Source organism: Zobellia roscoffensis (assembly GCF_015330165.1).
Lineage (GTDB): Bacteria > Bacteroidota > Bacteroidia > Flavobacteriales > Flavobacteriaceae > Zobellia > Zobellia roscoffensis.
The window spans coordinates 1,211,104-1,326,446 of sequence record NZ_JADDXT010000002.1 but is presented as its reverse complement, the minus strand read 5'-3'; the positions used below and the strand labels follow the sequence as shown (position 1 = coordinate 1,326,446).

103 protein-coding genes (2 of these 103 only partly in view) are annotated in these 115,343 nt (G+C 37.9%); 61 read left to right on the top strand and 42 right to left on the bottom strand.

Annotated features, from left to right (window positions below; all coding sequences use genetic code 11):
- Positions 1-941, bottom strand: partial view of an MFS transporter gene (locus tag IWC72_RS05705; RefSeq protein ID WP_194529117.1) — the 5' portion only. The gene continues 229 nt to the left of window position 1, outside the view; 941 of the gene's 1,170 nt are visible here — the first part of the coding sequence; it begins with the start codon at positions 939-941; its stop codon lies beyond the left edge, outside the window.
- Between the two features lie 176 nt (positions 942-1,117).
- On the opposite strand from IWC72_RS05705, the gene IWC72_RS05700 reads away from it, so the two are divergent.
- From IWC72_RS05700 to IWC72_RS05675, 6 genes are all read left to right on the top strand, one after another.
- Positions 1,118-2,383, top strand: a complete 1,266-nt coding sequence (locus tag IWC72_RS05700) for a PSP1 domain-containing protein (RefSeq protein WP_194525254.1) — start codon at positions 1,118-1,120, stop codon at positions 2,381-2,383.
- Positions 2,376-2,861 (top strand): gliding motility lipoprotein GldH, encoded by a 486-nt coding sequence (locus tag IWC72_RS05695; RefSeq protein WP_194529116.1) that lies wholly within the window; start codon positions 2,376-2,378, stop codon positions 2,859-2,861. The genes IWC72_RS05700 and IWC72_RS05695 overlap by 8 nt, the downstream gene beginning before the upstream one ends.
- A gap of 6 nt (positions 2,862-2,867) precedes the next feature.
- Complete coding sequence (locus tag IWC72_RS05690; protein ID WP_194529115.1) at positions 2,868-5,216, top strand: penicillin-binding protein 1A; 2,349 nt, start codon at positions 2,868-2,870, stop codon at positions 5,214-5,216.
- A gap of 115 nt (positions 5,217-5,331) precedes the next feature.
- A complete protein-coding gene (locus IWC72_RS05685) occupies positions 5,332-6,033 on the top strand; it encodes a CoA transferase subunit A (protein ID WP_194529114.1) in 702 nt (233 codons plus the stop codon).
- A gap of 65 nt (positions 6,034-6,098) precedes the next feature.
- Complete coding sequence (locus IWC72_RS05680; RefSeq protein WP_194529113.1) at positions 6,099-6,455, top strand: four helix bundle protein; 357 nt, start codon at positions 6,099-6,101, stop codon at positions 6,453-6,455.
- Positions 6,456-6,495: 40 nt separating this feature from the next.
- Positions 6,496-7,149, top strand: a complete 654-nt coding sequence (locus tag IWC72_RS05675; RefSeq protein ID WP_194525249.1) for a 3-oxoacid CoA-transferase subunit B — start codon at positions 6,496-6,498, stop codon at positions 7,147-7,149.
- A 365-nt stretch (positions 7,150-7,514) separates the two neighbouring features.
- Here IWC72_RS05675 and IWC72_RS05670 read toward each other — a convergent pair whose 3' ends face one another.
- Complete coding sequence (locus IWC72_RS05670) at positions 7,515-8,672, bottom strand: methionine aminotransferase (protein WP_226979499.1); 1,158 nt, start codon at positions 8,670-8,672, stop codon at positions 7,515-7,517.
- Between the two features lie 112 nt (positions 8,673-8,784).
- Here IWC72_RS05670 and IWC72_RS05665 point away from each other — a divergent pair, with 112 nt between their 5' ends.
- Positions 8,785-9,759: a ThuA domain-containing protein gene (locus IWC72_RS05665; protein ID WP_194525248.1), complete on the top strand. Its 975-nt coding sequence runs from the start codon at positions 8,785-8,787 to the stop codon at positions 9,757-9,759.
- A 1-nt stretch (position 9,760) separates the two neighbouring features.
- Positions 9,761-10,150 (top strand): DUF2721 domain-containing protein, encoded by a 390-nt coding sequence (locus IWC72_RS05660; RefSeq protein ID WP_194529112.1) that lies wholly within the window; start codon positions 9,761-9,763, stop codon positions 10,148-10,150.
- A gap of 262 nt (positions 10,151-10,412) precedes the next feature.
- Here IWC72_RS05660 and IWC72_RS05655 read toward each other — a convergent pair whose 3' ends face one another.
- Together IWC72_RS05655 and IWC72_RS05650 are read right to left on the bottom strand one after the other, a co-directional pair.
- On the bottom strand, positions 10,413-11,402 hold the full coding sequence (locus IWC72_RS05655; protein WP_194529111.1) for a succinylglutamate desuccinylase/aspartoacylase family protein: 990 nt from the start codon (positions 11,400-11,402) through the stop codon (positions 10,413-10,415).
- A 30-nt stretch (positions 11,403-11,432) separates the two neighbouring features.
- Positions 11,433-12,323: a RimK family alpha-L-glutamate ligase gene (locus IWC72_RS05650; protein ID WP_194529110.1), complete on the bottom strand. Its 891-nt coding sequence runs from the start codon at positions 12,321-12,323 to the stop codon at positions 11,433-11,435.
- Positions 12,324-12,672: 349 nt separating this feature from the next.
- Between IWC72_RS05650 and IWC72_RS05645 the strand changes: the two genes are divergently transcribed.
- The 5 genes from IWC72_RS05645 to IWC72_RS05625 all read left to right on the top strand — a co-directional run bounded on the left by IWC72_RS05645 (position 12,673) and on the right by IWC72_RS05625 (position 17,300).
- On the top strand, positions 12,673-13,341 hold the full coding sequence (locus tag IWC72_RS05645; RefSeq protein ID WP_194525244.1) for a succinate dehydrogenase cytochrome b subunit: 669 nt from the start codon (positions 12,673-12,675) through the stop codon (positions 13,339-13,341).
- A gap of 2 nt (positions 13,342-13,343) precedes the next feature.
- Positions 13,344-15,347 carry a fumarate reductase/succinate dehydrogenase flavoprotein subunit gene (locus tag IWC72_RS05640; protein ID WP_194525243.1) on the top strand — a complete coding sequence of 668 codons (2,004 nt, stop codon included), beginning with the start codon at positions 13,344-13,346 and terminating at the stop codon, positions 15,345-15,347.
- Between the two features lie 6 nt (positions 15,348-15,353).
- Positions 15,354-16,100, top strand: coding sequence for a succinate dehydrogenase/fumarate reductase iron-sulfur subunit (locus IWC72_RS05635; protein WP_194525242.1), 747 nt, complete (start codon positions 15,354-15,356; stop codon positions 16,098-16,100).
- A gap of 89 nt (positions 16,101-16,189) precedes the next feature.
- Positions 16,190-16,660 carry a very short patch repair endonuclease gene (locus tag IWC72_RS05630; RefSeq protein WP_194525241.1) on the top strand — a complete coding sequence of 157 codons (471 nt, stop codon included), beginning with the start codon at positions 16,190-16,192 and terminating at the stop codon, positions 16,658-16,660.
- 94 nt (positions 16,661-16,754) lie between these two features.
- Positions 16,755-17,300 carry a type 1 glutamine amidotransferase domain-containing protein gene (locus tag IWC72_RS05625; RefSeq protein ID WP_194529109.1) on the top strand — a complete coding sequence of 182 codons (546 nt, stop codon included), beginning with the start codon at positions 16,755-16,757 and terminating at the stop codon, positions 17,298-17,300.
- 668 nt (positions 17,301-17,968) lie between these two features.
- Here IWC72_RS05625 and IWC72_RS05620 read toward each other — a convergent pair.
- Positions 17,969-20,857, bottom strand: a complete 2,889-nt coding sequence (locus IWC72_RS05620; RefSeq protein WP_194529108.1) for a VPS10 domain-containing protein — start codon at positions 20,855-20,857, stop codon at positions 17,969-17,971.
- 379 nt (positions 20,858-21,236) lie between these two features.
- On the opposite strand from IWC72_RS05620, the gene IWC72_RS05615 reads away from it, so the two are divergent.
- Together IWC72_RS05615 and IWC72_RS05610 are read left to right on the top strand one after the other, a co-directional pair.
- Positions 21,237-22,529, top strand: a complete 1,293-nt coding sequence (locus IWC72_RS05615) for an aminopeptidase P family protein (protein WP_194529107.1) — start codon at positions 21,237-21,239, stop codon at positions 22,527-22,529.
- A gap of 200 nt (positions 22,530-22,729) precedes the next feature.
- The gene (locus IWC72_RS05610) at positions 22,730-23,512 is read left to right on the top strand and encodes a hypothetical protein (protein ID WP_194525237.1); all 783 of its coding nucleotides are present in this window, start codon (positions 22,730-22,732) and stop codon (positions 23,510-23,512) included.
- Here the strand turns inward: IWC72_RS05610 and brnQ are convergent.
- Positions 23,509-24,813, bottom strand: coding sequence for a branched-chain amino acid transport system II carrier protein (brnQ, locus tag IWC72_RS05605; RefSeq protein WP_194529106.1), 1,305 nt, complete (start codon positions 24,811-24,813; stop codon positions 23,509-23,511). The genes IWC72_RS05610 and brnQ overlap by 4 nt on opposite strands.
- Positions 24,814-25,192: 379 nt before the next feature.
- On the opposite strand from brnQ, the gene IWC72_RS05600 reads away from it, so the two are divergent.
- A complete protein-coding gene (locus IWC72_RS05600) occupies positions 25,193-25,411 on the top strand; it encodes a hypothetical protein (RefSeq protein ID WP_038236978.1) in 219 nt (72 codons plus the stop codon).
- Between the two features lie 194 nt (positions 25,412-25,605).
- Here IWC72_RS05600 and IWC72_RS05595 read toward each other — a convergent pair whose 3' ends face one another.
- The 3 genes from IWC72_RS05595 to IWC72_RS05585 all read right to left on the bottom strand — a co-directional run bounded on the left by IWC72_RS05595 (position 25,606) and on the right by IWC72_RS05585 (position 28,677).
- Positions 25,606-26,643 (bottom strand): alpha/beta fold hydrolase, encoded by a 1,038-nt coding sequence (locus IWC72_RS05595; RefSeq protein WP_194529105.1) that lies wholly within the window; start codon positions 26,641-26,643, stop codon positions 25,606-25,608.
- A 10-nt stretch (positions 26,644-26,653) separates the two neighbouring features.
- Entirely contained in the window at positions 26,654-27,703 is a 1,050-nt protein-coding gene (gene thiL, locus IWC72_RS05590; protein WP_194529104.1) for a thiamine-phosphate kinase, read from the bottom strand.
- Positions 27,704-27,798: 95 nt separating this feature from the next.
- On the bottom strand, positions 27,799-28,677 hold the full coding sequence (locus IWC72_RS05585) for a glycosyltransferase family protein (protein WP_194529103.1): 879 nt from the start codon (positions 28,675-28,677) through the stop codon (positions 27,799-27,801).
- A gap of 337 nt (positions 28,678-29,014) precedes the next feature.
- Here IWC72_RS05585 and IWC72_RS05580 point away from each other — a divergent pair, with 337 nt between their 5' ends.
- The 10 genes from IWC72_RS05580 to IWC72_RS05535 all read left to right on the top strand — a co-directional run bounded on the left by IWC72_RS05580 (position 29,015) and on the right by IWC72_RS05535 (position 37,515).
- Entirely contained in the window at positions 29,015-29,344 is a 330-nt protein-coding gene (locus IWC72_RS05580) for a HesB/IscA family protein (RefSeq protein WP_194525232.1), read from the top strand.
- 62 nt (positions 29,345-29,406) lie between these two features.
- Complete coding sequence (gene sufB / locus IWC72_RS05575) at positions 29,407-30,852, top strand: Fe-S cluster assembly protein SufB (protein WP_194525231.1); 1,446 nt, start codon at positions 29,407-29,409, stop codon at positions 30,850-30,852.
- Positions 30,853-30,900: 48 nt separating this feature from the next.
- Positions 30,901-31,653, top strand: coding sequence for a Fe-S cluster assembly ATPase SufC (gene sufC, locus IWC72_RS05570; RefSeq protein ID WP_194529102.1), 753 nt, complete (start codon positions 30,901-30,903; stop codon positions 31,651-31,653).
- A 72-nt stretch (positions 31,654-31,725) separates the two neighbouring features.
- Entirely contained in the window at positions 31,726-33,042 is a 1,317-nt protein-coding gene (gene sufD, locus IWC72_RS05565; RefSeq protein WP_194525229.1) for a Fe-S cluster assembly protein SufD, read from the top strand.
- Positions 33,043-33,181: 139 nt separating this feature from the next.
- A complete protein-coding gene (locus IWC72_RS05560; RefSeq protein ID WP_194529101.1) occupies positions 33,182-33,775 on the top strand; it encodes an outer membrane beta-barrel protein in 594 nt (197 codons plus the stop codon).
- 140 nt (positions 33,776-33,915) lie between these two features.
- Entirely contained in the window at positions 33,916-35,130 is a 1,215-nt protein-coding gene (locus tag IWC72_RS05555; protein ID WP_226979498.1) for an aminotransferase class V-fold PLP-dependent enzyme, read from the top strand.
- Positions 35,131-35,204: 74 nt separating this feature from the next.
- Positions 35,205-35,627 (top strand): SufE family protein, encoded by a 423-nt coding sequence (locus IWC72_RS05550; protein ID WP_194525227.1) that lies wholly within the window; start codon positions 35,205-35,207, stop codon positions 35,625-35,627.
- Between the two features lie 55 nt (positions 35,628-35,682).
- Positions 35,683-36,012: an SUF system Fe-S cluster assembly protein gene (locus IWC72_RS05545; RefSeq protein WP_194525226.1), complete on the top strand. Its 330-nt coding sequence runs from the start codon at positions 35,683-35,685 to the stop codon at positions 36,010-36,012.
- Positions 36,013-36,021: 9 nt separating this feature from the next.
- The gene (locus tag IWC72_RS05540) at positions 36,022-36,528 is read left to right on the top strand and encodes a DUF2480 family protein (RefSeq protein ID WP_194529100.1); all 507 of its coding nucleotides are present in this window, start codon (positions 36,022-36,024) and stop codon (positions 36,526-36,528) included.
- 66 nt (positions 36,529-36,594) lie between these two features.
- The gene (locus IWC72_RS05535; RefSeq protein ID WP_194525224.1) at positions 36,595-37,515 is read left to right on the top strand and encodes a DUF3078 domain-containing protein; all 921 of its coding nucleotides are present in this window, start codon (positions 36,595-36,597) and stop codon (positions 37,513-37,515) included.
- 839 nt (positions 37,516-38,354) lie between these two features.
- On the opposite strand, the gene hflX is transcribed toward IWC72_RS05535, so the two are convergent.
- Positions 38,355-39,566 (bottom strand): GTPase HflX, encoded by a 1,212-nt coding sequence (gene hflX / locus IWC72_RS05530; protein ID WP_194529099.1) that lies wholly within the window; start codon positions 39,564-39,566, stop codon positions 38,355-38,357.
- 76 nt (positions 39,567-39,642) lie between these two features.
- Here hflX and IWC72_RS05525 point away from each other — a divergent pair, with 76 nt between their 5' ends.
- The gene (locus IWC72_RS05525) at positions 39,643-40,617 is read left to right on the top strand and encodes an endonuclease/exonuclease/phosphatase family protein (protein WP_194529098.1); all 975 of its coding nucleotides are present in this window, start codon (positions 39,643-39,645) and stop codon (positions 40,615-40,617) included.
- 5 nt (positions 40,618-40,622) lie between these two features.
- Here the strand turns inward: IWC72_RS05525 and IWC72_RS05520 are convergent, their stop codons facing one another.
- From IWC72_RS05520 to hemB, 5 genes are all read right to left on the bottom strand, one after another.
- The gene (locus IWC72_RS05520; protein ID WP_194529097.1) at positions 40,623-41,336 is read right to left on the bottom strand and encodes a 3'-5' exonuclease; all 714 of its coding nucleotides are present in this window, start codon (positions 41,334-41,336) and stop codon (positions 40,623-40,625) included.
- A 370-nt stretch (positions 41,337-41,706) separates the two neighbouring features.
- A complete protein-coding gene (locus IWC72_RS05515; protein ID WP_194529096.1) occupies positions 41,707-42,180 on the bottom strand; it encodes a methylated-DNA--[protein]-cysteine S-methyltransferase in 474 nt (157 codons plus the stop codon).
- A 46-nt stretch (positions 42,181-42,226) separates the two neighbouring features.
- On the bottom strand, positions 42,227-43,333 hold the full coding sequence (locus IWC72_RS05510) for a CNNM domain-containing protein (RefSeq protein ID WP_194529095.1): 1,107 nt from the start codon (positions 43,331-43,333) through the stop codon (positions 42,227-42,229).
- A 51-nt stretch (positions 43,334-43,384) separates the two neighbouring features.
- Positions 43,385-44,716 (bottom strand): serine hydrolase domain-containing protein, encoded by a 1,332-nt coding sequence (locus IWC72_RS05505; RefSeq protein ID WP_194529094.1) that lies wholly within the window; start codon positions 44,714-44,716, stop codon positions 43,385-43,387.
- Positions 44,717-44,737: 21 nt separating this feature from the next.
- Positions 44,738-45,727, bottom strand: a complete 990-nt coding sequence (gene hemB / locus IWC72_RS05500; RefSeq protein WP_194529093.1) for a porphobilinogen synthase — start codon at positions 45,725-45,727, stop codon at positions 44,738-44,740.
- A 69-nt stretch (positions 45,728-45,796) separates the two neighbouring features.
- On the opposite strand from hemB, the gene IWC72_RS05495 reads away from it, so the two are divergent.
- Complete coding sequence (locus IWC72_RS05495) at positions 45,797-48,439, top strand: DEAD/DEAH box helicase family protein (RefSeq protein ID WP_194529092.1); 2,643 nt, start codon at positions 45,797-45,799, stop codon at positions 48,437-48,439.
- Here IWC72_RS05495 and IWC72_RS05490 read toward each other — a convergent pair.
- The 7 genes from IWC72_RS05490 to hemA all read right to left on the bottom strand — a co-directional run bounded on the left by IWC72_RS05490 (position 48,426) and on the right by hemA (position 54,772).
- Positions 48,426-49,082, bottom strand: coding sequence for a hypothetical protein (locus IWC72_RS05490; RefSeq protein ID WP_194529091.1), 657 nt, complete (start codon positions 49,080-49,082; stop codon positions 48,426-48,428). The genes IWC72_RS05495 and IWC72_RS05490 overlap by 14 nt on opposite strands.
- An 8-nt stretch (positions 49,083-49,090) precedes the next feature.
- On the bottom strand, positions 49,091-49,240 hold the full coding sequence (locus tag IWC72_RS05485) for a hypothetical protein (protein ID WP_194525213.1): 150 nt from the start codon (positions 49,238-49,240) through the stop codon (positions 49,091-49,093).
- 16 nt (positions 49,241-49,256) lie between these two features.
- On the bottom strand, positions 49,257-50,159 hold the full coding sequence (gene hemF, locus IWC72_RS05480; protein WP_194529090.1) for an oxygen-dependent coproporphyrinogen oxidase: 903 nt from the start codon (positions 50,157-50,159) through the stop codon (positions 49,257-49,259).
- A gap of 118 nt (positions 50,160-50,277) precedes the next feature.
- Positions 50,278-50,829: a GNAT family N-acetyltransferase gene (locus IWC72_RS05475; protein ID WP_194529089.1), complete on the bottom strand. Its 552-nt coding sequence runs from the start codon at positions 50,827-50,829 to the stop codon at positions 50,278-50,280.
- A 12-nt stretch (positions 50,830-50,841) separates the two neighbouring features.
- Entirely contained in the window at positions 50,842-51,876 is a 1,035-nt protein-coding gene (hemE, locus tag IWC72_RS05470) for a uroporphyrinogen decarboxylase (protein ID WP_194525210.1), read from the bottom strand.
- A 59-nt stretch (positions 51,877-51,935) separates the two neighbouring features.
- Positions 51,936-53,519, bottom strand: coding sequence for a hydroxymethylbilane synthase (gene hemC, locus IWC72_RS05465; RefSeq protein ID WP_194529088.1), 1,584 nt, complete (start codon positions 53,517-53,519; stop codon positions 51,936-51,938).
- Positions 53,516-54,772 carry a glutamyl-tRNA reductase gene (hemA, locus tag IWC72_RS05460; protein WP_194525208.1) on the bottom strand — a complete coding sequence of 419 codons (1,257 nt, stop codon included), beginning with the start codon at positions 54,770-54,772 and terminating at the stop codon, positions 53,516-53,518. The genes hemC and hemA overlap by 4 nt, the downstream gene beginning before the upstream one ends.
- Before the next feature lie 206 nt (positions 54,773-54,978).
- On the opposite strand from hemA, the gene IWC72_RS05455 reads away from it, so the two are divergent.
- Positions 54,979-55,869, top strand: a complete 891-nt coding sequence (locus tag IWC72_RS05455) for a helix-turn-helix transcriptional regulator (protein ID WP_194529087.1) — start codon at positions 54,979-54,981, stop codon at positions 55,867-55,869.
- Positions 55,870-56,098: 229 nt separating this feature from the next.
- Here the strand turns inward: IWC72_RS05455 and IWC72_RS05450 are convergent, their stop codons facing one another.
- The 3 genes from IWC72_RS05450 to IWC72_RS05440 all read right to left on the bottom strand — a co-directional run bounded on the left by IWC72_RS05450 (position 56,099) and on the right by IWC72_RS05440 (position 61,710).
- A complete protein-coding gene (locus IWC72_RS05450) occupies positions 56,099-56,944 on the bottom strand; it encodes an N-acetylmuramoyl-L-alanine amidase-like domain-containing protein (protein WP_226979497.1) in 846 nt (281 codons plus the stop codon).
- 28 nt (positions 56,945-56,972) lie between these two features.
- Positions 56,973-60,494, bottom strand: a complete 3,522-nt coding sequence (locus IWC72_RS05445) for a TraB/GumN family protein (protein ID WP_194529086.1) — start codon at positions 60,492-60,494, stop codon at positions 56,973-56,975.
- Between the two features lie 139 nt (positions 60,495-60,633).
- The gene (locus IWC72_RS05440) at positions 60,634-61,710 is read right to left on the bottom strand and encodes a mechanosensitive ion channel family protein (RefSeq protein ID WP_194525205.1); all 1,077 of its coding nucleotides are present in this window, start codon (positions 61,708-61,710) and stop codon (positions 60,634-60,636) included.
- Positions 61,711-61,969: 259 nt separating this feature from the next.
- Between IWC72_RS05440 and hemH the strand changes: the two genes are divergently transcribed.
- Positions 61,970-63,001: a ferrochelatase gene (gene hemH / locus IWC72_RS05435; protein WP_194529085.1), complete on the top strand. Its 1,032-nt coding sequence runs from the start codon at positions 61,970-61,972 to the stop codon at positions 62,999-63,001.
- Between the two features lie 32 nt (positions 63,002-63,033).
- Positions 63,034-64,422, top strand: coding sequence for an MATE family efflux transporter (locus tag IWC72_RS05430; RefSeq protein WP_194529084.1), 1,389 nt, complete (start codon positions 63,034-63,036; stop codon positions 64,420-64,422).
- Positions 64,423-64,452: 30 nt separating this feature from the next.
- Here IWC72_RS05430 and IWC72_RS05425 read toward each other — a convergent pair whose 3' ends face one another.
- Both IWC72_RS05425 and IWC72_RS05420 read right to left on the bottom strand, forming a co-directional pair.
- Positions 64,453-65,781, bottom strand: coding sequence for an alpha/beta hydrolase family protein (locus IWC72_RS05425; RefSeq protein WP_226979496.1), 1,329 nt, complete (start codon positions 65,779-65,781; stop codon positions 64,453-64,455).
- Positions 65,782-65,841: 60 nt separating this feature from the next.
- Positions 65,842-66,657, bottom strand: coding sequence for an EcsC family protein (locus IWC72_RS05420; RefSeq protein ID WP_226967955.1), 816 nt, complete (start codon positions 66,655-66,657; stop codon positions 65,842-65,844).
- 163 nt (positions 66,658-66,820) lie between these two features.
- On the opposite strand from IWC72_RS05420, the gene IWC72_RS05415 reads away from it, so the two are divergent.
- The 7 genes from IWC72_RS05415 (at position 66,821) to IWC72_RS05385 (ending at position 74,903) form a co-directional block, all read left to right on the top strand.
- Positions 66,821-67,363, top strand: coding sequence for a CopD family protein (locus IWC72_RS05415; protein ID WP_194529083.1), 543 nt, complete (start codon positions 66,821-66,823; stop codon positions 67,361-67,363).
- A gap of 160 nt (positions 67,364-67,523) precedes the next feature.
- Complete coding sequence (locus IWC72_RS05410) at positions 67,524-68,933, top strand: sensor histidine kinase (RefSeq protein WP_194531084.1); 1,410 nt, start codon at positions 67,524-67,526, stop codon at positions 68,931-68,933.
- Positions 68,934-68,980: 47 nt separating this feature from the next.
- A complete protein-coding gene (locus tag IWC72_RS05405) occupies positions 68,981-69,760 on the top strand; it encodes an enoyl-CoA hydratase/isomerase family protein (RefSeq protein WP_194529082.1) in 780 nt (259 codons plus the stop codon).
- Between the two features lie 22 nt (positions 69,761-69,782).
- Positions 69,783-71,333, top strand: coding sequence for a hypothetical protein (locus IWC72_RS05400; RefSeq protein WP_194529081.1), 1,551 nt, complete (start codon positions 69,783-69,785; stop codon positions 71,331-71,333).
- A 56-nt stretch (positions 71,334-71,389) separates the two neighbouring features.
- Complete coding sequence (locus tag IWC72_RS05395; protein WP_194529080.1) at positions 71,390-72,463, top strand: PA0069 family radical SAM protein; 1,074 nt, start codon at positions 71,390-71,392, stop codon at positions 72,461-72,463.
- A 67-nt stretch (positions 72,464-72,530) separates the two neighbouring features.
- A complete protein-coding gene (locus IWC72_RS05390; protein WP_226967953.1) occupies positions 72,531-73,091 on the top strand; it encodes a porin family protein in 561 nt (186 codons plus the stop codon).
- Positions 73,092-73,499: 408 nt separating this feature from the next.
- Positions 73,500-74,903 (top strand): glycosyltransferase, encoded by a 1,404-nt coding sequence (locus tag IWC72_RS05385; protein WP_194529079.1) that lies wholly within the window; start codon positions 73,500-73,502, stop codon positions 74,901-74,903.
- Positions 74,904-75,006: 103 nt separating this feature from the next.
- Here IWC72_RS05385 and IWC72_RS05380 read toward each other — a convergent pair whose 3' ends face one another.
- From IWC72_RS05380 to IWC72_RS05365, 4 genes are all read right to left on the bottom strand, one after another.
- Positions 75,007-76,431, bottom strand: coding sequence for a Gfo/Idh/MocA family protein (locus tag IWC72_RS05380; protein WP_194529078.1), 1,425 nt, complete (start codon positions 76,429-76,431; stop codon positions 75,007-75,009).
- Positions 76,432-76,507: 76 nt separating this feature from the next.
- The gene (locus tag IWC72_RS05375) at positions 76,508-77,185 is read right to left on the bottom strand and encodes an HD domain-containing protein (protein ID WP_194525197.1); all 678 of its coding nucleotides are present in this window, start codon (positions 77,183-77,185) and stop codon (positions 76,508-76,510) included.
- A gap of 1 nt (position 77,186) precedes the next feature.
- On the bottom strand, positions 77,187-77,927 hold the full coding sequence (locus IWC72_RS05370; protein WP_194529077.1) for a lysophospholipid acyltransferase family protein: 741 nt from the start codon (positions 77,925-77,927) through the stop codon (positions 77,187-77,189).
- A gap of 84 nt (positions 77,928-78,011) precedes the next feature.
- The gene (locus IWC72_RS05365; RefSeq protein WP_194525195.1) at positions 78,012-78,422 is read right to left on the bottom strand and encodes a BrxA/BrxB family bacilliredoxin; all 411 of its coding nucleotides are present in this window, start codon (positions 78,420-78,422) and stop codon (positions 78,012-78,014) included.
- Positions 78,423-78,618: 196 nt separating this feature from the next.
- Between IWC72_RS05365 and IWC72_RS05360 the strand changes: the two genes are divergently transcribed.
- From IWC72_RS05360 to IWC72_RS05345, 4 genes are all read left to right on the top strand, one after another.
- A complete protein-coding gene (locus IWC72_RS05360; RefSeq protein ID WP_194529076.1) occupies positions 78,619-79,356 on the top strand; it encodes a TerB family tellurite resistance protein in 738 nt (245 codons plus the stop codon).
- A gap of 19 nt (positions 79,357-79,375) precedes the next feature.
- Positions 79,376-79,960, top strand: a complete 585-nt coding sequence (locus IWC72_RS05355) for a HupE/UreJ family protein (protein ID WP_194529075.1) — start codon at positions 79,376-79,378, stop codon at positions 79,958-79,960.
- A gap of 124 nt (positions 79,961-80,084) precedes the next feature.
- The gene (locus tag IWC72_RS05350) at positions 80,085-80,534 is read left to right on the top strand and encodes a deoxycytidylate deaminase (RefSeq protein WP_194525192.1); all 450 of its coding nucleotides are present in this window, start codon (positions 80,085-80,087) and stop codon (positions 80,532-80,534) included.
- Between the two features lie 2 nt (positions 80,535-80,536).
- Complete coding sequence (locus tag IWC72_RS05345) at positions 80,537-82,162, top strand: S41 family peptidase (RefSeq protein WP_194529074.1); 1,626 nt, start codon at positions 80,537-80,539, stop codon at positions 82,160-82,162.
- On the opposite strand, the gene IWC72_RS05340 is transcribed toward IWC72_RS05345, so the two are convergent.
- Both IWC72_RS05340 and IWC72_RS05335 read right to left on the bottom strand, forming a co-directional pair.
- Positions 82,159-82,365 carry a hypothetical protein gene (locus tag IWC72_RS05340; protein WP_194525190.1) on the bottom strand — a complete coding sequence of 69 codons (207 nt, stop codon included), beginning with the start codon at positions 82,363-82,365 and terminating at the stop codon, positions 82,159-82,161. The genes IWC72_RS05345 and IWC72_RS05340 overlap by 4 nt on opposite strands.
- A gap of 30 nt (positions 82,366-82,395) precedes the next feature.
- Positions 82,396-82,974 (bottom strand): MarC family protein, encoded by a 579-nt coding sequence (locus IWC72_RS05335; RefSeq protein ID WP_194525189.1) that lies wholly within the window; start codon positions 82,972-82,974, stop codon positions 82,396-82,398.
- A 116-nt stretch (positions 82,975-83,090) separates the two neighbouring features.
- Between IWC72_RS05335 and IWC72_RS05330 the strand changes: the two genes are divergently transcribed.
- Positions 83,091-83,663, top strand: a complete 573-nt coding sequence (locus IWC72_RS05330) for a DUF3109 family protein (RefSeq protein ID WP_194529073.1) — start codon at positions 83,091-83,093, stop codon at positions 83,661-83,663.
- On the opposite strand, the gene IWC72_RS05325 is transcribed toward IWC72_RS05330, so the two are convergent.
- Both IWC72_RS05325 and IWC72_RS05320 read right to left on the bottom strand, forming a co-directional pair.
- The gene (locus IWC72_RS05325) at positions 83,653-85,581 is read right to left on the bottom strand and encodes a tetratricopeptide repeat-containing sensor histidine kinase (protein ID WP_226967952.1); all 1,929 of its coding nucleotides are present in this window, start codon (positions 85,579-85,581) and stop codon (positions 83,653-83,655) included. The genes IWC72_RS05330 and IWC72_RS05325 overlap by 11 nt on opposite strands.
- A 62-nt stretch (positions 85,582-85,643) precedes the next feature.
- Entirely contained in the window at positions 85,644-86,378 is a 735-nt protein-coding gene (locus IWC72_RS05320) for a LytR/AlgR family response regulator transcription factor (RefSeq protein ID WP_194529072.1), read from the bottom strand.
- Between the two features lie 379 nt (positions 86,379-86,757).
- Here IWC72_RS05320 and IWC72_RS05315 point away from each other — a divergent pair, with 379 nt between their 5' ends.
- From IWC72_RS05315 to IWC72_RS05275, 9 genes are all read left to right on the top strand, one after another.
- Positions 86,758-86,910, top strand: coding sequence for a hypothetical protein (locus tag IWC72_RS05315; protein ID WP_194525185.1), 153 nt, complete (start codon positions 86,758-86,760; stop codon positions 86,908-86,910).
- A gap of 7 nt (positions 86,911-86,917) precedes the next feature.
- Positions 86,918-87,505, top strand: a complete 588-nt coding sequence (locus IWC72_RS05310; protein WP_194529071.1) for a hypothetical protein — start codon at positions 86,918-86,920, stop codon at positions 87,503-87,505.
- Between the two features lie 727 nt (positions 87,506-88,232).
- The gene (locus IWC72_RS05305) at positions 88,233-88,577 is read left to right on the top strand and encodes a hypothetical protein (protein ID WP_194525183.1); all 345 of its coding nucleotides are present in this window, start codon (positions 88,233-88,235) and stop codon (positions 88,575-88,577) included.
- Positions 88,578-88,600: 23 nt separating this feature from the next.
- On the top strand, positions 88,601-88,969 hold the full coding sequence (locus IWC72_RS05300) for a DUF4870 domain-containing protein (protein ID WP_194529070.1): 369 nt from the start codon (positions 88,601-88,603) through the stop codon (positions 88,967-88,969).
- A 117-nt stretch (positions 88,970-89,086) separates the two neighbouring features.
- A complete protein-coding gene (locus IWC72_RS05295) occupies positions 89,087-89,455 on the top strand; it encodes a hypothetical protein (protein WP_194529069.1) in 369 nt (122 codons plus the stop codon).
- Positions 89,456-90,276: 821 nt separating this feature from the next.
- Positions 90,277-90,759, top strand: coding sequence for a T9SS type A sorting domain-containing protein (locus IWC72_RS05290; RefSeq protein ID WP_194529068.1), 483 nt, complete (start codon positions 90,277-90,279; stop codon positions 90,757-90,759).
- 4 nt (positions 90,760-90,763) lie between these two features.
- Positions 90,764-92,869 carry a hypothetical protein gene (locus IWC72_RS05285; RefSeq protein ID WP_194529067.1) on the top strand — a complete coding sequence of 702 codons (2,106 nt, stop codon included), beginning with the start codon at positions 90,764-90,766 and terminating at the stop codon, positions 92,867-92,869.
- 295 nt (positions 92,870-93,164) lie between these two features.
- Entirely contained in the window at positions 93,165-94,151 is a 987-nt protein-coding gene (locus IWC72_RS05280; RefSeq protein ID WP_194525177.1) for a ribonucleotide-diphosphate reductase subunit beta, read from the top strand.
- A 126-nt stretch (positions 94,152-94,277) separates the two neighbouring features.
- A complete protein-coding gene (locus IWC72_RS05275) occupies positions 94,278-96,764 on the top strand; it encodes a ribonucleoside-diphosphate reductase subunit alpha (protein ID WP_194529066.1) in 2,487 nt (828 codons plus the stop codon).
- A gap of 760 nt (positions 96,765-97,524) precedes the next feature.
- On the opposite strand, the gene IWC72_RS05270 is transcribed toward IWC72_RS05275, so the two are convergent.
- From IWC72_RS05270 to IWC72_RS05260, 3 genes are all read right to left on the bottom strand, one after another.
- Positions 97,525-98,442 (bottom strand): hydroxypyruvate isomerase family protein, encoded by a 918-nt coding sequence (locus tag IWC72_RS05270; protein WP_194525174.1) that lies wholly within the window; start codon positions 98,440-98,442, stop codon positions 97,525-97,527.
- A 99-nt stretch (positions 98,443-98,541) separates the two neighbouring features.
- Positions 98,542-99,189: a gluconate 2-dehydrogenase subunit 3 family protein gene (locus IWC72_RS05265; protein ID WP_194525173.1), complete on the bottom strand. Its 648-nt coding sequence runs from the start codon at positions 99,187-99,189 to the stop codon at positions 98,542-98,544.
- Positions 99,189-100,901: a GMC oxidoreductase gene (locus IWC72_RS05260; protein WP_194525172.1), complete on the bottom strand. Its 1,713-nt coding sequence runs from the start codon at positions 100,899-100,901 to the stop codon at positions 99,189-99,191. Before IWC72_RS05260 ends, IWC72_RS05265 begins: the two co-directional genes overlap by 1 nt.
- Before the next feature lie 140 nt (positions 100,902-101,041).
- On the opposite strand from IWC72_RS05260, the gene IWC72_RS05255 reads away from it, so the two are divergent.
- The 4 genes from IWC72_RS05255 (at position 101,042) to IWC72_RS05240 (ending at position 104,964) form a co-directional block, all read left to right on the top strand.
- Positions 101,042-102,037: a sugar phosphate isomerase/epimerase family protein gene (locus IWC72_RS05255; protein ID WP_194529065.1), complete on the top strand. Its 996-nt coding sequence runs from the start codon at positions 101,042-101,044 to the stop codon at positions 102,035-102,037.
- A 22-nt stretch (positions 102,038-102,059) separates the two neighbouring features.
- Positions 102,060-102,503 (top strand): damage-inducible protein DinB, encoded by a 444-nt coding sequence (locus IWC72_RS05250; RefSeq protein WP_194529064.1) that lies wholly within the window; start codon positions 102,060-102,062, stop codon positions 102,501-102,503.
- A gap of 9 nt (positions 102,504-102,512) precedes the next feature.
- Complete coding sequence (locus IWC72_RS05245) at positions 102,513-103,739, top strand: MFS transporter (protein ID WP_194529063.1); 1,227 nt, start codon at positions 102,513-102,515, stop codon at positions 103,737-103,739.
- An 85-nt stretch (positions 103,740-103,824) separates the two neighbouring features.
- On the top strand, positions 103,825-104,964 hold the full coding sequence (locus IWC72_RS05240) for a Gfo/Idh/MocA family protein (protein WP_194525168.1): 1,140 nt from the start codon (positions 103,825-103,827) through the stop codon (positions 104,962-104,964).
- 91 nt (positions 104,965-105,055) lie between these two features.
- On the opposite strand, the gene IWC72_RS05235 is transcribed toward IWC72_RS05240, so the two are convergent.
- The 3 genes from IWC72_RS05235 to IWC72_RS05225 all read right to left on the bottom strand — a co-directional run bounded on the left by IWC72_RS05235 (position 105,056) and on the right by IWC72_RS05225 (position 110,743).
- Positions 105,056-108,268: a glycoside hydrolase family 2 TIM barrel-domain containing protein gene (locus tag IWC72_RS05235; RefSeq protein ID WP_194529062.1), complete on the bottom strand. Its 3,213-nt coding sequence runs from the start codon at positions 108,266-108,268 to the stop codon at positions 105,056-105,058.
- Between the two features lie 179 nt (positions 108,269-108,447).
- The gene (locus IWC72_RS05230; RefSeq protein ID WP_194525166.1) at positions 108,448-108,912 is read right to left on the bottom strand and encodes an ASCH domain-containing protein; all 465 of its coding nucleotides are present in this window, start codon (positions 108,910-108,912) and stop codon (positions 108,448-108,450) included.
- A 127-nt stretch (positions 108,913-109,039) separates the two neighbouring features.
- Positions 109,040-110,743, bottom strand: a complete 1,704-nt coding sequence (locus IWC72_RS05225) for a GMC oxidoreductase (protein WP_194529061.1) — start codon at positions 110,741-110,743, stop codon at positions 109,040-109,042.
- Positions 110,744-110,897: 154 nt separating this feature from the next.
- On the opposite strand from IWC72_RS05225, the gene IWC72_RS05220 reads away from it, so the two are divergent.
- From IWC72_RS05220 to nadD, 5 genes are all read left to right on the top strand, one after another.
- Entirely contained in the window at positions 110,898-111,953 is a 1,056-nt protein-coding gene (locus IWC72_RS05220; RefSeq protein WP_194525164.1) for a sugar phosphate isomerase/epimerase family protein, read from the top strand.
- A 111-nt stretch (positions 111,954-112,064) separates the two neighbouring features.
- Positions 112,065-112,820: a 3-keto-disaccharide hydrolase gene (locus tag IWC72_RS05215; RefSeq protein ID WP_194529060.1), complete on the top strand. Its 756-nt coding sequence runs from the start codon at positions 112,065-112,067 to the stop codon at positions 112,818-112,820.
- A gap of 195 nt (positions 112,821-113,015) precedes the next feature.
- The gene (locus tag IWC72_RS05210) at positions 113,016-113,873 is read left to right on the top strand and encodes a YicC/YloC family endoribonuclease (protein WP_194525162.1); all 858 of its coding nucleotides are present in this window, start codon (positions 113,016-113,018) and stop codon (positions 113,871-113,873) included.
- A 24-nt stretch (positions 113,874-113,897) separates the two neighbouring features.
- On the top strand, positions 113,898-114,482 hold the full coding sequence (gene gmk / locus IWC72_RS05205) for a guanylate kinase (RefSeq protein ID WP_194525161.1): 585 nt from the start codon (positions 113,898-113,900) through the stop codon (positions 114,480-114,482).
- 32 nt (positions 114,483-114,514) lie between these two features.
- The gene (nadD, locus tag IWC72_RS05200) at positions 114,515-115,099 is read left to right on the top strand and encodes a nicotinate (nicotinamide) nucleotide adenylyltransferase (protein ID WP_194529059.1); all 585 of its coding nucleotides are present in this window, start codon (positions 114,515-114,517) and stop codon (positions 115,097-115,099) included.
- 1 nt (position 115,100) lies between these two features.
- Here nadD and IWC72_RS05195 read toward each other — a convergent pair whose 3' ends face one another.
- Positions 115,101-115,343 carry the 3' end of an amidohydrolase family protein gene (locus IWC72_RS05195; protein ID WP_194529058.1) on the bottom strand. 825 nt of this gene lie beyond the right edge of the window, so the window shows 243 of its 1,068 coding nt (coding positions 826-1,068); the start codon falls outside the window, past its right edge; it ends in the stop codon at positions 115,101-115,103.

Below are 115,343 nucleotides of genomic sequence, written 5' to 3'. Positions count from 1 at the left end.
TGTTGGCCAAGGTCTACCAGGATAACACCAATTATAATGCCTATGATTGAGTGATGGGAAAACAAAAATACAGCCCAAGAGAGAATTAAAACTAAGGTAGATATAATAACAATTCGGTTTTTGCTCATACGGTCGCTTAGTTTTCCTACTACTGTGGCTGCTAATGCGCCTACCACTCCAATAAGGCCAAACATACCGGTAATACCACTTCCATAGCCAAAATTATCCTCCATTAGAAAAACTAAAGTTGTCCAAAAAGCACTCAGCCCTGCAAATGAAAGTCCGCCTCTTACTGCTGCAAGTCGCAATGGAGGTTCGGTTTTAAAGAAATGAATTAATGATTTCATCAAGTCTTTATAACTGCCTTCATAAACAGGTTTGATCTGTGGCAATTTTAATTTTAAAACAATAAAAAGGATAAGCATCATTACCGTAGCTACAAAATACATAGTGCGCCAACCAAATTGCTCGCCAACAAAACCACTAATAGCACGACTTGCCAAAATACCAATCAGCAATCCGCTCATGACAATGCCAATGGCCCGGCCTCTATTTTTAGCATTTGATAATTGAGCAGCCATAGGAACGAACAGTTGTGGTAAAGCAGAGGTACACCCAATAAAGAAACTGGCAACAACAAGTAGCCATAATGAAGTTGAGAACCCTGCAGCCAATAGCGATATGAGCATAAGTGCAAAATCAAATTTCAATATTTTTTGATTGGATATCATGTCGCCCAAAGGAACTACAAAAAGCAACCCAAATGCATAGCCTAACTGAGAAGCCAATGCAACATTACTAACAGCAGATTCTGTTACCCCAAAACTTACTGAAATCATGTGCAGCAGAGGTTGGTTGTAGTACAGGTTGGCTACAATTAGACCAGCAGATAGGCTCATGAGATAGAGAACGGTATTGCTTAGGTTTTTTTGTTTTTCCATAGAATGGAGCATCCAATATTTTTAAACATAGAGGTAACTAGTACAAAGGAACGAAGAACCCGCCTAAGTTGAGATAACTTTCTATCACATTAAAAATTTAGTACCTTTACATATAAAATTAGTACGAACCTTATTTGGTCAAAAACCCCCGTTTAGACCAAACCAACATATAAAATATGGGCTGTAGCAGTTGTTCGACCGGTAAGGACGGACAACCTTCTGGTTGCAAGAATAATGGAACTTGTGGTACCGATGGTTGTAATAAATTAACCGTCTTTGATTGGCTTTCCAACATGTCGCTTCCTAATGGTGAAAAGCCGTTTGATTGCGTAGAAGTTCGATTTAAGAACAGTAGAAAAGAATTCTTCAGAAATAGTGAAAATCTATCCATTTCGATAGGTGATATTGTGGCAACACAAGCACAATCAGGTCATGACATTGGTATGGTTACCCTTGTTGGTGAATTGGTAAAAGTGCAAATGAAGCGCAAGAAGGTGGATTATAAAGACGAAAACCTTCCAAAAATCCACAGAAAAGCGTCGCAGAACGATATTGATAAATGGCAAAAATGCCGTGACCGAGAGGAAGAAATCAAGAAACGTGCACGAGAGATAGCGATTATTCTGAAGCTTCAAATGAAGATTTCAGATGTTGAATTTCAAGGTGATGGTTCCAAGGCCACGTTTTATTATACGGCAGAAGATCGTGTAGATTTCAGGCAGCTCATAAAAGATATGGCTAAAGCCTTTGGTATTCGCATAGAGATGCGCCAAATTGGGTATCGTCAAGAGGCTCAGCGCTTGGGTGGTATAGGTTCGTGCGGACGAGAATTATGTTGCTCAACTTGGTTGACCGATTTTAGATCAGTAAGTACTTCTGCGGCTCGTTACCAGCAATTATCATTGAATCCCCAAAAATTAGCAGGGCAGTGTGGTAAGCTAAAATGTTGCTTAAATTATGAGCTAGACATGTATCTAGACGCACTAAAAGATTTTCCACCTCAAGACACGAGATTGTTTACAGAAAAGGGTCTCGCATTCTGCCAAAAAACCGATATTTTCAAAGGAATGCTTTGGTTTTCCTATAAAGATGATCCGGCAAATTGGCATACGTTGACCAAGGAGCAGGTTCAGGAAATTCTTGCCAAAAATAAAAAGAAAGAAAAAGTTGCCAGCCTAGAGGAATATACGGTAGATAATTTCGTTAAGGAAGAAAAGGTGTTCGAGAATGTGGTTGGGCAAGATAGCCTTACCCGTTTTGACAGACCTAAGCGATCTTCAAGAAATAGAAATCGTAAGAAAAATAAAGCCAAAGCAAATAGTGGCGGAAACCATAATAACAACAATAAGAATAGAGGCAATAAACCTGCCAATGCAACAAATGCTTCAAAGAACAAAAGAAGGAGAAATAATAACCCTAAAAGGCAGCAAAAAAATGGCTAGGTTTTTACTGGTTTTTGCTGTTGTAGCCTTATGTTTTGCTTGTAATGATAATTTAGTGAAATCTGAATTTCAGGCTACTAAAGGCGGTTCATGGGGCAAAGAGGACAACATTGTTTTTTCGTTTTCTGAAATAGATACTACACAAAGACATAATATGTTCATTACGGTTCGTAATGACGCCACGTTCCCTTACAATAACCTGTTTTTAATTGCAGAATTGGAATTTCCTTCGGGAGAAACGGTGAAAGATACGTTGGAGTACGAGATGGCTTTACCAGATGGTACTTGGTTGGGAAAAGGATATGGTAGCATTAAAGAAAATAAATTATGGTACAAGGAAAACATCGTTTTTCCTTCCTCTGGCGTATATAATTTACGTATCTGGCATGCCATGCGAAAAAATGGTAGTGTTAACGGGGTTGAAAATTTAAAAGGCGTTACAGACGTCGGGTTTGAAATAGAAAAAAGTAACGAGTAACGTATTATGGCCAAGAAGGTGGTTGAAAAGAAAAAAACCAAAGGATATTTTAAATATATCAAGTGGTTCTGGATCCTGTTCACTTCAGGTATTCTATTAGTCGCATTAATATTTTTATTGGCTTCCGAGGGTCTTTTAGGTATAGATATGCCTGAATATGAATACCTAGAGAACCCACAGACCAATTTGGCTACAGAGATTATTTCTTCGGATGCCAAAACATTGGGTAAGTTTTATTTAGATGATAACCGTACTCCCGTACCTTACGATAGTCTTCCTCAGAATTTGGTGAATGCCCTTATTGCTACTGAAGATGCTCGTTTTTACGATCACTCCGGTATTGATGCTTTCGGGTTTATGAGAGCGTTGGCCTATCTAGGTAAAAAAGGGGGTGCCAGTACCATTACACAGCAGTTAGCACGGCAACTTTTTGTGGGCGTAAGGTCTAAGAATAAGGTAGAGGCCATACGTCAAAAAATAATGGAGTGGGTGCTAGCTACGCGTCTCGAAAGGCAATATACCAAAGAAGAGATTATTGCTATGTACCTCAATCAATATGATTTTCTTAATAACGCAGATGGGATACGTTCTGCGGCAAAAATATATTTTGGTAAAGAGCCACAGCAATTAAAGGTAGAAGAATCGGCAGTTTTGGTGGGAATGCTTAAAAACTCGTCCTATTTCAACCCAATTAGAAGAGAAGAATTGGTGACCAATCGTAGAAATACGGTATTGGGGCAGATGGCAAAATATGAGTTCATTACCGAGCATGAAAAAGACTCATTGCAGGCCATGAGGATGGATATTAATTTTAATCCAGAATCACATAAAGAAGGTTTGGCTACCTATTTTAGAATGTACTTGCAAGGTTTTATGAACGATTGGATTTCCAAGAATCCTAAACCTGCATTAGAAGGAGGCAGGGACAAATGGAATTTGTATCTAGATGGCCTTAAAATATACACGACTATAGATTCTAGAATGCAGGCTAATGCAGAAGATGCAGTTCGTAGTCACATGTCTAACCTTCAAGATGAGTTTTTTCACCAAAATACCCCTGATAGAAACCCAACGGCACCATTTTTAGATTTAGAGAAGTCTGATATAAATCGAATTTTGGAGCGTGCAATGAAAAATTCTCATCGTTGGCGACAAATGAAATCTGAGGGCAAATCTGAAGAGATAATCCGAGAATCTTTCAAGAAAAAGACAGAGATGACCGTTTTTGATTGGAATAGTGACGGTCGTGAGCGTGATACAATTATGACGCCTTTAGATTCTATTAGATACTATAAAACATTCTTGAGAGCCGCTATGATGTCTATGGAACCGCAGACAGGTCATGTAAAAGCTTGGGTTGGTGGTATAGATTATAGACACTTTCAGTATGATAATGTTATTCAAGGATCGCGTCAAGCAGGGTCTACTTTCAAGCCTTTCGTTTATGCTGCGGCTATAGATCAATTACGATTATCGCCTTGTGATGAACTACCGGATACGCAATATTGTATAGAAGCCGGAAAACATGGTAATATGGAGCCTTGGTGTCCAAAAAATGCCGATGGAAAATACTCTGGTAAAAATTATACGTTAAAAGCCGCACTGGCAAATTCGGTTAATACTGTAACCGCACAATTAATAGACCGTGTAGGTCCAAGGTCCGTGGTTTCCATTGTAAACAACCTAGGTCTGAACCGGGAAATTCTAGAGGTACCTTCCATAGCATTGGGTACGCCTGAAATAAATGTGTACGAGATGGTTGGTGCCTATGGTGCATTTGCCAATCAAGGGGTATATGTAAAGCCGGTTATGGTAACCCGCATTGAAGATAAAAACGGTACCGTTCTTTACGAATATGTCCCTGAAACCAAAGACGTGTTGAGTAAAGATGTAGCCTATGCCATGGTAGACCTAATGCAAGGTGTTACCGAAGGTGGTTCTGGTACGCGATTAAGACATTCATACCAAAAAAATACTACGGCTTATAAAGAGGTGATTACTGGATATCCTTACGGATTTACGAACCCAATAGCGGGTAAGACCGGCACGACACAAAATCAGAGTGATGGTTGGTTTATGGGTATGGTGCCTAACCTGGTAACCGGTGTTTGGGTAGGTGGTGAAGAAAGGTCGGTACACTTTAAATCCATAACGTATGGTCAAGGGGCTTCTATGGCGCTACCTATTTGGGGGCTGTACATGAAAAAGAACTATGAGAATAAGGATTTAGGTATTTCCGATGGGGAATTTGATAAACCTGAAAACATGTCCATAAATATAGACTGTAGTAAAGTTGAAGAGGATAATGATGAAAATGAAGGCTTGGATGATGATTTAGACGACTTGGATTTTTAAAGAATAGAAGCAGATAATTGCTTGGGAAATTGCCCGTGACTTTCACCGAAAGTCACGGGCAATTTCGTTTTAAAATTGTAACTTGACTGCAATAGAAATCTTTTATTCCTTTAGTATGATCTCTAAAAAAGTAACTGATGTAAAAGAAGCCTTGCAGGGTATTCAAGACGGAATGACCTTTATGCTAGGTGGTTTTGGGCTGTGTGGAATTCCGGAAAACGCGATTACCGCACTTGTAGAATCCAACATCAAGGATATTACTTGTATTTCCAATAATGCCGGGGTGGATGATTTTGGGCTAGGATTGCTATTGCACAAGCATCAGATTAAAAAAATGATATCTTCTTACGTAGGAGAGAACGAAGAGTTTGAACGGCAAATGTTAAGTGGCGAATTGGAAGTGGAATTGACTCCGCAAGGTACATTAGCCGAAAAATGCCGTGCGGCACAAGCAGGTTTTCCTGCTTTCTATACGCCGGCGGGTTATGGTACCGAAGTTGCAGAAGGTAAGGAAACCCGGGAGTTTAACGGAAAAATGTATGTGCTGGAGGAAGCGTTTAATGCGGATTTTGCATTTGTAAAAGCATGGAAGGGAGATGAAGCCGGAAACCTAATTTTTAAGGGTACCGCCAGAAACTTTAACCCCTGTATGTGTGGAGCGGCCAAAATTACCGTTGCCGAAGTTGAAGAGCTTGTTCCTGCAGGCGAATTAGACCCAAATCAAGTGCATGTCCCAGGTATATTCATTCAACGTATTTTCCAAGGTAAAAACTATGAAAAACGGATTGAACAACTTACTGTGCGTCCGCACAATTAATTAATGATTCAATGTGTTAATGTAGCAATTAAGCACCTTAAAGAGATTATTTTTAAAATAGTATAATGGTCAAAAAGGAGAATCCAGTTGTTGTGAAATCAATAGATTTTGCTTTGAAAATTATAGATTTTTGTGAAGTGCTAAAGGAAAAAGGAAAGTTTGTAATTGCCAATCAACTTTTAAAATCTGGTACTAGTATTGGAGCAAATATTCATGAAGCTCAAAATGCTGAAAGTAGGGTAGACTTTATACACAAAATTAAAATAGCATTAAAAGAGCTAGAGGAAACTAAATATTGGTTGATATTATGTGAACGAGCTACATCGTATCCTTTCAAACAGGATTTGAAAATGGATATAAATGAACTCGGTTTAATTATGTACAAAATTGTGAGTACCAGCAAAAAAAATCAACAAAAGTAACATTGGTACATTTTCTCATTTTTTAATTGATACATTAGTTATGTTAGATAAAAACGGAATCGCAAAACGAATTGCAAAAGAGGTCAAAGACGGATACTATGTAAATTTGGGTATTGGTATTCCTACTTTGGTGGCCAACTTTGTGAGAGATGATATAAATGTAGAGTTTCAGAGTGAAAACGGCGTCCTAGGCATGGGGCCTTTTCCTTTTGAAGGGGAGGAGGATGCCGATATAATCAACGCGGGAAAGCAGACCATTACTACACTTAACGGAGCGTCTTTTTTTGATTCTGCAACCAGTTTTGCTATGATTAGGGGTAAACATGTAGATCTTACTATTCTAGGTGCCATGGAAGTTTCTGAAACTGGCGATATTGCCAACTGGAAAATTCCGGGTAAAATGGTCAAAGGTATGGGTGGTGCTATGGATTTGGTAGCCTCTGCAGAGAATATAATTGTAGCCATGATGCATACCAATCGTGCTGGAGAATCTAAACTTCTGAAAAAATGCAGCTTACCACTTACTGGTGTAGGCTGCGTAACCAAAATAGTTACCAACTTAGCTGTAATAGAGGTAACCCCAAAAGGGTTTAAACTTCTTGAGCGTGCACCCGGTGTTTCTGTAGATGATATTAAAAAGGCTACGGAAGGTGTTTTAATTGTGGATGGAGATGTCCCTGAAATGATTTTGTAAGTAAAACCTCCTAATCATTTTACGGTAATTTTTGTAAGAAAATTGTCAATAAGGTTCTTCACAACAGATTTATACCGCTTCACAACAACTTTTTTTTTGATAACATCTTTGGCTGTATTTTTATGGTGTTATTAATCGAAAGTCGCATCCCAAATCCGATTTTACCTAAACTTACGACCTATGGAAGCCCAAATTAACCAAACATCTGAAGAGATTCAAGTGTACAAAAATGATTTTTTCAGCGGAATTGTCATGCTGACCAGAAAATTATTTATGCTGTAAAGCATTTCGAAAAAAATTAAAAAAAAGTGGCTCACCCAAAGGCCGCTTTTTTTTATGCCTTTTTTTTAAGGTTTGCATCAGATTTAAAACGACTGAAGAATGTCAATAGCTTGTTTCAAAGTTTCATTTTTCTTTGCAAAACAAAATCGTAAAACCCCGTCTTGACGATTATTCGCATTAAAAGAAGATATGGGTATGCTTGCCAATTTGTACTCTGTAATCAATCGCTTTGCTAAATCTTCATCACTCTCCTCTGTAATTTTACTATAGTCCAACAGCTGAAAATACGTTCCCTCAGAGGGTTTGAATTTAAACTTGGAGCCTTTTAATCCTTCTAAAAATAAATCTCTTTTTTCTTGATAGAAAGAAGGTAGGCTTAGATAGTTTTCCTCTTTCCATAAATAGTCCGCCATGGCGCGTTGCACAGGGTGGTCAACACAAAACACAGCAAACTGATGTGTTTTTCTAAATTCACGCATCAAAACTTCTGGAGCGGCGCAATAACCTATTTTCCATCCGGTTACGTGAAAAGTTTTTCCAAAAGAGGCACAAACAAAACTACGCTGTGCTAAATCATCAAACCTAGAAGCACTTTGATGTGCATTTCCATCAAAAATAATATGCTCATAAACCTCGTCGCTAACCACAATGCAGTTGGTAGGCTTTAGAATTTCCTGAAGCTGCAGCATATCCTCTTTAGAGAAAATCCGCCCGCTTGGGTTATGGGGTGTATTAATGATTACCATTCGGGTTTTCTCTGAAATTTTGTTCTTGAACGCTTGCCAATCGGGTTTGTAACCATCAGCGTCCAATTGTACGTAAATGGGAATTCCGCCATTGAGTTCAATTGCTGGCTCGTAGCAATCATAAGCAGGTTTGAATACGACCACCTCGTCACCTTTGTTTACAAACGCCGTAATAGCTGTAAAAATAGCCTGCGTAGCCCCAACGGTGACGGTAATTTCAGTTTCGGGTTTATAGATTCTATTATGAAGGATTTCAATTTTTTGAGAAATAATTTCCCTGAGACGATAATACCCTTGCATTGGGGCATATTGGTTATGACCTTTTTGCATGGCGTTGGTAACCAAATTTCTTAGTTTCTGATCCACTTCAAAATTTGGAAAACCCTGAGATAAATCTATGGCGTTATGCTTGCGGGCCAGATTACCCACAGTAGTAAAAATTGTAGTCTTCGCATTAGGAAGTTTAGATGAAAATTTCAAGTGAGAAGAAGCCATTTGAAGTTATTCGGTTAAGATTTCAATTTACAACTTTAAAAGGCATATACTTTTTCTTTTTTTAATAAACTTAGTTACAATCTCTTATATTTATGCATCCAAAATATGTAATATGTGTAATTTTCGAACCTTAGTTTTTATACTTTCCGTAGTTTTTGTTTCTAATACGGCTATTTCTCAATCATCTCAGTCCAAAAAAATGAAAGCGCTTATTGTGGACGGCCAGAACAATCATGATCAATGGCCTAAAATCACATATATATTAAAAACCGAAATGGAGAATACCGGTCTATTTACGGTTGAGGTGGCTCGTTCGGAATATACATGGAAGGGAGATAAATACATTTCGGAGTTTCCAATAGCCGGTGTTCAGGAAACGGAGGCAAAAGAAAAGCCGGAACATGACCCAAATTATAGTCCCAAGTTTTCAAAGTACGATGTGGTCATCTGTAATTTTGGATGGAATGCTGCTCCATGGCCTGAGGAAACACAAAAGAAATTTGAGAAATACATCAAAAAAGGAGGTGGACTTGTTGTTTTTCACGCGGCCGATAATTCCTTCCCTAAATGGGAAGCTTATAACGAAATGATTGGTTTAGGAGGTTGGGGAGACCGAACCGAAAAAGATGGTCCGTATGTGTATTACAATAATGACGGCGAACTTATTCGTGATGATAGTCCTGGGAGTGCCGGTGCACATGGCCCACAGAGCGAATATCAAATTCAGATAAGAGAAGAGCACCCAATTACAAAGGGAATGCCCCCTATGTGGTTACATACCAAAGATGAATTGTACAATAGCCTTCGAGGGCCCGCAGAGAATATGAAGGTTTTAGCAACGGCATATTCCGATCCGGAAAATAAAGGCACTGATAGACATGAACCTGCTTTAATGTCTTTAGAGTATGGTAAAGGGCGCATATTCCATAATATTATGGGGCATGTGGATTACTCGGTGGAATGTGTTGGCTTTTTAACCAGTATGCTTAGAGGCGCTGAATGGGCCGCTACAGGAAAGGTAACACAAGCGATTCCAGAGGATTTCCCGACTGCCGACAAAACAAGTTCAAGAAAGATCAATAAATAATATGGAGCTTACTTTAAGCATTCCTGCTTTGCTCTTTCCGGCAATCTCACTAACTATGTTGGCGTATAATGCACGATATTTAGCCATTGCTGCATTGATCAGGCAATTGCATCAGAAGTATGAAGAAACGTCCTCGCCTGCAATTGCCCTACAGGTAAAAAAGTTGCGAAAGCGTTTGTCCATAATCAAGAATATGCAGGCGACTGCAATATTCAGTTTTTTATTGGCAGTGATTACCATGAGTTTAATTTATCTGGAATTCGGCTTTTGGGCCAACCTCGTTTTTGGCATCAGTCTTTTGGCGCTTATGGTTTCGTTGATGCTCTCCTTGGTGGAAGTTCAGTTATCTACCAAGGCACTGGAAATTCAGCTAGAGGATATGGAAAAATAGGATTTTTTGGTTTGAAAAGAGTTATTTCACAAAACCAACTGCATAGTCTAATTTATACATTGCTAAAGTGACTTGCTCTTGGGCAAAGCCTCGTTTTTCGCTTGTTATTGGTCGATGAACGACCGTATTTCTTGATGTCTATTGGTAAAAGGAATTCCAAACAAACCTGTTGGTCGGTTTTTTTTAAGGCTATTTTGACTAGGCGGAATCACCTACTCTTTGCCAACTCGACTAAACTTCATGGATATCGGACGAATGGCTGTTATCTATCCGCTTGTATGACACCTTCATTGGTAGGTTTCCCAATATGAAATAAAGCTTCCCCTTGATTGACTACCGCTTGGTGATTAATGCAAAAAACTAGACCATCAAAAGGCGCTTTTACGGTTTTCTTTCTTTTGGCGTAAGGGTCGGATACAATGCCTAAAACTTGTCCTTTTCGAATTTCACTTCCGTTGGATATACTGGGAACAAACATACCCGCAGTTGGTGCGCGCAACCATTTTCTTTCGCCAAGATGAACGGTATTGTTCCGTTCAATATATTTGGGGTCTAGGGTCGTAACCATATCAAGGTGCTTCATGACGTTGAGAATTCCTTGCATACCTTCAATAATGGAATACTCATCAAAACGCATACTTTCACCTGCTTCGAAAACCACCGTAGGTTTTTTCAATAAAAAAGCCGCATTTCTAAACGAGCCTTTTATAAGTTTGGAGGCAAATGAAATTGGTGCATTGAATACCTTGGCCAGTTTTTCACTCTGCTCATCATTGTGGGTGTATCTAATTTGAGGAAAGTTATGCCGTTGACCTCCGCCCGTGTGCAAATCTATTCCATAATCTATTTGAGAAAGAATAGCTGAGGTATAGTGATAAGCAATTCTACCGGCCATTGAGCCTGTTCTTGACCCAGGAAAGCTACGGTTTACATCTTTGCCATCAGGAACATCTCTTGAATAATGTATAAATCCGAAGATATTCAGAATGGGAACGGCAATTACTGCGCCTCTAGTGATATTGAATCGTTTTTCAGATAACATACGGCGTACAATTTCAATACCATTGATTTCATCCCCATGCAGACCCGCTTGTACCAAAAGTGTTGGGCCTGGTTTTTTGGCATTGAAAACGTAAACTGGTATGTCTATTAAGGTTCCAGTAGGAAGCCTGTCAATACTAATATTCAACAGTTTTGTCTCTCCAGGCTTTACGCTTTCGCCCTCAATGGTAATTGTTTTATTGGTTTTCATATATGCTCCCGATGTTCCTTTTTTCTAAGTTTACTTTCTCTTTTTTCTACAGTTTCGTTCTACGAACCGCACAATTTCTTTAGCAATATTAACACCTGTAGCTGCTTCTATCCCCTGAAGACCGGGTGAGGCGTTCACTTCAATTAACAATGGCCCTTTTTTTGAACGGATGAGATCTACGCCGGCTACACCAAGTCCTATATATTTGGCCGCATTTAGTGCCATGGTTTCTTCTTTTTTGGTGAGTTGCACAGCTTCGGTGCTTCCTCCACGATGAACATTAGATCTAAATTCATCATTTCCACTGCTGCGCTTCATGCTTGCCACAACTTTATCACCAACCACAAAAGCACGAATGTCTTCGCCATTACTTTCTTCAATAAACTCCTGCAAGAGAATACTGGTATCCATTTTATAAAAAGTATCAATAATAGATTTAGCAGATTTTTTAGTTTCTGCCAAAACAACACCTAGCCCGTGCGTGCCTTCCTGTAGTTTTATAATGAGAGGAGTACCTCCCAATAATTCAATCTGTTGCTCAATATTGTCAGGGTCTATGGAAAACAAGGTGTCCGGAATAGGAATTCCTTTATTTGCCATAAACTGAAGTGCCTTTATCTTGTTTCTGGCTTTTGAAATACCTTGTGAATGTGCGGAGCTAAAAACCTCGTTCATCTCAAATTGTTTTACAACGGCCGCTCCATGGCGCGTGACTTTAGTGCCTATACGCGGAATAATGGCATCAAAAGCATCAATTATATTTTCTTCCCTAAAGAATACTTGAGGTTGGCCATTACCTATTTTTACGGAACACTTGGTATGGTCTACCCATTCAATATAATGCCCTAAATTTTTGGCTTCGTTTGCTATTCTCTGGGTAGAATAGACATTCATGCTTACGGAAAGAAGACCAATATCCATAGTAGTAGTGTAGCTCTGAGTACGTTTTCACCCTTAATATCGGTCAAAAAATGTATATACCGTAAACAAGAAGTGTAAATTGAAGCGCAAATGTACACATAGAAAATTTCCAAAGCCAACAACTATTTGCTTCTAGGGGTGAAATTTTTACTCGATAATCGGTATTAAATGCTCCGAGGCTAGCCTCGAAACCAAAGTGTATTCCTTTTGATGCCTTGTGAGCTTGCCGAGAGGTAGTTTACTTAAAACGTTTCTAAATACTTTGCTAAACGCTTACAAAGTTTGTTAAAGCCAAGCTTATGACCTAATTTTGTCTATAGTCTATAAACTAACTCCAACGTAATATAAAATGAGCGGATTGATAAAATCTTCGATAGCCCGAAAAGTGGTCATGGCCCTATCGGGTCTTTTTTTGGTCTTTTTTCTAGCACAACACTTTGTCATTAACATTACCTCTGTAATTGCACCGGATACTTTTAACGAGTGGTCGCATTTTATGGGTTATAATGGATTGGTGCAATATCTCTTGCAACCTGTTCTTATAGCTGGGGTAATTGTTCATTTTGCAATGGGTATTGCACTAGAATTAAAGAACAATAAAGCACGGACAATAAAGTACAAGAACTATAACGGCGGGGCCAATTCATCTTGGATGTCTAGGAATATGATTATTACCGGTTTGGTAGTTCTTGCTTTCCTTGGTTTGCACATGTATGATTTTTGGGTACAAGAGATATCTTATAAATACATAGCGGTTAACCCAGAAGACCCAACGCGTTACTTAGAGGAAACAGTTCATAAATTCCAGCCTTTCTGGCGTACAATTATTTATGTTATCTCATTTGTATTGTTGGCATTGCACTTGTGGCATGGTTTTGCTTCGTCTTTTCAGACGGTAGGGGTGAATAACAAATACTCTGCAGGCATTCAGACAGCTACTAAAATATATGCGATAGCAATCCCTTTAGGATTTATATTTATCGCACTTTATCATCATTTTAACCCAATAACACATTAATTATGGGCATATTGGATTCTAAAGTTCCAAAAGGGCCATTGGCCGCTAAATGGACCCAACATAAAAACGATATTAATCTCGTAAACCCAGCCAATAAACGTAATATAGATATTATCGTTGTGGGTACTGGGCTTGCAGGTGGTTCTGCCGCAGCTACTTTGGCGGAATTGGGCTATAACGTAAAAACATTTTGCTACCAAGATTCACCGCGTAGAGCGCACTCTATTGCAGCTCAAGGTGGAATTAACGCAGCAAAAAATTATCAAGGTGATGGCGATAGTCCTTATCGTCTTTTCTATGATACTATAAAAGGTGGTGATTACCGCTCTAGAGAAGCTAACGTGTACCGTTTAGCTGAAGAATCGGCTAATATTATTGACCAATGTGTTGCTCAAGGGGTTCCTTTTGCAAGAGAGTATGGCGGAATGTTAGATAACCGTTCTTTTGGTGGGGTATTGGTTTCGCGTACTTTTTATGCCAAAGGACAAACAGGACAGCAACTTTTATTGGGTGCTTATTCTGCCATGAACAGACAGATCAATCGTGGTAAGATACAATCGTTTAACCGTCATGAAATGATGGATATGGTTCTTGTTGATGGAAAAGCAAGAGGAATCATTGCGCGTGACTTGGTTACGGGTAAAATTGAACGTCACTCTGCTCACGCAGTTGTTTTGGCTACTGGAGGTTACGGAAACGTATTTTTCTTATCTACCAACGCAATGGGAAGTAATGTAATGGCAGCTTGGAGAGCACACCGTAGAGGAGCTTTCTTTGCAAACCCTTGCTTTACGCAAATTCACCCAACATGTATTCCAGTCTCTGGTGATCATCAATCTAAACTGACATTAATGTCGGAGTCGCTTCGTAATGATGGGCGTATTTGGGTTCCAAAACGAAAAGACGATGCTATTGCCATTAGAGAAGGTAAGTTGAAGCCTATTCAGCTTAAGGAAGAAGATCGTGATTATTACTTAGAAAGAAGATACCCTGCATTTGGAAACTTAGTGCCTCGTGATGTTGCATCACGTGCCGCTAAAGAACGTTGTGATGCCGGTTTTGGTGTTAATAAAACAGGTGAGGCCGTTTATTTGGATTTTGCTTCTGCAATTCAACGTTATGGAGAAGAAGAGGCGCTGACTCACGGTATCAAAAATGCCGATGATAAAGAAATTACACGTTTAGGTAAAAAAGTTGTTGAGGCTAAATACGGAAACCTTTTTCAGATGTACGAGAAAATCGTAGATGAGAACCCGTATGAGACGCCAATGATGATATACCCAGCGGTACACTACACAATGGGTGGTCTTTGGGTAGATTATAACTTACAAACAACTATAGAAGGATGTTACTGCGCAGGTGAAGCTAATTTTAGTGACCACGGTGCTAACCGTTTAGGAGCTTCGGCATTAATGCAAGGTCTGGCCGACGGTTATTTTGTGCTTCCTTATACTATAGGAGATTATCTTTCCAAAGATATTAGAACAGGAGCTATCCCAACGGATTCCCCAGAATTTGATGCAGCTGAAAAAACTGTTCAAGATAGATTGGACAAGTTGATGGCGGGTAGCGGTCAGCATTCAGTTGATTTTTATCACAAGAAATTGGGTAAAATCATGTGGGACAAGTGTGGTATGGCTAGAAACGCAGAGCACTTGCAAGAGGCTATTGATGAGATTTCTGCCCTCCGTGCGGATTTTTGGGCGAACGTAAAAATCCCTGGAAAAGCAGACGGAATGAACCAAGAATTGGAGAAAGCAGGCCGTGTGGCAGATTTTCTTGAGTTGGGTGAACTGTTCGCTAAAGATGCATTAACAAGAAATGAATCTTGTGGTGGCCACTTTAGAGAAGAGTACCAAACTGCGGAAGGAGAAGCATTGCGTGATGACGAGAACTTTAAATTTGTTTCCGCTTGGGAATACAAAGGAGAGCCTAAAGATGCAGTTTTGCATAAGGAGGAACTGAAGTACGAGAATATCGAATTAAAGACAAGAAGTTATAAATAGATAACTATGAAGCTTAATTTAAAAATATGGCGTCAAAAAGATGCCAACGCCAAAGGTGAATTGGTTACCTACCCTATAAAAGGTATAGAAGGCGATATGTCTTTCCTTGAAATGTTAGATGTTCTTAATGAAGAATTGATTAACAAAGGAGATGAGCCCGTACAATTTGATCATGACTGTCGTGAAGGAATCTGTGGTGCATGTTCATTGCAGATAAACGGTGAGCCTCATGGGCCTGACCGTTTGGTGACCACGTGTCAATTGCACATGCGTAAGTTTAATGATGGTGATACTATTGTTATTGAGCCTTTCCGTGCAACTGCATTTCCGGTAATAAACGATCTAATAGTAGATAGAAGTTCTTTTGATAGAATTCAGCAAGCTGGTGGTTACATCTCTGTAAACACATCTGGGAATACAGTTGATGCTAATGCTACGCCTATCAATAAACATGCAGCAGACGAAGCTATGGATGCCGCTACCTGTATTGGTTGTGGTGCTTGTGTAGCAGCTTGTAAGAACGCAAGTGCTATGTTGTTTACTTCTGCTAAAGTATCTCAGTTTGCTTTGTTGCCACAGGGGCAGGTAGAAGCAGTAGATAGAGTACAGAACATGGTGCGTCAGATGGACTTGGAAGGGTTCGGAAACTGTACCAATACCGGTGCATGTGAGATAGAATGTCCTAAAGGAATTTCTTTGGAGAACATTGCCCGAATGAATCGTGAATATTTAAGTGCGACCACCAAAGGATAAGACAGTACGAGTGTTTACCGCACTCTTTTAGATATAGAAAATCCCAAACTCCTATTTATGGAGTTTGGGATTTTTTGTTATTTTAAAGTATGTCCAAAGCATATTCCAAAGAACGAATTAAAGTCCCTCGGTTCAATGAAGAATCGGGTTTCTACACGACCCCAAAGCGCTCTAAAATCATGAGCAAAATAAGGGGAAAGAACACCAAGCCTGAACTGGCTTTCAGAAAAGCACTCTATGCCGCAGGTTATAGGTATCGCATTGATTATAAAAAACTGATCGGTAAGCCTGATATCGCATTAAAAAAGTACAAGACCGTCATATTTATAGATGGGGAATATTGGCACGGCCACAATTGGGAAGAAAGAAAACCCAAGGTGAAGACTAACCGCGAATTCTGGATTGCTAAAATAGAAAGGAACATGCAGCGCGATGAAGAAGTCAATGCCGAATTGGAGCGTTTAGGGTATAAGGTATTTCGTTTTTGGGAGACCGAAGTGAAGAAAGAATTAGATAGATGTTTGGCAGAAGTAATTGAACATTTAGAAGCTTATGGATAGAGCAAAAATCATCAGGTTTACCGTCAAGGCGTTCTGTATGTTGAGGTTATATTGCAAGTGAAATAAATTAATAATCATTTAAAATACAACATATATGAAGAGGATAGCAATTTTAGCTACAAATGGATTTGAAGAAAGTGAATTAAAATCTCCTAAGGAAGCTATGGAAAAGGAAGGCTTTCAGGTAGATATAGTAAGTTTGGGATCAGGAGAAATTAAAGGATGGGCAGATGGCAACTGGTCCAATTCCTATAAAGTAGATAAGACCATTAACGAGGTAACTGCCGATGATTATAATGCATTGATGTTACCAGGTGGGGTAATCAATCCTGATAAGCTAAGAAGAGAAGAAAAGGTATTGACCTTTGTTAGAGATTTCTTTAAGCAAGAAAAGCCAGTAGCGGCCATATGTCATGCGGCATGGACACTAATTAGCGCTGACGTTGTAAAAGGGCGTAAAATGACTAGTTTTAATTCTATTAAAGACGATTTGGTAAATGCTGGAGCGAACTGGGTAGACGAAGAGGTTGTAGTAGACCAAGGATTCGTTACCAGTAGAAACCCGAATGATTTACCAGCCTTTAATTCCAAGTTAGTCGAAGAAATAAAAGAAGGCAAGCATGAAGAACAGCATGCTTAATACTATAATGCCTAATATTTAATTTGAAAGCCCTTGTTTTTGCAAGGGCTTTTTGTTGCGAAATAGTGAAGTTCACCGATGAAATGAACCGTTTGTATTTTTCACAACAGACTCGCCTTAGTTCACAACAATAATTTAGGAGAGCAGGAAAACCGCCGTAAGTTTACAGTGTAATTAAGTGATAGCAATGACCCCAAATCAACTCTAGAACTTAACCGAAACAAGTAACGAATCCCAAGTCCGCTACTTAACCTACAAAGCTTACAAAAACATACCGGTCCCCACCGGAAAATCAAAAAAACCTACTTAAAAGAGAGCCCCGTTTTGGGGCTCTCTTTTTGTTCGTATCAGTTATAAAAATCTTATTTATTGGACTATCACCGAAGAAATGCACCTTTCATATTTTTCACAACAGACTCGCCTTAGTTCACAACAATAATTTAGGAGAGCGGGAAAACCGCCGTAAGTTTACAGTGTAATTAAGTGATAGCAATGACCCCAAATCAACTCTAGAACTTAACCGAAACAAGTAACGAATCCCAAGTCCGCTACTTAACCTACAGAGCTTATAAAAAATACCGGTCCCCACCGGAAAATCAAAAAAACCTACTTAAAAATAGAGCCCCGATTCGGGGCTCTATTTTGTTTTATAACCAAGTTGTCAATGCCTAATCAATGATGAAGGTAGCTTCTGAATGGTTTTTATTGCCCTTCAGCTGTACTGTATATTCACCTTTGGGCAAATAGGTCTTCTCGTCTTTTGCAACTTTAAGTTTTTGTTTATTCTTTTTTAAATATGATGCTTTCCCCTCTTTTGTAAAAGTTAGATCATAAGAAAGAATATTTAGTCCTTTATCAGCATTAACCGATGTTTCACTTACTATAATACCTTCGGAGGTACGAATTTCCGCCGTAAAATTCTGCTCTTTAAAACTATAAAAAGTGATGTCAAGCCCAGGTGTATTCGGTTTGGACCAAGTGCTGGTAGCATTTCCCCAGTTATCGGAGTGTTTTATGTCATCTAGTTTAAAAACATGTACATCTTTAGCAAGTAGTTCCGATGTCATTTTTTGTAAGGTCGAAATATCGGCTTTATAAATACTTCGTCCATGAGTGCCAATTAACAGGTGTTTGGCTTCCGGTTGAATTACTAAATCATGAACGGCAACATTGGGCATTCCATTTTGGAAAACTTCCCAAGAATTGCCTTGATCAAAAGAAGTGTAGAGTCCGTTATCGGTGCCGACGAAGAGGAGGTTTTCGTTCTCGGGATCTTCGATAATTACATTTACGGGCGAATCAGGAATTCCGGAAGAAATGGTCGTCCATGTCTTTCCATGATCTTCGCTTTTAAAAATATAAGGCGTAAAATCATCCCAGCGGTATCCGTTTAAGCTAACGTATACCCTTTCTCTTTTGTGTTTGGAAGCCACAATACGGCTCATCCAAAGATTAGGGCCGTTCTGTAAGTTCTTAAGGTTCAAAAACTGAGATAAATCTATATTTTTTGAAATGTTGTCCCAATTGGCTCCACTATCTTTTGAGATGTGTATGAGTCCGTCATCACTACCTGCATAAAGCAATCCAAAGGAAAAAGGAGATTCCGAAAGGGTTGTGAGCGTACCGTATGCTACGTTACCTTTTTTGCCACCATGGGTCAGATCTGGTGAAATAGTTTCCCAATCATCACCTTGGTTCATGGATCGGTGTAGTTTGTTTCCCCCTAAATAAAGAATATCTTGGTTGTGAGGAGATAGTAAAATAGGGGTTTGCCAATTGAATCGATAAGGTGGCTCACCCAATTCATGCTTAGGCTGAATGTAATATCGCTTTCCAGTATTTTTGTTAATACGATAATAATTGCCAAATTGATATCCTGTATATACAGTAGTATGGTTGCGACTATCAATCGCTATCTGCATGCCGTCTCCTCCCATAAGGGATTTCCAAGGATATTCTCCGGTTTGATGCCATTTTGAATCTTCTTTCGCATTATGTGGGCCTTCCCAAACACCATTGTCCTGAAGGCCTCCGTACACATGATAGGGCTCTTGGTTGTCCACGTTTATTGCATAAAACTGCCCAACGGAGGGTGAGTTGTTTTTAATCCAATTTGCACCATCGTCATAAGAAATGTTCACTCCGCCATCATTACCGTTAATTAAGTGGCCAGGCTTTTGAGGGTTCATCCATAGCGCATGGTGATCGGCATGTACGTTCTTTCCATTAATAGAGGTGTAGGTTTTACCCCCATCAACGGATTTTATAATGGGCACACCTCCCAAATATATTTTATTTATATCATTAGGGTCTACTCGTATTTCTCCAAAATAGTAACCGTAGCTGTAGAGTAATCCGTCAATATAATCCTCATTTTGTTTTTTCCAGGTTTTGCCGCCATCATCGCTACGATACACTTCGGCGCCAATTACTGGCGTATCAAAAAGAGAAGTGTTCGCATTTTCCAAACACGTAGTAATATCTGCGGGTTTTGCGACACCGCTGCGAATCATTTGCTTCACATTTTCCGCACGGTATTTTTCTTGAAAATTATTGGTTTTAAGAAAGGCATTAAGCTTCTTGTCATCTAGTTTTAGAAACTCCGACTCGGACATTGATTTAAAATCTTCTTTAGATAATTCCTCGTTTTTTTTATCTGAATCTTCGGTTTTCTCACGGTGGTTCTGATTGTCAAGAAGGGCGTAAACCGTATTTTCATCGTAAACCGCTAGCCCTATACGTCCCACGCCGTAATCAGTAGGAAAGCCACTGGCATCCGTAGAAATTTTCTCCCATGAAGTTCCTCCATCCGTACTTTTATAAATATTTGAATCATTTCCATTCCCAAGAAAATCCCATGCTTTTCTATCCTTTTCCCAAGCAGAAGCGTATAGAATATTGAAGTTATTTGGAGTTTGAGCTATATCGATTATTCCCGCTGTATCGCTCACAAACAATGTTTTTTTCCATGTTTTGCCACCGTCTGAGGTTTTGTAAATACCTCGTTCAGTATTTGCTGAATATAGATGTCCGGTAACCCCAATTACAACTTCATTTGGATTTTTATTGTTAATAAGAATGCGACCTATGTGATGCGAATCGTTCAAACCCATATGCTGCCACGTTTTACCGTGGTCCGTAGATTTTAAAATTCCGATACCCGCATAAGAAGACCTTGAGGCATTGTTTTCGCCTGTCCCTACCCAAATTGTATGCGTTTTCCAATGCACGGCAATATCACCAATGTTTTGCGTTTCAGAATTGTCCATTACCGGGGTAAAAGATGTGCCATTGTTATTGGTGTACCATAGTCCACCACTGGCATAAGCAGCATAGAATTCTATGGGATTACCTGGGTTGACATCTAGGTCCACAACTCTTCCGCTCATAACGGTGGGTCCAATATTCTGTAATGGTATATTTTTTACCAAGGATGTGGACGCCATCTGTTCCTTTTGAAGAAGCGCTTTTGAAATCTTTTCTGCGGATGTAGGCGTAATTTGTGCAAACATTTGTAAGCCCAAAAAGAGAAATAGGGCAGCGATGGAAAATTTCATAAAATAGATTTTCTTTAAGATGAAAGTAGACAAAACTGGATTAAAATACAGTCTTACAACCGTAAAGTACAGATTATACTTACAAGTAAACCCTGATATACTAACAGTTAACGAGAAAACAGTTAAAAATCGTAGTTTCTATTGTGTCCTAGCTTAAAATTTTGTTAATTTATTCAAGTGTTAAAGTTCAAAGCACAAGATTTATCCTGTGCTACTCTATATAATAAAAGGTTCGTTCTCAGTTTAAACAGGTTCGGACAATTGAACAAGTAACATAACCAACTTTAATTATGGACCCCAAAGGTTTTAACAAACCTTTGGGGTCTTACCATTTGCGGGTAGTTGTAAATCATTAATTTTGATAAAATTCAAAATTGATATGAAGTACGAGCAAATAAAGAGTAGTCTATTTATAAAAAATAGAAAGAAATTTATGGCGGAAATGCTGCCAAATAGCATAGCCGTCTTCAATTCCAACGATATTTACCCTATTGGTGCGGATAGCACTTTGCCTTTTGAACAGCATAGAGACCTTTTTTATTTAAGCGGCGCGGACCAGGAAGAAACTATGCTGATTTTGTTTCCTGATGCCGTAGCTGAAAAACACCGTGAAATCTTATTCGTAAGAGAAACAAATGCACATATAGCCGTTTGGGAAGGTGAGAAATTGACCAAAGAGAAAGCAACCGAAGTATCTGGTATAGAAACCATTTATTGGTTACAGGATTTTGATAAAGTATTTTTTGATTTGATGACGGAGGCCGAAACCGTTTACTTCAACACAAATGAGCATTATAGACAGGCGGTAGAGACCCAAACGAGGGAAGATCGTTTTATAATAGATTGCAAACAAAAATTTCCTGCGCACCGAGTTGCAAAGAGTAACCCCATACTTCAAAAGATTCGCGGAGTAAAAGAGCCAGAAGAAATCGATTTGATGCAGACGGCCTGTAATATTACGGATAAAGGTTTTAGACGTGTTCTTGATTTTACCAAACCGGGAGTTTGGGAATACGAAATTGAGGCGGAATTATTGCATGAATTCATTCGCAACCGTTCTAAGGGTTTTGCGTATTCGCCTATCATTGCTTCCGGAAACAATGCCAACGTATTACATTATGTTGAAAACAACCAACAGTGTAAAAGTGGGGATTTAATTTTGATGGATACTGCCGCTGAATATGCCAACTACTCATCTGATTTAACGCGAACCATTCCTGTAAACGGAAAATTTACACCACGACAGAAAGAGGTTTATGAAGCCGTTCTTAGAGTAAAAAATGAAGCAACAAAAATGTTGGTGCCTGGTACAATTTGGGCAGATTATCATGTAGAATGTGGTAAACTTATGACTTCAGAGCTTTTAGGTTTAGGTCTATTGGATAAGGTTGACGTTCAGAATGAAAACAAAGACTGGCCAGCGTACAAAAAGTATTTCATGCACGGAACTAGTCACCATATAGGATTGAACACCCACGACTACGGGGAACTGAAAAAACCAATGGAAGCGAATATGGTTTTCACAGTTGAACCGGGTATTTATATCCCTGAAGAAAAAATGGGAATCCGTATAGAAGATGATGTGGTCATCCAAGAAAAAGGAGAGCCCTTTAATTTAATGGCCAATATTCCTATTGAAGTTGAGGAGATTGAAGAGTTGATGAATAAGTAACTTGATGATCAAGCCTTCATTTTTTATATTAAAGTAATACCCGTCGGGGTCGTTTATGATTGCTTTTTTTGCAAGAGATTTGCTGCAACAAAAACGACCCCTGCTGGTAATACCTATTCTGCGATATAGTCCAATATGCGAATGAGAAGTTGGTGGCTCAACATTATTGATTATAATTTAATTATGTGAAATAATCTACAATGAAAAAATGGGATTCTGAATTTTTGAAAGATAGAACACGCCTAATAAACGAGTCTAGAGATATAAGAGAATCCGTAGCTTATTATAAATTCACAGAACTGTTAACAATTAAAACTTCCTTTTTTCCTTTCCGAAGAAATTATATAGATTGGGAAAAGTCCCTTGAAGAATATTATTCGAATAATGACATACTTTTAACTGATTCTTTAAAGAGATGGTATCGACAAAAAGTTTTGGTGACTAAGGTCCATAATGTTCTTTCTAGCGCATTATCTTTTATTGAATACTTCAACATTAAAAACTCAACGGAGGATTATTATAATGACTCTTTCCACTGTTTTATCAAACAACTTAGGAACTTTACCGCACATGTTCAATATTTACCTTTGATATCTAAAATTGGCAGGACTACTGATGGAACATATAGATTTGAGACTATTAATATTGATAAATTTAAAGAGTATCTGTCAAAAGAGATAGAAGAACATCCAAAATGGAATGGCCTAAAATTGGCACACAATTTTGTCGATGGTATGGAAGACCATATAGATTTGACTATTTTGATTAAAAGTTATTATGAAAAGCTAAACGACCTATTAAACGAGCTAATTAGAGATTTTGTACATGAAAATTTTATCGAATTGGAAACTCTTGTAAGAAAGACAGAAAATATTCATAAGGAACTACGAGGTATTGGGATAAATGGTGAGTCTCCAATTTCAAAAGCCAGATTAAGATACCTAAAAATACTTTTGAGATATTGTTCTCAAAATATAGATTAAGAATGTGTCTTTTCTGATGATTGCTTTTTTTGCAAGAGATTTGCTGCAACAAAAACGACCCCAGCTGGCAATACCCACCCTAGACTATAAGGGCTTAATGGGATAAAAAACTGGACTTTGGAAATAGTTTCTGTAAGTCCAATGCTTCCCAGAAAATCAGGAACGCTAAAAATTATGGTTGTTATCACCACTGCTCTGAACACTTTTTCAGAAGCGAATTTATCAGGCACTATATTTAAAAGAATAAGTACAATAGTGATAGGATAGATAAACATAAGTGCAGGTAAGGCCACGGCAATAATATAGCCTACATTAAATTGTCCCATGACTATTCCTAATATACAACCCAATATAGCGGTTGTTAGATATACGGGCTGTGAATCATGAAATCTATATTTTATGAAATCTGCAGTACCAGTAACTATTCCCACGGCAGTAGTAAAACAGGCAAGACTTACTAAAATACTTAGAAATAGATTGGCTGTACCTCCCAAAGTCTTTAAGCTTATTCCACTCAATAAAGCCGTTCGTGAAACGTCTGCACTGAATTCGCCGTGCATCAAAGCACCTGTAATGATGAGTCCGGTATAAATAAGAAACAGGCTAAGACCGGCCAACCAACCTGAGCGGCGTATCAATTTTTTTTTCTCGTCGTAAGTAGCATCTTGTTTTTTTAAGTTGATTGAAATGATAATTACACCGCCAACCACTACGGCTCCAATGGCATCAAAAGTTTGATAGCCTTCAAGTATACCATCTGAAAACGGATTTGGAAATACCGTCTCGCTGAAAACAAAATCATAAGAAAAAAGAGCAGTACCTATTATAAGGAATAAAATAAGAATAATGGCAGGGGTCAGAAGCTTGCCAAGAATATCCAAAATTTTTGAGCGATTAATAACAAATACAAATACCAGCGAAAAATATACAATGCTAGTTAATAGTGGTGGGGAATCAAAAAACGGTTGGATAGCCATTTCATGAGTTACGGCAGCTGTTCTGGGTGATGGAAGGCTAATGGATATAATATAGATGAGTAAGGAATAAATAAGGCTGAAAGTAGGTGAAACTTTTTTTCCGAAGTCAAAAATAGTACCCTGCAGTTTGGCGTGTGCCATAATACCCATTATAGGAATAAGTACAGCGGAAGCACAAAAACCCAAAGCAACGAGCCACCACAATTCACCGGACTTATTACCTAGCAGTGGAGGTAATATAAGGTTGCCGGCACCAAAGAACAATGAGAACAATGCGAATGCAGTGACTAGAACCTCTTTGGTTTCCTTATTTATGACAAACATTGATTTGAATTATAAGAGTAAATCATTTCTGTTGATTCTATTAGGGCTCTACCCTTTATCGAAAAAATGGGAGGTTATTCATCCGGATCGATGAATTACAAGAACAAACCTTCACGTTTTTTAGAAACTGATAAAATCGCGGAAAGATACCGCAAATTCACCTGATAACAAATGTAGCAAAGGCCGATTTTAAAGTGTTGTTCATCGAATAAAATGTATTTCATCGAAAAAACGGCACATTGAGAGAATGGCATCCAATAAAAAAAGATATGATGGCGTTCAAGTAAAAGAGTGCCTAAAAAACACTTAAACGATCAGACCCAAATTTTTGCAGAAGCGGTTTCCCAAGGACCGATGATGCGTTTTTAAACCTACAACCATGAAGAAGTTTTTTTGCAGTTTATTCGGGCATCACTACACGGTGTCAAAAAAAGTGACCCTCCACATTAAAGAGTACAAATGTATCCATTGTGGAAAACAAGTGACAACAGATGTAAGTGGAAATCTTTCAACGCTTACCCCAGAACTGCAGGATATCAATAAAACCTTAGAAAATATATTTCAGAAAAGACATAGGGCAGCAGAGCATGCCGCCTAACTATGCTTTGGCACCGAAATTCTGAGCCGTAAAACCCTCGGAATTTTAAACTTATTTCCGGAAATTTAGGAAACAGCCTCGTTCTCCACTGTCGTTCGCCCCACAACAGTATTAGTTAGGTATGTCCTTTATTTTCGGGAATTTTTTGTTTTAAAATTGGGTAAAATGAGAATAACTATCTGTTTTTTAAGTCATTAAGGTCTGGTTTCTTCAATCGTTTCCAAAATTTTGGTACTAATAAGGCCCATTTTTGCATCGGGCAAATCATGACCCATGTTGTCTACCCACAAACTATCTACATTAGGGATAAGAGATATCAATTTTTTTCCATGTTCAATAGGAATAACAGGATCTTGCTCTCCATGAATTATAAGTACAGGTAATTTCAATTTTGACAGTGCATCATATCTTGATTTAGCTGTTTCTATGGCCTGTTGATGCTGCTTGCCAGCGATAAAATGATACCCGTTGCGCTTTTTTAAGTTATACAATGCTGCTTCGGCAATAGGTTTGCTTGAAATATCTCCTGTAGCTTCGCCCATTAAAATGCGCTTATGAACGAATTGAAGTTTAATTTGACTTTTCTTGCCTCCAATAATACCGTATTTAATAACGGCACTTATCATTTTTGACAGGATTTCTGGTGATGGAGTGGGTAACGAGGAGTCTAAAAGATTACCTGTAGACATGATTGAGGTAAGACTTCCAAATCGTTTTTCATTTTGGATAGTAGCAATCTGCGAAATCATACCTCCCATGGAAACCCCAATGATGTGGGCTTTATCAATATTTAATCCGTTTAGAATAGCAATGGGGTCATGGGCCATTTGGTTCAAAGTGTACTCTTTATCCGTGTTTTTTAAACGTTCGGTCAGCCCGGTGCCTCTATGGTCATAACGTATAACTTCGTATCCCGCATCTGTAAATTTTGAAATAAAACTAGGAGGCCAGCTCAGTGCATCGTTTGCGGCACCCATCACTAAAAGAACGGTGCCTTTTTTAGGTGCTTTAGAAGGAATACTTTCGTACCAAACTTTCCAGCCATCAGAAATGACATAACCGGTTTTACCTGTTATCATTTCAGGTACAGGCTCATGCATTACCGTTTTGATGAGTAATTCTGTTTTATCAGATAGTTTTGGTACCGATGCACAGGCATAAAAGAGAAGTGAAATTATAGTAAAAACTGTCAATCGTAAAGCTACTTTCCTTCCTCTTTTATGCTTTTCCATACTAAAAAAACTAGTTGTCCGAATTGAAAGAATTCCAGCCCTGAGCGGTCAGTTCTATTTTGGTGTTTCCTCTTGTAACCAAATGAGCACCTTCACTTTCATCGGTCATATGACCTATTACGGTTAGGCTAGGGTTGCCTTTAATTTTATCAAAATCGTTTTGAGAAATGGTGAAGAGCAACTCATAGTCTTCCCCGCCACTAAGCGCTACCATAGTACTATCTACATTAAATTCTTCACAAGCCGAAATTACGGTAGGATCCAACGGAATTTTCTCCTCAAAGAGATTACATCCCACTTTACTATTTTTACAGAGGTGAAGAATTTCAGAAGAAAGACCATCGCTAATATCGATCATGGCGGTAGGCTGCACTTCTAGGTCCTTCAAAAGTTGAACAATATCTTTGCGCGCCTCGGGCTTTAATTGTCGTTCTACAATATAGGAGTACGGCGAAAGATCGGGTTGGTTATTTGGGTTTACTTTAAAAACCTCTTTTTCACGATCTAGAACTTGCAAGCCCATATATGCGGCACCTAAATCTCCGCTAACAACAAGTAGGTCGTTTGGTTTGGCTCCGTCACGATAAGTGATTTCTTCCTCTTTTGCCTCACCAATGGCAGTAATGCTTATTAACATTCCTGAAGTAGATGAAGTAGTATCTCCCCCAATAAGGTCAACATTAAAAACCTTTGCCGCAAGCGCAATACCTGCATAGAGTTCTTCTAGCGCTTCAAGTGGAAAACGGTTAGAAACGGCTAATGACACCGTGATTTGAGTAGCCGTGGCGTTCATGGCGTACACATCGGATAGGTTGACCATTACCGCTTTATAGCCCAAATGTTTCAAGGGCATGTAGCTGAGGTCAAAATGTACGCCTTCTATAAGAAGGTCTGTTGTTAAAACCGTTTTTTCCTTATGGTCAAATACGGCAGCATCGTCACCGATACTTTTAAAGGTCGACTTCTGTTTTATTTCAAAATTTTTGGTCAAATGGTCAATGAGTCCAAACTCACCTAATTTTTCCAAAGATGTACGTTCTTGATTTTTATCTTCTAGCATTTTGCAAAAGTAAGAAGTATAAATTTATATCAAATCGTTTAAGGAGTGGAAAAATAGCAGTTAATATTGTTAAACCTTTCATTAAGGGAATACAGTTACCTTTTAACTATTTTGTAGTTTTTGTAATAGGTATCTATGCCAAAGTATTTTTTTAATATTTTTTTAGAACGATCCTTAAGGCTTATGCGGCTCATGGAAATTTCGTAGTCAAATGTCCAGTTTTTCATTTCTATCCGTGGTATGATAATTTTAGGATGACTGCCTTTGAAAGGAGCTATTTTATGTATACTATTTTCGTAGATATATTTTTTGGGGCCTGTTTTCGCTTTTTCTAATTCTTTTTTACCTCGGTAGAGCGAACCAAAATTTGATTGTTTTCTTTGCATGGCCTCAGGTTCTCTAACCCAGCCATAATGGTATACAAAAGCATCTATAGATTTTACGTTAAGCTTTTCGTTGTCATTTTTTCTAAATCCTTGTGCATCTTTATAGGAATAGATATTAGCGTTATTTTTAATGACTCTTATTTCATGTGAATACCAATTGGAAGAAGCTCCAATGTAATCGAACGAACCATAAAAATGAAGATATTTAAAGAGTAGGCCGTCTACATTTTTATCATCTTTAGATTCCAACATTGCTCTCTTAATTGGGGTCAAGCAGTTCTCATGAATAACTTCATCAGCTTGAATATAAAATGCCCAATCTGAATCTGTTGAAATGTGTTTTAATGCCTTATTTGTTTCAGCCGCTAAAACTTTGCCTCCCTCTCTTAAGCTATCATCCCATTCCGTTTCAATGATTTTTATTTTTTCATCGTTGATACTCTGAATCAATTCTAATGTGCCATCATCACATTTGCCAATAGCTATTATAAATTCGTCACATAGCGGTAAAATGGATTTTATAGATTCTATTACCGGATATTCAAAACGAACGGCATTTTTAACGAAAGAAAACCCTGATATTTTCATTGGAAATTGATGTAAATTTTTCTAAAAATATTAAAATACTTTAACATTGTTTTTTTAAATTTTTATTTGTGTTACAATGATAGTATTCTCTTTTCATTTTGGTGAAAGGGTAGCAATAGTTGTGATGAGATATTTGGTTTGCAAAATGTGAGTGCAGTGGTCGCACTATTGTTAATGAAAAACTGACTGCTAATGGTTTGCACTGAGTTAAACGAGCTGTTTCAAATTAAGATAGAAAAACCTTATTTGAATATACGTTATAATAATGTTAGTTCTTATGGTAAAACCCTACTAATGCCGTATATTTGTGAACTATTTAGATTAAATCCAAATGCTTATGATTCAAGTATCTGAGACTGCGAAAAAGAAAGTGATTGACTTAATGACCGAGGGAGGATTTGATGCCTCTAAGGACTTTGTTCGCGTAGGTGTCAAGAGTGGTGGGTGTAGCGGCCTATCGTATGAACTCGATTTTGACAAAAAAATGGATGAAACCGATAAGGTTTTTGAAGATAACGATGTGCGCATTATTGTAGATAAAAAAAGTTTTCTCTATTTGGTAGGGACCACTTTAGAATATTCTGGCGGACTGAACGGAAAGGGTTTTGTTTTTAACAACCCAAATGCGCAACGCACCTGTGGGTGCGGAGAGAGTTTCTCGTTGTAAACGGGAACGATTAAGAAACTAATTATTCAATTGCCTTAGTGTAATTGGTATAAAAGGAAAAAATGGCATATACAGAAGAAGAACTAAAAAAGGAACTCGAAACTAAGGAGTACGAGTACGGTTTCTATACGGATATTAAGTCTGATACTTTCCCGAATGGGTTAAATGAGGAAATCGTCATCGCCATTTCCAAAAAGAAGGAAGAGCCTGAATGGATGACCCTTTGGCGCTTGGAAGCCTTCAAAATTTGGAAAGAGATGGAGGAACCGGAATGGGCCAATGTACATTACACCAAACCGGATTTTCAAGCAATCAGTTATTATTCCGCACCGGTAAAAGCGGACCCAAATAAAACGCTGGACGACGTAGATCCAGAGCTGTTGGAGATGTACAAGAAATTGGGTATTTCCGTAGACGAGCAAAAGAAATTGCAAAATGTTGCGGTTGATATTGTTATGGATTCGGTTTCTGTAGCAACAACTTTCCAAAAGACTTTGGCTGAAAAAGGAATCATTTTTTGTTCAATTTCCGAAGCAATAAAAGAACATCCTGAATTGGTTAAGAGGTATTTAGGATCTGTGGTTCCACAGAAAGACAACTTTTATGCGGCTTTAAATTCTGCGGTCTTTTCAGATGGTAGTTTCTGCTACATTCCAAAAGGGGTGCGTTGCCCAATGGAGTTGTCAACTTACTTCAGGATCAATCAAGCAGGTACAGGGCAGTTTGAAAGAACGCTGGTAATTGCAGATGAAGATAGCTATGTAAGTTATTTGGAAGGCTGTACAGCCCCATCCAGAGATGAAAACCAGTTACATGCTGCCGTTGTAGAATTAATTGCGTTAGACGATGCCGAGATAAAATACTCAACGGTACAAAATTGGTTCCCTGGTAATAAAGAGGGTAAAGGTGGAGTGTATAACTTCGTTACTAAAAGAGGTTTGTGCGAGAAAAACGCCAAAATCTCTTGGACGCAGGTAGAAACTGGTTCTGCTGTAACTTGGAAATATCCTTCCTGTATATTAAAAGGAGATAACTCTATTGGTGAGTTTTATTCTATTGCTGTAACCAACAACTACCAGCAAGCGGATACCGGCACCAAAATGGTGCACTTGGGTAAAAACACGCGTAGTACCATTATATCCAAAGGTATTTCCGCAGGAAAATCCCAAAATAGTTATAGAGGTCTGGTGCAGGTAAACAGTCGTGCAGAGAATGCCCGTAACTTTTCTCAGTGTGATTCACTCTTAATGGGTAATGAATGTGGTGCCCATACATTTCCGTATATAGAAGCAAAGAATAAAAGTGCTCAAATAGAGCATGAGGCAACTACCAGTAAAATTGGTGAAGACCAAATTTTTTATTGTAACCAAAGGGGTATTGATACTGAAAAAGCCATTGCCTTGATCGTAAACGGATTCAGTAAAGAAGTTCTGAACAAATTGCCCATGGAATTTGCCGTAGAGGCACAAAAATTATTGGAAATTAGTTTAGAAGGCTCGGTAGGTTAATCTTACCAAATGCAGTTTATAGTTTGATTAATAAATAAGATTCGCAAAATGCTTAAAATCAAAAATTTACACGCTAGTGTAGAGGACAAAGAAATATTAAGAGGAATTAACCTAGAGGTAAAAGCTGGTGAGGTTCATGCTATTATGGGGCCTAACGGTTCTGGTAAGAGTACCTTGGCATCTGTAATTGCAGGTAAAGAAGAATTTGAAGTTACCGAGGGTAGCGTTGAATTAGAAGGTGAAGATTTGGAAGAAACTTCTCCTGAAGAACGTGCTCACAAAGGGGTTTTCCTTTCTTTTCAGTATCCTGTAGAAATCCCAGGAGTTTCTGTTACAAACTTTATGAAAACCGCGATCAATGAATCTAGGAAAGCAAGAGGTCTTGAGGATATGCCAGCTAAGGATATGTTGAAGCTGATTCGTGAAAAGTCAGAATTGTTAGAGATTGACCGTAAGTTCTTGTCTCGTTCTTTAAACCAAGGTTTTTCAGGTGGTGAAAAGAAGCGAAACGAAATTTTCCAAATGGCAATGTTAGAGCCAAAATTAGCCATTTTGGATGAGACCGATTCTGGTCTGGATATTGATGCCCTGCGTATTGTAGCTAACGGCGTTAACAAACTAAAGAGTAAAGATAATGCTGTAATTGTAATTACACATTACCAACGCTTATTGGATTATATCGTTCCTGATTTTGTTCACGTACTACACAATGGTAAAATTGTGAAGTCCGGAGGAAAAGAATTGGCCTTGGAGTTAGAAGAAAAAGGATACGATTGGTTAAAGCAGGAAACTGCAGTTTAAGAAGTAAAAAGTAAAAGTAATGAATACAAAGTACTCATTACTTAATACTCATTACTTAATACTTATTAGAATATGGATTTAAAAGATAAATTAATTTCTTCATTTATGGCGTTTGAGAACAACGTTGATGTTGAGCACTCCGTGCACGATGTTAGAACAGAGGCCATAAAGAACTTTGAACTGAAAGGTTTCCCTAGTAAAAAAGAAGAAGCTTGGAAGTATACATCCTTAAATAGCCTTCAGAAAATAGATTTCAGTATTTTTCCTCGTGAAGAAAATACCCTTGAGTATAAAGATGTAAAGAAGTATTTTTTACATGAAATAGACTCCTATAAAATCGTTTTTGTAGACGGTATTTATAGCTCATATCTTTCAGAAACAACCCATGATGGTGTAGATATCTGTTTGATGAGCGCAGCACTTACAAAACCAATGTACAAGCCTGTTATAGATGTATATTTCAATAAAGTGGCGTCAAAAGATGAGTCACTTACCACATTGAATACGGCATTTAGTAGAGAGGGAGCGTATATTTACATTCCTAAAAACAAAATGCCTAAAAAGCCAATCGAAATTATTCATTTCGCTACAGGTAATGAGGCTTCACTTTTATTGCAACCACGGAATTTGGTTATTGTAGAGGAAAATGCAGAAGTTCAGATTATAGAGCGTCACCAGAGTTTGACCTCAAATGAGATTTTGACTAATGCCGTGACTGAAATTTTTGCAGCAAAAAGTGCAATTGTAGATTACTATAAAATCCAAAATGATGCAGCTACAGCTTCATTAATAGACAATACCTATATAGATCAGAAAGATAAGAGTCTAGTTAAAATACATACTTTTTCTTTTGGTGGAAAGTTGACTCGTAATAACTTGAACTTCTTTCAAAATGGAGAGTATATAGACTCAACAATGAAAGGGGTAACAATTTTAGGAGACAAGCAGCATGTAGATCATCATACATTGGTCCATCACATAGAACCTAATTGTGAAAGTCACCAAGATTATAAAGGTATTTATGGTGATAGTTCTACCGGTGTTTTTAATGGTAAAATCATCGTAGAAAAACTTGCACAAAAGACTAATGCTTTCCAGCAGAATAATAATATTTTGGTAAGCGATAAGGCTACTATTAACACCAAACCACAATTGGAGATTTTTGCAGATGATGTAAAATGTTCTCACGGTTGTACCATTGGTCAGTTAGATGAAGATGCTTTATTCTACTTGCAATCCCGTGGTATTCCTAAAAAGGAAGCTAGGGCTTTGTTAATGTATGCTTTTGCCAATAACGTATTGGAAAGTGTACGTATACCAGAACTTAAAGTTCGTATTAATAAGTTGATAGCTAAGAAATTAGGGGTTAACCTAGGATTTGACCTGTAGCATAGCGGGTACTTTTTAGGAAAAGATTATCATAAAATACAGAAATCATTTAACGGCACTTTAGGAGTGTCGTTATTTTTTTGCATGAATTTTCTTATAGATTTACGAAAGAATTATAAACCTTTAATTAATCGTTCAGATGAGAAAATTTTACTTTTTAACAGTTTCGATATTTTTTTTTAGTGTAAGCGTATTTGCTCAAGACCAGAAATGGAGTGTAGAGGCCAGTTATCCTATATCCGTCGGTGATGAGATAGGAAATGATGCTCCAGGTATTATAGACGTTGGAGTAAGGTATCGGTTTTTAGACTTTAATATTGTAAAAATAGGAGCGGGTATTAATGCTGGTGTATTTAAAAAGAATATAAGTGATGAATTTGAACCCGTGTTTACAGATTTTGATGAGACCAATTGGCTAATTCAACCTAAAGTTTTTGCAGAGTTCACTATACCAGGAATACAAAAGCTACACCCCAGTGTTGGATTGGGCTACACTTACATTGAATCAAAATTCGAGGGAGAAAGTTATGCTTTCGGGTCTTTTGAAAATACAGTATCCTACGGGGGGCTGAATTTAAATTTGGGAGTGTCCTATGATATAACCAATAGATTATTTGTGCAAGCACAATATGATTTTGTTAGATATAGGGATGAGCGAAATTCCGAAGGACAAGAGTATACGGCCGAATATAACCTCGGTTATTTAAAGTTTGGAGCTGGTTTTAGGTTTTAACTAAAATATCAATCTGTATTGAAATCCAAGATAGTTATCTTGGATTTTTTCTTTTATACCAATATCCGAAATTTATAAACCCGCATATTTACACTGTACTTTAAGGCATAGTCGGTATCTTTGTATTCAATATAATTGTTATGATAGACGTTACTAAAATTCGACAAGATTTTCCTATTCTCAACAGAGAAGTGAACGGGAAGCCTTTGGTATACTTAGACAATGCTGCTACATCTCAAACACCACAGCAGGTTATTGATGTAATTGTAGATTACTACCAGAATTACAATGCCAATATCCATAGGGGGGTACATGCCCTTTCACAAGAAGCAACGGATAAGTACGAAGTAGCACGTCAAAAGATTCAGGAGCATTTTAATGCTAAAAATTCATATGAAATCATCTTTACATCAGGAACGACCCACAGTATAAATATCGTTGCTAACGGATTTACCACGTTGCTTGAAAAAGGAGATGAGATTTTAGTTTCAGCTATGGAGCACCATTCCAACATAGTGCCGTGGCAAATGTTGGCAGACAGAACAGGTGCCGTTTTAAAGGTAATTCCAATGAACTTTGAAGGTGAGTTGAAGATGGATGTTTATGAAGAATTACTTTCTAGTAAGACAAAGCTGGTTTTCTGTAATCACATTTCCAATGCATTAGGTACCATTAATCCAATTGAAGAAATTATAGAAAAAGCGCACGCGGTTGGTGCAGCTGTTTTAATAGATGGTGCACAAGCTGCTCCTCATGTTAAAGCAGATATGCAACAATTAGATGTTGATTTTTACACGGTTTCAGCTCATAAAATGTGTGGGCCAACTGGAGAGGGAATGCTGTATGGAAAAGAAGAATGGCTCAACAAATTACCTCCTTATCAAGGAGGAGGCGAGATGATTGCAGAGGTAACTTTTGAAAAAACTACCTATGCAGATCTGCCCCATAAATTTGAAGCAGGAACACCAAATATTTGTGGTGGTATTGCGTTCGGAGCTGCTCTAGATTATATGAACGCTATAGGGTTTGAAGCTATAGCAGAATATGAGCATAAACTGTTGGAGTATGCTACTCAAGAACTTTTAAAAATAGAAGGACTAAAAATTTACGGAACGGCTAAAAACAAGACTTCCGTTATCTCCTTTAATATTGAAGGATTACACCCTTATGATATAGGTTCTATTTTAGATAAGTTGGGTGTTGCCGTACGAACAGGTCATCATTGTGCACAGCCTATTATGGATTTCTACAAAATTCCGGGTACCGTTCGTGCTAGTTTTAGTTTCTATAATACTATGAGTGAGGTAGATGTGTTGGTTGCTGCTGTAATCAGAGCCAAAGGTATGCTGGAATAACCACTAGCGTTATCATTCTCTTAAAGTGTTGAAATCCATAGATACTTATTGTATTTTTACCCAAAATAGCCATAATGCAGATAAAGGAAATACAGGACGAAATAGTAGACGAATTTTCAATGTTCGATGATTGGATGCAGCGTTATGAGTATATGATTGACTTGGGGAAGAGTTTACCCCTTATTAATGATAGTTATAAGACCAATGATAATATTATCAAAGGCTGCCAGAGTAAAGTATGGGTTCACGCAGAGCTTGAAGAGGATAAATTGGTGTTTACTGCCGATAGCGATGCAATTATAACAAAAGGAATAATTGCAATTTTGATTCGTGCTTTTAGTAACCAGAGACCTCAGGACATTATTGATGCGGATACGGAATTTATTGATGAAATAGGGTTGAAAGAGCATCTTTCACCAACTAGGGCTAACGGTTTGGTAAGTATGATCAAGCAATTGAAATTATACGCAATAGCCTACCAAACACAATTAAATTAGGATTTAGACCAATTTTTTTGGTCGCCTAAATTTTCAAAGAATTAATCTCAAGAACATGAGCGAAGAAACAGCAGTAGATAGCCAAGAATTAGGCGAGAAAATAGTAGTAGTACTCAAAACCATATATGATCCAGAGATTCCGGTTGATATATATGAGTTAGGGTTAATATATGATGTTTTTGTGAACGAAGACAATGAGGTCAAAATTTTGATGACCCTTACATCTCCAAATTGTCCTGTTGCGGAATCACTTCCTGCAGAAGTAGAGGAAAAAGTTAAGTCTTTGGATGTAGTTAAAGATGCGGAAGTAGAAATTACTTTTGACCCACCATGGACGCAAGACCTTATGAGTGAAGAGGCGAAATTAGAATTAGGCTTGCTATAAAAAATAATTATGTCAGAAGAAATAATCAATAGAGTTGCCGAGAGCAAGCTCATTACATTTAACCTAGAAGATTATTATCTTCCAGGGAAACGTGTGCTTTTTGATATTTCTGATTGGCTGCTTGAGGGTTTTATTTTAAAAGAAAAGGAGTTTAGGGCTAGCGCGGAATCACATGACTGGTCTCAATATCAAAATGCATATGTTGCCATACATTGTTCTACGGATGCCATTGTGCCTGGTTGGGCGTATATGTTATTGGCTACAAAGCTTCAACCTTATACCAAACGGTATATTCAGGGTTCGTTAGAGGAATTAGAGACTATTCTTTATGCAGAGGTCATAAATAATCTAGATGTTTCAGAGTTAAAGGATAAATTAGTGATTATTAAAGGCTGTAGTAATAAACCGGTCCCTTCCAATGCTTATGTGTTGATAATAGGAAAGTTACAGCCTGTTGTAAAATCTCTTATGTATGGAGAGGCATGTTCTTCTGTGCCTTTATATAAAAGAAAGTGATGTTTTTTTATTAAAATAAGTGACAATTAGTACTTTTGCGTTTCTAAATTAATAAACACAGAAACCATGAGAAAATTATTGCTTACATCTTTGTCTATACTTACTTTTTCGGTAAGTTTTGGACAGACAATAGATGAACTAAAAACTGAACAAGCTGCAAAAAAAGATTCCATTAGTGCCATTCAAGGAAGGGTAGATGCCCTTCAGGGTCAAATTGATGCTTTTCCAGGATGGAAAATAAGAGCATTTGGTACTATTGGCGCCAACCTTTCAAAATTTAATAACTGGTATTCACAGGGTACACCAGATAACTCAGCTGGAAACATTGGGGTTACCGTTAACGCTATTGCTAATTTAGATAGAGAAAAGTTCTTCTGGAGAAACTCTGCTAACGCCAATTTTCAATGGGTGAAGTTAGATGATAAAAATGACCCAACTGATGATGAGGGTTTTGATAACACAACAGATGTTTTCAACATTACTTCTCTGTACGGGTACAAGTTGAACAAGAAATTTGCAATTTCGGCTTTGGCAGAATATCGTACTTCGATTATTAATAACTTTAATGATCCTGGCTATTTAGATTTTGGTGTTGGTGCTACTTGGACTCCTATTCCAGATATGGTAGTGGTTATTCATCCATTGAACTACAACTTTGTTTTTGCAGATAATGATGCTGCGTACGAATCTTCCGCTGGTGCTAAAATTGTTGTTGATTATGCAAAACAATTAGGTGCAGTTAACTTTAAGACTAACTTCTCTACTTTTCAGAGTTATAAAAGCAGCGACTTATCTAACTGGACTTGGATTAACTCGTTTGGCTATACACTTTGGAAAGGTATTGGTCTAGGTTTTGAATTTGGCCTTCGTGGCAATAAACAGGAAGGTTTAGCTAATGCATTACTTACTGATACCAATGCGTCTTTTGACAATTTGGATAATGTTACACAGAGTTACTACCTTTTTGGTCTTAACTACGCTTTTTAAGAGAAATCGAAAAAATTATATAATGAAAACGCCCCGATATGTATCGGGGCGTTTTTTTTAGTTAAGTAGGATACGTTAAGTTTGGTTGTACAGTCAATAAATCAAACTCTGGTTAAGTAATTTATCTGGGACGTACACTAAAATTTCAAATACATGACGAATGTAGAGGGCAACTTGGTAAGCACTAAATTTTTGTTGTGAACCTATCTCATTTTGTGGTGAAAGTCGTTAAAATGAACATATCTTAGATAAAATGCATATCAGTTAGTAATTTGTTTAGTAGGTATACTCATAAAATTTAAATCGCGATTTGGGATCACAATTTTAAGCTTTTCGTAGGTCAAGTCCGGATTTGGGATTCGTACTTGTTTCGGTTAAGTTCAAGATTCGATTTGGGGTCATTACTATCACTTAATTACACTGTAAACTTACGATGGTTTGCCTGCCTAGCTAAATTATTGTTGTGAACTTACTCTACTTTGTTGTGAAAAATACGAGTTGTTTGGTATGTTCGATGAATGGTATGTTTCTAATGCTTTTTGAAGGATTGAGGAAAAACACAGATATAAAAAAACCCTCTCAATAGAGGGTTTTTTTATCAAGTAGGTTTGGTCAATTTGGTATTATTTTTTTTCAAGCAATGGGTTTGGGATTCATTACTTGTTTCGGTTAAGCTTAAGATTTGATTTGGGGTCAATACTATCACTTAATTACACTGTAAACTTACACCTGTTTGGTTACCCGTCTAAATTATTGTTGTGAACTTAGGCAGTTGTGTTGTGAAAAACACGAGTTGTTTGGTATTTCCGACGAACGGCAAGCAAACATTAAATTATGTACTAATACTGGTCTAAATGTTCAGGATATAAAAAGTTATTGTACGGAAAACGGGTTACATGAATATCTCTAACTTCATCGTAAACTCTTTTCCTGAACTCATCTAGATTTTCTTTATTTAAGGCAGAAATAAACAAAGCCTTATCACCAACCCGCTGCATCCAGGTTTTTTTCCACTCTTCAATGGTAAAGTGCCTTTCGTTTCTTTCGGTAATTAAATCGTCTTCGTCTATTTCAGCATGTTTATACTGGTCAATTTTATTGAAAACCATTATAGCATTCTTGTCTGCACTGTCTATTTCATCTAATATTTTATTTACAGATTCAATATGCTCTTCAAACTGCGGATGTGATATATCAACAACATGAAGTAACAGGTCTGCTTCTCTAACTTCATCCAAAGTACTTTTAAAACTCTCCACTAGCTGTGTTGGCAGTTTGCGAATAAAACCTACTGTGTCACTCAATAAGAAAGGCAAGTTGCCTATGACCACTTTCCGAACTGTCGTGTCTAGCGTTGCAAAAAGCTTATTCTCGGCAAACACTTCACTTTTACTAATAACGTTCATTAAAGTAGACTTTCCCACATTGGTGTAGCCTACTAGAGCAACGCGTACCAAAGCCCCACGGTTACCTCTTTGGGTTTCCATTTGACGGTCAATTTTTAACAGTTTCTTCTTTAAAAGCGAAATACGGTCACGTACGATACGTCTATCCGTTTCAATTTCAGTCTCACCAGGTCCACGCATACCAATACCACCACGTTGTCGCTCAAGGTGAGTCCACAGTCCGGTTAGGCGTGGCAGTAAATATTCATACTGCGCCAATTCAACTTGGGTACGTGCATAGCTGGTCTGTGCACGCTGCGCGAAAATATCTAGGATGAGGCTGGTACGGTCTACAATTTTACAGCGTAAAAGCTTTTCTATATTTCGCTGTTGCGCCGGTGTGAGCTCATCATCAAAGATAACGGAACCTATATCGTGCTTTTTTACGAATGCCTCTACCTCTTCCATCTTACCAGAACCAATTAAGGTCTTTGGGTTGGGAACATCCATTCGTTGTACAAAGCGCTGTATGACCTCTCCGCCAGCGGTGTACGTTAAGAACTCAAGCTCGTCAAGATACTCGGTGACTTTCTCTTCGCTCTGTTCGCGGTTTATAATACCGATTAAAACGGCCTTTTCGTGATCTATGGTCTTCTTTTCTAACATATCTAAACTAAAATGCAAATTTAAGCAATACTGACCGACCTATTTTCGTAATTTTAAGATCCCAATCGAGAAATTTATGATTTTTTCATTTTTCAGGAAAAAAAAAGGAAGCCATTTAAACACAATTAGCTTCTATAATCTAGAAAATCTATTTGATACTATAGACGACCCTAAAACTCTCGACGACGATTTTACCCCAAAGGGACGTAAAAAGTGGTCCTTAAGAAGGTACAAAAAAAAGTTGTACAAATTGGCTAAGACCATATCTGAAATAGGGAATTCAGAAACTCAGAGTCCTCCCGTTCTTGTTGGTGTTGCGGAGGTTGAAAACCAGCAGGTTATGGAGGATCTTCTTGCTGCTGAACCTTTAGCGCATATTAAATATAGTTATGTGCATTACGATTCACCTGATGAAAGGGGAATTGATTGCGGACTAATTTATCACAAGGATCATTTTGAGGTTTTGCATTCAGAGCCTATTGCCTTATTGCTTTATGAAGAGGACGGCAGAAGAGATACTACAAGAGATATTCTCTATGTAAAAGGAAAACTGAATAATGAGGAGGTTCATGTTTTTGTGAATCATTGGCCTTCACGAAGAAGTGGAAATACTACAACTGTTCATAAACGACTTTTAGCCGCCCAAACCATAATAGATTTTATGGCAACAATTGAAGCGAAGGAAGCCAACCCTAATTATATTATTATGGGTGATTTTAACGATGGGCCAAAGTCAGAAAGTATACGGTCACTTATGGAGAGTAAAACACTGTACAACCCCATGGAAAAATTACTTACGCCAGAGCGTGGAAGCGCCAACTACAAACGATCATGGATGCTTTTTGACCAAATTATGGTTTCTCATAGCTTTTTGAATTTTGAAAAGGGAACCCACAGTTTTGCCCATGCCAATATTTTTGATGAACATTATCTTACGGAGTTTAAAGGAAAGTATATGGGCTCACCTTTTCGCACTTATGTTGGTAATAAGTATATAGGGGGCTATAGTGACCATTTTCCGGTTTACATTCAGTTGAAATACAATGCCTGATTTTTCTAGATGCTTTTAACATTATCATTTTCAATTAACTCATCGCCACGTAAACGTAAAAATACTTGAGCTGTAGTCACCACATCAAGCTCGCAATAGGTAACGATTCTATCCAAGTCCTTTTCATTGTAATAAACTTCGCGTACCATACTACCATCAATATCTTGTTTGGGCGATGGGATGCCTAAAATATTTGCTAATAATTTTAAGGAAGTAAAGTTCTTGTAGTCTCCAAACTTCCAGAGTTCCATGGTGTCCAGATGCGGAATTTCCCAAGGTTTTTTACCGAACAGATTCAATTTATAAGGCAATTCAATTCCGTGGATTATCATTCTTCGTGCGATATATGGAAAATCGAATTCCTTGGCGTTATGACCACAAAGTAAATGTTTGGGAGAACTGAAATGTCCGTTCAATAAATTCTTGAATTCTTTTAATAGCTTGTCTTCCTCACCATAAAACGAGGTAGTTCTAAACGTTTTTGTTTCGCCATTTACCCGAAAATATCCCACGGAAATACAAACTATCTTACCAAATTCCGCCCAGATTCCCGCCCGTTCATAAAACTCTTCGGCGGTAAATTCGTCCTTACGTTGGTATCTGGACTTCTGGTCCCAAAGCTCTTTTTTCTCATCGTTAAGAGCTTCAAAACTGGGTTCTTCAGGTACGGTTTCGATATCTAAAAAGAGAATGTATTCTAGATTTATTTTCTGTAGCATATGTTTTACGTTGAAAATAGAAAAAGGAAAATAAGAAAAATCTTTAACATGAAGCTTTCAATTCGCGTTTCATCGCTGTAATGCTAGTATTAGGGATGATTGAAATACCGAATTTAATTCCAAAATGTGTTATACATCGGTTAGAGTGGGCCTTTAAATGATTAAAATAACGGTCAAGATGTTGTTGTAAATTTTGAGGTTAATAAAGAGTGAAAACCAAAAACAAACCATATGGTCGGTACAAGGTTGTACAACGAGAACCCACCGAATTTACTTATGCCATGAAATGCAACCATGTACCGATGAAAGGTGATTTAGTGTTGATTGTAAAACGAAATTATTGAGTAACAGACCAACCAGTCTGCTAGAATTAGAAAAGAGATTGCTGTTTTACGGGACTTTCGTGTTCTAAAAGCCACTTCTTACGATGTAAGCCGCCGGCATAACCAGTTAAAGAACCATCGCTGCCAATAACTCGGTGACACGGAACTATAATCCAAAGTGGATTTTTGCCGTTTGCAGCTGCTACCGCACGAATAGCTTTTGGGTCGCCTAAAGTTTTGGAAAGATCTAGGTAAGAGACAGTCTTTCCGTAAGGTATTTTCAGTAATGCTTCCCACACTCGTTTTTGAAAAGCGGTACCTTTTGGGTTTAGTGTAATATCAAAACCATTACGTTCTCCTGTAAAATATTGTTGCAATTGATTTACTGCATTTTTTAAAGTATGAGGAATCTCCGTAGAAATATTTTCCTCACCATTTAATACAATAATAGAAGACAAACCTAAATCGTCACCTTCAAGTTTGGCTATGCCAAGGGGGGTGTTAATGAAAGCAGTTTCCATTATAAATTGTTTTATACTCGTTCAGTAATGAACGATTGCGGTGAAACTATTTATCAAGTATTCCAGAGCGTTTTGCACGCGTATTCCAGTTTTTTCTAGCTAGTTCTTGTAAATCGGCAACATTGTCGCTCTCGTCCATTATTTCCAGCCCTAAAAGCGTTTCTATAACATCTTCCATGGTGACCAGGCCGCTCACGGAGCCATATTCATCTACAACTAAGGCTACGTGTTCTCTTTTCGCAATTAATGTATCAAAAAGTTTGGGTATAGGGGTATCTCTTTCGGTAATTAATATATCACGTTTAATTTCTGAAAGAGGGGTGTTTCCGTTGTTGTTTACCATTTCTTCTAGAATAGTATCTTTCAAGACAAACCCGTCAATATGGTCTATTTTTTCACCGTATACGGGAATACGTGAAAATCTCATTTTTGGGTTGGCTTCGAAAAACTCGGCTATAGTTTTACTTCCGGAGGCAATTTTCATCACCGCTCTAGGGGTCATTACGTCTTTTACCAATACTTGGTCAAAACGCAGGAGATTCTTAATAATAGTGGATTCCGATTTTTCAAATACGCCTTCTTCTCGGGCCATATCTGTCATTGCAGTGAAATCTTCTCGACTTAGCACACTGCCGTGGTGCCCTTTGCCACCAACGAGCTTTGTAAAGAGTTGCAATATCCATAGAAGTCCGGTGTATTTTAGGGCAATGACCATTATATTCAAAGCTTTTGCAGTAAAATTGGCAAGTTGCCTCCAATAGGTAGCACCAATGGTTTTTGGAATGATTTCCGAAGCCACCAAAATAAGAATGGTCATGATGGTTGATACGGCGCCTACCATTAAATCTTCGGTAAAAGTAACTCCAAATATGCTACGAGTAGAAGTGCCGTATAGTTCGGCATAAGCAACTTTGGCCTGAACACCAACCAATATGGCGCCCACCGTATGAGCGATAGTGTTCAGTGTTAAAATAGCGATAAGAGGTTTATCTACATCCTTTTTTAATTCTTCTAGTGTAACCGCATATGCCTTGCCTTCCTTCTTTTTTACATTTACAAAAGTAGGGTTGATACTTAGCAGTACTGCTTCTAAAATAGAGCAGAGAAAAGAAATAAAAATGGATACTACAGCATAAAAAATTAATAAGCCCATGAAAGAGTTTTAGTAAAACGAAGATACCAATTAAAGTATAATCTTCTGATCTTATTTACTTGGTAATGTGGCTTTATAAAATACCTGTTGTACTGCAGGTCTAATATTTAGGTTATAAAGGTTTCTATTATCTCGGGTAGGATTAACCCTATTTGAAAGAAAAATATATACCATTTGATTTTCTGGGTCTGCCCAGACGAATGTTCCTGTAAAACCACTGTGGCCAAAACTACCTGCGCCTACTTCTGGAGCAGGATACGCTTTGGATAGGGGCAGTTCCGAGTTGTTTAATGAAGGCTTATCAAAGCCTAGACCTCTGCGATTATCATTTTCGGGAAACTGCACACGTGTAAATTCCTTTACAGTGGCTTCGGATAAGTAACGTTTACCATCATACACTCCATATTGCATGTACATCTGCATCAATTTTGCTAAATCCGTAGCAGTGGCGAATAGTCCGGCATTGCCGGATATACCACCTAAAAGTGCAGCATTCTCGTCATGAACCCAGTTTTGGGTTAGGGCATGACGAAAGAGTGTATCATTTTCTGTTGGTACAATAGTGTTAGAAAAGCCTTTTGGTTTTGGTTTAAAACCCATTGTAGGTGCATTCAAGGGTAAATAGAAATTTTTCTCTAGATAATACTCAAAAGTATCTTTCGTCAACTGTTCAACGAGTTCTGGAAAAATTAAGAATGCAAGTCCGGAATATGAATATTTCTTTTCTCTGGATACATCTGACCGGTCAATAAGGCGATACATTTTTTTGTTGAACCTATTTTTTACGTAAAGTCCATCGTAGGCTTGGTTTTTAAACCTTCTGCTGGAAGACGTTCTAACAAATCGCTTCTTTGCCTTACCGTTTTTCCTAAAAACCTCATTTAGAAAAACGATATAAGGCTTAAGTCCCGCTTGATGCGCTAGAATTTCGCGTAATGTAATATTTTGTTTGTCTTTTATTCCTTTCCAGCGGGTCCAATAGGTGCTAAACGGAACGTCCAAATCAAGTTTCCCTTCATCAACCAATTTCATAATGGCTGGTAGAGCGGCAGTAATTTTAGTGACGGAAGCTAAATCATAAATATCATCTAAAGCTACAGGTTGAATGCTATCGTATGTATGATAACCATAGGCTTTGTGAAAGATTATCTTCCTATTTTTGGCCACTAATACCTGCGCCCCAGGAAAAGCGTTCTTCTTTATACCGTTTGTTATTATTTTTTCAACATTAGTATTAATGTATACCGAATCTAACCCTACGTCAAACGGACTTCCATAAACCAATGCATTATTGAACCCAATATTTAAAGGCGTAGAAGTACCTTCCTGTGCTCGCGATAACTGGATTGTTAAAATAAAGAATAAAAGCTGAATTACTCTCAACAATGATTTTTAGAAGTTTTATTAGCCCAATAATTTAACGGCATCTTTAGCAAAATAACTAGCAATGATATTGGCTCCGGCTCTTTTTATAGCAGTAAGTTGTTCCATCATTACCGCGTCATGGTCCAGCCAGCCTTTTTCGGCAGCGGCCTTTACCATGGCATATTCACCACTTACTTGATACACTGCCACGGGAACATCAACTTCATTACGAATTTCACGTACAATGTCAAGATAACAAAGACCTGGTTTTACCATTACAATATCAGCACCTTCATCTACATCCATTTCAGTTTCCTTAAGTGCTTCAAAACGATTGGCATAGTCCATTTGATACGTTTTCTTGTCTTTAGGTACGTCTTTTACATCTACAGGAGCAGAATCTAAAGCATCTCTAAACGGGCCGTAAAAAGCACTGGCATATTTAGCGCTATAACTCATAATTCCCGTATGGATCAAACCTTCATCTTCAAGAGCCTCACGAATTGATAGTATGCGACCATCCATCATATCGCTTGGTGCTACAATATCAGCTCCGGCCAACGCGTGAGATACGCTCATTTCCGCTAAAAAATCAGAGGTTTCATCGTTAAGAATTTGTCCGTTTTCAACAATTCCGTCATGACCGTAAGATGAATAGGGATCCATGGCAACATCGGTCATGACCAACATGCCAGGGCAAGCGTTCTTCACAGTTTTAATGGCGCGTTGCATTAGTCCGTCTTCGTTTAATGCTTCAGTACCCTTATTATCTTTTAGGTTGTCAGGCACTTTTACAAAAAGTAGTACGGCATGCAAGCCCATTTTCCAAAGTTCTTTAACTTCTGCCTCCAAAAGGTCTAAGCTCAACCGGTAGTAATCGGGCATAGAAGCAATCTCTTCTTTAATACCCTTGCCTTCTGTTACGAAAAGAGGAACCAGAAAATCCTTGGGCGATAAAATAGTTTCGCGCACTAAACTTCTGATAGATTCGTTTGTTCTTAGTCTGCGGTTTCTTCTAAGTGGGTACATGATTTTGCCTATTTTTGAATATCCAAAGTTACTTATAATCCTCCTAAAAAACAGAAAAACGACCAACTCTTGACGGAACTAAAACATAGCTTGAATTTTAAGTTTGAATGGCGGAGTTATCAGCAGAATTTTCTTGACAATTTTGAGGAGCATATAACGGATAACCATCTACATGTAGTTGCTCCGCCAGGCTCTGGAAAGACCATTTTGGGTATAGAGGTTTTACGTAGGGTAAACAAGAGAACCTTAGTTTTAGCTCCTACTTTGACGATTAGAAACCAGTGGCGTGATCGTTTAGAGTCATTTTTTCTAAATGAGAATTCTTTGGTGGATTATACAACGAATATTAAAGAGCCTCAGTTTTTGACCTTTTCTACATATCAGTCATTGCATGCGCTAAATAAACGTTTTTTAGATAATGACGATGATTCACTATTAGAGTTTATTAAAAGAAATGGCATTCAGACGGTTGTTCTGGATGAAGCTCACCATTTAAAAAACGAATGGTATAAATGTTTGATGATTCTGAAGCAAATTGAAGATCTAACAGTTATATCCCTTACTGCCACGCCTCCGTATGATAGTTCTGGGGCTGAATTGAATAAGTATTTTGAACTCTGTGGACCAATTGATGACGAAATAGCGGTACCCGACTTAGTGAAGAACGGTGACCTATGTCCGCATCAAGATTTTATTTATTTTTCAAAACCTTCCGAAACGCAGATTAGATATATCGTAGGGTACAGAGAGGACATTATTCAGTTTATGAACGAACTGAAAGCGGATGAAAGTTTTCAAAACCTTCTTTTAGAACATCCATTTTATAAAAGAACGGAAGAGGTGCTTGAAGAAATTTATGATAAACCTTCATTCCTGTCGGCCATGTTAATTTTCTTGAATGCTGCTGAATTCGAAATAGATAAAAAGAAATTACTCTTTCTAGGTTTTGAAAGTACAGTTGTAAATTTTCCAACACTTACGTATGATTGGTTGGAGATCTTACTTCAAGAACTTTTGGTTGTTCAGCGTGAAGATCTCATCCAGTATGAACCTATTTTACATGACATAGAAAAACGCTTGAGCCGTATTGGAGTATACGAGAAAAAGAAGGTCAATTTTATAGGGGACGAGCAGCTATACCGTTCACTGGCAAGTAGCCCAAGCAAGTTAGAAAGTATACACAGTATTATTGAACAGGAGCAACAAATTTTGGGTAACGACTTGAAAGCAGTTGTTCTTACCGATTTTATCAGGAAAGAGTTCCTAGATTTTAAAGGCGATGAAGTAACTGCACTTAATAAATTGGGCGTGGTTTCTATTTTTCAATACCTACGTGTTAAATCTGCCCAAAGTCAGTATTTGGGGATACTAACAGGTTCGCTGGTTGTTCTTCATAAGGATGTGGTTTCAGAATTTGAGGTGTTGCTGGGTAGTGGTACTTTCAGCATGCAGCCCTTATCTTCTGATGCGGATTTTGTACAAATTACAGTTTCTGGGAACAATAAGAACAGTATTGTAGGCACGGTTACAGCGCTTTTTCAGATGGGAAAAATTAAAATACTAATTGGTACTAAATCTTTGTTGGGTGAAGGGTGGGACGCTCCGGCTATAAACACCCTGGTTTTGGCATCGTACGTAGGTTCGTTTGTGTCATCCAACCAAATGCGGGGCAGAGCCATTAGAATGGATGCTAATGAACTATCTAAAACCGGTAATATTTGGCATTTGGCATGTCTTGACCCAACTATAAATGATGGTGGTAAGGATTTGGAACAATTAAAACGCCGATTCTCCGCCTTTTCGGGGGTTTCTATTAGTGGAAAAACTTATATCGAAAATGGATTAGATAGGCTTCAACTGCCCGAAATCTTTAATGAAGAAACAGATTTAGACGAATTGAATACTAGTATGGTACAATCTGCTTCAGAAAGAAATACTTTGCAAGAAAGGTGGCATGAAGCTATTGATAAAGGCAGCCTATTGGTCCGGGAAGTGAAAGTACCTTATTCGGGCAAAACTCCGTTTAGAAAAGCAAAAAAAATGCGTTCGGTAGATGCAGCACAATATTTGTTGATTGAAGTGGTTGCTGGTTTAGGTTTATTCCTTCCTGAGTTTTTAATGAAGAATATAGGAACCCTATTGAACAAGGGCATTTTTCAGTTTGTATACTTCTTGTTGGCAGGTGTTGTAATTGGTTTTGCACCTAAAACATATAAAGCACTGAAATTATATTTCTTATTTGGGAACTCTATTAAGAAAACGGAGAAAATAGGAAAAGCTTTATTGGCTTATCTTATAAAAACGAAACGGGTTCATATTGGTAATTCAGAGATTACAGTGGAAACTGAGCAACATAGTAACGGTAGTTTTGCCTGTTATTTAAGAGGAGCCTCCAATCATGAAGGGTCTTTGTTCGTTAACCTGTTACATGAAATACTGGCACCCGTAGAAAATCCTAGATATTTACTGGTTAGTAGTAGTTGGGTAAAAAGGACATGGGATGTCCGTAATTATTATGTAGTGCCACAGGATTTGGGAAAACGAAAAAAGGACGCCATAGAATTTCACAGCTTTTGGAAGGAACATGTTGAGAATTCAGAACTACTTTACACACGAACAAAAATAGGTAGAAAAGAGTTGCTTAAAGCCCGTTTGGCTCATGTAGTGTATCAATTCAAGGAGGTTTCAGAAAAAGCGATTACTTGGAAATAATCCGTTCAGTATTTTCTTTGCACCGTATTAATTGGGTTAGCTCTTTACCGTAGCCGTAAGCAGACCATAAGGTAGTGTCCTTTTTAATTTCAATTGGGTTTTCATTGGCATCAATAAAGCGTTTGGTAGCTCCAACCAAGGGATGGTCCATACTTTTTATTTTTATAATTGAACTATTTCCTGGAATAGTTAATTCCCCTTCGTAGTCGTAACAGTAAACAAGTACTTTATCGCCTAGACTTGCATTTGTGTTACTAAAACAATCTGTAGTAAAGAATTTTTGGCTTGCATAACTACTATTCCCCATATCCTTAATTTTATAGACTTCATCTAGGGCTATAGTTCCCTTTTGAGAGATGTATAAAGGGGCGGCATCATAATTGGCTTTTTCTAAGTTGACAATTGTACCTGAAAACACAAGAGAATATTCTTTACCACAATACCCAATGAACGGACCGGATTCTTCCCACCAGTAGGTGTACCCTACATTTAAGGTGTCTTGGGTGAATACTATTTCAAGATCGCTTTTGGATCGTTTGGCGTCACAGGAAGTCCCTATTGCCAAAATTGCAAATGCTAAAAGCAACTTACAGATAAAGTGATTGCTTAAGTAAACGGTATCAGGGGTTTTTAAAAATCTCACTCCGTAGATCAGGTTTTTTTTTGGCCTTGTTTTGCAATCTCCTTCAGGCGTAATTTACGCGTCTCCTTCTCTTGTTTTAATTTCGCTTTTTTCCGATTTAAAAGCTTGGTATGCTTGGCTTTATTAACTGTGTTTTTTGCTTTTCCTTTTTTAGACATAACAAGTCATTAAGGGTTATACCCATTTTTTTGGATTTTTTAGAATATCTACCAATCGGTATTCTTCACTTCCTTCTTCTGGCTGGTGGTCATAACGCCATTGCACATGTGGAGGTAGGCTCATTAGTATACTTTCAATTCTACCGTTGGTCTTCAATCCAAATAAAGTGCCTTTGTCATGAACAAGATTAAACTCCACATAGCGTCCTCTTCTGACCTCCTGCCAATCTCGCTGTTCTTGGGAGTACTCCAATTTTTTTCTTTTTGAAACAATCGGTATATAACTATCTAAAAAGCTATTACCCACTTCGGTAACAAAGTCATACCAATTTTCCATACTCATCTCATCGGTAGCTTTGCAGTAGTCAAAGAAGAGCCCGCCTATGCCTCGAGCCTCATTCCTGTGGGCATTCCAAAAGTAATCATCACACTTCTTTTTATAGGTTGAATAGAAGTCTGGGTTATGTGTATCACAAGCAGTCTTACAAATAGTGTGGAAGTGAACTGCGTCTTCATCAAAGAGATAATAAGGAGTCAAATCCTGTCCTCCCCCAAACCACTGGTCAACAATATTTCCTTCCTTATCATACATTTCAAAATAACGCCAGTTGGCATGGACTGTAGGCACCATCGGGTTTTTAGGGTGAAGCACCAGACTTAATCCGCAAGCATAAAAATCGGCATCTTCTACTCCAAAATAAGTCTGCATGCTCTTGGGTAAGGCCCCATGCACACCAGAGATATTTACACCGCCTTTTTCAAAAACGGCACCATTTTCTATAACTCTAGTTCTACCGCCGCCACCTTCCGGTCTGTTCCAAACATCTTCGTGAAACTTGGCTTTACCATCTATTTCCTGAAGTTTAGAAGTAATAGTGTCTTGAAGGTTTTGAATGTAACTAAAGAATTTGTCTCTCATTAAAGGAAAGGTTTTGTGCGAATTGACTGTAAATTTACAATATACAAAGGAAGCTATGAAGAGATACCGACTACAAATGACTATTTATCAGGATTTTATTTTGAATTGTTAAGGCGTTTTAAACATGAAGCTCATATAACTCCATATCTAAGGGAGATTCGCTAGGAGGCGTATGCTCTTTTAATAATACCTTTTGCCATGTATAACCACATTTTTCAGCTACCCGTATACTGCCATTATTGGTTTTGTGAACAATAATTTGGAGCGTTTTAAGGCCTAAATCATTTGTGGCATATTTGGATAAGGTGTCAACAGCTAAGGAAGTAATGCCTTTGCCTTCGAATTGGTATCCTATGCAATACGCCAGTTCTGCTTGTTTTTTCTCCCAGTTCAGTTCTTTAATATAAACAAGACCTATAATTGTGCGGTTTTCATTGTCTTTTAGAACGAACAAAAATTCCTCGTTCTTCTGATATTCATGGACTTTCTGTTCAACAAAAATTTGGGAAAGGCTGGGCGTAAGATTTGCAGCTAGTGTTATTGGAAAATATCTTTGTAAACGTCCGGAATTTATAGTTACGAAATCACAAATACGCCAGGCATATTTTTCATGTATTGGTTCTATGGAAAAGCTTTCGAAACGGGCAATGGCGCTGTTTTCGTTTTCCATGTCCATTTTGATTTAGCTAACGGGTTTCCATTCTTTAACCGCGTCTATAAATGCCTTGGCATTTTCAACAGGTACGTTTGGTAATATGCCGTGACCAAGATTTACGACATAGCTATCTTTTCCAAATTCATTAATCATTTGGGTCACCATCTTCTTTATTTCTGATGGAGGGGATAGCAATCTAACGGGGTCAAAGTTACCTTGCAACGTAATTTTCCCGCCGGTTAGGTAGCGTGCATTACGCGCAGAACACGTCCAATCTATACCTAGGGCGGCAGCACCCGATTTTGCCATATCGCCAAGAGCGAACCAACACCCTTTACCAAAAGCGATAACGGGAGTTTCATCTTTTAAGGCATCAATAATTTGCTGAATGTACTGCCATGAAAATTCATTGTAATCCGTTGGGGAAAGCATTCCGCCCCAAGAATCGAATACTTGAACCGCATTTACACCTGCTTTCACCTTCGCTTTTAAGTAGGCAATAGTTGTATCCGTAATCTTTTGTAGAAGTTCGTGGGCCACTACAGGTTGGGTAAAGCAAAGTTCTTTAGCCTTATCAAAAGTTTTGCTTCCTTGGCCTTGTACACAATAGCATAAAATGGTCCATGGTGAGCCTGCAAAACCAATAAGTGGAACTTCATCATTCAGTTTTTCTTTGGTAGCTTTTATGGCATCCATAACATAACCCAAAGCATCGTTTACATCTGGAACGATAACACTATCTAGGTCTTTCTGCGAGCGGATAGGGTTAGGTAAGTATGGACCAAAATTTGGTTTCATCTGTACCTCAATATTCATAGCTTGAGGAATCACAAGAATGTCACTAAAAAGAATGGCTGCGTCCATTCCGTATCTACGAATAGGCTGCACTGTAATTTCAGAGGCTAACTCTGGAGTCTGACAACGCGTAAAGAAATCGTACTTTTTTCTGATTTCCATAAACTCAGGAAGATATCTCCCTGCTTGACGCATCATCCAAACGGGTGGGCGGTCAACAGTTTCACCCTTTAGGGCCCTAAGAAAAAGGTCGTTTTTTAATGGCATAGCTATAGTTTCATTCCCATGAAGAGGGAAGTCCGTTTATTATTCTAACCGTAAAAATATTAATTCTTACGGTACGTTTGGTTGACCAATTCAATAACGCTCTCTACTGTTGGTATTTTTGCTATATGAACTGTATCAAAATGTTTCTTTGCTTCGGCCGCAGTGGTTTCACCAATACAATACGCTACCTTATTAGTAGCATTTTTTAGTAGATAGCTGTTAACCGTAGAAGGGCTAAAAAACAGAATACCCTCAACACTATCTTCAACTTCCGCAGGCGCGTGTTTGGTCGTATAGGCTTCTATTTCGTTAACCTGAATATTGTTTTCTGCAAGTATGGTTGGTAGGTCGTTAAGTCTAAGGTTGCTACAGAAATATGTAACCTCAGTGCCTTCCATATATTCCACTAGGTACTCGGCCAATTTTTTAGCATCTTTTTCCTGATGCTTTACTGGGCCTATGTACTTTTTTATCATTCGTTTGGTTTTTCCACCAACACAATATATATTTTTAAACTTTAATTCCTCCGGAGATACACTTTTTATAAGCGACTCAACAGCATTTTGGCTGGTAAGAATCACGTTTTGAATTTCTTTTTTAAGGATAAGATTAGAAATTCGGTTCGGGCTTACTTTGATAAAATCTTCAGACTTCACCTTTATGTCCGTATCAAAAAGTTCCTCTTGATCTTGAGTAAGGTTCTTGGTGGAAAATATTTTAGTGTTTTCTAAAGTACCTGTAGCGCTGGTCATAAGTAACTTTCCGCCTCTACTAAAAATACTGTTTGCACAGTCTTTTGCCAGATAGGTATGTTTTCCTAATGGTGCAGTGAATTCTGCTTCAAGTTTTTTCTTGCCATCAACGGTTAAAAGCACTCCTTTAAGAGTTACCTCGTTTTCTTTATCTATAGTGGCAAGTGCGCCAATAGGTGCTGAACAACCACCTTCTAGAATTCGTAAAAATTCACGTTCTAGTTGGGTGCATATTTCGGTAGGCTTGTGATTAAGTTCCGCACAGGCCTCACGAACAAATTCGTCATCTTCTTTGGCCACAACCATTATGGCTCCTTGAGCTGGAGCGGGAACCATCCAGGTAAGTCCAATTGTATTTTCAGGTTCAAGACCAATACGTTCAAGTCCTGCGGCTGCAAATATAGCGCCGTTCCAATCACTGTCTTCCAGTTTTTGGTAGCGGCTATTAACATTTCCGCGAAGGTCAACAACAGTATGTGTTGGGTAGCGGTTAAGCCATTGCGCTTTTCTACGAAGGCTTCCAGTAGCGATTATACCTTTTTTTTCCCCCATAAATTCTTCGTTCTTTTTGAACGCAAGAATATCTAGAAAATTAGCACGTTCAAGAACAGCAGCCTGTACAATTCCTTTGGGTAATGCAGTAGGCACATCTTTCATACTGTGTACCGCAATATCAATATCATCATTGAGCATGGCTACGTCTAGGGTCTTGGTAAAAATACCCGTAATGCCCAATTCATATAGCGGTTTGTCAAGTATGAGGTCGCCCGTAGACTTTACGGAAATGACTTTTACCTTATGGCCTAAAGCTTTTAATTTGTTTTTAACGGTGTTTGCTTGCCATAGCGCTAATTCGCTATCGCGTGTACCAATTCGTATGACCTTGCTCATGGAGTGTCGAGTTCGAGTTGAAAGACTTTTTGAATGAGTTCTAGACTTGTGTCAGAATCGACATTGTCGTCTTTAAGATGATTTGCGAACTGCTTTGTTATTTTTTGAATAATTCTATTGGAAATTACATCTGCCTGTTGCTCGTTGAAGTTGGACAGTTTTTTGGATTGATAGTCCATTTCTTCGTCCTTCATCGTTTTCAGCTTCATTTTCAGGGCTTTGATAACCGGCGCGAATTTGCGTGTTTCCAGCCACTGAATAAAATCGCCTTTTACTTCATCTATAATGACTTCCGCTTCAGGAATGAACTGTTTTCTTCGCTCTAACGTATCATCGGTAATTCTAGAAAGCTGATCTAAATGCACCAAGGTAACATTGTCCAAATCTTCCACATTATCGGAAACATTTTTTGGAATAGAAAGATCTAAGATTAAAAGCGGTTTTTTGGTATGGATGAGTTCTTTTGATATTGTTGGTGATTGCGCACCAGTTGCAACAATCAATACGTCCGTAGAACGAATTTCGGTTTGTAAATCCCCATAATCTTTAACCACCAATTGAAACTTTCCGGCAATTTTTTCGGCTTTGTCCTTCGTACGATTAATAAGGGTTATGTGACTGTTTTTGGTATGTTTAATTAGATTTTCGCAGGTATTTCTACCAATCTTTCCTGTGCCAAATAGCAAAATGTTTTTATCTGAAATATCTACAACGTTCTCCATAATGTAGCGAACGGAGGCAAAAGAAACAGATGTTGCTCCCGAAGAAATTTCAGTTTCATTCTTTATACGTTTGCTTGCTTGGATGACCGAGTTGCACAAACGCTCAATAAAAGGATTTGCAATACTGTGTCTTTTAGAACGATTGAAACTAGCCCTTAACTGACTAATGATTTCAAAATCTCCTAAAATCTGACTGTCTAAACCAGTGCCCACACGAAAAAGGTGGCTAATGGCGTCGTTATTCTTGTATACGTATGCCACTTCTTGAAACTCTTCTACAGAGCCTGAAGTGTTATCGCAAAGTAATTTTATAAGTTGAAAAGGGTGTTGGGCAAAACCGTTAAGTTCGGTCCGGTTACAAGTTGAGGTCACTAATAGACCATCTATACCCAACTCACTGGCTTTAACCAAAATGCGTTCCATTGCAGCATCGTCTAAACTGAATTTGCCACGAACCTCGGCATCAGCTTTTAAATAGCTGAGGCCAATAGTGTAGAACGAGTTGTTTTTTGAAATGTGGTAATCTTTCATGAAAGCTTTTTCAAAGCGGAAACAAAAATAAGAGGCATTGTTGAATAAAAATAACGCTAGAGGAACAATAAGTGTCGTTGAGGGTTTTTTTAGTTGTTTGTGAATGTAAATCCGTTGAAAACCAGTATTTTTGTAGGAAATACTGTGCTTAACGGTATATCTATTTAGAACGCTTCTAAATAAAAACAAACAAATTCTTGTTTCAGATGGAAGGAAAAAATATCGCTCAAGGTTCATTTCAAGAGGTCTTAATAGAAGACGGTTTTTATGTGCTTAAAATTCAAAATGACACTACTGAAACACAACGTGTAGTGCGGGATATAGATAGCAGTTTCATTCAATTTCACTTTTGTCTAAAGGGTGAGGCTAAGTTTATTTTTAACGAAGGGAGATACAGCCTTGAGGTTTCCGAGGAGAACTCTTTGTTGCTGTATAACACGCAAATAGATTTGCCTATGGACTTGCAATTGGAACCCAATTCTTGGTTGGTCTCCGTAGTAATGACCATTAGAAAATTTCATTCGCTTTTTTCCAAAGAGGCAGATTATATTCCTTTTCTAAGTGCGGACAATCAAGATAAAAAATATTATGCCCAAGAAGGAGTGAGTCCGGCAATTGCGGTTATTTTAAGTCAAATGATGAATTACAATCTTCATCCCTCCATAAAAGAACTGTATATAAAGGGTAAAGTGTATGAATTGATTTCTCTGTACTTTAATAAAAGTGATGATGCAGATGTTGAGCAATGCCCTTTCTTGGTAGATGAGGACAATGTACGGCGTATTCGTAAGGCAAAAGAAATTGTTATTTCCCGCATGGCTGAGCCTCCTACCCTCACTGAACTATCTGAAGAAATAGGGTTATCCTTAAAAAAGCTGAAAGAAGGTTTTAAGCAGATTTATGGCGATTCTGTTTTTAGCTTCCTATTTGATTATAAAATGGAGTATGCGAGAAAAATGTTGGAAACCGGTAAGCACAACGTAAACGAAGTAGGTTTAAGAGTTGGGTATAGTACGGCCAGCCATTTTATTTCTGCCTTTAAAAAGAAATACGGGACTACTCCTAAAAAATATTTGATGGCGTCTGCAAATAGTTAAACTTTTTAGCCAGATATATCAGGTTGATTTTCTGTTTGGGAAATTTTTACTGAAAAAACAAGAACCAACTAGTTAGTTGGTACAATGAGATATTTCTTGAAACCGTTATTTCATGGGAGCCGATTTGTATCGTGAAACTTTCGGTGAACGGTCATATGGCAGGTTTTAATAGGAAGGTTTCAAATAAAACGTACTGGACAGTCGGTTCCTTTATTTTGTTTTACGTAGCTCAACGGGTAGGTCTAGCCACCATTATTCCCGTATTTTTCTTGATTTTTTTGAGATATTCGGCAAGTGGTTTTTTGGAGACTTCTACTTTCATTGAACCCGTTGAGGCATGTAGCAAATGAATGCGTCCGTCTTTTTCTTTAGTGGCAATTCCGGTGTGGGTAATGTCCAATCCATTAATTGACGTGGTCAAAGCAATGATGTCACCAGATTGAATCAAATGCTCGTTTGCGGCAATGTCATCCTGAGCCAATATGCAAATAGGTTGATTGTTGAGGTAGTTTTCGGAAGCCTTTACTTTTTCAAAATTTTTGTCATCGCTCAAGAACGGATAAAGGTCACGATGTGTACTCATAAAATTTATGGGCTTGGTAACTTCTTTGCCACCAATCTCAGAAGTAACATCTTTTAGGAATCCTTTCTTTTCATTATTAGCTATCCACTCGGAAAAGTAATGCAGGCGGGATGCATAGCCATCCAGCGTGCCATCTTTGTAGCGGATACTTTCAAGTGTTTCCGTAAAATCTTTAAAACCCGATTTTTCGTTTTTCAACATCAATCCAAAAGCAAGGACGTTTTCGACATAGGTTGTACAATCTAATCCTTGTAGATTGATTACCAGAGTTTCTGTATCACCAATCTCTAATGTTTTGGCAACGTAAGGCGTATCCATAAACGTTTTCCCAATAGCCACTATGGTTTTCCCAAAGTCTTTATCTAATAGGCCGTCAATAGTAATGAGCTTGTTTTCTACAGCTTGTTTATCTACTGGTGAGCAGGTAATTTGCTGCGCAGGGCATAGTGTGGAAATAAGAAAAAACAATATAAAGTAAACAGGTCTGATCATAGCGATACTTTAATGTGAAGGTACAAATTTACAGTCCAAGATGACCATACATTCCATAACCGTTGGGCCTATAGATATCTGCGCGTCTTCTGTCTTTTAGTTCAAAAGCTTCGGTGAGGTATTCAATTACTTCTTCATCGGTATCCGTATCTTCTATACGCATAGCATCACTTTCATAAAAAGGATTGGTTTGAAGTTTTTGGTTGTTTTCAAAGATTAACAGATACATGGAAAAATTCTTGTCATAATCTTCGTTATTCCGCTTTTTAAAGTAAAACCCCGTATATTGTTTTTCTTTAAATCGAAAAGGCTTTTGAGATACGAAATCAACAGAATCCTTGACCTTGTTATATTTTGAGCCTTCAAAAAGAATAGCTTCGGCTAAATGTTTTTGTGAATTAAACTTAGAAGGAAAATGGCCGAGCATATCTACCTTTTCTAATGTATTGAACAACGGGAGTCTGCCATTTATATCTGACGCCAAACTTGTTAATTGATTTTGAGGTACTTGTTTTCCGTCCTTAAGTAACTGAGCAAGGTAGGCTGCTTGAACACCAGGGTCTTTAACCTGCTTAATTTGTGTGAAAAACTGTTCTACGGATTTGTCAGTATGAAATGGGTACAACAATGTAATATAGTCTTCTAACAAAGAGGTATTACTTCTGCTAATTCTAGGGTTATGGAAATCATTTTGAGAATTGGAAATATCTCTTCCCAACTGTCTTTTAATTAGGGTTTTGGCATCGTTTAGAATCTGAACTCTATACTTTTTGTACAGTTTTGGTTTGATAATACCTTTTATTAATAACTCTGACAAAAGCGAAAAAATAGGTTCTTTATATTCAGGAATGGAACTGTAGTCCAAAAGGGTGGGGTACAGTTTTTTTGCTAATTCTAAATTTTCGCGATACGGTTTAAAAATAAGGCTAATATTGAATGTGTTTGATAGCAAAGGCAAATCTATTTGCATGAGTTCTAACAATAGTTTTGTTGATGCTTCATTGGATTTTTTAGCAATTTCTTGAAGCAAAACAGCCTGTGCGGTGGAGTTGTTATACGATTTTGCGTAAAACCTTTTAGAAAACTCAGTGAGGTCAACATCTTCTAACTCTGCTAATTTCCGAATAAGGTGTAATTGTATTTGGCGCTCTCCTTTGCTTAAATCAAACTCATAAATATGCTTTTTAAGGGCTTCCGCGTGTTTGGGATCGAATTTTATAAATCGATATCCGTCCAGTGCAATACTGTCATTCGTATCAAGCGCACTAAAAAATTCAGGTACTTTATCTTCAAACAGCTGTCGTCCAATTACGGTGTCTTTCGGAACAAAATTATCAAAGAATTCACTAATGAAAGCACTCGGTTTTTCAATGGTATCGACAACAGCCTTCAACTCGTATAGAAGCCCATCTTTTAATATATTTTTCACTAAAATTCCCCTTGTACTAGCGGTATCCGCTAGTGTCATTTGTAGTTGATGATATCCGTTGGAAGAGCTGTTGGTCTCCTTTATTATATTGTATTTTTTATGAGCATACAATTTCTTTCGTAAGGCCCATGCAGAATCTAAGTTTCTGAACATTAAAAAATCGTGAGATTTGTTTAATTCTACAGATATCGCCTCTCCATTTTCATTCTGGTAAACGGTTTTTTTATGGAATGGGTCGTATGATTTTGTTTTGGGCGCACCGGTATAATAGTTGGTGCTGCTCTCAACAAATTTAGGAGGTTTTACAGTGGTTTTGGTACTGAAATATAAAGCCGTATCCACTACGGTTTTAAAGGGTTTTTGATGTTTACTTGTTTTTAGTTTAAACGATTCAAAAAACAATTGTGCTTCTTTTTTGCTCTTTCCAACCGTACCCAATAAATAATACTCACCTCTTCGCAAGGTAGTCATGAGGTAAAGGCGCTTTTTTGTTTTTGGGTCGATTTCAGCAGATGAAGTCAGCCTTCTGTCTTCAAATGAATTGTATTGAGGATTTAATTCTAAATCTTGGTAAAAACGTTTTTGTATTTGTTTCAATTCAAAAGTATCGGCCTCAATAAAGTTGAAATCGTTTAAAACTGATTTACGAAGAAAGTAATAATTGTTAGAGAGAGAATCAAAGCCTTCTATCCATCGGTTACCACTTCTACTGCGATTTGTAAAACTATAAAGTGAAGGCATTTGAACTTCAAAATCTTCAAATAGAGAAGAACGTATTTTAGGCCCTTTAATAGAGTCTGTTCTAAATTTTAAGCTATCAAAAATAAGGTCTGAGAAATTAGTTACATAATCACCTTCTCCTCCCATTTTAATGATAACCAACTCTAACGGAGTTTCAAAAATTTGATACCGTTGGTGGTCGCCGTTTTTAAGACGGTTTTTGATATCTAGGCCATAGAATTGACCGTTTTTAATCGGTTTTTTTTCTAAGATTTTTCCTGGAATATTCTCAAAAAGAAGTTTGTCTATTTCTTCCAAAGAAAATAACGCATCTTTTTTAAGAAATGAATAGGTTGGAATACGGTTAATAACTACAAAACTGCCGTTTGCTAAGTCGGGTGAAACATAGGTGGTTTTGCCAATATCCGAAACCGGGTAAAGCTTATTGGGAAGGTTAACTGTAAGAAAATCATCTTCCGTACTGTATGTATCGTATGTATTCTCGCGTTTCTTTTGCTCAAACTTTAGTTTTAATTTTTTACCTCTAGATGTGGCTTTGGAAAGTAAGGGTTTTACAGTATATCCCTTTTTTCTTAATAATGAAATTACACCTTGGTTGCCTGGTAAATGAGCCGCTCCTATACCTGCAAATATTTTTCCTTTTCGCATTACAGAATCCATACGGTGAACCATATTGGCATTGCGTATGTACAACATGTTTTTCATGTAATGAGGTGTGTACATGGCCCGGTCAATAGAATCTAACAAAGCAATGTTGCGCTCTCTATATGCATCTTGTAGTAAGAACAAAGGGTCTGATTGTTGCATTCTTTTTTGGAGCCATTCATCTGGTTTTTGTTTAATGGCATTTAAACTGGCCCTGCCTACAAGTGCAGCGGACTCTTCCATGTTTTCTAATGCAACAATGGGCTTGTTGAATTTTTTACCCGCTTGGTAAATGAACATGTCAAGGTAAGTTTCCTCTTCAAAGTTTTGAGAAAATTCATTTGTACGGTAAAGGATGTTGTTTACAATACGGTCTTCGTAGGCTAGGTATGCACCCAATATTTCTTTTCTAGGATTTGTTACTTTAAACGAACGTGCATAGAACCCTTTGGTAACGAAACCGGCTTCAGCACCGTAAGGGGTGGAGCCTGCTAGATTTTCTTTTTCTAACCAGTGGCCTGGGTCAGATTCTAGGGCAACCATATCACTTTTGTCTAGGGCATCAAAAAAAACATCATCTAAACGAAAAGCAATCTTTTTACTCACATGCATGGTGCCATATAAGTAAGATGTTTTCTGTAAACCGTTTCCTGAAATTTCCCAAAGAAGACTATTTTTTTCTTGGGCCTTGACCGAAAAAGAAAGAAGCAAAAGAAAAATCGATACAAATCGCATAAATACTTTTTTGGTGAGGGAGTAGACAACACGTTAGCATGCATTTAAAGATGAACGCTTTTCACAAAAGTAGAAAAGTGATTTGTGCAATATATCCCTACAAACCGTTAAAATAAATATTGGTTTTAAGGTATAACGGCTATTCTAAGGTTGTATTTTCTGAGGCCTCGATATTTTCCAAACGCAGTCTTGTGCGCGGTAGGCTTTGGGGGTAATTTTGTTGTAAAAACGTTATTAATTTTTCCCGAACATGTACGCGAAGGTCCCATGCCGTAGATGAGTCTTTAGCACTCATTAGCGCTCGTATCTCAATATGATTGACTTTGGAATCTGTTACCTGAATATTGTTTACTTCGCCGTCCCAAAGATCTGTTTGTTTTAGAATTTGGGTAAGTTCTTTTCGCAAAGCATCAAATGGAACAGAGTAATCGGTATAAAGAAAAACAGTGCCTAAAATATCTGCAGAAGATTTTGTCCAGTTTTGAAACGGTTTATCAATAAAATAGGTCGTAGGCAATATTAACCGTCTTTTGTCCCAAATTTTAACCACCACATAGGTAAGTGTAATTTCTTCAATGCGGCCCCATTCTCCTTCAACTACAACAACATCATCTAGTTTGATAGGCTGGGCTATGGCAATTTGAATTCCAGCTAGAATAGTACCAATCATTTTTTGAGCAGAAAAACCAATAATAATACCAGCAACTCCTGCTGAGGCAAAAACACTTATTCCAATTTCACGAATACTGTCAAAGCTCATTAATGCAATGCCACAAGCAAGAATGATGATAATAAAAATTATAATCCGCTCTAGTATGTTGAATTGTGTGGCCACCTTTCGTGCCCGTAAATTATTTGAAGTGTTCATGTCATAGGAATGCGTGACATGCTCTTTGATGATTTTTATAATTTTTATCAATAACCAGGTAAAAGCAAAAATGAAAAGCAAAGTGCTGGTTTTTCTAAAGTAGTATTCAAGGTGTGTTAGATCTAGTAATTGCCTTAAAGAGCCCATTCGTATTACTATGGAAAGTAGAATTAGAAAAATAGGAGTGCTAACTTTCTTTACAGAAGAAGGGGCGATTATATATTTGGGGTTTTTTCCCAGTTTGCGAAGCACTTTTAATAACATAAAATAGGCAACTAGCAAAATGGTGAACGACCCTAAAAGAAAAACAAGGGCTTTGTAGTTTTCGTTGAAAAAATCGTTTAGCATAGCAAATTGTTCAAAGGCAAGAATAGCTTGTTATTATAATTCAACAGGTCTGAATCACATCTAAAATTGATGTAATCTATAGTAGCATCAAAAAGTATTTTAATAACATGCACTCTAGATACGTTTCAAGGCGTATTTTTGTGAAAATTATACGTTTGCTCAAGTAAATGGGCACTTAAAGATAGCTGTATTCCCTCAAAGCCGAAAGTTCTTTATGGTGAAATAAACTGTCTTATAATTAAAAAAGTATTGCTAAGCTATGAAAGGAGTTTTATTGGTTAACTTGGGTTCCCCAGACAGTCCCACAGCTAAGGATGTTAAGCCTTATTTAGATGAATTTTTAATGGATGAACGCGTGATTGATGTGCCCAATTGGTTACGTAATATATTGGTCCGAGGGATTATTTTACAAACTCGCCCTAAAAAGTCCGCTGAAGCTTACGCTAAAATTTGGTGGGAAGAGGGTTCTCCGTTAATTGTTATTTCAGAACGGTTTTCAAACAAGTTGAAAGAGCATTCAGATATGCCTATAGCTTTGGGAATGCGCTATGGTAGCATGACCATAAAAAATGCTTTGAAGGAATTATATGATAAGGGTGTAGATGAGGTGTTGTTAGTGCCGTTATACCCGCATTATGCCATGTCATCCTATGAAACGGTTGTTGTTAAAGTGATGGAAGAGCAGGAAGCATTTTTTCCGAATATGAAATTGACTACCCTGCCTCCTTTTTATAAAAACCCAGAGTATGTTCGTGTACTTTCAGAACGAATTGCAGAAAGCCTTGAAGGGTTTGATTATGATCACATCTTATTTTCGTACCATGGTATTCCGGAAAGACATATTCGCAAATCTGATCCTACCCGTTTTCATTGTAAAATAGATGGTAAATGCTGTCAGACCAACTCCGTGGCGCATAATACTTGCTACCGTCACCAGTGTTTTGATACGACGGAATCCGTAAAGGCATATTTGAACCTTCCCGCGGACAAAGTGAGTAATTCTTTTCAATCGCGTCTTCCTAACGACCCATGGTTAAAACCGTATACCGATTTTGAATTTGAACGTTTCCCTAAAGAAGGTATAAAGAATCTCGCTGTTATTACACCTGCTTTTGTTGCCGATTGTTTGGAAACACTAGAGGAGATTGCCATGGAAGGACAACATCAATTTCAAGAAGCCGGAGGAAAGGAATACAAACACATTCCCTGTTTGAACGAAAGTGATACGTGGGTAAAAGTTATGGCTAATTGGATTAAGGACTGGCAAACTACAGGCGCTTTGCCTGCGTAAATCTGTAAAATAGGGCTTAACAGGAATAAAGAATGGCTAAAGTATCATCGGAACAGTTAGGGTCGGAACCAATTGGTAAGCTTTTGGTAAAACAGGCCTTGCCAGCTTCTATTGGTATTTTGGTGATGTCTCTTAATATACTGGTAGACTCTATTTTTGTTGGTAATTGGATTGGCTCTATTGCCATAGCCGCTATCAATGTAGTTCTTCCTGTATCCTTTTTTATTGGGGCTTTAGGGATGGCCATAGGTATTGGAGGAGCAAGTATTATTTCTAGGGCTCTTGGGGCGGATAACCACGCAAAGGCCATAAAGACCTTTGGTAATCAAATTACGTTAACGCTGTTGATTACCACGGTAATGGTGGCATTGGGACTCTATTATATTGATGTCCTCATACCTGCTTTTGGTGGTAAAGGAACCATCTTTGAGCCTGCCAAGATTTACTATACTATTGTGCTTTATGGAGTGCCTTTTTTGGCGCTTTGTATGATGGGAAATACGGTCATCCGTGCAGAAGGGAAGCCTAAATTTGCCATGATTGCCATGATTATACCTTCCGTAGGAAACCTTCTTATGGACTATATATTCATTTATATTTTTGATTGGGGTATGGAAGGGGCGGCCTGGGCTACTACCGTTGGCTACGTATTGTGTGCAGCATATGTCTTCTACTTTTTTCTATCTAAAAAATCCGAACTCAAGCTTAGTCCGGCATGTTTTCGGCTTGATTTGCCGATTATAAAAGAAATTGGGTCTTTAGGTTTTGTAACCTTATCCAGACAAGCTACCACGAGTGTGGTCTATTTGCTAATGAATAATATACTTTTTGGCCTTGGTGGTGAGGCTATGGTTGCGGTTTATGCCATTATTGGTCGTATGTTAATGTTTGCGCTGTTTCCTGTATTTGGCGTTACCCAAGGATTCTTGCCTATAGCGGGATTTAATTACGGAGCAAAAAAATACCAAAGGGTACGAGAATCTATTAATACAGCTATTAAATATGCATCACTATTGGCAGCCGTTGTATTTATTGGGCTTATGAGCTTTCCGCAAGAAATAGCTTCTCTGTTTTTGAGTGATAGAGCAGGGCAATCGGCACATGATTTGGCGGCCAATGCGTATGTTTTAGAACACATACCTCTAGCTATGCGGTTGGTATTTGCTGCAACGCCAATTATTGCGTTACAGTTAATAGGTGCCGCTTATTTTCAAGCAATAGGGAAAGCTGTACCGGCGTTGTTACTTACCTTGTCTAGACAGGGTTTCTTCTTTATACCACTTATTTTGATTTTACCCAACTATATGGGGGAACTGGGTGTTTGGCTTTCCTTTCCCGTAGCAGATGTGTTGGCTACAATTGTAACGGGTTTCTATTTGAGGAACGAAATTAAGAATACCTTAGTCCCAGAAGAGGCTTAAGTCAGCCTCCTCCGGACCTAGGTAAGTTCTTTATTGTTTCATATTCACTCCCGCAGCTTTAGCATGTCTAAGTTCCATACCTGTTGAAGACCTAGGTTTGAAACCGTGCCAGTCTTGCTCGTTAGATTCTTTGGGAATATTTAAATACGCATCGTTGTTTTCTCCTTTAAGATGTGTTCCTAAAAAAGCGGTTAGAAAGTGCTGGTTAATGTTGTTGATTTTTCTTTGGTCCCAAGAAGGTTCGGCATATCTGTAATATTCATCAATATGTAAACCGGGTTGAAGAGCTTCCGCTGGTGGAGGGTTCGGAGCTACGTTATGTCTCGCATTTTTATAGGTAAGCAAATATCGGTCTGCATTAACAGCGCCCTCATAAATTGCTTTAATACCTTTTTCGTAACCAGAAATATCATCTTGGTCGCCCGCTATAAAAAGTGTTGGTTTTTTTAGACCTGCCAATCCGTTGGCATCCCAAACACCTCGTTCCATACCCCAAGGAGCAAAAGCAACTACAGCCTTAATTCTTGGATCTATTTGTTTTTGATATTCTGCATTGCTAGCAGCGAGAGCAGAAATTGCCGAGCTACCTCCGGTCATTTGTCCAAAGAAAGCTGTAAGTCCATCGCTATAGCCAGCTCCTCCAACATTTAAAACACCGTAGCCACCCATGGAATATCCAACAATACCAATATTTTCAACATCTATCATTCCTGAAAGTTGGTCTTTTGATGCTGAATTTCCTTTTTCGACTATCGTATTAATTACGAATTTAATGTCCTTAGCACGGTTCAACAAGGTGCTTTGAAATGCATTGGCATCCTTAAAAGTTGAATCCGTATGGTCTATGGAAACTACTACGTATCCTTTTGACGCCAAGTTTTCGGTTAAATAGGTCATTAAGTACCTTGAGCCCACATATCCGTGAGATACCACAATTAATGGATATCCGCCAGTAGTTGCTTTGGGCGAGGCATCCCGGTAAGCTCTTCCTTTAAAAGAAAAAGGCACCAATGGACGTAAAGTATCACCTCTGGTGCCCATTACCTCTTCATAAGTTACGGTAGCGCCTTTGTCCGTTGGTGCTTCTGAAGGATACCAAACCTCTATGGTAAGAGGCCTATCATACATTGGGTCTGCACCTCCTTTTGAGTTTAAAATATCAACCTGATTCTTATGTGTAATGTTAAGCGTACGTACGCCAACGGTATGTTCGCCTCTATTGGAAAGTTCGGGAGCGTCCGGTAGGGCATCGCCATACAAGAATTCTTGTGCTTGCACGGTAATCGTTGCGCACAAAAACAGCAAAAAAGCTGCCATATGCGTGTTCTTCCTTAGGAGGAAGTTGAGTTGAGTTTTCATAGTTTTATAATTGAGTTATGGTTAAATGTAATGAAATTACACTGAAAAGAGAGTAAAGCGTTAAACTTTGGTAACAGTCAACTCTTCGTATTTCAACCTAATCTGCTCTTCTCCATATTTGCGTTCCAATCGCCTGATGCTAAAATGCGCGTGGGCCATATTTTGAAAATGGTCAATGAACGCCAAATTAATAGTAGCCCCACCAGCAGCGCCTACTATGGGTATAGCTTGGGCCACAAATTTCTCCGAAACTTGAACGCTAAAGCGAGATGCCACTTGGGCTATGAGTTGCAAAAGAGGATTTCCTGTTGTATTGAGTAGGGTAGTTACGGTTTTCCCAGCAATTCCGGTAGCGCCTTTCACCGCGGAACTCATGGCTAATTTTGTGGCATAATATCCCGTATCAAGATTGTCATCGTGTTTGCTCTTACCCCCTAAAGCGAATACTTGTAAACAGGCCAATTGTGAATCTAGCGAATCTAGGTCCTCTCCCTCACTACGGGCAATATCCATAATGGAGCGCATCATGAGTTTGGTAGCCAATGTTAGGTCAACCGCGAAAGCACTCGCTCCTAAAGCTCCCCCAATAGCCCCTGATGAAGTGACCAATGCCTTGTACAAATTGTTCATAGGTGTGGTTTTTGATTTTTTGCTCATTGAGATCAAATTGGTTTTTACCACTGTATGTAGAACTTTGTACGTAATCTGCTGAATCCAATCACGTTGTTTTTGGGGAAGCAATTGTATCCTACTCTCTATAACATTCCCCATTTTATTAAGGCCTTGCATGGCCCATCCTATTTGCTCCATTTTTTGCTTTGCGTTGCTAAGTGTCTGGAAATCTTCCGGTGTCATTTCGTTTTTAATAATTTTCAAGAGATGATAGTTTAAAATATGGGTTGCTCTAAATTAAGCATTCTTCTAAATATATAAGGGTTTAATGAAGCAAAGGATCGTTCGGAAAAATTCGTTTTTGGGTTATATGAAAGGAGTTTGTAGTTTTTCCTAACTTTGAACGGCAATTCTAAAGCTTGGTCCGTTGTACGAATACATAAAAGCATTACATCTTATTTTTGTGATTACATGGTTCGCAGGCTTGTTCTATATACCACGCCTATTTATCTATCATATTGAGGCCTCCCATAAAGCTTCTCCTGAAAAGGAAATTCTTACCAAGCAATTACAGCTCATGGCCAAACGGTTGTGGTTTATTATAACTTGGCCATCGGCTATATTGGCTGTTTTTTTTGCCGTTTGGTTGTTGGTTTTGGTTCCTGCCTGGTTGGAACAACCTTGGATGCACGTAAAACTTGTTTTTGTTTTACTATTGATATTGTATCACTTTAAGACACATCAGATATTTAAGCAACTCCAACGCAATGAGGTAAAGTACAGTTCAAAATTCATGCGTATTTTTAATGAGGGAGCTACACTTATTTTATTCGCTGTAGTGTTTCTGGTGATTCTTAAAAATGCGTTCAATTGGATTTTTGGTGTTGTCGGAATTATTGTTCTAGGAGTCCTCTTAATGCTTGGCATCAGAATATATAAAAGTATAAGGTCTAAAAACCCTGAAGCATAACTCTTGTCTGTAGTAAAATTAGCTTTGTAGAATACTGGAATTTAGTCAGTTTTGAGAAGCCTATGAACATATTTAAAATGGCGTGATATTTGCTACCTTTGATGTAAAATCAAGTCTTTTGTTCACAAAACTTTCGTTAAGGTCACGCATCTTCTTATCTATGATTCTACTCGTGGTCATAGCTTCTATCTTGATTGCTGGCGTTACTGTGTATCAGTATAAAGAGCAATCAGAGGATTATCATTCGGATCGTTTGGAACGTAAAGAGGAGCAAGTGAAGCAAAGCGTAGAGTACGTTTTAAAGAAAACTACATACCCGGTCACAACCAAAAATTTAGGATTAATTTTTAATGAGGAAATTTACGAGATTGCCAATGTTCAGAACCAACGCCTCAATATTTATGACTTAGAAGGCCAGCTAATAAAAAGCTCCAGAGCTAAATTTGAAGTCGATTCTATAGCAAACTGTTTAAGTCCATCTATTTTAAGTCTATTAGAGACTAGTCCCACGAAAAGGTTTGTAGACCAGAAAGCCTTGGCGGGAGATAATTACAAAGCGTCATATACCTATATCAATGACAAAAGGTTTAAACCAATTGGTATTTTAAACTTGCCTTATTACGAGGATGATTCTTTTAATAATATGGAACTTAGAGAGTTTCTTATGCGTCTGGGAGGAGTCTATTTCTTAATGTTGCTTATTGCTATTGGTTTGGCGTACTTCATATCAACCTATATAACACGTTCATTACAGACTATTTCTGATATGTTGGATAGGACTGACTTGAGAAAAAGTAATCAGAAAATACTAATTGATAACCCTAGTGAGGAAATTGAAAAATTGGTAAGTTCCTATAATGCCATGATAGACGAATTAGAGCATAGTGCTGTAAAACTGGCCCGTAGTGAAAGGGAGCAAGCTTGGCGAGAGATGGCAAAGCAGGTGGCACATGAAATTAAAAACCCGTTGACACCTATGCGACTTACCGTTCAGAGTTTTGAACGAAAATTTGATTCGCAAGACCCAAATATAGATACTAAAATTGCCGAATTTTCTAAAACGCTTATTCAGCAAATTGATACCATGAGTAGTATTGCTTCTGCATTTTCCAACTTTGCTGAAATGCCGGCACAACAAAACGAAACCTTAAACATAGTTGAAATTGTTCGCTTGGCATTAGACATTTTTAACGAAGATTATATTCACTTTATATCTGAGGAAGAAGAAATTATTACGAAATTAGACCGTACTCAACTCATACGTGTGGTAACTAATTTGGTAAAAAATGCTATTCAAGCCATTCCGGAAGTAGATGAGCCGCATATTGTAGTATCCGTATCATCAGATAGTGATTTTGCCAAAATCTGTGTGGCAGACAATGGTATTGGTATTGAAGAGGGTTTCAAAGAGAAAATATTTGAACCTAAGTTTACCACAAAATCAAGTGGAATGGGTCTTGGGCTTGGTATGGTTAAAAATATTGTAGAAACCTACAAGGGCCATATTAGTTTTACATCAAAACCAGGCAAGGGAACTGTATTTTCAGTAAAGTTTCCACTGGTGAAATAGGTGGCATGGGTTAATAAATTTAGAACATCACATTAAAAAACAGCTATATGAAATTCAATAATATTCTCATAGATGATAGCACATCAACAGCTATTGTAACTATTAATCGTCCGTCTAAATTAAACGCTCTAAATAGCGAAACTATTCAAGAATTACATGAGGCATTTAAGGCTTTGGAGGAAAAGAAATCAGTGCAAGTAATTATTTTAACGGGCAGCGGAGAGAAGGCTTTTGTTGCTGGAGCTGATATTTCTGAGTTTGCTGATTATTCTGAAAAGAAGGGCGGTAAATTATCAGCTAAAGGCCATGCCATTCTTTTTGACTTTGTAGAGAACCTCTCTAAACCGATTATTGCCGCCGTTAATGGCTTTGCGTTGGGTGGTGGGCTAGAACTTGCCATGGCATGTCATTTTAGAGTGGCTAGCCATAACGCCAGAATGGGGCTCCCTGAAGTGTCGCTTGGTGTTATTCCAGGTTACGGTGGTACGCAGCGTTTACCACAACTTATTGGTAAAGGAAGAGCGCTTGAACTTATTATGACGGCAGGCATGGTAGATGTAGAACGTGCTTTAGATTATGGGTTGGTTAACCACGTAGTGTCGCAGGAAGAGCTGATTGAGTTTTGTAAGAAGATGGCAAGCAAGATATCGAATAACTCCCCAGTTGCAATTAGTTACGCAATAAAAGCCGTAAATGCGGGTTTTAAGAACAGTAATGGATATGACGAAGAAATAAAAGCTTTTGGTGCCTGTTTTGGTACCGAAGACTTTAAGGAAGGTACTTCTGCATTTTTAGAAAAGCGGAAGGCCAGTTTTCCTGGCAAGTAGCATGTCCGCTTAAAACCTACTTATGCGAACCCGAAAAGGCCTTACGGCTCTGCTGTTCTTAGCAACCCTAACGTTATCAACTGCACAGAAAATTCCTGTGGAATATAAGCTTGGTGAAAATTATTCCGATAGGTATAAATATTCTACCGTACTATCTATAGACCGTTCTACGCAAGAGCAGACTGTTCTAGTGCGAACCTATTACGGCGGTATGCCGTTAAGACCCAAAGGACATTTTATTGAGGTGTACGACGCGGAACTCAATCTTGTAACCGATTTTAATTATAAATACGCGGGTAGGCATATGGTTGATGGGTTCGTAAAGAACGGACAACTGTACTTATTGGAACTTGTCTACAGTAATAGAGATGAAGCTTATAATTATGTGGTACATCAGAGTCCGCTAGATGAGTTCAATTTTACGGAAAGAAAGTTACTTTCCATACCTTCCAAAGAAGTTTTGAATCCGCTTGCGATAAGCAAATACAACCGGAGTTTTGGCAACGGATTTTCGACTGCAACCCATTTTAATGATGATAGATCGGCGTTTGCGGTAACCGTACACCATAGGGAAGGTAGAGATGAAAAATATCATATGTATCTTTTTGGCACCGACCTGAAACTTCAATTGGAGTATGATTTTAGTGCCAATATTGAGGAGAAGAACTATGCATTCGAAAATATAGAGGTTTCAAAGGATTTAAAGGAATTGTACCTAATGGGAAAAGCCTTTTTCAAGAAAAGAAGGTTTGATGTAAAGGAAAGAAGATTCCAGTATGAGTTGGTCAAAATCACAGAAAACGGATACAAAACACAAGAATTTACGGACGCCGGACGGTTTCCAGAATCATTGAAGCCAGTATTAACGGGCAACGATTTAAAAGTGGTTGGCTTCTATGCAGACAGAAAAGATAATAGATATAACGGTTTGGCGTATTTTAATTTAAATGCAAATTCATTAGATATCAAAACCAAGAAATACAATCCATTTTCGGATCAGTTTATGTTGGATAAATTTGGTCGTGAAGTAGATGCAGAAATTAAGAACCTTATTTTTAAGAGTGTCCACATAACGCCTAACAATGATATTTTGTTCAGTGCGGAGGAGTATTTTGTAACCGCGGGACAAGATATAGGTGCAGGTGCTACCAAAAAAGTGGACCGCTACCATTATAATGACATTGTATTAGCTAAGCTTAATGCTTCTGGTACTATGGAGTGGGCTCGTAATATTAATAAGGCTGAAGTTACACAGGGCGATGCTTCGTATGCTTCTTATACAGCGTATGGTGAAGGAGAAAACATGTACTTCTTTATCAATTCTGGTGAAAATCCGCAGAAAATGAGCAAAGAACGTATTCTGTTCAAACAAGGCTTTAGTAGAAATCCAAATATGTTCGTCATCAAAGTAGATGCAGAGGGAGAGCTATCATACAAGAAGCTGGTAGATGATAAAGAGGTAAGGTTGCCTATAATGGTGTCCAGACCTTTTATTGACGAGGCTTCGGATAATCTTTTATTTTATGCCAAGAGAGGCACCAAAAAACAATTGGTTGAGGTAACTGTTAAATAACCGATTTTAAAATCAGAAATTGGATTTATTACATAAATTTGGAATAAATCCAAAAGTTGAAATCAGGAGATTATATCAAAGGTCGTGGAGCCCAACAGAATGTACATAACAAATTTCTTCAGAACGTCTATGAAACAAGAGACGATTTTCTTGAATTCTGCCGTATAGAAGGCGAAGAGGCGGACAAGAACAAAACACAATACATTCCAATTTTTCCCAAGACCATAGTTAATAAGGTTACGAGTCCTGATGTGGGTATGCAATTTTCAATGAATCCCTATCAAGGTTGTGAGCATGGTTGTATTTATTGCTACGCTCGCAATACGCATGAGTTTTGGGGCTATAGCGCTGGGCTGGATTTTGAACGTAAAATCTTAATTAAGAAAGATGCTCCAAAACTGCTAGAAGCTAAATTAAAGAGCAAACGCTGGGAGGCGAGAACAATTGTCCTTTCAGGAAATACGGATTGCTATCAACCTGCCGAGAAAAAGTTTGAGATTACACGTGCTTGTTTAGAGATTTTCCTGAAATACAAGCATCCCGTTGGTATCATTACCAAAAATGCCATGGTGCTGCGCGATTTGGATATTCTAAAAGAACTGGCCAAGGACCGTTTGATTGGTGTTAATGTATCTGTAACTTCATTGTCTGAAGAAACAAGGCGCATTTTAGAGCCAAGAACCACTACTATAAAAAAACGATTGGAGACCATTCGTGTACTTTCTGAAAATAATATTCCTGTAAATGCGATGTTAGCTCCAATTATACCTGGAATCAACAGCCATGAGATTATGAAGTTGGCCAAAGCGGTTTCTGATAACGGAGCAAAATCTTTTGCTTTTACCGTAGTTCGTTTGAACGGGGCCATAGGTCAAGTATTTACGGATTGGATATATAAAGCCCTACCCGATAAAGCTGAAAAAGTATTACATCAAATTGAGGAATGCCATGGAGGAACTTTAAACGACAGTCGGTTTGGGGTTCGTAGCCGAGGAGAAGGTAAGATCGCCACTCAAATTCATGATTTGGTACGTTTGGCCCGTCATACGTATTTTAAGGATAAGGCTTTCCCTCCTCTTAACCATGAGTTGCATGCGCAATATAAAGATGGACAGCTACGATTGTTTTGATTAGCATGTTAACCTTTTTGTTAGTACGGCACTAACAAGGAAAACATTTAAACAAAACATGTAGATTATGAAAAAAGTAGTATTTCTTTTAACCGCACTTGTAACAATCACTTCTTCCAATGCACAAGATTTTGGGTTTGGAGTAAAAGGAGGAATTAACGTAGCTTCCATTGGGGGTAGTGCTTATTCCGGTTTAGGTAGTTTGGGCACAAAAGTCAGCTTTCACTTGGGTGGAGTTGCAGAAATTCCAATTTCGGATAAAATAGCTGTACAACCAGAACTACTATATTCTTCACAAGGTACAAATTGGGATTATGGTACAGGTGATAATAACCTAAAATTGGATTATGTAAACCTACCGATTTTAGGAAAGTATTACATTTTAGAGGGTTTAAGTGCCGAAGCAGGACCAGTGGTTGGTTTTTTAGTATCAACTAATGAGGAAGATGATGATCGTTTTAATACGTTAGATTTTGCCTTTGCTATTGGTGCATCTTACAAACTGAATGACAATATTTTTTTCAGTCTTAGGTATAATAAAGGTGTTACCAATATTAATGGAGATTCTTTCACTGGAGGGAAAAGTCAAAACAACGTCTTTCAGCTTTCGGCAGGGTACGCATTTTAAGTCCATTTCAGTAATAATTTTGAGTGCAATAGAAATGTCGAGTGAGGTTTTTATTGTTCTCAATTTTTTGATTTAGAGTGTTTTCCGTCCTATTCTAGTTTTAAAAAGGATGGTTTTTTTCGTGTATTTTCAATTTATATCGGCTATCTGTGATGGACAGTTAAAGTTATTCTTGCCAAAACAGCCAATTTTAAATATTAGTGTATTCTTACAGATCTTCCTTGGACTTATCGAAATATTTAAATTTCCCATGGTCAGATTATTGATAATAGCGCAAGGGTGGTAAAACACTAGTAGTTATCGCAATTTAGATTTCATTTGCTCTTGTTAAAATAGTGTAAATGAAAAATCCATAAAGAACTAACTACCGTATAAGAGGTTGAGAACATCATTATCAGATACCATTATATGAAACCAGAAACCACATTAACACCAGCTTCTAAATTGAATTTCATTCAAAAATTTAGAATATTTATTGAAACAGCAAACGCTTGGGGCATATTTGTTATGGGAAGCACCTTTGTTTTGATGATCGGCGCAGCTTATATGTCATACATTTTAAGAAGTGACTTAAATCAGTTCAATCTAGAACGTTCCACTTCAACCTTTGGCCAAGGTTTTATGTATTTGGCTCTTGGTCTTTTTATTTTTAAAGCCGTCTTTTTTCTATTTATCATTTACAGATATTTTAAATATAAGGTAGTTGATTCTGTTTCCGATGAAGAATTACCAACGGTAACCGTAATTGTACCTGCTTATAATGAGGGCAAACAAGTGTATGATACGTTGATGAGTTTGGCGGAAAGTGATTTTCCACATGAAAAACTGCAGTTATTGTCTATTGATGATGGTAGTAAAGATGATACATGGCACTGGATGAAAGAAGCCAAAAAAGTTTTGGGTGACCGTGTAACCATTTTTCAACAACCCAAAAACATGGGTAAACGCCATGGTTTATACAGAGGTTTCAATGAAGGTACCGGTGAGATTTTTGTAACTGTAGATAGTGATTCTATTGTAGATCCAGATACGCTTCGTAACCTAGTAAGTCCGTTTGTTGTTAACGAAAAATGTGGAGCAGTTGCGGGTAATATTCGCGTTCTAAATAACAAAAGAGCATTACTTCCTAAGATGTTGGATGTAAGTTTTGTTCAGAGTTTTGAATTCGTACGATCTGCAGAAAGTTCTTTAAATTCTGTATTGTGCACCCCAGGAGCATTAGCGGCTTACCGTAGAACAGCGGTTTTTAACTGTTTGGATGAGTGGATAAATCAGACATTTATGGGACAACCTTCAGATATTGGAGAAGACCGTGCCATGACTAACATGATATTGAAACAAGGGTTTCATGTCTTGTTCCAAAGAAATGCATATGCCTATACCAATGTTCCTGAAAAGTACAAAGGTCTTTATAAGATGTTCATTAGATGGGGTAGAAGTAATGTTCGTGAAAATATTGAAATGTCTAAGTATGTCTTTTCAAACTTTAGAGAAGGTTCAAAATTTGGGTCGCGTTTGTTGTTCATTAGCCAATCGATTAAAATACTAATGAGCTACCCATTTTTATTTTTTATGTTCTTCTTTATTTTGACACATCCACTTTTGTTCTTAAGCTCTACGCTTGTAAGCATATTGGTTCTGTCTACATTCCCGGTATTGTTTTATGCAAAACGATATGACTTTAAAGAATCTGTATGGGCATACTCATACAGTATTTTGTTCACTTTTGGTTTGTTCTGGATTACACCTTATGCTATTGCAACTGCAAATAAAAGAGGTTGGTTAACCCGTGAATTGCCAACAAAGAAGTAAGTAATAATATAGTATACTACGGATGGTTCTGATTCATCCGTTTAGAATAAAAAAAGTCCCGTAGCAATACGGGACTTTTTGTTTTTATATACGTTGAAGTTGTTTATTTTAACTCCCAACCTTTACGATACTTACCTTTTACCCACTCGTTGGCCATATCCCAGTTGGTTACCTTCATATTGTCACCATCCCAAAGAATTTTTCTTCTTCCTGGGTATTCAAAAGGATCCCAATCGCCAATTTTTTTACCCTCTTTCAATTTTTTATATTGAAAAGCTTTAATGGCCAAGTTGCCCATCAACACGGCTTCCGTCAGTGGTCCCGATCTCTTAAAATCAGATGAGGTTTCGGTGCCATTTAAGCAGCCTTCTACAAAGTTTCTTTGGTGACCTTCAACATCACCATCAATTCGCTTTAAATAAGGAGCAGGGGCTTTAAACATGTCCATGTTTTTGCTTGGTAACAATCTGGCATTACGAGAGTAGGTGTCCGTCACTAAAATACCTTTGGTACCGTAAAAAACAGAACCACCGCCGCCATCGCCAATAGTTTCGCCATCTGCCAACTCATCTGGTAAATCAGGCATGAGTCCGCCATCATACCAATTTAGGGCAATATCCCCATGTTGTTCTGTATTGAATTTTAATCGTACAATTGAAGATGCAGGGCAAGATTCACTATAATCCGCTTCCACAAAATCGCCAACCCAGTTGGTTGTGCAACTAGCTTCTGCTTCCGTAGGATATCCTAAGTTTAGTACACTGAATGGAGTTTCCATAATGTGGCATCCCATATCACCAAGAGCACCGGTTCCAAAATCCCAAAAACCCCTCCATTTAAAAGGAAGGTAGGCTGCATTGTAATCTCGCTGTGCGGCTACTCCTAGCCATAAATCCCAATCAAGACCCTTTGGAACGGATTGTTTTTCAGTTGGAGCGGGTACACCTTGTGGCCATACGGGACGGTTGGTCCAGCAATCTACTTTATATACCTTTCCAATGATGCCGGAGTCTATCCATTCTTTTGCTTCACGACTACCATCACTTGATGCCCCTTGATTTCCCATTTGGGTTACAATGCCGTGTTCTTTGGCAACTTGGGTCATCATTCGTGCTTCGTTGATATTATGTGTCAACGGTTTTTCAACATAAGCGTGTTTTTTGGCGCGCATAAAAGGTAGGGCAATAGAGGCGTGCATATGGTCTGGCGTTGCTACCATAATGGCATCTATTTCACTTAGGTGCTTGTCATAGACTTTTCTATAGTCTGTATACCTTTTAGCTTTTGGGTATTTCTTGTAAGTGTCTGCCGCTCTTCTATCGTCAACATCACAGAGGGTTACAAATTTTACTTTTCCGGTGGCGTCTAGCCCGTTTATAACTCCTGAGCCACGTCCGCCAACACCAAAAGCACCCACATACAGGGTGTCACTAGGGGCAACATGGTTTTTACCCATTACAAAACTAGGTACAATGGAAAATACGGTGGAAGCCGCTGCTGCATTCTTGATAAACTTTCTTCTTTGCATCTTCAAAAATTAGATTTAGGTTCTGGACTTGAAGGTACAAATTTTGAAGAATACGTTGTTAGATTTTTTAAGCGTTTTATGCTGTGAACCCTGTATTTAGTTGAAGAGGGTCCCATTCTTGATAAAACTGTTCAAGGTAATCTAACATATATTGATGGCGTTGCTCTGCTAGCTTTGTGCCAGTTGCCGTGTTCATTTTATCCTTTAATAGAAGTAATTTTTCGTAAAAGTGATTTAATGTAGGTGCTTTAGATTTTTTATACTCCTCTTTGGTCATTTTTAGATTGGGAGCTATATCAGGGTTGTAGAGTTCTCGGTTTTTAAATCCACCGTAATTGAAAGCTCTGGCAATGCCTATGGCTCCCAGAGCATCTAAACGGTCTGCATCTTGAACCACTTTTAGTTCTAAAGAGGAAAACTTATTTCCTTTTTCAAGGGAATTTTTAAAAGAGATGTTCTCGATAATTTTAATAACATGGTCAATGGTGTCTTTGTTCACCCCCAAGTCCGTCAAAAAGTGTTGAGCAAGTTTTGGGCCTATAGTCTCATCACCATCATTAAATTTCGCGTCTGCAATATCATGCAAGAGCGCCCCTAGACTAACCACTAAAACATCTACTTTTTCTTCTTTTGCTATAAGCAGTGTATTTTTAAAAACACGTTGAATATGAAACCAATCATGTCCGCCCTCGGCGCCTTGCAAAGTTTCTTTTACAAAAGCAATGGTTTGTTCTACTATTTCGGAATTGGTCATGTTACGATTTAAAAGAAGTTATGCCGGAAACCACACTTTGTTCGGCCTTCGCTAAGGCTGAATCAAAATCAGAATTAACTTCTATAGGGTCATGTACATCAAAAGTAATACGATTTCCTATGCCATTAGGGAACTTACCGTATTTGAGCATTTTCCATGAATTGTTGATGCTTATAGGTACAATTAAAGCCGAAGGTGCATTTTTCATTAGCAACTTTAATCCTGTGGCTTTAAACGGTTTTGGGTGGCCGGTACGGCTACGGGTCCCCTCGGGAAATATTACCGCGCTTCTTTTGTACTTTTCTATATAACGGCCTAGTTTGGCAATTTCGGATAATGCCTGTCTACTATCGTTTCTGTCAATAAGTACAGAGCCTCCGTGTCTTAAATTATAGGATACACTGGGTATGCCTTTGCCCAGTTCTTTTTTACTGACAAATTTAGGATGGTGTTTTCGCATGAACCATACAATAGGGGGTATATCATGCATGCTTTGATGATTGAGAACAATAATCAAAGGTCTATTGGTTGGAATGTTATGCGGGTTGTTAAAAGCATAGGTGGTACCTAAAACATGTGTTGATCGCATTAGTGATAGGTTCAGAAAGGCAACACTCATTCTATGGGCGTTATACCCAAAAACATTAAAGCAGACCCATTGAATGGGGTGATACACAAGCAAACACAATCCGAAAAGAATTATGTAAAGGAAGGTTAAGGGATAGGCCAGTAGCTTTTGCATGCTACAAAAATAAAAAACCGCTTCTTTGTGAAGCGGTTTTTTGTATTCTTTTATGCGCTCTTATTTAGAGACACCAAAATAGTTCTAACAGAACTCTTCGTAAGCACCTACTAAGTTTTCGGCAATTAATTCTGCTGGTCTACCTTCAATATGGTGACGCTCAATCATATGTACTAATTCTCCGTCTTTAAAAAGAGCCATACTTGGCGATGACGGAGGAAAAGGAATCATTAGATTTCTTGCTGTATTAACAGCTTCAATATCAACACCTGCAAAAACCGTAACAATATGGTCAGGTTTCTTAGTGTTGTGTAAGCTTAACTTAGCCGCAGGTCTAGCGTTTGCCGCTGCACAACCACAAACAGAATTTACTACAACTAAAGTAGTACCTTCTTTTTTGATTGCATTTTCGACTGCTTCTGATGTATGTAATTCTTCAAACCCAGCTGATGCCAAGTCTTCTCTCATAGGTTTTACCAATTCTGCAGGATACATATTATTATATTTTATATATGGTTAACAAAGATACTTATTTTGTCGCATTTAGTTGGTGGACTTAACTTTTTGTTAGATAAAATAGCTTTTGCATATAGTAGCGTGGGCTAATTATTTTTATTTAAAAAGGTCTCTATTCTTTTAGAGGCTTATTTCTTGCCGCTTTTAATATCTTTGCCAAAATTTTTTGTACGATATGATAAAATGGTTCGCAGCCATTATTGGATATTATTTTTTTCGGTTTCCCGGAGCAATTTTAGGATATCTAGTAGGAAGCTTAATTGATGGATTTAAAATTACTGGTGGAGGCGGAGCGCAGTCTGTTTTTGGAGACATGACGCGTCAAAAAGTATCTCCAGCAGATTTTGAGCTGAATTTACTGTCTTTATGCTCCATAGTTATAAAGGCAGATGGCAAGGTTAGCCAACGGGAAATGGATTATGTACGACAGTACTTTGTAAGTACATATGGCAAGGAAAAGGCCAATGCCATTTTTAGAACATTTAATGAGATTAATAAAAAGCATGAAATTTCGGCACAGCGTATTTGTACGTTTTTAAACCAACGTACTCGTTATGAAGTTCGTTTGCAACTGCTTCACTTTTTATTTGGAATTGCTCAAGCAGATGGTTCTGTTAGCACTCCGGAGATAAATAAAATTCGTGAAATAGCGGGTTATTTGCGAGTTACTGCAAGAGACTTTGAGAGTATTAAGGCTATGTTCATTAAATCGGTCAACAATGCGTATAAAATACTTGATATTGAAAAATCTGCTAGTAATGACGAGGTTAAAAAAGCCTACCGTACAATGGCTAAGAAATATCATCCAGATCGCGTAAATACACAAAACGAGGCCATTAAGAAAGGTGCAGAAGAGAAGTTCAAGGAAGTTCAAAAGGCCTATGAAGAAATTCAGTCAGAAAGAGGGTTGTAGCCTAAAGTGATATTCAAAAATGGAGGAATTTTTGTTCTACATAAGGATGGGTCTAAATCATGTATTAGATGTTAATGCATATGATCACATTCTTTTTTTAGCAGCATTGGCTGTTCCATTCTCCTTTAAAAACTGGAAGAAAGTAGTATTGTTGGCTACTGTTTTTACCATAGCTCACTGCTTGTCACTGTCGTTAAGTGCGTATGACGCCGTAACGGTAGATGTTAGCCTTATAGAGTTTTTGATTCCCGTAACCATAATGATGACCGCTGTTTTTAATCTGGTGTTTATGCGCAATATGGCGACGGTTAAAAACATGCAAGGGCATGTGCTGGCTACATTGATATTTGGTTTAATTCACGGTTTTGGTTTTAGCAACTACTTTAGAATGCTTATGGCTGAGGAGGATAGCAAATTAGTGCCACTTTTGGGCTTTGCAGCCGGCATTGAGCTCTCACAGGTTGCCATCGTGGTTTCGGTTTTGGCACTAAGTTGGGTTATAATTACAATTACGAAATTAAAGAAAGTGCTATTCGTCGTAATTACATCTATTTTAATAATACTTCTAACAATACCAATGCTCATTCGTACGTTTCCGCTATAGCAACTCAGTATTTTCACTTAAAATTAACCCCTTATTATTGTTGGGCTTTTTAAAAGCGGGTATCTTAGTTGTATTGCAGGTAAGATAATTAGCACATGTGTCTATTGTTGTATCTTCGCAGTCCATGAAAAAAATAAAACAAACAAAATACGATAAGGCATATCTGCGCATGGCTCAAGAATGGGGCAAGCTTTCCTATTGCGAGAGAAAACAGGTGGGTGCCATAATTGTAAAGGACAGAATGATCATATCTGATGGTTACAATGGTACGCCAACGGGTTTTGAAAACATATGCGAAGATGAAGAAGGGTATACCAAATGGTATGTTTTACACGCTGAGGCCAATGCTATCAGCAAAGTAGCCTCTTCTACTCAATCCTGTGAAGGGGCAACCCTCTATATTACACTATCACCATGTAGAGAGTGTAGTAAGTTAATTCATCAGTCTGGCATAAAACGTGTTGTATACACACGGGCTTATAAAGACGACTCGGGATTACAATTTTTAGAACGAGCAGGTATAGAATTAGTGCATTTACCCGAAATTGAAGAAGAGGTAGACGAGGCAATATAATTATGAAACGACAACAAAACTACATATGGCCTACCGTTATAGCTGCAGCACTTGCCCTAGGTATTTTTGTTGGCGGAAAATTGCATTTTGCAGATTCACCGGAGAAACTCTTTACCACCAATTCCAAAAAAGACAAACTCAATAGACTCATTGATTATATAGATTATGAGTATGTAGATGATATTGATACTGACAGTATTGTAGATGTAACCGTAAATCAGATTTTAGAGAAACTGGATCCTCATTCCGTATACATTCCTAAAAATGAAATGGATCGTGTTTCAGAGAATATGAAAGGTGATTTTGTTGGTATTGGTATAAATTTTTATCCTTATAAAGACACTATTTCAGTTATTAGAACAGTGCCAAAGGGACCTAGTTATTTAAAAGGGATAAAAGCCGGCGATCGTATTTTAATGGCCGATAGCGATACCTTGTACGGCAAAGCCTTGGCCAGTGAAGATATTGTAGGTAAACTAAAAGGAGAAAAAGGCAGTTCGGTAAAACTGAAGGTCTATAGAAAAGAAGACGATAAAATATTTACCGTAAACGTAAAAAGAGATATTGTTCCCATAAAAAGTGTGGAATCTTATTATATGTTAACCAAAGACATGGCATATATAAAGGTGAATCGTTTTGCGGAGTCTACTTATAAAGAGTTTAAATCTGCATTGTCCGAATTAATTAAGCAAGGGGCCCGGAAGTTAACGTTGGATTTAAGAGATAACCCTGGTGGTTATTTGGGTGTTGCCGAGCAAATGGCAGATGAATTTCTTAAAGATGGAAAGCTGATTCTCTTCACCAAGAACAAAAAAGGGAAAATCAATAAAATTCATGCCACCTCAAAAGGTAGGTTTGAAGATAAACCGGTCTATGTTCTAATCAATGAGCGTTCTGCGTCTGCAAGCGAAATTATAGCTGGGGCCCTGCAGGATAATGATATAGGTACTATAGTTGGTCGCCGTTCGTTTGGTAAAGGTTTGGTACAGCGGGAGATGGAGTTGGGTGATGGTTCTGCCGTACGTCTTACAGTTTCTCGATATTACACGCCTACGGGACGGAGTATTCAGAAGTCTTATGAAAACGGAAATGACGACTACTATAAAAAGTTTACCGATAGGTACCACAGTGGTGAGCTGGTTACTGTAGACAGCATAAAAGTGGCTGATTCATTAAAATTTACCACACCCAAAGGCAAAGTGGTGTATGGTGGTGGTGGGATTATTCCAGATGTTTTTGTGCCAATAGGATCTAATGAAGAAGAAGCTGTAGAAAGCATGGATAGCTTTGGATGGCTTTCCTATTTTATTTTTGAGCATTTAGATGGTGACAGAAAACGATACAATTCTTTTTCAAAAGAAGAATTCATCAATGATTTTAAAGTAGATGATATTCTTTTTGAAAAATTTGTAGATTACTCTGTCAGTAGAAATCTAAGAATGAATTTCTATGACTATGAAGACAGCATTAAACTATACTTAAAGGCAGCATTGGCAGAACAACTGTTTGGAGCCAACATACATGCAAAAATAAAAAGTAAAGAAGACAAAATGTTACAGGAGATACTTAAACTAGATAATCCTGTAGTAGAACAAGAAGAAGCGGAAGCTATTGAAAGCAGCAATTAATCCCTTTGTTGTACTTTTTGTTGTATTTTTTTACTCGTCCTGAAAATTAATAGTAGTAGCACGGCGCAAAGTGAAGCTACAATCCCAATTAGGGCAATAGTACTATCTCCATTAAAAGGATTTTGAAAATCAATCATAGTAACGTTGTATGCAATAAGTGCAATAGCCGCTACAACTAGGATTATGGTCAATGTCTTGTTCATTTTTAACTTTTTAATTCTTTACTGTATATCCTAGAATAACTCGTTAACGTTGGCTGCAAATAGTTTTACGGCTATGGCCAATAGAATAACCCCAAATACTTTTCTAATTACGTTTAATCCATTTTGGCCTAGGACTCTTTCTATTCTTTTTGAAGACTTCAAAACTAGGAATACAAAAATAGTGTTTAGCGCAATGGCAACAATGATGTTCTCTACTCTAAATTCAGCCCGTAGTGAAAGTAATGCAGTTAAGGTTCCCGCACCTGCTATTAATGGGAAGGCAATGGGGACTATAGATGCGCTTTCGGGCTCATCTTCCTTATAAAGCGTAATGCCCAATATCATTTCTAGAGCAAGAAAAAATAGAATAAAGGAACCCGCTACAGCAAAAGAATACACATCTATGCCTATTAATTTTAATATTTTTTCTCCAACAAAAAGAAAGGCAACCATAATAAGCAACGAGACAATAGAAGCTTTTTCAGATTCAATATGCCCTACTTTTTTTCGTAAACTAATAATTATAGGGATACTTCCTAAAATATCAATAACGGCAAAAAGTACCATGGTAGCGGTTGCAATTTCTCGAAGATCGAATTGTATATCCATACCTTAAAATTTTTCGCAAAATTACATTTAATTAAACCGATTTTAAGCATAGATATAGAATAAATTACTGTTAATAATCCTTTTAAAAAGTATCTTTGCCCATCTAAACCTGGGGTATGTTTCAATTGGGGAAAACAATAGTGTCAGAACAAATTATCGAGAACGATTTTGTCTGTAATATTTCGGCCTGTAAGGGTCAGTGTTGTGTAGACGGTAATGCAGGCGCTCCTTTAGAGGATGAAGAGACTGAAATTCTTGTAGATATCTATAGTAAAGTAAAGCCCTTTCTTAGAAAGGAAGGTATTGAAGCTATAGAAGAGCAGGGTGCTTTTGTAAAGGGAGATGATGGTGAATGGGAAACACCTTTGGTAAACGATAGTGAGTGTGCCTATGTGGTCTTCGCGGACAATGGAACTGCAAAATGCGGAATTGAAGAGGCTTATAACCAAGGAGAAGTAAAGTGGAAGAAGCCAGTTTCATGCCATTTGTACCCTGTTCGTATACGCGAGTATACAGAGCTTACAGCAGTAAATTATCATCAATGGAATATTTGTGATCCTGCTTGTGCTTTAGGCGATGAGCTTAAGGTGCCTATTTACAAATTTGTGAAGGAAGCACTCATTAGAAAGTTTGGCGAAGCATGGTACCAAGAATTGGAACAAATTGCCGCAGAACATTCTAAATCGTAGGAATGTGAAGTATTACCCTTGTTCCTAAGGGTTTATGGTTTTCGTCATATAGGTCTACAATTTCTACATCAAAAGAGTTTTGCAGGTCTTTTGAGAAATTAGCTAGCCGTTCTTTGGTAATATCAATTCCAACAGACTTTCGTTTTAGCACTTTATTCTGTTTAATTTTTTCTGCTGCAACCCGGCCAATACCATTGTCTGAAATGGCAATATGAATAAAATCTAGTTTGTCTTTTGTAATACGCAGGTCTACGATTTTTTCACCTGTTTTTGGAGAAAGACCGTGCCAAATAGCATTCTCCAAGAAGGGTTGAAGGATTAAAGATGGAATTTTTACGGTGTGCGTATCTATATTTTCTGCAACTCTAATTTTAAAATCTATTTCATTTGAAAAACGGATGTTTTCTATGTTCATGTATAACTCTACAGTTTCTAATTCTTCCGCTAACGGAATTTCGCGCATAGAGGATGCTTCAAGAATTTTTCGCACCAATTTTGAGAACTTATTCAAATAATGAACTGCATTTTTTTGCTCATTATTAATAATATACAGTTTTATGGAATTTAAAGAATTGAACAGAAAGTGCGGATTCATCTGGCTTCGCAACATACTCTGCTCTAAGGTCAGCACCTTTTTTTCATTTTTTAGTTGATATTGTCTGTAGAGTATGTAAAAAATGCCGGCCAATAATGCCAAGGCGATACCGCCAATAAGAAGGGTAGTACGACTAGTACGAAGCTTCATTTGAACTGCTTCATTTTCTTTTGCCAAAATTTGAATTTCGCTATTCTTCTTCTCCGAATCGTATCTAAAAATGATATCATTTACGTAACGAACGGTATTTTCATTCACGATTTCTTCGTCAAGCGCTGTCGCTTTTAAATTATAGGTGAGTGCTTTTTTGTAATCACCAGTTTTTTGGAAAAGTTCGGTGAGTAAGTGGCTTGCTCTTGCGGATTCGTTCCTTAGATTGAATTTTTCTGCTACCCGCAGGCCTTCCATTATATTTTTTTCTGCATTTACATAATCTCCTGTTTCCATCTCTCCCCATCCAAGGTTTATGTATATAGGTGAGATGAGAAAACCATCTGATGTCTTTTCTGCAATAGGCAAGATGGGTTTTAGAAGTTTAGTTGCGTCTTTTATAAGTCCCTTTTTTAAATATACTTTAGCTATGTTCGTTTTGCAGATGACACGGCCCATATCGTTATTGATTTCTTCGTTATAGGCAAGGGAAGTACGGTAGTTTTCAAGAGCTTCGTCTAACTGGCCCATAGCTTCAAGACAATTACCAATATTACCATAATTAATGGCCATGCCTAAAGTGTTGCCCAATTCGGTTTCTAGAACCAGGGACCTTTTAAAGTAATCTATGGCCTGGCCATACTGGTCAAGTCTAGTGTATAAGTTACCAATGGAGTTGAGTGAAACGTTTATACTTTTTTGTAAGTTTTTGGAGCGTTCTTCCTTCTTTACGGTTTCTGCTAATTCTATAGCCTGTTGGTTGTAATCCATAGCAGTACGCAAAGAAGATGTTCTACGGAAAACGACCCCCAGATCATTTAAGCTGGCCACTTTAAACTCTATATCGTTTGCCTTGTCGGCAATGCTCAATGCTTTTTTATGGAATTCAACAGCGTGTACATACTGAGACTTGTTGCGGTAGGCCCTCCCCAGTTCATTGTAAGAATAGATTTGGCCCGAAGTATAGTTTTTGTCTAATGAAACCGTAGAGAAATAGCGCATAAGAAGCGTATCTGTCTTGTGCTTTTTCATTACGGAATGTATGTCCAAATAATCTTTTGGAGCTTCGCTTACTAGACTGTCTACGGTTTTTTTGAACGTTTCCGGAATGTCTTGACTATTACCAATGTTGGTGTATAGTAGACCAAATAGGAGTATATATAATTTGGCCAAATGAAAAAGGCATCTGGAACGCGAGATAGTTTTATTTTTTATTTGCGAATGCATTAATCATTTTAGAGCATATCCAGAAAATCTGATTTCTTTTGTCTGGAAACGGGAATCTTATGGTTGGATTCCAAAATAACATATCCATCGGTTTTCAAAAACTCTTTTATTTTGGTAAGGTTGATAATGAATGAATTATGGATTCTAAAAAAAGAATCGGCTGGTAATAGTTCGTTTACTTCTTTCAATTTTTTGGTAAGGACAATTTTGTGTCCATCTGCTAAAAATATGGTGCTATAATTCCCGTCGGACTCCGCATAAAGAATTTCATCGCTATCTAGAAAAACTAATTTCCCGTCTGTGTTGAAAGTTATTTTTTTGTGCTTTGCATTAGAATTAAAGTTCAGTAAAAGCCTTTCTAATCTGTCTGCCGTAAAGTTTTTAGCGTTGTGTTTTCTGATCTTGGCAATAGTCTCTTTTAAATCATCTGTATCAATAGGTTTAAGGAGATAATCTATGGCCTCGTTCTTTAAAGCTTTTATAGCGTATTGGTTATAAGCCGTAGTGATAACTACAGGAAAGTTTTTATTGGTTAATTTTTGAATGAATTGAAAGCCATCCATCGTTGGCATTTCAATATCCAAGAAAAGACAGTCCGGTGTGTTTTTATCTAAGTAGGTCAATGCCTCAAAGGGGTCTGTAAAGGACGCTTCTACCTTTATTTCATCGCTAAAATTGGTTAGTTCCCAAGAAAGGCTTTGTAGTGCCTTTATTTCATCATCAACGATTACGGCTTCGATCATAGAATTATACTTTAAGGTAAAGTAAACAAATTTAACCGTATGGCATGTTTTATGATAACAAAGATGTACCGATGGAGATAATTAAAGTGTGTTTGGTATAAAAAGTGACAAAATTGGTCAAGAAGGTGTCTTATAGAGTGATTTTAGTACTGTTTATAAATAAAAAAAGCTTCTAAAGTCGCTATGAACCCTGTTAAAATAAGGCATTTACCATTTATACAGAAAAATATACCATTTATACATAAGAATTATTTCTGAAGGATGTTCAACATTACTTTAGCCCTATGAGTATTCATGGTTATTAATGTTTCCCCAGGTTTTTATAGCAAACCCTTATAAGGTAAAACTAATAACAAAAGCAATGAAAAAATGTATGTTCATGTTCGCATTACTTGTCATTACATTAGTAGTGGCAGCTTTGACGGATACAAATGAGATAACTAAATCGGATAACGATTTGGTCATTGGGGACCAGTTTGTTGACAACACTCTAATCGCTCAAGAAGAGTCGATACGGAATTCTAAAAAATAGTAAAACTATGTATAGTATACTATTTCACTTTTTTCTTAATGGAACCAAAGCTAGTTTTTGGTTGGTCCTTTCAGTTTTCTTTTTTTTTAATTCTGGAGTGAGCCATACGTTGTCGCCATCTTTTCTTATAGAGAATACACATACTCTAAATAGTAGGGCAATAAATGATAGCGTTACCAGAATTTTAGAACAGTCTTTGGTCTTTGAATCAAATACTACAGTAACTAGAAATGGTATTACATTTACGAACATAAAGATAAAAGCAGACTTTGATAAGACGGAGGGTGAGCAGCTTTTTGAGATGGATATTTCAAAACCCACGAAAGATATTAATACCATATTGGGAAGACATGAAATTACAGGAAACTCCAATAGTCTCTTAAGGGAGTTTAATGGAGTGTTCGGGTTCATTAATATAACGGACTTAGATGAGAAACCTTATTTTATTTATAAGGGTGCTGTACATATTACCGCTATTAGTCAAAAAGCGATAAGTGGAAGCATGAATTTGTCTTTTAAAAACTCTGATGGTAATAGGGTACATGTAAACAAAAAATTTAGGGCTTACAAAAAGAAAAGATTAAACTTACAATAGGGGTGTTGTTTAGTCTTGAATTTACCGTGCACTTGTGTTATTTGTAACATTCTACGAATGATGGAGTTAGATTGAACAATTATCGGGTCTTATGGTGTGCCGTGTGAAGAAAATGCTTATTTTTACCACCCCCCGATTGGTAATTTGCCAATATTAAATAGCGTATAGCACTAGTAAAAATATACATCAAAAATACCAAACCAATAACTAGACACAATCTGCATATGGGGAACCATCTTACAATTTTATGAAACTGCCAATCCAAAAAGGTACGGTTCTAGGCAACATGTTATGAAATAGAACGTGTATAGTCCGTCTGATGAAACCATTTTGGGGTCTCCTATTCAACATGTTGGAAAGGTGATTGCCGATTATAGGTTTCGGGGGAACTACCTGAATCAGCACCCTTTCTGGTACTAATCGATTTTGATACATTAGAAGGACCGTACGGTTTGGCGGTATCATATAGAACAAAAGCCCGAAAATTTATTTACGGGCTTTTTTAATGCGCTATTGTTTCCTAGTCCCGTAAAGTCATCATTACCCTCTTCTTCATATTTGCAATTGTATTTAAGTTCCCCAAAAATGTGTCTGTTATTTTTTTTTAATTGAGGGTGTTAACTTTTTATTAGGTATGACATTAATGCTTGTAGTAAGTTCTAAAGGACCTGTGTTTCCGAATGAGAACACTACAAAATGTAATTGAATAACAAATAAAATTATGATTATGAAAAATTTCAAAAAACCAATTCTTTTAGCTGTTTATGGTGTAGCAATTATGTTCACCTATAGTTGTAGTAAAGACAACCCATTAAACCCAGCAGGAAATTGCTTTGGAGGAAATTGGGCGGAAGGCTACACAGATGAACTACAGTCTTGGTCTAATGCGGTACAGGCGTATAGTGAGAATCCTACGGCAGAGAATTGTGCAGACTATAAAAGTGCGGCTAAAGCTTATTTTGATGCTGTTGCAGATGTGTATGATTGTATACCAACCTCTAGTAGAGGAGATATTGATAAAGAACTAAAGGAAGCCAAAGCAGATATTGATAAAGAAGAGTGTAACAACTAATTAGAATCATAAAGTTTTCAAAGATGAAAAATACAGACACAAAATTAGATGCAGCTCAAACGGTTACGACAACAGGAGAAAACGATAAAACAATGGCCATTCTGGCCTATGTAACCATAATTGGTTTGGTGGCTGCTTTTGTAATGAACAATGAAAAGAAACAAGAATTTGCCAGTTATCATATAAGGCAGTCTATTGGGCTATGTATCACAGGTTTGGCTTTGGGAGTTGTTGGTGTGATACCAATTTTAGGGTGGATTATAAACATATTGGGCATTTTTGTACTGCTATATATGTGGGTAATGGCACTTATGAATGCTTTAAATGGCAAAGAAGGTCCAGTACCTATTTTGGGTAAAAAATATGAGGTGTGGTTTGCAGGAATTCAGTAATAAATGAGTTGGTCAGCTAGGTTTTTCGACATAATAAATAATGGTACAGTTAAGATTCTGTAGTACTCATCTTGCACGATAAACACTCTTTTCAAATTTGATTGATAAACAAACCAAATGAAAACACTTGTTCTAATACTACTCTTTGTTTTAATCTGCCAAAATAGTCTTTGTCAAGAAAAAGTATTGAGTATTGTAAATCAAACCCTTAATAAAGAAGTGCTTTTAAAAGAACACCGAAGAGTAAAGTTAGTTACCAAGCTGGGGGAAAAATTGGAAGGCAAATTCAGTATTCTAAATTCTAATACCATTGAGGTAAATGGTATTATTATTGGCTTAAACGAAATCAGTATTATAAGAAAAAACCCTTTAGCGCTTACTATTTTGGTTAAAGCAAATTTTTCCACATGGGTACAGTTGGCCTATTTTTATCTGTCCTGTTATCTGGCTTTTCACAAAGTGTTTCATTTGTTTTACTGGGAGTAGGTGTTTTTGCAAGCGGCATATATGGAGGCATTAAATCCCCCAATATCATGAAGGGGTATAAGGCTTCGGATAATTGGACATTAGCAATTACGAGTGTTAAAAAAGGTGTAAAACAGCCTGACGTAAAATAGCTGTAAGGCATACATTATATTTTCCTTTTTAAACAGATTATACACAAGTAGCTTCCAGTTGTACAATTTTAATTTAGTAAAATAACGCTTACTGGTATATTGTCCTTGATTTTAATGAAGCAATGTATCAACATGTGTATATCTTCTTCTAAATCTTCCCAAATTAGTTTCCCCCTATTTGCCGCAAGGGCTTGTCTTTGACATAAAGAATAAACAGATGGAACTGATTAATTTACACATACTTCTTTTTAGCAATTTGAACATCTTGGCTTTATATGTAGATAGGTATGTGGTATTTCGAGTTTAGAATTTCCCAATCAAAAATTTTACACGATAATCGAGATTTAATGCTCCGAGGCTTGCCCCGAGATAGTTTACTAATTCCGTCTGGCTTCAATTAGTCTAGTTAAGGGTAATAATACCAATGCTTTAATCCCACACCTATGAAAACTACATTTTTTTACTCGCCGCTTTATTAGCCAATACGTCATTAATTTTTTCTGAATCCCTTTTACCCAAGTAGACTTTATTCATCCGCTATTCTTATTGGGTATTGAGGTAGTGTTACTTTTTCTTTTTGCCAGTCATAAATTCTCATCGGACTTCTCGAAAACTAAAAAAGGGAGATAATTATTCTGCACCCGCGTTAACCTTAGGCTCAGAAAAACATCAATCTTAAAACGAACTAAAATGAAAATAAAACTACTCTTCTTTTTTCTAACGGTAAGTGCTACATTTTCATTTGCCCAATCAATAGACCGCAGTGTTATTAGTAATGTTGGTGGTACAATGGCAAGCGCAGATGTCTCGGTAAGTTTTACTATAGGAGAGCCCATTGTGGGTCTGGTCGTTAATGATGATTCTGTAGATCAAGGTTTTTGGGCCGGAAGGGGAATTCTGGTAATCCCATTGAGTCCAGGTGAAGAACCTTCGGATATTTTAGTGTACCCCAACCCGGTTATAGAAGAAGTAACTGTTTTTACCAGTCAGAACAAGGTTTTTGGCATAGAACTGTTTTCGGTAAACGGCCAACGGGTTATAAGTCAGCAAATAGAAAACACCCAATTAGAGTATAAAATTGATATGGCCTATATGGCCAAAGGGGTGTATGTGTTAAAACTTTATTTAGAAAATAACTCAGAAACCAAGGAATATAAACTGATCAAAGAATAGAACCATGAAAATAAATTACACATCATTACTTATAGTCTTGACCATTATGTTCTGTGGAGCTTTTATGGGACAAGCGCAGCAGAAAAACTATATCAATTACCAAGGGGTGGCCCGTAATTCGGACAATGAATTAATGGAGCAGGAGACTATAGACATTGGTATTGCCTTAAAATTCGGTAGTGCGGATGCGGTTGCGCAATATGAAGAAAGTCACTCCATAACTACGGATGCCAACGGCGTCTTTAATTTGCAAATAGGCAGTGGAAACAGCAATAGTGGTAGTTACTCCAATTTACCTTGGGGCCAAGCTACTTTTGTAGTGGTGTCCTTTAATGGCGTTGAAGTGGGTACCACGGAACTAATGGCAGTTCCTTACGCCATGGCCTCGGGCAGTCAACAGTGGGAGACAAATGGTAATAATATAGAAAATAAGAACGTTGGCGAGGTAAAAATAAAAAGCGACTTGAGGGTTTTAGGCGGTTTCAATCTTAACTCTGGAAATCAGGTTAATGAGATTTCGGATGATGGTGGGTTGGCCGAAAATAGCAACGGTATTTTACCCACCCAAAGAGCGGTAAAAACTTATGTGGATAATCGTCTGTTTAGTGGAGGCGGTGGCGGAGACGCTCAGATTGCTTCCGAAGTGCCTTATAACAATGCAGATTCAGGACTTACGGCGGGTAATGTCCAAGAAGCTTTAGATGAAATTGTAGCGACTGCTGGAGGAGGTGCCGATGCTGATGCCGACCCAACAAATGAATTACAAGATATAAGTCTGTCGGGGACGGATCTAAGTATTACAGATGGATCTACCATAGATTTATCTGCAATAATTCCTCCTGGCGGTACAGATGACCAGAATGCTTCGGAAGTTCCTTTTGACAATACGGGCACAGGTCTTGCGGCGGGAGATACACAAGCTGCAATTGAGGAACTAGCAACTGGCGGACTGGTAGATACGGATGATCAGGCTCTTGTTATGACTGGGGATGTATTGAGTATTGAAGATGGTACAGGCTCCGTAGATTTAAATGATTATGTTGATATTACAGGTGAAAGCGGATTACTTTTAGGTGATGGCACGAATATAAGCGGACTTGAGGGTACGGCAGACGGTCAAGTTGCCAAATGGGATGGAGCAACAAGTAAATGGGTTGCCGGTACTGATGAAGTTGGTGGAGCGGGAGGAAGTTCCTTGTGGTCTGAAAGTGGAGATGATATTTATTTTGATAGCGGAAATGTTGGTGTTGGCCTGACAGACCCTAGTGCAATACATCATGTTCATGCGGATAGTTATCAGAGTAACTCCCTTTATACAACAGATGATTCTGGAAATGCCTCAAATGATGGTATGTATGTTGGCTTGGTAAATGATTTGGGCTTAGGGTTTACGGCAACAATTACCAATCAAGAAGACGGCCCACTTATATTAGGAACTAATGGAACGAATCGTGTAATTATTACAAAAGATGGAAATGTCGGTATTGGAACTAACACTCCAAATGTTAAGTTACATCTTAAGAGTAATTCAACAATCGATAAACCCTTGCTTAAATTAGAGGAGGAAGGAGATGATTTTTCAAGGCTTGAATTTAGAAATACAGTAAGTGATGCCTTTTGGCAGATTGCGGGTATTGCTAAAGACGGAATAGGTGGGGCAGCAAATAGTAGATTGAATTTTTATATTCAAAATAATCAAGGAGCTGCTAACCGGATGACAATTAGTGGCTCCGGGAATGTAGGTATTGGTAATGAAAACCCATCAGAAAAACTAGAAGTTGCAGGTAATATAAAAACTACAGGAGAGATACATAGTAAAGATACAGGTAATGCCAATATGCTTGCTATAGCATATGGCGCTATCAATTCAAATGGTGAAATTTCGTCTGGCAGTGATAATTTTTCTATAACTAGAACGGCTGTGGGTAAATATAGTATTCAAATCACAGGTGAATCTTATATTTTATGGGATTACCCTACCCTAGTAAGTAGAACCAGAATAGGGTTTATTGAAAGTGGTTCGGTTGGGGGTAAGTTGCTTGTCGATACGTTTAATACTGCGGGAGTTGCAGAGGATGCGATTTTTAGCTTTGTGGTATACAAGCCATAATAAATATAAACTAATAAAAACCTCGGCATTTAGAGGTGTAAAAATAAAACCAAAAAGTATGTTTTAATATACTTTTTGGTTTTATTTTTTGTGTTCATCTTTCATGTAAATTTTAGGCTAATTGTCGATCCCTGTTGAGGTCCGTGTATATACAAGGCGAGCGCACATTTCAACAATTTCTGTTAAAAACTTTGCGTTGTAAATGATTGAACAATATAAAATTCCACGGCTTTTTTGCGACCTTTGTTTCCGTCGCAAAGGAAGAATTTTCTTCTCAACACTCAAATCCTTTAATATGTCTGTAGCTTTAGAGCCAATTCTAGAAGAAAACAACGACCGTTTTGTAATCTTTCCTATTAAACACCACGATTTATGGGAATGGTATAAGAAATGTGAAGCTTGTTTTTGGACGGCCGAGGAAATTGACTTAAGTGAAGATTTAAATGATTGGAACAATAAATTAAGTGACGACGAACGTTATTTCGTTAAGCATATTTTAGCCTTTTTTGCAGCATCGGATGGTATTGTAAACGAAAACCTTGCGGAGAACTTCGTGAGTGAAGTCCAGTATGCCGAAGCTAAGTTTTTCTACGGATTTCAGATTATGATGGAGAATATTCACTCTGAAACGTATTCGCTTTTAATCGATACCTACGTAAAAGATGAAAAAGAAAAAGGTCTTCTTTTTAGAGCAATAGAAAATTTTCCTGCAATAAAGAAAAAGGCAGATTGGGCGCTAAGTTGGATTGAATCTCCCAGCTTTGCAGAAAGATTAATTGCTTTTGCAGCGGTAGAAGGTATTTTCTTCTCTGGTGCTTTCTGTTCTATTTTCTGGTTAAAGAAAAGAGGATTAATGCCGGGGCTTACCTTCTCTAATGAATTAATTTCTAGGGATGAAGGTATGCACTGTGACTATGCAGTTCATCTTCATAACAAGCACTTGATTAACAAAGTGCCAAAAGAACGTATCACTCAGATTTTGACTGATGCGTTAGATATTGAACGTGAGTTTATTACTGAGTCGCTTCCGGCGAGTTTAATAGGTATGAACTCAAAGCTAATGACACAGTACCTAGAGTTTGTAACAGATAGGCTTCTCGTTGAGCTAGAGTGCGATAAAGTGTATAACACCACCAATCCATTTGATTTTATGGATATGATTTCTCTACAAGGAAAAACTAATTTCTTTGAGAAGCGTGTTTCTGAATACCAAAAAGCTGGTGTTCTTAAGAATGAAAATGACGAAGACGCGCAGAAAATAAGCTTCGACGCAGATTTTTAAATAGTACCAAAATAGAAGGTCCTTTCTTTTGAAGGGGTTTTTGTTCCCAATTTTAAAATTGTTAATTTTTTTAACAATTTAGCATAAACAAACCCAACGTATAACCCCACTAAAAAAAGTATTCACATGTTTGTAGTTAAAAGAGACGGCAGAAAAGAAGTGGTCATGTTTGACAAGATCACCGCCCGAGTAAGAAAATTGTGTTATGGCCTAAATGGTTTAGTAGATCCGTTAAAGGTTGCTATGCGCGTTATAGAGGGGTTGTATGACGGTGTAACCACGTCGGAATTAGATAATTTGGCCGCTGAAATTTCAGCTACCATGACTACTACACATCCGGATTATGCAAAATTGGCGGCCCGTATTTCGGTTTCTAACTTGCATAAGAATACAAAAAAGTCTTTCTCGGAAACCATGAAAGATCTTTATGAGTATGTAAATCCTCGTACGAATAAAGAGGCGCCTTTATTGTCTGATGAGGTATTTAAAGTAATTTCTGAAAACTCGGAAAGACTAGATTCTACCATTATCTATAACAGAGATTTTGGGTATGATTATTTTGGGTTCAAAACGTTGGAGCGTTCGTACCTTTTGAAACTGAACGGAAAGATTGCGGAACGGCCACAGCATATGCTTATGCGTGTTTCCGTAGGGATTCATCTAAATGACCTTGATGCGGCTATTGAAACGTATGAGCTCATGTCCAAAAAATATTTTACGCACGCTACACCTACACTTTTTAATTCAGGTACACCAAAACCACAGATGTCTTCCTGCTTTTTGTTGGCAATGAAAGATGATAGTATAGATGGTATTTATGATACTTTAAAGCAAACTGCAAAAATTTCGCAGTCTGCCGGTGGCATTGGTTTATCTATTCATAATGTACGTGCTACAGGTTCTTATATTGCCGGAACAAACGGAACATCTAACGGAATTGTACCTATGCTTCAGGTGTTTAATGACACGGCCCGTTACGTGGATCAAGGTGGTGGAAAACGTAAGGGTAGCTTCGCTATTTATATGGAGCCCTGGCATGCGGATATCTATGCGTTCTTGGATTTAAAAAAGAACCATGGTAAGGAAGAAATGCGTGCACGTGATCTTTTCTATGCTATGTGGATTTCTGATTTGTTCATGAGAAGAGTAGAGGCTAATGAAGAGTGGACCTTAATGTGTCCTAATGAATGCCCAGGCTTGTTCACACACCACAGTGAGGAGTTTGAAGCCTTATATACCAAATACGAATCCGAAGGTAAGGGAAGAAAAACCGTTAAGGCACGTGACCTTTGGGAGAAAATATTAGAGTCTCAAATCGAAACCGGTACGCCGTACATGTTGTACAAAGATGCTGCTAACCGTAAGAGTAACCAGAAAAATTTAGGGACCATTCGTTCTTCCAACTTATGTACCGAGATTATGGAGTATACCTCTCCAGATGAAGTAGCAGTATGTAATTTAGCTTCTATTGCATTGCCAATGTTCATTAAAAACGGAGCCTTTGATCATAAAGAACTGTTTAGGGTAACCAAAAGGGTAACTAGAAACTTAAACCGTGTAATTGATAGAAATTACTATCCGGTAAAAGAGGCGGAAAACTCTAATATGCGTCACAGACCAATTGGTCTTGGAGTGCAAGGTCTTGCAGATGCTTTTATTATGTTGCGTTTGCCTTTTACTAGCGAAGAAGCTAAAAAACTGAACAAAGAGATTTTTGAAACGCTTTATTTTGCCGCGGTAACCGCATCTATGGAAATGGCTAAAGAAGAAGGAGCGTATTCTACTTTTGAAGGTTCGCCAATTTCTCAAGGCGATTTTCAGTATAACCTGTGGGGAGTTAAAGATGATGAGCTGTCAGGTAGATGGGATTGGGCCAAACTTCGTAAAGAAGTGAAGAAAAATGGAGTTCGTAACTCGCTCTTAGTAGCGCCTATGCCAACAGCTTCTACTTCTCAAATTTTGGGTAATAACGAGTGTTTTGAACCTTATACTTCTAACATATACACTAGAAGAGTGCTTTCTGGTGAGTTTATTGTAGTAAACAAGCACCTTTTAGAAGACTTGGTAGATTTGGGTCTTTGGAACGAAAATATGAAGCAAGAGTTAATGCGTGCCAATGGTTCGATACAACACATAGAAACCATTCCACAAGACATTCGTGATTTGTATAAAACGGTTTGGGAGCTTAGTATGAAAGATATTATTGACATGAGCCGTCAAAGAGGATATTTCATTGACCAAAGCCAGTCTTTAAACTTGTTTATGGAAAATGCAAACTACTCCAAGTTAACATCAATGCACTTTTACGCATGGAAAAGCGGCTTAAAAACAGGTATGTATTACCTGCGTACCAAAGCTGCAGTAGATGCTATCAAATTTACTCTAGACAACAGCAAGAAGAATGCAGCGCCGGTAAGTGTTGCTGCAGAAGCCGAAGCAGCAGCAACTACACCACCGGTAGAAGCGGCAGTAGCAATGGAAGTAAATACAACTTCAACTGCACCACAGGCTGAGTCGGACATTCAGCCCATGACCCCTGAAGAAATGAAGGAAATGATTGCCCGCGCCAAAGAAGGTCAAGCAGATGACGATTGTTTGATGTGCGGTTCTTAATCAGAGAAATTTTTATAAAATGGAAAACCCTGACTTTTTGGTCAGGGTTTTTTTTATATTTTAAAATTGAATTGAAAATAGATAAACCGCACTATAACGGCTCAAAAGAATCAACTTGAATTCTGTGGAATGAGTATGAGATGTGATATAGAAATTAGAAAAATAACTCTACTTTTCTAAATAAGGTCTTGCTACTACAGAAAAGATGTATGCAGCAATATATACGATTAGTATGATGATATATTTGTCCATGGTGCCCCCAATAAAAGATTGTATACTATATACGTAGTAAAAGAGCTATAAAGATTACATTAAATTGCTTAAAATCATTGATTTTGAGACAATTTTATGATAAAACAGCTTGATTTATAGGGTTTAACATCTTTTTAAGGTGACAACCGCCATATTTCATTCCGAAAAATATGAATATATTCTCTCTATTAAGAAATTACAATTGTACTAATCGTTTTTCAATTGATTTCGTTTGAAATAATGAAATGCCAACTTTGAAATTAACATGAGTGCAGTGTAAGTAATAAGCAGGTATATGTATGAGGTCATATAAGAACAACGGTTCTTGTTTACTCCATCTTATGACTTTAGTATGTAGAACGTCGAAAAGTGTCAAAAAAATCGTTAAAACGCACCATTTGCATTCCTGTTACGATGAAATACATCTCTTGCCCAACCAAATGCTAGTTTGCGAAAAAAAATAGTCCCTATTTAAATAGGGACTGTCTAATAAAAAATACTTCAGTTTTTATAGAAATGAATCTTCTTGTATATAAGCATCTATAACGGCTTGTTCGCCAGCTTTTCCGTCTTTGGAGTTACCGTGTTCCATACCTAGAACACCATCAAATCCTTTTTCATGAATCCATTTAAAGACATTTTTATAATTGATTTCTCCCGTGGTAGGCTCTTTTCTCCCAGGGTTATCACCAATTTGAATGTATGCAATTTCATCCCATGTCAATTCCATATTATGGATAAGGTGACCTTCGGTTTTCTGCATATGGTAAATATCGAATAGGATTTTACAGGCAGGACTATCAACACCTTTACAAATCATGTAAGTCTGATCTGAATTCTGTAAATACAAGTCAGGTGAATCCGAAAGAGGTTCTAGTACCATTGTTAAGCCATGTGGTTCCAAAATTTCTGCACCTCTCTTTAGTGCTTCAATGACATTACCATCTTGAACGCCAATAGGTAATTTTCTTTCAAAACCACCTGGTACAACAGTCATCCATTTAGCGTTTACGCGTTTTGCTGTTTCAACGGCCCTTTTACATCCATCTAAAAAAATATCAATGTATTCTTGTTTGCCTGCAGCTAGGGTGTTTTGCATATTCCCCCCTTTATCAACCACAAAAACACCCATAGTCATACCTCTTTTGGCAAGAGTCTCTCCCATTTTGGTCTGTAGAGCAACATCACGCTTCATCATGCCATTATCTTCAAAGGCCGTAAAACCCTGGTCAGCCATAAAGTTAATCTGGTCTATAGGGTCATCACCGGCTAATTCTTTGAACATGCCCAAGTGCGGAGCATATTTAAGATTAAATTGATGTGGTTTTAGAGAATTAGAGCTTAAGTTGGAATAAGCATAATTGCCTCCCAAAGAAATGGCTCCACCTGTTAATGCGGTTTTTTGAATAAAATTTCTTCTTTTCATTTTATATATAGGTTGGATTCATAATTGTGAAATAAAAAAGAGCCGTAAGTAAACAGTAATTTACCAACGGCTCTTTTTCTATAGGCTGTTTTACTTATGTTAGAGTGACCAAGCTTTTCCGCCGGTCAATTCTTCTGTATCTGCACAAGCAATATATTCACCAGGAATAGGTAAATAGGCTAAAACCTTTTCACCAACATATTCAGAAGTTTTGTAACCCCAAATAGTCATTCCTCTTAGGTTGTTTGCAAAAGCAAAGCGAGATATACCATCATCTAGTAAGGCTTCTTTGCCTTCGGCTATGGCTTCATTATATTGTTTAACTGCCAAATTGTTTTTCACCTCGTCTTCTTTCGTCACTTTTAAGGCAGCGGCGAGAACAGGTTCTAATTCTTCAGAAGATAAATCCCCTGCTTTTTCTTTACCGGCATCTTTCAATGCTTTTTCAATAAACCTGTCCATAGACATTTTAAGGAAATCTTGTTGCTCCTTTTCCATGACTTGATCAGCGAACCGATCAATGAAAATGTTTACTTGAGTTTCAGATGCAGAAGGTGTATCTGTCTTTGGAAGAATAATATCTACCAATTTGGTCAATACCGCTCCTTGGTCTTTGGAGAAAAAATCAGGAGTCCATTCAAGTACAGTTTCGGTTTTACAACTTTGAACAATACTTAGCAAAGTTGGGGTGGCAACGGTGTAACCCAATGCCATACCCATATTCTTGAGTGCTTTTCTTCTATCCATTATATATTTCCTTTTTTAAGTTGTTTTACAGCATGGTCTGCTGCCCTTGCTGTAAATGCCATATAGGTTAATGATGGGTTTACACAACTTGCAGAGGTCATAAAAGAACCATCTGTTACGTAAACGTTAGGAACATCATGTACCTGGTTATTACCGTTCAATACAGATGTTTTTCTATCTCTACCCATACGTGCAGTACCCATTTCATGTATACCTAGACCTAAGCCTGTTTCGCGATCATGACCTTTAACATCTTTCACGCCTGCTTTTTCAAGCATGTCTATGGCAGATTGCATCATGTCTTTACGCATATTCAGCTCATTTTCTTTGAATCCAGCATCAAAAGTAACAGTTGGTAATCCCCAATCATCTAGTTTTTCATAGTCTAGGGTCATACGGTTGTCTTCGTAAGGAAGTACCTCACCAAAACCACCAATACCAATTGTCCATCCACCTGGTTTTAAAATAGCGTCTTTTAGGTCTTTTCCGTAAGAAAGTTCGGCAACAGAATCTTCCCAATTACCTCTACTAGCCCCACCTTGGTAACCAAAGCCACGTTTGTAGTCTTTTCTTTCCGTATCACCTCCTAGGTTTCTAAATCTTGGGATGTAAACACCATTAGGTCTACGACCTTTATAATATTTGTCGTCAAAACCATCAAACTTACCAGAAGCACCAACACCTAAGTGGTGATCCATAATATTACGGCCCAATTGGTCAGAATCATTACCCATACCATTAGGGAAGCGATCAGATTTTGATTGCATTAATATAGAAGTAGAAGCAATGGATGAAGCACAAAGAAAAATAACCTTGGCTTTAAATTCATAAGCTTCTTTAGTAACTCGGTCAATAACCTTTACACCAGTTGCTCTTTTTGTTTCTGGATCATAAATAACTTCATGTACAATTGAGTCTGCACGTAAAGTCATATTACCTGTTGCTTCTGCGGCAGGCAATGTAGAAGAAAGGCTACTGAAGTATCCTCCAAAAGGACACCCTCTAATACATCTGTTTCTGTATTGACATTTTGTACGGCCATCAAAGTTTTTAGTACCTGTAATATGGGCAACTCTACCAACAGTTACAGCACGACCATCAAACTCTTCACCTACTTTTTCTTTAAAGTGTTCTTCAACACAGTTCAGCTCCATTTGCGGCAGAAAGTTACTATCTGGCAGCTGGGGCAAGTTTAATGCCTCACCACTAACACCTATATAATCTTCTACTTTCGCGTACCATGGCTCAATATCTTTATAACGAACTGGCCAATCTACAGCAATACCATCTTTTTTGTTTGCTCCAAAATCAATGTCGCTCCAGCGGTAACTCTGGCGCCCCCATTGTAATGAACGTCCACCTAAATGATATCCTCTCATCCAGTCAAAACGTTGTATTTCGTTATACGGGTGTTTAAGGTCATTCACGAACCACATTTTGCTTGCTGCATTGGTTGTATAACCTGTTCGGTTTTGTTTTTCCTGTTGTGCGATGTCCTCTTTTGTTGGCTTTCCTCCATTAGGAAAGTCCCAAGGGTCCATGGTCGCAGTTTCATAGTCTTCGATGTGCGTCACCATACGTCCGCGCTCCAGCACCAAGGTTTTTAGTCCGGCTTCGCACAGCTCTTTCGCTGCCCAGCCACCACTGATACCTGTACCCACTACAATCGCGTCGTAAGACTCTTGCTCTTCGTTGTAATAAAATTTGCTCATGTACAAAATTGTTTAGTCCATAAATTTATTAAATATTAAATTAATTTTCTACATTTATTCGCCATACATCTTGTTAAGGCTGCATATTTGTGTGTATTACATCTCCAAATCGTTAAAATTCAATAAACTAATATCATATAATGAAAAGAAGAAACTTTATAAGAAACAGCTCTCAAGCCGGTTTAGCACTTTCAATTTTAGGGCTTGCATCATGCAAGGAGACTAAAAAAGAAGAAAAAATGATCAATGCAAGCGCAGAAACCGAAGAAGCGATTGCGGAACCGTTCTTTAAACTGTCTCTTGCGCAGTGGTCTATTCATAGAATGATAAGAGAAGATGGTGTAGATCCATATTCGTTTGCCGAAAAAGCAAAAAATTGGGGTTTTACCGGATTGGAATATGTAAGTCAGTTATATAATCCTGAATTGGCAGATGCCGACTATTCAGAAGAAGCAATGGCTGCATTTGTTGAAAAATCGAATGCCGAAGCGAAGAAACACGGCATGGAAAACGTACTAATCATGATTGATGGTCAGGGAAACCTTGCCGTTAATGATGAAAAAGAACGGGATGAGACCGTAGAAAAACACAAAAAATGGGTGGATGCTGCAGCAGCAATGGGCTGCCATGCCATTCGCGTAAATCTTAGTGGGAGCAATGATCCACAGGAATGGATTAAAAATTCTATTGACGGATTGACCAAACTTGGTACATATGCAAAAACAAAAAATATTAATGTGTTGGTTGAAAATCATGGCGGCCTGTCCTCTAACGGTGCTTTACATGCGGAAGTAATGAAAGCTGTGACATTGGACAACTGTGGAACACTTCCTGATTTTGGAAATTTCTGTATTACACGTAAAAAGGATAGTCGTGACTGCGAAGTTATGTACGATAAATACAAAGGCGTAAAAGAATTAATGCCTTATGCTAAGGCTGTAAGTGCTAAAACTCATGATTTTGACGCTGAGGGCAATGAGACCGAAATTGACTATGTGAAAATGCTTCAGATGGTAAAGGATAATGGATATACCGGCTTTGTTGGCGTGGAATATGAAGGCAATGTACTAAGTGAAGAAGCGGGTATTATTGCAACCAAAGAATTGTTGCTTAAAGCATCTAAAGAAATTAGCTAAACCCAAATAGATATCTGTTGCCGTGAAAGTTTTTTTTAATCAATTATTCGACTATAATTTCTATTGCAACAAAAAAATCATTGAAGCTGCCGCTGAATTGGATGTCGTACCACAAAAAAGCATTGCCCTATTTTCTGAAATCTTAAACCTGCATCATATTTATAATGAGCGAATTGCTAAACGTGAACCCAAATTTAAATTTGGGCAAGTGCAAGATGTGAGTACTTGGGGAGATATTCATTATGAGAACCAACGGAATACTTTTGATATTACTTCTGAGAGCGAAGATTTTGAGAAGCGAATGGACTATGAAAACAGTGAAGGTCAATTGCGGATACATACTATGCAAGACATGCTTTTTCATATCATAAATGAGTCTACCCACTACAGGGCGCTTATAGATATAGACTTTAAAGCGAATGGACTAGAGCCTCTTAGAACCAATTACATTATCTATAAACAGTAACACTTGCCAATGACTCCAAAGATAAAGACGCAGCTTTCTATAATGATGTTTTTGGAATTCTTTATCTGGGGCGGCTGGTTCGTTACCTTGGGAATTTACCTTCCAAATACGCTAGACTCTACGGGAAGTGAAATAGCATTGGCATATTCAACACAATCATGGGGCGCTATTTTAGCGCCCTTTATTATTGGTCTTATTGCCGATAGGTATTTTAATGCCGAGCGTATTTTAGGAGCACTCCATTTAATTGGTGCGGCACTTATGTATGTAATGTATCAAGCCACGGATTTCTCGGGGTTTTTTCCATTTCTGCTCGGTTATATGATTATGTACATGTCTACTTTGGCTTTGGTGAATTCGGTTTCGTTCAATCAAATGAAAGACCCTGCCAAAGAATTTGCACTTGTGCGTGTATTTGGTACAATTGGTTGGATTACTGCCGGTCTCCTTATAAGCTTTTTTAATTGGGATTCTCAGGAAGGAATTACCGAAGGTTTTTTACGCAATACATTTTTAATGGCCTCTATCTCATCTGCCGTATTGGGTGTGTTTAGTTTTACCTTGCCTAAAACCCCACCAACGGCAGACAGGTCTCAAAAAATAAGGTTGGCAGATATTCTAGGACTAGATGCATTGGCGCTTTTGAAAAACCGTAATTTTTTGATATTCTTTTTGGCGTCTGTGCTTATCTGTATTCCCTTAGCTTTTTATTATCAGCATGCCGGACAGTTTTTAGGTGAAATTGGGGTTGCCAATCCGGCGGGTAAAATGACCATAGGGCAGATTTCGGAAATTCTGTTTCTTTTGCTTTTACCTTTCTTTTTTAAACGCTTTGGTTTTAAAATGACTATTGTTGCGGCAATGTTAGCATGGGGCTTACGGTATTTGATGTTCGCTTATGGAGACACTGGAGAGCTGGTCTTTATGTTATTGACGGGTATTGCGTTGCACGGTATCTGTTATGATTTTTTCTTTGTTTCCGGACAGATTTATACGGATAGCAAAGCGGGAGCCAAATATAAAAGTGCAGCGCAAGGGCTTATAACTTTGGCAACTTACGGCGTAGGAATGCTAATCGGTTTTTGGGTAGCGGGAGCCATTACGGATAGCTACATTTTAGAAGACGCACGGCACGATTGGAATACAATATGGTTGTATCCGTCCGCTTTTGCGTTTCTGGTGCTGCTACTGTTCATCATTTTGTTCAAAAATGAAAAAATAGCCTATAAATCATAGTTATTTTATTAAATTCAAACTCTTAAAAAATAAGGAACACAAAAAGCCTGTAAGAAGGTTTTTTATTAATTAAAAGGATTACAAAATGCCAAAGAAAATCAGACTCGGAATTTTAGGTGGAGGTGGTGACTCCCTAATAGGTGTGTTGCATCGTGTAGCATCTCATATAAATGATAACTATCAAATTGTTGGGGCTGTATTCAACCCAGATTTTGAGCAAAATATGGCTTTTGCCAAAGAAATAGACGTACCTACAAATCGTATTTATAAGGATTTTGATACGCTTATAGAAGAGGAAATGAAATTGCCGGAGGATGAGCGTATTCAGGTATGTTCTATTCTTACGCCAAATTTCCTTCACTTTCCAATGGCGTTGAAATTATTGGAAAACGGTTTTAGCGTTATCTGCGAAAAACCAATGACAACTACTTTAGAGGAAGCTAAAAAATTGCAAGCGGCCCATGAGAAGGCAGGTACTGTTTTTGCTTTAACACATACGTATACGGGGTATCCAATGGTACGCCAAATGCGTGAAATGATAAAGAACGGAGAACTTGGTAAAATTCACAAAGTAGATGCAGTGTACTATCAAGGGTGGATAAATGAAATTATTCATGATCAAGAAAAACGTTCTTCGGTTTGGCGTTTGGACCCTAAAAAAGCGGGAATCAGCTCTTGTATAGGTGATATTGGGGTGCATGCCTTCAATATGGTAGAATACACCACAGGACTAAAAATCAAATCTATTTTGAGCGATTTCAACTATTTGTATGAAGACAACCAGATGGATGTTGATGGAACTGTACTTATTAGAATGAACGACCATGTGAAAGGAATCATCAGAAGTAGTCAGGTGGCTACAGGTGAAGAAAACGGACTTGGAATTGCTATTTATGGCGAAAAAGGAGCTTTCAAATGGGAGCAGGAGAATCCTAACTATCTGTATGTAATGAGTGATACAAAACCAACTCAGATATACAAACCAGGTCATGCTTATAACAGTGAACTTTCTTTAGGAGGGACAAAACTGCCTCCAGGACACCCTGAAGGTATTTTTGACTCTATGGCTAATATCTACCTTGGTGTAGCAAAAGCTATTAGAGGGGAGCAATATGACAGCGGTGAATATCCAACAATGACCGATGGTGTTCGTGGTATGAATTTCATTGAGGCCACAGTAGAGTCAAATAAAAATGGAAACATCTGGGTGGAATTGGAAGACTAAGTTTTCTGAAATATCATAATAAACAAAAATCCCAGAAGGCTTAATGCTTTCGGGGATTTTTGTTCTTTATCCGTTGAACTGATGTAAACTTCTATTTCACCGGTTGTATCATAAAACTAAAAGATAAATCTCCTGGTTTTATTTGATATTCTTCGTGAGGCATTAATCCCCAGCTATCATCACCGCCTACGCCCATTTGGCTATAATCAATGTTAATGTTGATGAGGTCTCTTTGAGGAATATCATAAGTATGGCGTTGCTGCTTTTGCATACCTTCATCAAAGTCGGAATTATATTGATTGTGGGCACTGAACCCGAAAAGTCTTGGTGAGGAAATTTCGATACCCTTGCCATTCCCGTTTAAAAAGGATACCGTACGGATATCGGTTCGGTAGCCATTTTCTTGCGGACGTATGTATTCAAAATACAGATCCTTTACTGTTGCATCATATTTGCCCACCAAAGCCGAAGTTTTTCGGTCTTGGTAATTCTCATGTGGACCTCTACCGTACCAGCTCACTTTATCGTATGCCGAGTCTATGATAAAGTTATTTCCAAAACGAGGAACAATGGGCAGGCTATTCTTAATGTTAGAAAGGTCTGTGCTTACTAAAATATCTCCCTTATTATTAATAGTATAAGTTACTGTTGCTTCTCCTTGTACAGAAGGTAAGCTATACATGGCCGTAAGCTGTAAATCGTTTTTAATTTTAAACGGATTCTTACTAAGTTTTACAGCGTCAACAACCTTTTTACCGTCATTGGAGTTCAGTTGAAAACTCGTCAGGTTTTGAGTTTCGGTAGCCTCTTTCCAGACGTTTAGACGTTTAGGCATATTGTACCCATAATCATTATCGGTTGGAGCGCGCCAGAAGTTTACACTCGGTCCGTTTTTCACTAGGTTGCCCTGACCATAGTCTAATGTGGTCAAGCTACCATCGGTGCTATTAAAACCGACTTCAAATCCTTCTCCTTTAATTTTTACGGTGCCATCGACGTTTGTAACTGAAAGTCCGTTGGTTTCCATTTCAAAAACCCTGGGGGTAAAATCGGTCAGTTTAAATTGCTCATAAGCTAATAAGTAATCTTGAGGTATAAGTTCATCTCCATTTTTGGTAAATGCATACACATTCAAGAAATATTCGGCCTCTGAGTCCGTCAAATCAGGTAAAGCAATTTGAATAACCTGAGATTCATAAGGTGCTATCATTACATCATCAATTTTTCCTGTTTTAACTTCAACACCGTTTTTGAATAGTTTCCAAGCGAAGTTATATTCGGATAAATTGGTAAAATCATACTGGTTGGTAATTGTAATTTTACCTGATTTAGGGTCGTTGGATGTAAACTTTACATATTCATAGACCTTTTTCACCTCGTGTAAAGCAGGATGCGCAGAGCGGTCAGGGTTTACCAATCCGTTTAGACAAAAGTTATTATCATTTTGAAGATGCGATGCGCCAAAATCACCACCAAAGGCATAAAATTCTTCCCCGTCTTCATTTTTGGTTTTCAGGCCTTGATCTACCCAATCCCAAATAAAACCACCTTGTAACACATCATACTTTTCAATTACGTCCCAATAATCCTGAAGATTGCCTACGCTGTTTCCCATGGCATGTGCATACTCACATTGGATAAGTGGTCTTTTTGGGTTGTTTTCAGCATATTCAATAGTCTGTTCAATAGTAGCGTACATTGGCGCTTGAATGTCCGTATTCGCATATTGGGTAGCGCCTTCATATTGAACGGGGCGCGTATCGTCTTGTTTTTTGAGCCATTCGTAAGTAGCAAAGAAATTTTCGCCGTTACCTGCCTCATTTCCTAAAGACCAAGTAACGATAGAAGTGAAATTTTTATCGCGTTCGTACATGCGCATCGTACGGTCTAAATGCATGGCTTTCCATTCTGGTCTATAGGCTGGGTGTATTTTCTTAGCTTCCTCATCGTTATCAAGACCTTGGTTGGTAGTTCCCATACCATGGATTTCAATATTGACTTCATCAACTATGTAAAAACCATATTTGTCTGCCATGCGATAGAAAAACTCATTTTTAGGATAATGACTGCAACGTATGGCGTTTAGGTTATTGCGTTTCATTACCTCCATGTCTTTCAATGTGACTTCTCTGCTGATAACATGGCCCGTAGTTTCATCATGATCGTGTAGGTTGGCACCTTTAATAAGAACAGGTTGCCCATTGACCAAGAACTGATTGTTTTTGATTTCAATTTTTCTAAAACCTATTTTAGAACTTACAGCTTCGGTAACGACTCCTTTTTTGTTTTTAAGAACGAAAAGTAAAGTGTAAAGGTTAGGTTTTTCGGCATTCCAAGTTTTAATACTTTTTAGGGATTTTTCAAATTTTACCACGGCTGATTTTCCATTGAAAACCACATCTTTCTCTTCGGAATAAAGTTCTTTGTCGCCATCCAAAAGTTGCACGGTAACTTTATAACCTTTGGCTTTTTTTGCGGTATTTTCAAGTTCTAGATTCACGTTTAATAGACCGTCAGTATAATTATTCTCCAAGTCGGCGATAGCACGGTAGTCTTTAATGGTCGTTGCTTTGGTGGCATAGAGATAAACATCTCGGTCAATACCGCTTAGACGCCAGAAATCTTGATCTTCCATGTAACTGGCATCGGACCAGCGTAAAACTTGAACGGCTAATGTGTTCTTTCCGGGTTGTAAATATTTGGTAATATTGAATTCTGCTGGCGTTTTACTTCCTTCGCTATAACCAACTTTTTTACCATTGACCCAAACATACATGGCTCCACTAACGCCACCAAAATGTAGGTAAATGTTTTTATCTTCCCAATTCTCTGAAAGTTCAAAATCACGTTTGTAGCTTCCTACAGGATTTTTGTCATGAGGAATAAAAGGTGGGTTCTTTGGGAATGGATATACAATATTAGTGTAGATAGGGGTGCCGTGCCCTTCAAGCTCCCAATTGGAAGGTACGGGAATAGTGTTCCATGCGGAGGTGTCATAACCTGCACCCTGAAAATTTAAAGGTCTGGACATGACGTTGTCGGCATAGTTAAAAAACCAATCGCCATTTAGAGACTGATAAAAAGGAGAATTTTCCCAACTATCATTTTTTAATGCATTTTCGGTTGTTTCATATCGATAAAAAGAAGCTGTAGGCACTTCACGATTAATTTGAAATATTTCAGGGTTTTCCCATTCCGGATTCTCCCATTTTGGAGATTGACCTTGTGCGGAAATACATAAAAAGAAAGCAAATAAGGAAAGAGTTAAACCTATGAATGGCTTTGTTGGCGTTGAGATGCGCATAGTTGAGTTTGTTTACATTGATGTTGTACAAGGTAGAAAAACTTTAGAATAAAGTAGCTTTAAGTATCACAATATAGCATAGGAGCTCATTATGGGCCACACTTATTTTAGAGCGGAATCTATTGTAGGACTGCTCTAGCTTCTGTTAAATTTATTTCGGTTGATTTTAAAGTAAGAGCTTATCGATCAAACACTTTTTCGAATTCTTGGCAGACAATAATCATACTTTCATTAGGCTTGCGGCTAAAAGCGGTCAATTCCTTAGTATAATAATCCCAATGTACTTTTTTCCAATAGGCTAAGCTTTTGTCCCCTTCACCTTCCATTCGGGCGTATTCTTCAGTAATACTAAAGTAAGGTTTAAGTTTTACGGAAGTGGTTCTTACAATACACTGTGCTTCACCTTCCCAATTGGTAACAATCATGAAGTCACCTATTTTAGGCAATGATTGTTTAAGGTGCTGTAAACCTAGCAAACTAGGTGAGGTTGCTCGTTTGATACCTTTTTTTACCAAGGCGGCACATTCATTGGCATCTAATTCGTTATTACAAAAATGAACTACTTTGGGCGTATCTGCAAAAGCATGTTCTAAGTGCTTGTCTAGATAATCTCCCCATAAATTTCGGGCTGAAGCGTTTTCCATATAGTTATTGCGGTTAGCTAATTCTTCACGCTATACGTGAGAAATATAGTTCAACAAGATACAAACGACCTAACAATTTCAGTGATATTTTAGAATATCAGGTTGATTTATCGGTCGTTATACATCATTATGAAAATTTTCCTGCTTTAAATTGTTCTGCAGCGTGGTTTGCTGCTCTAGCAGTAAATGCCATATAGGTCAGCGACGGATTCACGCAGCTTGATGATGACATAAAAGCACCATCCGTTACATATACATTAGGCACCGTATGGATTTGATTGTTTTTATTAACGATGGAGGTTTTGGAACTATGCCCCATACGTGCCCCGCCCATTTCATGAATACCTAAACCTGGTCCGCTAGATTCTTCGTAAGGTTCTACATTCTTAAAGCCAGCTGCTTTGAACATGTCTACAATTTCTTTTTTAATGTCCTTGCGCATTTCGTATTCGTTCTCTTTGAACTCCACATCAAAATCTAATTGAGGAAGGCCCCATTTATCCTTTTCGGTTTCGCTAAGGGTTACTCGGTTATCATCATAGGGTAAAAATTCACCAAAACCGGTAACTCCAATTTGCCAATGACCTGGCTTAAGGATAGACTCTTTAAGCTCTTTTCCGTACCCCATTTCTGCAATGGAAGCTGACCAATCTTCACGGCTGGCACTGCCTTGGTAACCAAACCCACGTAGGTAATTTTTCCGTTTGGTCTTTTCGTCTAGGTTAACAAATCTAGGAATGTAAAAACCATTAGGTCTTCTGCCTTGATAATATTTGTCTAAATGTCCGTCTACTTTTCCAAAAGCACCTAGTTTGTAGTGATGGTCCATAATGCCACGTCCCAGTGCATCAGAATCATTGCCCATTCCATTTGGAAAGCGCTCGCTTTTTGATTGCATAAGGATACCTACGGATGCCATTGCGGATGCGCAAAGGAAAATTACTTTTGCTTTGAACTCTATTTTTTCATTGGTTTCGGCATCAATTACCTTTACGCCCGTAGCCTGTTTTGTGGCATCATCGTACATTACTTCATAAACGATGGAGTTAGGTCGCAACGTCATATTCCCGGTGCGTTCTGCGGCAGGCAATGTAGAGGAGTTACTACTAAAATATCCGCCAAAAGGGCAACCACGCCAACAACGATTTCTATTTTGACAAGTTCCCCTGCCTTCAAAATCGGCTTCTGGGTCGGTAATATGCGCGGCGCGGCCTATGGTGATCAAACGGCCATCTTCAAATTTCTCTGCAACGGAAGCTTTAAAATCTTCCTCAACACAATTTAAGTCCATTTTAGGTTGAAAGATACCATCAGGCAAATGTGGAAGCCCTAAATTCTCTCCACTAACCCCAATATATTTTTCAACTTTATCATACCAAGGGGCAATATCCTTATAACGTACAGGCCAGTCTACACCAATACCTTCTTTTTTATTCGCTTCAAAATCAAGATTGCTCCAGCGGTAACTTTGTTTGCCCCAAGTTAATGACCTGCCACCTACTTGGTAGCCTCTAATCCAATCAAAACGTTTGGTCTCTACGTAAGGATGGTCAAGATCGTTTACAAAAAAATGTTTTACATCTTCCTTTGGTGCCCAGCCCACGCGTGCCTGAACATGGTATTTTTCTTTATCTTCTTTGGAAAGCTCTCCCTTTAACGGGTAGTCCCAAGGGTCATCATTCATGGTAGGGTAATCTACCACATGCTTTACCATGGGGCCACGTTCGAGTACCAAGGTTTTTAATCCGTTCTCACATAATTCTTTAGCGGCCCAACCGCCACTAATTCCAGTCCCGACAACAATAGCGTCGAATTTTTCTTCTTTATTCACGGTCGTATTTCTTGTTTTAAACGTGTTGTATTCCCTATATTTATAACTTCTCTAGAAGATCAGTTTTGAGACGATTATAAAATTAAATATAGGGCTTTTCTTTATAATGATTTTAAAAAAGAAATAGCCGTTACTCAATTCAAACAACAACAACATGAAGACAATTAAAGGGCCTGGCGTTTTTTTAGCGCAATTTGTAGACAGTAAAGCACCGTTCAATACGTTGGACGGTATGTGTAAATGGGCCGCAGATTTAGGTTACAAGGGTATTCAAATCCCTACTTGGGAGAGTTTTTTAATAGATTTGGATAAGGCTGCGGAGAGTCAGACTTACTGTGATGAACTTAAAGGAAAAGTGAATTCTTATGGCCTTGAGATTACGGAACTTTCTACACACCTACAAGGGCAATTAGTGGCTGTTCACCCAGCTTACGATTTAATGTTCGATAATTTTGCTCCAGATGCCGTCAAGAACAATCCGAAAGCACGTACGGAATGGGCAGTAGATGTAGTTAAAAAAGCGGCAACGGCAAGTAGAAGATTGGGTCTTAATGCCCATGCTACTTTTTCTGGAGCTTTACTTTGGCATACATGGCACCCATGGCCTCAAAGGCCTCCTGGGTTAGTTGAGATGGGTTTTGAGGAGTTGGCTAAAAGATGGATGCCAATTTTAAATCATTTTGATGAGCAAGGTGTTGATGTTTGTTATGAAATTCACCCTGGTGAAGATTTACACGATGGTGATACTTTTGAACGTTTTCTTGCCGCAACGGGTAACCATAAGCGTGTAAATATACTTTATGATCCAAGTCACTTTGTGTTGCAACAGCTAGATTATATAGAGTATATAGACCATTATCATGAGTTTATAAAATCGTTCCATGTAAAGGATTCAGAATTCAACCCAACAGGGAAGAAAGGTGCCTTTGGAGGTTATAATGATTGGGGTGATCGTGCCGGTAGATACCGTTCTTTAGGTGATGGTCAAATCGATTTTAAAACTATTTTCTCTAAACTTACCCAATACGGTTGTGACGTTTGGGCAGTTATGGAATGGGAATGCTGTATTAAGAGCCCTGAGCAAGGAGCTAGAGAAGGCGCTATTTTTATTCAAGATCATATTATTGAGGCTACAGAAAAGACGTTTGACGATTTTGCTGGTTCAGCAATTGATAAAGAAATGCTTAAAAAGATATTGGGTACCTCTTAGAAGGGTATAGCAATAAAAACAAATTATAGGAAACGGTTCTTTTGTCACTAAAACAGGAGAATCGTTTTTTAAATAATAGAACAAACTGACTTATATAAAACATAACAACACATGAAAAATTTGATGGTAATCGCTTTTATGGCGATAATAGCTTTTGGGTGTAAAGACAAAGCTGAGAAAACGCAGAAAGAAATGGAAAAGGAACGTATTGCGGAAGCCGAGGAAGCAGCTCCACCACAAGAGTGGACGGTTCTTTTTGACGGTTCTTCTTTTGATGGCTGGAAAGAATATAACAAAGAAGGTGTTTCCGATAATTGGAAGCTTGAAGATGGCGCCATGGTTTTTTACCCACCAAAAGAGAGAGCTAAAGGAGAGGCTTTTAATCTAGTGACTGAAAAGGAATACACAGATTTTATTCTGACTTTGGATTGGAAGATTTCCGAAGGCGGTAATAGTGGTGTATTCTGGGGAGTTAATGAAAAACCGGAGTTATCTGAAGCTTACCAAACGGGCCCCGAAGTGCAAGTTTTGGATAATGAAAAACATCCGGATGCTAAAAATGGAACTACTCATCAAGCAGGATCTTTATATGATATGGTGGCGCCGTCCGAAGAAGTAACAAATCCGGTGGGCGAATGGAATTCCATGGTAATTACAATCAATCATAAAGAACAAAAAGGCAGTATTTCTTTAAACGGAACCGATATTGTAGATTTTCCCGTAGGAAATGAGATGTGGGATGTTATGGTGTCTAAATCAAAATTTGCAGACTGGGACCATTTTGGAAAGTTCACCACGGGAAAAATAGGATTACAAGATCATGGCAATATGGTTTCTTTTAAGAATATAAAAATTAAGGAGCTTTAGTTTGTGAAGAAATCCTAAATAGGTTGTTTTTGAACCTAGCTTTTTGGACACAGGCAACTTAGGTGGTTTTGACACTTAAGTTGCCTGTGTTTGGTTTGTAGGATATCAATCTTAAGATTTGTGCCGTCAGTTATGCAAAATCAGGGGCTGTACTTTCTGTAATTACGTTATATTTGCCAAAATTCATTGCGATTTATGATTCAGTCCATGACCGGTTTTGGTAAGCACGTAATACAGCTTCCGACAAAAAAGATTACCGTAGAGCTCAAATCCCTTAATAGTAAAAGTCTAGATTTAAACGCACGTATGCCTTCTGCATATCGCGAAAAAGAACTTGAACTTCGTAAAACCATTGCAGGTTCTTTGATGCGTGGTAAGGTTGACTTTGGTCTTTATTTAGAATTGACCAGTGGAGAAACGTCAACAGAGGTTAACGAGGCTGCTGTTAAGAACTACATGAAGCAGTTAAAGGCTATTGCCGACGGTGATGATTTAAAGTTGCTTGACATGGCACTTAGAATGCCTGATTCTTTAAAAACCGAACGTGAAGATATAGATGAAGCTGAATATGAATCTATAAAACTTGCGGTTCATGAGGCATTAAAGGAAATAAATACATTCCGCTCAGAGGAAGGTCAAGTTCTTGAAAATGATTTTCTTGATCGTATAAAGAATTTACAAGACCTTTTGGAAAAGGTAAAAGAAATGGATCCGGACCGACAATCAGATGTGCGCGAAAGACTCAATAAAGCTGTTAGTGATTTAAAGACAGATCTTGATGCCAATCGTTTTGAACAGGAGCTTATTTACTATTTGGAAAAATACGATATCACAGAAGAAAAGGTACGTCTGGCAAATCACCTTGATTACTTTTCTAGTACTTTAAAATCTGATGATTCCAATGGTAAAAAATTAGGTTTTATAGCTCAGGAAATTGGACGCGAAATTAACACCATTGGCTCTAAGGCCAACTATGCACCAATGCAGCAATTAGTAGTGCAGATGAAAGATGAACTGGAAAAAATAAAAGAGCAGATGCTCAATGTACTTTAAAGTGTCCAATCAAATTAAAAACTCATGAAAGGCGGTAAACTCATTATATTTTCGGCACCTTCTGGAAGTGGTAAGACAACCATAGTACGTCACCTGTTAAAGCAACCCGAGCTAAATCTTGCGTTTTCGGTTTCGGCAACGTCAAGACCACGAAGGGCTAAGGAAAAACAAGGGGAACATTATTATTTCATTTCTATTTCCGAGTTCAAAAACCACATCAAACATGATGATTTTTTGGAGTGGGAAGAGGTATACCGTGATAATTTTTATGGGACTTTAAAAACCGAGATAGAACGACTTTGGGCCGAAGGTAAAAACGTGATTTTTGATATTGATGTGGCAGGTGGTTTGCGAATTAAACGCAAATTTCCTGATAAGACTTTGGCCGTATTTGTAAAACCACCAAGTGTTGATGAGTTGAAAATTCGCCTTAAGAAACGTAGCACGGAAAGTGAGGATAAAATCAACATGCGTATTGCTAAAGCATCAGTAGAGTTAGCAACAGCGCCACAGTTTGACAAGATAATAAAGAACTACGATTTAGATACTGCTCTAGAAGAAGCCCATCAATTAGTTGCAGATTTTGTTGGTGCAAAAATTCAGAAATAGCTTTCTAGGACATTCAAATTTGTTTAGGATACATGAAAAAGGTAGGTCTCTATTTTGGTACGTTTAACCCTATACACATAGGGCATATGATAATTGCGAACCACATGGTAGAATTCTCTAGCCTAGATGAGGTTTGGTTTGTGGTAACTCCCCAAAGTCCATTTAAGACTAAAAAAACACTACTGGCCGATAATCATAGATACCAAATGGTATATGAGGCTACGAAGGAATATTCTAAGTTGAAACCGAGTAAAATAGAGTTTGGTCTCCCGCAGCCTAATTACACTGTGAATACATTGGTGCACTTAAGGGAAAAGTATGGTGAAGACCATGATTTTGCTTTAATTATGGGAGAGGATAATCTAAAGGGGCTTCATAAATGGAAGAATTATGAGGTTATTTTAGAGGAGTATAGTGTTTATGTGTATCCAAGAATTTCAGAAGGTGAAGTAGAACACCAGTTTAAAGGACACGCTAAGATTCAGAAGGTTGATGCACCTATAATGGAAATTTCTTCGACCTTTATTCGTAAAAATCACAAAGTAGGTAAAAACATCCGTCCGCTCTTACCTGAAGCTGTTTGGAAGTACATGGATGAGATGAATTTTTATAGATAGATTACCTATTCAAAATTTTTCTACCATTCTCCGAATATATCTTTTTCAAAGTCTCATCACTTAAATCCAGTCCGTTAAGTGGCCAATGATACGAAAATAGTTCCCAAGCATAAAAGTGTTCGTCAGCACTTTCTAAAATACGAAAGGTAGTTTCATACATGCTGGCATCCATCCCCATATCGGTACCATATACCAATCGGTCTTTATGTTTTTCAAAGAAAGCTTTTGTGCGTCGCGGTACAGG

Coding starts and splice junctions, on each gene's coding strand:
- IWC72_RS05700 (WP_194525254.1), top strand. CDS start 1,118: ATGGGCTGTAGCAGTTGTTCGACCGGTAAGGACGGACAACCTTCTGGT.
- IWC72_RS05695 (WP_194529116.1), top strand. CDS start 2,376: ATGGCTAGGTTTTTACTGGTTTTTGCTGTTGTAGCCTTATGTTTTGCT.
- IWC72_RS05690 (WP_194529115.1), top strand. CDS start 2,868: ATGGCCAAGAAGGTGGTTGAAAAGAAAAAAACCAAAGGATATTTTAAA.
- IWC72_RS05685 (WP_194529114.1), top strand. CDS start 5,332: ATGATCTCTAAAAAAGTAACTGATGTAAAAGAAGCCTTGCAGGGTATT.
- IWC72_RS05680 (WP_194529113.1), top strand. CDS start 6,099: ATGGTCAAAAAGGAGAATCCAGTTGTTGTGAAATCAATAGATTTTGCT.
- IWC72_RS05675 (WP_194525249.1), top strand. CDS start 6,496: ATGTTAGATAAAAACGGAATCGCAAAACGAATTGCAAAAGAGGTCAAA.
- IWC72_RS05670 (WP_226979499.1), bottom strand. CDS start 8,672: ATGGCTTCTTCTCACTTGAAATTTTCATCTAAACTTCCTAATGCGAAG.
- IWC72_RS05665 (WP_194525248.1), top strand. CDS start 8,785: ATGTGTAATTTTCGAACCTTAGTTTTTATACTTTCCGTAGTTTTTGTT.
- IWC72_RS05660 (WP_194529112.1), top strand. CDS start 9,761: ATGGAGCTTACTTTAAGCATTCCTGCTTTGCTCTTTCCGGCAATCTCA.
- IWC72_RS05655 (WP_194529111.1), bottom strand. CDS start 11,402: ATGAAAACCAATAAAACAATTACCATTGAGGGCGAAAGCGTAAAGCCT.
- IWC72_RS05650 (WP_194529110.1), bottom strand. CDS start 12,323: ATGGATATTGGTCTTCTTTCCGTAAGCATGAATGTCTATTCTACCCAG.
- IWC72_RS05645 (WP_194525244.1), top strand. CDS start 12,673: ATGAGCGGATTGATAAAATCTTCGATAGCCCGAAAAGTGGTCATGGCC.
- IWC72_RS05640 (WP_194525243.1), top strand. CDS start 13,344: ATGGGCATATTGGATTCTAAAGTTCCAAAAGGGCCATTGGCCGCTAAA.
- IWC72_RS05635 (WP_194525242.1), top strand. CDS start 15,354: ATGAAGCTTAATTTAAAAATATGGCGTCAAAAAGATGCCAACGCCAAA.
- IWC72_RS05630 (WP_194525241.1), top strand. CDS start 16,190: ATGTCCAAAGCATATTCCAAAGAACGAATTAAAGTCCCTCGGTTCAAT.
- IWC72_RS05625 (WP_194529109.1), top strand. CDS start 16,755: ATGAAGAGGATAGCAATTTTAGCTACAAATGGATTTGAAGAAAGTGAA.
- IWC72_RS05620 (WP_194529108.1), bottom strand. CDS start 20,857: ATGAAATTTTCCATCGCTGCCCTATTTCTCTTTTTGGGCTTACAAATG.
- IWC72_RS05615 (WP_194529107.1), top strand. CDS start 21,237: ATGAAGTACGAGCAAATAAAGAGTAGTCTATTTATAAAAAATAGAAAG.
- IWC72_RS05610 (WP_194525237.1), top strand. CDS start 22,730: ATGAAAAAATGGGATTCTGAATTTTTGAAAGATAGAACACGCCTAATA.
- brnQ (WP_194529106.1), bottom strand. CDS start 24,813: ATGTTTGTCATAAATAAGGAAACCAAAGAGGTTCTAGTCACTGCATTC.
- IWC72_RS05600 (WP_038236978.1), top strand. CDS start 25,193: ATGAAGAAGTTTTTTTGCAGTTTATTCGGGCATCACTACACGGTGTCA.
- IWC72_RS05595 (WP_194529105.1), bottom strand. CDS start 26,643: ATGGAAAAGCATAAAAGAGGAAGGAAAGTAGCTTTACGATTGACAGTT.
- thiL (WP_194529104.1), bottom strand. CDS start 27,703: ATGCTAGAAGATAAAAATCAAGAACGTACATCTTTGGAAAAATTAGGT.
- IWC72_RS05585 (WP_194529103.1), bottom strand. CDS start 28,677: ATGAAAATATCAGGGTTTTCTTTCGTTAAAAATGCCGTTCGTTTTGAA.
- IWC72_RS05580 (WP_194525232.1), top strand. CDS start 29,015: ATGATTCAAGTATCTGAGACTGCGAAAAAGAAAGTGATTGACTTAATG.
- sufB (WP_194525231.1), top strand. CDS start 29,407: ATGGCATATACAGAAGAAGAACTAAAAAAGGAACTCGAAACTAAGGAG.
- sufC (WP_194529102.1), top strand. CDS start 30,901: ATGCTTAAAATCAAAAATTTACACGCTAGTGTAGAGGACAAAGAAATA.
- sufD (WP_194525229.1), top strand. CDS start 31,726: ATGGATTTAAAAGATAAATTAATTTCTTCATTTATGGCGTTTGAGAAC.
- IWC72_RS05560 (WP_194529101.1), top strand. CDS start 33,182: ATGAGAAAATTTTACTTTTTAACAGTTTCGATATTTTTTTTTAGTGTA.
- IWC72_RS05555 (WP_226979498.1), top strand. CDS start 33,916: ATGATAGACGTTACTAAAATTCGACAAGATTTTCCTATTCTCAACAGA.
- IWC72_RS05550 (WP_194525227.1), top strand. CDS start 35,205: ATGCAGATAAAGGAAATACAGGACGAAATAGTAGACGAATTTTCAATG.
- IWC72_RS05545 (WP_194525226.1), top strand. CDS start 35,683: ATGAGCGAAGAAACAGCAGTAGATAGCCAAGAATTAGGCGAGAAAATA.
- IWC72_RS05540 (WP_194529100.1), top strand. CDS start 36,022: ATGTCAGAAGAAATAATCAATAGAGTTGCCGAGAGCAAGCTCATTACA.
- IWC72_RS05535 (WP_194525224.1), top strand. CDS start 36,595: ATGAGAAAATTATTGCTTACATCTTTGTCTATACTTACTTTTTCGGTA.
- hflX (WP_194529099.1), bottom strand. CDS start 39,566: ATGTTAGAAAAGAAGACCATAGATCACGAAAAGGCCGTTTTAATCGGT.
- IWC72_RS05525 (WP_194529098.1), top strand. CDS start 39,643: ATGATTTTTTCATTTTTCAGGAAAAAAAAAGGAAGCCATTTAAACACA.
- IWC72_RS05520 (WP_194529097.1), bottom strand. CDS start 41,336: ATGCTACAGAAAATAAATCTAGAATACATTCTCTTTTTAGATATCGAA.
- IWC72_RS05515 (WP_194529096.1), bottom strand. CDS start 42,180: ATGGAAACTGCTTTCATTAACACCCCCCTTGGCATAGCCAAACTTGAA.
- IWC72_RS05510 (WP_194529095.1), bottom strand. CDS start 43,333: ATGGGCTTATTAATTTTTTATGCTGTAGTATCCATTTTTATTTCTTTT.
- hemB (WP_194529093.1), bottom strand. CDS start 45,727: ATGTACCCACTTAGAAGAAACCGCAGACTAAGAACAAACGAATCTATC.
- IWC72_RS05485 (WP_194525213.1), bottom strand. CDS start 49,240: ATGTCTAAAAAAGGAAAAGCAAAAAACACAGTTAATAAAGCCAAGCAT.
- hemF (WP_194529090.1), bottom strand. CDS start 50,159: ATGAGAGACAAATTCTTTAGTTACATTCAAAACCTTCAAGACACTATT.
- IWC72_RS05475 (WP_194529089.1), bottom strand. CDS start 50,829: ATGGAAAACGAAAACAGCGCCATTGCCCGTTTCGAAAGCTTTTCCATA.
- hemE (WP_194525210.1), bottom strand. CDS start 51,876: ATGCCATTAAAAAACGACCTTTTTCTTAGGGCCCTAAAGGGTGAAACT.
- hemC (WP_194529088.1), bottom strand. CDS start 53,519: ATGAGCAAGGTCATACGAATTGGTACACGCGATAGCGAATTAGCGCTA.
- hemA (WP_194525208.1), bottom strand. CDS start 54,772: ATGAAAGATTACCACATTTCAAAAAACAACTCGTTCTACACTATTGGC.
- IWC72_RS05455 (WP_194529087.1), top strand. CDS start 54,979: ATGGAAGGAAAAAATATCGCTCAAGGTTCATTTCAAGAGGTCTTAATA.
- IWC72_RS05450 (WP_226979497.1), bottom strand. CDS start 56,944: ATGATCAGACCTGTTTACTTTATATTGTTTTTTCTTATTTCCACACTA.
- IWC72_RS05445 (WP_194529086.1), bottom strand. CDS start 60,494: ATGCGATTTGTATCGATTTTTCTTTTGCTTCTTTCTTTTTCGGTCAAG.
- IWC72_RS05440 (WP_194525205.1), bottom strand. CDS start 61,710: ATGCTAAACGATTTTTTCAACGAAAACTACAAAGCCCTTGTTTTTCTT.
- hemH (WP_194529085.1), top strand. CDS start 61,970: ATGAAAGGAGTTTTATTGGTTAACTTGGGTTCCCCAGACAGTCCCACA.
- IWC72_RS05430 (WP_194529084.1), top strand. CDS start 63,034: ATGGCTAAAGTATCATCGGAACAGTTAGGGTCGGAACCAATTGGTAAG.
- IWC72_RS05425 (WP_226979496.1), bottom strand. CDS start 65,781: ATGAAAACTCAACTCAACTTCCTCCTAAGGAAGAACACGCATATGGCA.
- IWC72_RS05410 (WP_194531084.1), top strand. CDS start 67,524: ATGATTCTACTCGTGGTCATAGCTTCTATCTTGATTGCTGGCGTTACT.
- IWC72_RS05405 (WP_194529082.1), top strand. CDS start 68,981: ATGAAATTCAATAATATTCTCATAGATGATAGCACATCAACAGCTATT.
- IWC72_RS05400 (WP_194529081.1), top strand. CDS start 69,783: ATGCGAACCCGAAAAGGCCTTACGGCTCTGCTGTTCTTAGCAACCCTA.
- IWC72_RS05390 (WP_226967953.1), top strand. CDS start 72,531: ATGAAAAAAGTAGTATTTCTTTTAACCGCACTTGTAACAATCACTTCT.
- IWC72_RS05385 (WP_194529079.1), top strand. CDS start 73,500: ATGAAACCAGAAACCACATTAACACCAGCTTCTAAATTGAATTTCATT.
- IWC72_RS05380 (WP_194529078.1), bottom strand. CDS start 76,431: ATGCAAAGAAGAAAGTTTATCAAGAATGCAGCAGCGGCTTCCACCGTA.
- IWC72_RS05375 (WP_194525197.1), bottom strand. CDS start 77,185: ATGACCAATTCCGAAATAGTAGAACAAACCATTGCTTTTGTAAAAGAA.
- IWC72_RS05370 (WP_194529077.1), bottom strand. CDS start 77,927: ATGCAAAAGCTACTGGCCTATCCCTTAACCTTCCTTTACATAATTCTT.
- IWC72_RS05365 (WP_194525195.1), bottom strand. CDS start 78,422: ATGTATCCTGCAGAATTGGTAAAACCTATGAGAGAAGACTTGGCATCA.
- IWC72_RS05360 (WP_194529076.1), top strand. CDS start 78,619: ATGATAAAATGGTTCGCAGCCATTATTGGATATTATTTTTTTCGGTTT.
- IWC72_RS05355 (WP_194529075.1), top strand. CDS start 79,376: ATGGAGGAATTTTTGTTCTACATAAGGATGGGTCTAAATCATGTATTA.
- IWC72_RS05350 (WP_194525192.1), top strand. CDS start 80,085: ATGAAAAAAATAAAACAAACAAAATACGATAAGGCATATCTGCGCATG.
- IWC72_RS05345 (WP_194529074.1), top strand. CDS start 80,537: ATGAAACGACAACAAAACTACATATGGCCTACCGTTATAGCTGCAGCA.
- IWC72_RS05340 (WP_194525190.1), bottom strand. CDS start 82,365: ATGAACAAGACATTGACCATAATCCTAGTTGTAGCGGCTATTGCACTT.
- IWC72_RS05335 (WP_194525189.1), bottom strand. CDS start 82,974: ATGGATATACAATTCGATCTTCGAGAAATTGCAACCGCTACCATGGTA.
- IWC72_RS05330 (WP_194529073.1), top strand. CDS start 83,091: ATGTTTCAATTGGGGAAAACAATAGTGTCAGAACAAATTATCGAGAAC.
- IWC72_RS05320 (WP_194529072.1), bottom strand. CDS start 86,378: ATGATCGAAGCCGTAATCGTTGATGATGAAATAAAGGCACTACAAAGC.
- IWC72_RS05315 (WP_194525185.1), top strand. CDS start 86,758: ATGTTCGCATTACTTGTCATTACATTAGTAGTGGCAGCTTTGACGGAT.
- IWC72_RS05310 (WP_194529071.1), top strand. CDS start 86,918: ATGTATAGTATACTATTTCACTTTTTTCTTAATGGAACCAAAGCTAGT.
- IWC72_RS05305 (WP_194525183.1), top strand. CDS start 88,233: ATGAAAAATTTCAAAAAACCAATTCTTTTAGCTGTTTATGGTGTAGCA.
- IWC72_RS05300 (WP_194529070.1), top strand. CDS start 88,601: ATGAAAAATACAGACACAAAATTAGATGCAGCTCAAACGGTTACGACA.
- IWC72_RS05295 (WP_194529069.1), top strand. CDS start 89,087: ATGAAAACACTTGTTCTAATACTACTCTTTGTTTTAATCTGCCAAAAT.
- IWC72_RS05290 (WP_194529068.1), top strand. CDS start 90,277: ATGAAAATAAAACTACTCTTCTTTTTTCTAACGGTAAGTGCTACATTT.
- IWC72_RS05285 (WP_194529067.1), top strand. CDS start 90,764: ATGAAAATAAATTACACATCATTACTTATAGTCTTGACCATTATGTTC.
- IWC72_RS05280 (WP_194525177.1), top strand. CDS start 93,165: ATGTCTGTAGCTTTAGAGCCAATTCTAGAAGAAAACAACGACCGTTTT.
- IWC72_RS05275 (WP_194529066.1), top strand. CDS start 94,278: ATGTTTGTAGTTAAAAGAGACGGCAGAAAAGAAGTGGTCATGTTTGAC.
- IWC72_RS05270 (WP_194525174.1), bottom strand. CDS start 98,442: ATGAAAAGAAGAAATTTTATTCAAAAAACCGCATTAACAGGTGGAGCC.
- IWC72_RS05265 (WP_194525173.1), bottom strand. CDS start 99,189: ATGGATAGAAGAAAAGCACTCAAGAATATGGGTATGGCATTGGGTTAC.
- IWC72_RS05260 (WP_194525172.1), bottom strand. CDS start 100,901: ATGAGCAAATTTTATTACAACGAAGAGCAAGAGTCTTACGACGCGATT.
- IWC72_RS05255 (WP_194529065.1), top strand. CDS start 101,042: ATGAAAAGAAGAAACTTTATAAGAAACAGCTCTCAAGCCGGTTTAGCA.
- IWC72_RS05245 (WP_194529063.1), top strand. CDS start 102,513: ATGACTCCAAAGATAAAGACGCAGCTTTCTATAATGATGTTTTTGGAA.
- IWC72_RS05240 (WP_194525168.1), top strand. CDS start 103,825: ATGCCAAAGAAAATCAGACTCGGAATTTTAGGTGGAGGTGGTGACTCC.
- IWC72_RS05235 (WP_194529062.1), bottom strand. CDS start 108,268: ATGCGCATCTCAACGCCAACAAAGCCATTCATAGGTTTAACTCTTTCC.
- IWC72_RS05230 (WP_194525166.1), bottom strand. CDS start 108,912: ATGGAAAACGCTTCAGCCCGAAATTTATGGGGAGATTATCTAGACAAG.
- IWC72_RS05220 (WP_194525164.1), top strand. CDS start 110,898: ATGAAGACAATTAAAGGGCCTGGCGTTTTTTTAGCGCAATTTGTAGAC.
- IWC72_RS05215 (WP_194529060.1), top strand. CDS start 112,065: ATGAAAAATTTGATGGTAATCGCTTTTATGGCGATAATAGCTTTTGGG.
- IWC72_RS05210 (WP_194525162.1), top strand. CDS start 113,016: ATGATTCAGTCCATGACCGGTTTTGGTAAGCACGTAATACAGCTTCCG.
- gmk (WP_194525161.1), top strand. CDS start 113,898: ATGAAAGGCGGTAAACTCATTATATTTTCGGCACCTTCTGGAAGTGGT.
- nadD (WP_194529059.1), top strand. CDS start 114,515: ATGAAAAAGGTAGGTCTCTATTTTGGTACGTTTAACCCTATACACATA.